Origin of the sequence: Lutibaculum baratangense AMV1 (assembly GCF_000496075.1) — a bacterium.
GTDB classification, from domain to species: Bacteria; Pseudomonadota; Alphaproteobacteria; order Rhizobiales; family Tepidamorphaceae; genus Lutibaculum; species Lutibaculum baratangense.
In genome coordinates this window covers 1-113693 of sequence record NZ_AWXZ01000031.1, presented here as the reverse complement: position 1 = coordinate 113693, position 113693 = coordinate 1, and the positions used below count along the sequence as shown (strand labels likewise).

Annotated in this window: 102 protein-coding genes, 2 pseudogenes and 2 riboswitches (1 of these 106 running past the window's edge); of the genes and pseudogenes, 50 read left to right on the top strand and 54 right to left on the bottom strand. The window is 69.1% G+C overall.

Going from position 1 to position 113693, the window contains the following annotated elements; translation table 11 throughout:
* Positions 1-110, top strand: the final stretch of a protein-coding gene (locus tag N177_RS11795) for a hypothetical protein (protein ID WP_023432563.1). Its footprint begins 874 nt before the window's first position; the window shows 110 of its 984 coding nt (coding positions 875-984); the start codon falls outside the window, past its left edge; the stop codon is at positions 108-110.
* A gap of 310 nt (positions 111-420) precedes the next feature.
* Positions 421-1113, top strand: a complete 693-nt coding sequence (locus N177_RS11790) for a GNAT family N-acetyltransferase (RefSeq protein ID WP_023432562.1) — start codon at positions 421-423, stop codon at positions 1111-1113.
* Between the two features lie 37 nt (positions 1114-1150).
* Here the strand turns inward: N177_RS11790 and N177_RS11785 are convergent, their stop codons facing one another.
* The 3 genes from N177_RS11785 to N177_RS11775 all read right to left on the bottom strand — a co-directional run bounded on the left by N177_RS11785 (position 1151) and on the right by N177_RS11775 (position 3875).
* Positions 1151-1807, bottom strand: coding sequence for a cation efflux transmembrane domain-containing protein (locus N177_RS11785; RefSeq protein WP_023432561.1), 657 nt, complete (start codon positions 1805-1807; stop codon positions 1151-1153).
* 6 nt (positions 1808-1813) lie between these two features.
* Entirely contained in the window at positions 1814-2773 is a 960-nt protein-coding gene (locus tag N177_RS11780; RefSeq protein WP_023432560.1) for a 2-hydroxyacid dehydrogenase, read from the bottom strand.
* A gap of 85 nt (positions 2774-2858) precedes the next feature.
* A complete protein-coding gene (locus N177_RS11775; protein ID WP_244444275.1) occupies positions 2859-3875 on the bottom strand; it encodes a D-2-hydroxyacid dehydrogenase in 1017 nt (338 codons plus the stop codon).
* Positions 3876-4184: 309 nt separating this feature from the next.
* Here N177_RS11775 and N177_RS11770 point away from each other — a divergent pair, with 309 nt between their 5' ends.
* From N177_RS11770 to N177_RS11750, 5 genes are read left to right on the top strand one after another with little or no spacing between them, the layout of a single operon-like run.
* The gene (locus N177_RS11770; RefSeq protein ID WP_023432558.1) at positions 4185-5663 is read left to right on the top strand and encodes an ABC transporter substrate-binding protein; all 1479 of its coding nucleotides are present in this window, start codon (positions 4185-4187) and stop codon (positions 5661-5663) included.
* Between the two features lie 51 nt (positions 5664-5714).
* Positions 5715-6674: an ABC transporter permease gene (locus N177_RS11765; protein ID WP_023432557.1), complete on the top strand. Its 960-nt coding sequence runs from the start codon at positions 5715-5717 to the stop codon at positions 6672-6674.
* On the top strand, positions 6664-7515 hold the full coding sequence (locus tag N177_RS11760) for an ABC transporter permease (protein ID WP_023432556.1): 852 nt from the start codon (positions 6664-6666) through the stop codon (positions 7513-7515). Before N177_RS11765 ends, N177_RS11760 begins: the two co-directional genes overlap by 11 nt.
* Entirely contained in the window at positions 7512-8312 is an 801-nt protein-coding gene (locus N177_RS11755; RefSeq protein ID WP_023432555.1) for an ABC transporter ATP-binding protein, read from the top strand. The genes N177_RS11760 and N177_RS11755 overlap by 4 nt, the downstream gene beginning before the upstream one ends.
* A complete protein-coding gene (locus N177_RS11750) occupies positions 8309-9283 on the top strand; it encodes an oligopeptide/dipeptide ABC transporter ATP-binding protein (protein WP_023432554.1) in 975 nt (324 codons plus the stop codon). The genes N177_RS11755 and N177_RS11750 overlap by 4 nt, the downstream gene beginning before the upstream one ends.
* 4 nt (positions 9284-9287) lie before the next feature.
* On the opposite strand, the gene N177_RS11745 is transcribed toward N177_RS11750, so the two are convergent.
* The 5 genes from N177_RS11745 to N177_RS11725 all read right to left on the bottom strand — a co-directional run bounded on the left by N177_RS11745 (position 9288) and on the right by N177_RS11725 (position 17117).
* Positions 9288-10190, bottom strand: coding sequence for a transglutaminase family protein (locus N177_RS11745; protein WP_040485663.1), 903 nt, complete (start codon positions 10188-10190; stop codon positions 9288-9290).
* A gap of 61 nt (positions 10191-10251) precedes the next feature.
* Positions 10252-10962: a L,D-transpeptidase gene (locus N177_RS11740; RefSeq protein WP_051402356.1), complete on the bottom strand. Its 711-nt coding sequence runs from the start codon at positions 10960-10962 to the stop codon at positions 10252-10254.
* Between the two features lie 586 nt (positions 10963-11548).
* Complete coding sequence (locus tag N177_RS11735) at positions 11549-14701, bottom strand: efflux RND transporter permease subunit (protein WP_023432551.1); 3153 nt, start codon at positions 14699-14701, stop codon at positions 11549-11551.
* Positions 14685-15860, bottom strand: a complete 1176-nt coding sequence (locus tag N177_RS11730) for an efflux RND transporter periplasmic adaptor subunit (protein WP_051402355.1) — start codon at positions 15858-15860, stop codon at positions 14685-14687. The genes N177_RS11735 and N177_RS11730 overlap by 17 nt, the downstream gene beginning before the upstream one ends.
* A 180-nt stretch (positions 15861-16040) precedes the next feature.
* Positions 16041-17117, bottom strand: coding sequence for an AI-2E family transporter (locus N177_RS11725; RefSeq protein ID WP_023432549.1), 1077 nt, complete (start codon positions 17115-17117; stop codon positions 16041-16043).
* Between the two features lie 198 nt (positions 17118-17315).
* On the opposite strand from N177_RS11725, the gene N177_RS11720 reads away from it, so the two are divergent.
* From N177_RS11720 to N177_RS11685, 8 genes are all read left to right on the top strand, one after another.
* Positions 17316-18326, top strand: a complete 1011-nt coding sequence (locus tag N177_RS11720; protein WP_023432548.1) for an NAD-dependent epimerase/dehydratase family protein — start codon at positions 17316-17318, stop codon at positions 18324-18326.
* Between the two features lie 80 nt (positions 18327-18406).
* Positions 18407-18613, top strand: coding sequence for a hypothetical protein (locus N177_RS11715; protein WP_023432547.1), 207 nt, complete (start codon positions 18407-18409; stop codon positions 18611-18613).
* Positions 18614-18717: 104 nt separating this feature from the next.
* Positions 18718-19578 carry a formate/nitrite transporter family protein gene (locus N177_RS11710; protein ID WP_023432546.1) on the top strand — a complete coding sequence of 287 codons (861 nt, stop codon included), beginning with the start codon at positions 18718-18720 and terminating at the stop codon, positions 19576-19578.
* A gap of 67 nt (positions 19579-19645) precedes the next feature.
* Complete coding sequence (locus N177_RS11705; protein ID WP_023432545.1) at positions 19646-19834, top strand: twin-arginine translocation signal domain-containing protein; 189 nt, start codon at positions 19646-19648, stop codon at positions 19832-19834.
* Between the two features lie 42 nt (positions 19835-19876).
* Positions 19877-23053, top strand: a complete 3177-nt coding sequence (locus N177_RS11700; protein WP_023432544.1) for a formate dehydrogenase subunit alpha — start codon at positions 19877-19879, stop codon at positions 23051-23053.
* A gap of 14 nt (positions 23054-23067) precedes the next feature.
* The gene (gene fdh3B / locus N177_RS11695) at positions 23068-23667 is read left to right on the top strand and encodes a formate dehydrogenase FDH3 subunit beta (RefSeq protein ID WP_023432543.1); all 600 of its coding nucleotides are present in this window, start codon (positions 23068-23070) and stop codon (positions 23665-23667) included.
* Positions 23668-23681: 14 nt separating this feature from the next.
* Positions 23682-24899, top strand: a complete 1218-nt coding sequence (locus N177_RS11690) for a formate dehydrogenase subunit gamma (protein WP_023432542.1) — start codon at positions 23682-23684, stop codon at positions 24897-24899.
* A gap of 10 nt (positions 24900-24909) precedes the next feature.
* Positions 24910-25095, top strand: coding sequence for a hypothetical protein (locus tag N177_RS11685; RefSeq protein ID WP_023432541.1), 186 nt, complete (start codon positions 24910-24912; stop codon positions 25093-25095).
* Here the strand turns inward: N177_RS11685 and N177_RS11680 are convergent.
* Both N177_RS11680 and N177_RS11675 read right to left on the bottom strand, forming a co-directional pair.
* On the bottom strand, positions 25089-25466 hold the full coding sequence (locus N177_RS11680) for a YbaN family protein (RefSeq protein WP_023432540.1): 378 nt from the start codon (positions 25464-25466) through the stop codon (positions 25089-25091). The two genes, N177_RS11685 and N177_RS11680, sit on opposite strands and share 7 nt — an antisense overlap.
* Before the next feature lie 46 nt (positions 25467-25512).
* Positions 25513-26484 carry an SDR family oxidoreductase gene (locus tag N177_RS11675; protein ID WP_023432539.1) on the bottom strand — a complete coding sequence of 324 codons (972 nt, stop codon included), beginning with the start codon at positions 26482-26484 and terminating at the stop codon, positions 25513-25515.
* 202 nt (positions 26485-26686) lie between these two features.
* Here N177_RS11675 and N177_RS11670 point away from each other — a divergent pair, with 202 nt between their 5' ends.
* The 5 genes from N177_RS11670 (at position 26687) to N177_RS11650 (ending at position 31313) form a co-directional block, all read left to right on the top strand.
* Positions 26687-27439, top strand: coding sequence for an ABC transporter ATP-binding protein (locus tag N177_RS11670; RefSeq protein ID WP_023432538.1), 753 nt, complete (start codon positions 26687-26689; stop codon positions 27437-27439).
* Positions 27432-28145 (top strand): ABC transporter ATP-binding protein, encoded by a 714-nt coding sequence (locus tag N177_RS11665; RefSeq protein WP_023432537.1) that lies wholly within the window; start codon positions 27432-27434, stop codon positions 28143-28145. Before N177_RS11670 ends, N177_RS11665 begins: the two co-directional genes overlap by 8 nt.
* A gap of 50 nt (positions 28146-28195) precedes the next feature.
* Positions 28196-29395 carry an ABC transporter substrate-binding protein gene (locus tag N177_RS11660; RefSeq protein WP_200863396.1) on the top strand — a complete coding sequence of 400 codons (1200 nt, stop codon included), beginning with the start codon at positions 28196-28198 and terminating at the stop codon, positions 29393-29395.
* Between the two features lie 74 nt (positions 29396-29469).
* On the top strand, positions 29470-30360 hold the full coding sequence (locus N177_RS11655) for a branched-chain amino acid ABC transporter permease (RefSeq protein ID WP_023432535.1): 891 nt from the start codon (positions 29470-29472) through the stop codon (positions 30358-30360).
* Entirely contained in the window at positions 30357-31313 is a 957-nt protein-coding gene (locus N177_RS11650; protein ID WP_023432534.1) for a branched-chain amino acid ABC transporter permease, read from the top strand. The genes N177_RS11655 and N177_RS11650 overlap by 4 nt, the downstream gene beginning before the upstream one ends.
* Before the next feature lies 1 nt (position 31314).
* On the opposite strand, the gene N177_RS11645 is transcribed toward N177_RS11650, so the two are convergent.
* The 5 genes from N177_RS11645 to ehuB all read right to left on the bottom strand — a co-directional run bounded on the left by N177_RS11645 (position 31315) and on the right by ehuB (position 35418).
* Positions 31315-32304, bottom strand: coding sequence for a cyclodeaminase (locus tag N177_RS11645; RefSeq protein ID WP_023432533.1), 990 nt, complete (start codon positions 32302-32304; stop codon positions 31315-31317).
* Entirely contained in the window at positions 32304-33104 is an 801-nt protein-coding gene (gene ehuA, locus N177_RS11640) for an ectoine/hydroxyectoine ABC transporter ATP-binding protein EhuA (RefSeq protein ID WP_023432532.1), read from the bottom strand. The genes N177_RS11645 and ehuA overlap by 1 nt, the downstream gene beginning before the upstream one ends.
* A gap of 4 nt (positions 33105-33108) precedes the next feature.
* A complete protein-coding gene (ehuD, locus tag N177_RS11635; RefSeq protein WP_023432531.1) occupies positions 33109-33768 on the bottom strand; it encodes an ectoine/hydroxyectoine ABC transporter permease subunit EhuD in 660 nt (219 codons plus the stop codon).
* Positions 33768-34487, bottom strand: coding sequence for an ectoine/hydroxyectoine ABC transporter permease subunit EhuC (gene ehuC, locus N177_RS11630; RefSeq protein WP_023432530.1), 720 nt, complete (start codon positions 34485-34487; stop codon positions 33768-33770). Before ehuC ends, ehuD begins: the two co-directional genes overlap by 1 nt.
* A gap of 61 nt (positions 34488-34548) precedes the next feature.
* Complete coding sequence (ehuB, locus tag N177_RS11625; RefSeq protein WP_023432529.1) at positions 34549-35418, bottom strand: ectoine/hydroxyectoine ABC transporter substrate-binding protein EhuB; 870 nt, start codon at positions 35416-35418, stop codon at positions 34549-34551.
* A 309-nt stretch (positions 35419-35727) separates the two neighbouring features.
* Here ehuB and N177_RS11620 point away from each other — a divergent pair, with 309 nt between their 5' ends.
* The 5 genes from N177_RS11620 (at position 35728) to N177_RS11600 (ending at position 38805) form a co-directional block, all read left to right on the top strand.
* Positions 35728-36177, top strand: a complete 450-nt coding sequence (locus N177_RS11620) for a DUF2892 domain-containing protein (protein WP_023432528.1) — start codon at positions 35728-35730, stop codon at positions 36175-36177.
* A gap of 129 nt (positions 36178-36306) precedes the next feature.
* Positions 36307-37062 (top strand): septum site-determining protein MinC, encoded by a 756-nt coding sequence (gene minC / locus N177_RS11615; protein ID WP_040485662.1) that lies wholly within the window; start codon positions 36307-36309, stop codon positions 37060-37062.
* Between the two features lie 24 nt (positions 37063-37086).
* A complete protein-coding gene (gene minD / locus N177_RS11610) occupies positions 37087-37902 on the top strand; it encodes a septum site-determining protein MinD (RefSeq protein WP_023432526.1) in 816 nt (271 codons plus the stop codon).
* The gene (minE, locus tag N177_RS11605; RefSeq protein WP_023432525.1) at positions 37899-38162 is read left to right on the top strand and encodes a cell division topological specificity factor MinE; all 264 of its coding nucleotides are present in this window, start codon (positions 37899-37901) and stop codon (positions 38160-38162) included. The genes minD and minE overlap by 4 nt, the downstream gene beginning before the upstream one ends.
* A 115-nt stretch (positions 38163-38277) precedes the next feature.
* Positions 38278-38805: an NUDIX hydrolase gene (locus N177_RS11600; RefSeq protein ID WP_023432524.1), complete on the top strand. Its 528-nt coding sequence runs from the start codon at positions 38278-38280 to the stop codon at positions 38803-38805.
* Positions 38806-38821: 16 nt separating this feature from the next.
* Here the strand turns inward: N177_RS11600 and N177_RS11595 are convergent, their stop codons facing one another.
* The 7 genes from N177_RS11595 to N177_RS11565 all read right to left on the bottom strand — a co-directional run bounded on the left by N177_RS11595 (position 38822) and on the right by N177_RS11565 (position 48600).
* Positions 38822-40336: an inorganic phosphate transporter gene (locus N177_RS11595; protein WP_023432523.1), complete on the bottom strand. Its 1515-nt coding sequence runs from the start codon at positions 40334-40336 to the stop codon at positions 38822-38824.
* 85 nt (positions 40337-40421) lie between these two features.
* Positions 40422-42437, bottom strand: a complete 2016-nt coding sequence (locus N177_RS11590) for a CocE/NonD family hydrolase (protein WP_023432522.1) — start codon at positions 42435-42437, stop codon at positions 40422-40424.
* A gap of 131 nt (positions 42438-42568) precedes the next feature.
* Positions 42569-44785, bottom strand: a complete 2217-nt coding sequence (gene glgX, locus N177_RS11585; protein WP_023432521.1) for a glycogen debranching protein GlgX — start codon at positions 44783-44785, stop codon at positions 42569-42571.
* A gap of 73 nt (positions 44786-44858) precedes the next feature.
* Entirely contained in the window at positions 44859-45806 is a 948-nt protein-coding gene (locus N177_RS11580; RefSeq protein WP_023432519.1) for a DMT family transporter, read from the bottom strand.
* A gap of 99 nt (positions 45807-45905) precedes the next feature.
* A complete protein-coding gene (gene ftsH / locus N177_RS11575; RefSeq protein WP_023432518.1) occupies positions 45906-47735 on the bottom strand; it encodes an ATP-dependent zinc metalloprotease FtsH in 1830 nt (609 codons plus the stop codon).
* A gap of 103 nt (positions 47736-47838) precedes the next feature.
* Entirely contained in the window at positions 47839-48141 is a 303-nt protein-coding gene (locus tag N177_RS11570; RefSeq protein ID WP_023432517.1) for a hypothetical protein, read from the bottom strand.
* A gap of 198 nt (positions 48142-48339) precedes the next feature.
* Positions 48340-48600: a glycine zipper domain-containing protein gene (locus tag N177_RS11565; protein WP_023432516.1), complete on the bottom strand. Its 261-nt coding sequence runs from the start codon at positions 48598-48600 to the stop codon at positions 48340-48342.
* Between the two features lie 371 nt (positions 48601-48971).
* Between N177_RS11565 and N177_RS11560 the strand changes: the two genes are divergently transcribed.
* From N177_RS11560 to N177_RS22055, 8 genes and pseudogenes are all read left to right on the top strand, one after another.
* Positions 48972-49196, top strand: coding sequence for a YrhK family protein (locus N177_RS11560; RefSeq protein ID WP_023432514.1), 225 nt, complete (start codon positions 48972-48974; stop codon positions 49194-49196).
* A 96-nt stretch (positions 49197-49292) separates the two neighbouring features.
* Entirely contained in the window at positions 49293-51938 is a 2646-nt protein-coding gene (gene uvrB / locus N177_RS11555) for an excinuclease ABC subunit UvrB (RefSeq protein ID WP_051402352.1), read from the top strand.
* A gap of 152 nt (positions 51939-52090) precedes the next feature.
* Positions 52091-52492, top strand: a complete 402-nt coding sequence (locus N177_RS11550) for a BA14K family protein (protein WP_023432512.1) — start codon at positions 52091-52093, stop codon at positions 52490-52492.
* A 280-nt stretch (positions 52493-52772) separates the two neighbouring features.
* The gene (locus tag N177_RS11545) at positions 52773-53981 is read left to right on the top strand and encodes an aromatic ring-hydroxylating oxygenase subunit alpha (RefSeq protein WP_023432511.1); all 1209 of its coding nucleotides are present in this window, start codon (positions 52773-52775) and stop codon (positions 53979-53981) included.
* Positions 53982-54140: 159 nt separating this feature from the next.
* A complete protein-coding gene (locus tag N177_RS11540) occupies positions 54141-54971 on the top strand; it encodes an ABC transporter permease (RefSeq protein ID WP_051402359.1) in 831 nt (276 codons plus the stop codon).
* Positions 54972-54979: 8 nt separating this feature from the next.
* A complete protein-coding gene (locus N177_RS11535) occupies positions 54980-55792 on the top strand; it encodes an ABC transporter permease (protein ID WP_040485673.1) in 813 nt (270 codons plus the stop codon).
* A pseudogene (locus N177_RS22060) lies at positions 55789-56178 on the top strand (ABC transporter ATP-binding protein); the annotation flags it as partial. The gene N177_RS11535 and the pseudogene N177_RS22060, both read left to right, overlap by 4 nt.
* A 160-nt stretch (positions 56179-56338) precedes the next feature.
* On the top strand, positions 56339-56908 hold the full coding sequence (locus N177_RS22055; RefSeq protein ID WP_244444274.1) for an ABC transporter ATP-binding protein: 570 nt from the start codon (positions 56339-56341) through the stop codon (positions 56906-56908).
* On the opposite strand, the gene rnk is transcribed toward N177_RS22055, so the two are convergent.
* The 9 genes and pseudogenes from rnk to N177_RS11490 all read right to left on the bottom strand — a co-directional run bounded on the left by rnk (position 56905) and on the right by N177_RS11490 (position 66470).
* Positions 56905-57324: a nucleoside diphosphate kinase regulator gene (gene rnk / locus N177_RS11525; protein WP_244444273.1), complete on the bottom strand. Its 420-nt coding sequence runs from the start codon at positions 57322-57324 to the stop codon at positions 56905-56907. The two genes, N177_RS22055 and rnk, sit on opposite strands and share 4 nt — an antisense overlap.
* Positions 57325-57392: 68 nt before the next feature.
* The gene (locus N177_RS11520; protein ID WP_023432506.1) at positions 57393-57935 is read right to left on the bottom strand and encodes a GreA/GreB family elongation factor; all 543 of its coding nucleotides are present in this window, start codon (positions 57933-57935) and stop codon (positions 57393-57395) included.
* 264 nt (positions 57936-58199) lie between these two features.
* Positions 58200-59375, bottom strand: coding sequence for an MFS transporter (locus tag N177_RS11515; protein ID WP_023432504.1), 1176 nt, complete (start codon positions 59373-59375; stop codon positions 58200-58202).
* A gap of 96 nt (positions 59376-59471) precedes the next feature.
* The gene (locus N177_RS11510) at positions 59472-60533 is read right to left on the bottom strand and encodes an extracellular solute-binding protein (protein WP_023432503.1); all 1062 of its coding nucleotides are present in this window, start codon (positions 60531-60533) and stop codon (positions 59472-59474) included.
* An 83-nt stretch (positions 60534-60616) separates the two neighbouring features.
* Complete coding sequence (locus tag N177_RS11505) at positions 60617-62014, bottom strand: aminotransferase (RefSeq protein WP_023432502.1); 1398 nt, start codon at positions 62012-62014, stop codon at positions 60617-60619.
* 24 nt (positions 62015-62038) lie between these two features.
* Complete coding sequence (locus N177_RS11500) at positions 62039-63256, bottom strand: aminomethyl transferase family protein (RefSeq protein ID WP_023432501.1); 1218 nt, start codon at positions 63254-63256, stop codon at positions 62039-62041.
* Positions 63253-64305 carry a phytoene desaturase family protein gene (locus tag N177_RS11495; protein ID WP_023432500.1) on the bottom strand — a complete coding sequence of 351 codons (1053 nt, stop codon included), beginning with the start codon at positions 64303-64305 and terminating at the stop codon, positions 63253-63255. The genes N177_RS11500 and N177_RS11495 overlap by 4 nt, the downstream gene beginning before the upstream one ends.
* Before the next feature lie 394 nt (positions 64306-64699).
* Positions 64700-64819, bottom strand: a pseudogene (locus N177_RS22385) (FAD-dependent oxidoreductase); the annotation flags it as partial.
* Between the two features lie 22 nt (positions 64820-64841).
* The gene (locus N177_RS11490) at positions 64842-66470 is read right to left on the bottom strand and encodes a phytoene desaturase family protein (RefSeq protein WP_023432498.1); all 1629 of its coding nucleotides are present in this window, start codon (positions 66468-66470) and stop codon (positions 64842-64844) included.
* 153 nt (positions 66471-66623) lie between these two features.
* On the opposite strand from N177_RS11490, the gene N177_RS11485 reads away from it, so the two are divergent.
* The 5 genes from N177_RS11485 (at position 66624) to N177_RS11465 (ending at position 73125) form a co-directional block, all read left to right on the top strand.
* The gene (locus N177_RS11485) at positions 66624-67295 is read left to right on the top strand and encodes a TetR family transcriptional regulator C-terminal domain-containing protein (RefSeq protein ID WP_023432497.1); all 672 of its coding nucleotides are present in this window, start codon (positions 66624-66626) and stop codon (positions 67293-67295) included.
* A gap of 19 nt (positions 67296-67314) precedes the next feature.
* The gene (locus N177_RS11480) at positions 67315-68151 is read left to right on the top strand and encodes a methyltransferase domain-containing protein (RefSeq protein WP_023432496.1); all 837 of its coding nucleotides are present in this window, start codon (positions 67315-67317) and stop codon (positions 68149-68151) included.
* 41 nt (positions 68152-68192) lie between these two features.
* Entirely contained in the window at positions 68193-68654 is a 462-nt protein-coding gene (locus N177_RS11475) for a cupin domain-containing protein (RefSeq protein ID WP_244444271.1), read from the top strand.
* Between the two features lie 114 nt (positions 68655-68768).
* Positions 68769-68979, top strand: a riboswitch (cobalamin riboswitch).
* Between the two features lie 178 nt (positions 68980-69157).
* A complete protein-coding gene (locus N177_RS11470) occupies positions 69158-71950 on the top strand; it encodes a ribonucleoside-diphosphate reductase subunit alpha (RefSeq protein WP_040485660.1) in 2793 nt (930 codons plus the stop codon).
* Positions 71951-71976: 26 nt separating this feature from the next.
* Positions 71977-73125: a ribonucleotide-diphosphate reductase subunit beta gene (locus tag N177_RS11465; protein WP_081718505.1), complete on the top strand. Its 1149-nt coding sequence runs from the start codon at positions 71977-71979 to the stop codon at positions 73123-73125.
* Positions 73126-73195: 70 nt separating this feature from the next.
* Here the strand turns inward: N177_RS11465 and metE are convergent, their stop codons facing one another.
* Positions 73196-75499 carry a 5-methyltetrahydropteroyltriglutamate--homocysteine S-methyltransferase gene (gene metE / locus N177_RS11460; protein WP_023432491.1) on the bottom strand — a complete coding sequence of 768 codons (2304 nt, stop codon included), beginning with the start codon at positions 75497-75499 and terminating at the stop codon, positions 73196-73198.
* A gap of 115 nt (positions 75500-75614) precedes the next feature.
* Positions 75615-75827, bottom strand: a riboswitch (cobalamin riboswitch).
* Between the two features lie 144 nt (positions 75828-75971).
* On the bottom strand, positions 75972-76835 hold the full coding sequence (gene bla, locus N177_RS11455; RefSeq protein WP_023432490.1) for a class A beta-lactamase: 864 nt from the start codon (positions 76833-76835) through the stop codon (positions 75972-75974).
* A gap of 192 nt (positions 76836-77027) precedes the next feature.
* Between bla and N177_RS11450 the strand changes: the two genes are divergently transcribed.
* Positions 77028-77900 (top strand): LysR family transcriptional regulator, encoded by an 873-nt coding sequence (locus N177_RS11450; protein WP_023432489.1) that lies wholly within the window; start codon positions 77028-77030, stop codon positions 77898-77900.
* A gap of 3 nt (positions 77901-77903) precedes the next feature.
* On the opposite strand, the gene N177_RS11445 is transcribed toward N177_RS11450, so the two are convergent.
* The 4 genes from N177_RS11445 to N177_RS11430 are packed head-to-tail and all read right to left on the bottom strand — an operon-like array spanning position 77904 to position 81629.
* Complete coding sequence (locus N177_RS11445) at positions 77904-78686, bottom strand: ABC transporter ATP-binding protein (RefSeq protein ID WP_023432488.1); 783 nt, start codon at positions 78684-78686, stop codon at positions 77904-77906.
* Positions 78683-79657, bottom strand: a complete 975-nt coding sequence (locus N177_RS11440; protein ID WP_023432487.1) for an iron ABC transporter permease — start codon at positions 79655-79657, stop codon at positions 78683-78685. Before N177_RS11440 ends, N177_RS11445 begins: the two co-directional genes overlap by 4 nt.
* Positions 79657-80643, bottom strand: coding sequence for a FecCD family ABC transporter permease (locus N177_RS11435; RefSeq protein WP_023432486.1), 987 nt, complete (start codon positions 80641-80643; stop codon positions 79657-79659). Before N177_RS11435 ends, N177_RS11440 begins: the two co-directional genes overlap by 1 nt.
* Positions 80640-81629 carry an ABC transporter substrate-binding protein gene (locus N177_RS11430; RefSeq protein ID WP_023432485.1) on the bottom strand — a complete coding sequence of 330 codons (990 nt, stop codon included), beginning with the start codon at positions 81627-81629 and terminating at the stop codon, positions 80640-80642. Before N177_RS11430 ends, N177_RS11435 begins: the two co-directional genes overlap by 4 nt.
* Positions 81630-81810: 181 nt before the next feature.
* On the opposite strand from N177_RS11430, the gene N177_RS11425 reads away from it, so the two are divergent.
* Complete coding sequence (locus N177_RS11425; RefSeq protein WP_023432484.1) at positions 81811-82743, top strand: helix-turn-helix domain-containing protein; 933 nt, start codon at positions 81811-81813, stop codon at positions 82741-82743.
* A gap of 40 nt (positions 82744-82783) precedes the next feature.
* Here N177_RS11425 and N177_RS11420 read toward each other — a convergent pair whose 3' ends face one another.
* The 9 genes from N177_RS11420 to N177_RS11380 all read right to left on the bottom strand — a co-directional run bounded on the left by N177_RS11420 (position 82784) and on the right by N177_RS11380 (position 92253).
* Entirely contained in the window at positions 82784-84910 is a 2127-nt protein-coding gene (locus N177_RS11420; RefSeq protein ID WP_023432483.1) for a TonB-dependent siderophore receptor, read from the bottom strand.
* A gap of 382 nt (positions 84911-85292) precedes the next feature.
* A complete protein-coding gene (locus tag N177_RS11415) occupies positions 85293-86993 on the bottom strand; it encodes a complex I subunit 5 family protein (protein WP_023432482.1) in 1701 nt (566 codons plus the stop codon).
* Entirely contained in the window at positions 86990-88459 is a 1470-nt protein-coding gene (locus N177_RS11410; RefSeq protein WP_023432481.1) for a proton-conducting transporter transmembrane domain-containing protein, read from the bottom strand. The genes N177_RS11415 and N177_RS11410 overlap by 4 nt, the downstream gene beginning before the upstream one ends.
* Positions 88456-89931: a complex I subunit 5 family protein gene (locus tag N177_RS11405; RefSeq protein WP_023432480.1), complete on the bottom strand. Its 1476-nt coding sequence runs from the start codon at positions 89929-89931 to the stop codon at positions 88456-88458. Before N177_RS11405 ends, N177_RS11410 begins: the two co-directional genes overlap by 4 nt.
* Complete coding sequence (locus N177_RS11400) at positions 89928-90245, bottom strand: NADH-quinone oxidoreductase subunit K (protein WP_023432479.1); 318 nt, start codon at positions 90243-90245, stop codon at positions 89928-89930. The genes N177_RS11405 and N177_RS11400 overlap by 4 nt, the downstream gene beginning before the upstream one ends.
* Entirely contained in the window at positions 90242-91180 is a 939-nt protein-coding gene (locus tag N177_RS11395; protein ID WP_023432478.1) for a hydrogenase subunit MbhD domain-containing protein, read from the bottom strand. Before N177_RS11395 ends, N177_RS11400 begins: the two co-directional genes overlap by 4 nt.
* Positions 91177-91488: a cation:proton antiporter gene (locus tag N177_RS11390; RefSeq protein ID WP_023432477.1), complete on the bottom strand. Its 312-nt coding sequence runs from the start codon at positions 91486-91488 to the stop codon at positions 91177-91179. The genes N177_RS11395 and N177_RS11390 overlap by 4 nt, the downstream gene beginning before the upstream one ends.
* Positions 91485-91766, bottom strand: a complete 282-nt coding sequence (locus tag N177_RS11385) for an MrpF/PhaF family protein (protein ID WP_023432476.1) — start codon at positions 91764-91766, stop codon at positions 91485-91487. The genes N177_RS11390 and N177_RS11385 overlap by 4 nt, the downstream gene beginning before the upstream one ends.
* The gene (locus N177_RS11380; protein WP_023432475.1) at positions 91759-92253 is read right to left on the bottom strand and encodes a Na+/H+ antiporter subunit E; all 495 of its coding nucleotides are present in this window, start codon (positions 92251-92253) and stop codon (positions 91759-91761) included. The genes N177_RS11385 and N177_RS11380 overlap by 8 nt, the downstream gene beginning before the upstream one ends.
* A 240-nt stretch (positions 92254-92493) precedes the next feature.
* Between N177_RS11380 and N177_RS11375 the strand changes: the two genes are divergently transcribed.
* Positions 92494-93588 carry an Ldh family oxidoreductase gene (locus tag N177_RS11375; RefSeq protein WP_023432474.1) on the top strand — a complete coding sequence of 365 codons (1095 nt, stop codon included), beginning with the start codon at positions 92494-92496 and terminating at the stop codon, positions 93586-93588.
* 47 nt (positions 93589-93635) lie between these two features.
* Positions 93636-94283 carry a GntR family transcriptional regulator gene (locus N177_RS11370; RefSeq protein ID WP_023432473.1) on the top strand — a complete coding sequence of 216 codons (648 nt, stop codon included), beginning with the start codon at positions 93636-93638 and terminating at the stop codon, positions 94281-94283.
* Between the two features lie 25 nt (positions 94284-94308).
* On the opposite strand, the gene N177_RS11365 is transcribed toward N177_RS11370, so the two are convergent.
* Together N177_RS11365 and N177_RS11360 are read right to left on the bottom strand one after the other, a co-directional pair.
* Entirely contained in the window at positions 94309-95226 is a 918-nt protein-coding gene (locus tag N177_RS11365) for a ketopantoate reductase family protein (protein ID WP_023432472.1), read from the bottom strand.
* Between the two features lie 81 nt (positions 95227-95307).
* Entirely contained in the window at positions 95308-95748 is a 441-nt protein-coding gene (locus N177_RS11360; RefSeq protein WP_023432471.1) for a response regulator, read from the bottom strand.
* A gap of 237 nt (positions 95749-95985) precedes the next feature.
* Between N177_RS11360 and N177_RS11355 the strand changes: the two genes are divergently transcribed.
* Positions 95986-97077 (top strand): D-TA family PLP-dependent enzyme, encoded by a 1092-nt coding sequence (locus tag N177_RS11355; RefSeq protein WP_051402357.1) that lies wholly within the window; start codon positions 95986-95988, stop codon positions 97075-97077.
* 18 nt (positions 97078-97095) lie between these two features.
* Here N177_RS11355 and N177_RS11350 read toward each other — a convergent pair whose 3' ends face one another.
* Both N177_RS11350 and N177_RS11345 read right to left on the bottom strand, forming a co-directional pair.
* Positions 97096-98283, bottom strand: coding sequence for an NAD(P)/FAD-dependent oxidoreductase (locus N177_RS11350; RefSeq protein WP_023432469.1), 1188 nt, complete (start codon positions 98281-98283; stop codon positions 97096-97098).
* A 106-nt stretch (positions 98284-98389) separates the two neighbouring features.
* A complete protein-coding gene (locus tag N177_RS11345) occupies positions 98390-99037 on the bottom strand; it encodes an inner membrane-spanning protein YciB (protein ID WP_023432467.1) in 648 nt (215 codons plus the stop codon).
* 115 nt (positions 99038-99152) lie between these two features.
* On the opposite strand from N177_RS11345, the gene N177_RS11340 reads away from it, so the two are divergent.
* Entirely contained in the window at positions 99153-101222 is a 2070-nt protein-coding gene (locus N177_RS11340) for an ATP-dependent helicase (RefSeq protein WP_023432466.1), read from the top strand.
* Positions 101223-101244: 22 nt separating this feature from the next.
* Here the strand turns inward: N177_RS11340 and tsaA are convergent, their stop codons facing one another.
* Positions 101245-101745: a tRNA (N6-threonylcarbamoyladenosine(37)-N6)-methyltransferase TrmO gene (gene tsaA, locus N177_RS11335; protein ID WP_023432465.1), complete on the bottom strand. Its 501-nt coding sequence runs from the start codon at positions 101743-101745 to the stop codon at positions 101245-101247.
* Between the two features lie 149 nt (positions 101746-101894).
* Here tsaA and N177_RS11330 point away from each other — a divergent pair, with 149 nt between their 5' ends.
* Entirely contained in the window at positions 101895-103661 is a 1767-nt protein-coding gene (locus N177_RS11330) for a mechanosensitive ion channel family protein (protein ID WP_023432464.1), read from the top strand.
* On the opposite strand, the gene N177_RS11325 is transcribed toward N177_RS11330, so the two are convergent.
* The 3 genes from N177_RS11325 to N177_RS11315 form a co-directional block, all read right to left on the bottom strand.
* A complete protein-coding gene (locus tag N177_RS11325) occupies positions 103604-104617 on the bottom strand; it encodes a heparan-alpha-glucosaminide N-acetyltransferase (protein ID WP_051402351.1) in 1014 nt (337 codons plus the stop codon). The genes N177_RS11330 and N177_RS11325 overlap by 58 nt on opposite strands.
* 51 nt (positions 104618-104668) lie before the next feature.
* Positions 104669-106402 (bottom strand): SulP family inorganic anion transporter, encoded by a 1734-nt coding sequence (locus tag N177_RS11320; RefSeq protein WP_040485659.1) that lies wholly within the window; start codon positions 106400-106402, stop codon positions 104669-104671.
* Between the two features lie 105 nt (positions 106403-106507).
* Complete coding sequence (locus tag N177_RS11315) at positions 106508-107488, bottom strand: GlxA family transcriptional regulator (protein WP_023432462.1); 981 nt, start codon at positions 107486-107488, stop codon at positions 106508-106510.
* A gap of 107 nt (positions 107489-107595) precedes the next feature.
* Here N177_RS11315 and N177_RS11310 point away from each other — a divergent pair, with 107 nt between their 5' ends.
* From N177_RS11310 to N177_RS11290, 5 genes are all read left to right on the top strand, one after another.
* Positions 107596-108846, top strand: coding sequence for a sarcosine oxidase subunit beta family protein (locus N177_RS11310; protein WP_023432461.1), 1251 nt, complete (start codon positions 107596-107598; stop codon positions 108844-108846).
* Between the two features lie 12 nt (positions 108847-108858).
* Positions 108859-109128, top strand: coding sequence for a sarcosine oxidase subunit delta (locus N177_RS11305; RefSeq protein ID WP_040485658.1), 270 nt, complete (start codon positions 108859-108861; stop codon positions 109126-109128).
* Positions 109125-112100 carry a sarcosine oxidase subunit alpha family protein gene (locus N177_RS11300; RefSeq protein WP_023432459.1) on the top strand — a complete coding sequence of 992 codons (2976 nt, stop codon included), beginning with the start codon at positions 109125-109127 and terminating at the stop codon, positions 112098-112100. Before N177_RS11305 ends, N177_RS11300 begins: the two co-directional genes overlap by 4 nt.
* Positions 112093-112701, top strand: a complete 609-nt coding sequence (locus N177_RS11295) for a sarcosine oxidase subunit gamma (RefSeq protein WP_023432458.1) — start codon at positions 112093-112095, stop codon at positions 112699-112701. Before N177_RS11300 ends, N177_RS11295 begins: the two co-directional genes overlap by 8 nt.
* A 98-nt stretch (positions 112702-112799) precedes the next feature.
* Positions 112800-113657, top strand: coding sequence for a glycosyltransferase family 17 protein (locus N177_RS11290; RefSeq protein WP_023432457.1), 858 nt, complete (start codon positions 112800-112802; stop codon positions 113655-113657).
* The last annotated feature ends 36 nt before the right edge of the window (positions 113658-113693 follow it).

Below are 113693 nucleotides of genomic sequence, written 5' to 3'. Positions count from 1 at the left end.
CGGCCGAGGAGATCGAGCGCCTCGCGAGAGAGGCGGCCGAGGACATCGGCGAACTCGTGGCCGACAGCGAGGCGCGCCTGCAGCGCCTCACCCCCCACCGTCCCGGCTGAGCAGGGGAGGGCGGCGGGACAGTCCGCCTCCTCACGTTAAGGCCGAACGCGAGCCGTTGGCGGCAAACACCTCGTTGCGTTCAGGTAACGGTGCGTTCTTCATGTTCAACATTAAGCGCCCGCGAAGTGCTTTGTTAACCGCAGGGGCGACATGTCTCGGTCTCCCGAGTGCGCGCAACGGACACGATCGCGAAAGGCGGACGTGCCGAACCGGGCCCGGAGTTCGCTTCTCCCGCGATGGATGTCTTGTCTCCGGAGCGGCCGCGCAGCATGGTGCCGCAAGTCAGGTAGAAAAATGCGACCCCAGTACATGTCCGAACCCTTGCCGGCGGAAAACGTCGACCCCGCCTTCGAGCCCCGCCCGCGGCCCCCGCGCGACCCGATCGAGGGCCGCACCGTCAGGCTGGAGGCCTTCGACGTGGCGCGCCATGCCCGCCACCTCTTCGACGCGTTCCAGTCCGACGCGGAAGGTCATATCTGGGACTACCTCGCCTACGGGCCATTCCCGGACCTCACCTCCTACGTCACGCACGCGCGGCGGACGATGGTGGGGCGCGACCCGTTCTTCCACGCCATCGTCGACAAGGCGACCGAGCGGCCGACGGGCGTGGCCGCCCTGATGCGCATCGTGCCCGAACACGGCGTGATCGAGGTGGGGCACCTCTGCTACGGCCCCGCGCTGCAGCGGACGGTGCAGGCGACCGAGGCGCAGTACCTGCTGATGCGGCGCGTGTTCGAAGAGCTCGGCTATCGCCGCTACGAATGGAAGTGCAACGCGGAGAACGAGGCCTCGATGCGCGCGGCGGAGCGCCTCGGCTTCCGGTACGAGGGCACGTTCCGCAAGCACATGGTCGTCAAGGGGCGCAACCGCGACACCGCCTGGTTCTCGATCACCGACGACGAGTGGCCCCAGGTGAAGCAGGCGCTGGAGGCGTGGCTCTCGCCGCAGAACTTCGACGCCGAAGGCCAGCAGCGCTCCCGCCTGATGGTCTGGCAGAGCTGACAGAACCACCCACGGTGAGGCCCGGCGTGCCGGAGCCTCAGCTCTCCGCCCGCCATAGACTGCGCAGCAGCTTCGCGACGCCCCACAGGCTGAACAGGGCGATGAGGATGCCGGCGAGCCTGTCGGGCCACCGCGCCGCGAAGTCGGATACCGCGAGGGCGGCGATGACGACGCCGAGATCGGCGACGAAATCCCACCGCGCCTGACGGAAGACCCAGCGCCGCTCGTCTCCGGCAGCCGCGATCCGGCGCAGCCGGAAGGCGACGAAGACGTTGATGCACAGCGAGACGAGCGCGACGCCGACCATCACCCACGGGTTCGGCAGGCGTGCACCGCCGAGTCCCGTGAGGGGCGCGGCGACGACCCAGAGGAACATGACCGCGGCGATGATCGCCACGAGGGATGCCGCGGCGCGGTAGACGCCCCGCGAGCCGCTGCGCAGGATGACGGCCACGCCTGCGGCGGCACCGTCGCGGAGGGAATCGACGGCGAGCGCCACGAGCGCGACGGAGCCGGTCGCGAAGCCCGCGAGCGCCTGCAGGATCGCGAGGCCGAGGCTGAGGCTCGCAGCCTGGCGCAGCACCGCTCCTTCGGCCGGCGAAGCCGGCACGTAAAGCTCGCTGTCGCGGTCGATCGGCCCGCCGGGCTTTCCGCCCAGCGGATCGAGACCGTTCGTCGTTCCGTTCGAGACCATGATCGCCTACCGGACCGGCGTCTCCGGAACGGGCGTCACGGGACGGCCGGTGTCGAAATAGCTCCTGATGTTGTCGACGACGAGCTGGGCCATCTTGTTCCGGGTGAACATCGATGCCGACGCGACATGAGGCAGCAGCGTCACGTGCTCCATCTCGATCAGCTCGCGCGGCACGCGCGGCTCGTCCTCGTAGACGTCGAGGCCGGCGCTGAGGATCCGCCCCTCCCTGAGGGCCGCGATCAGAGCCTGCTCGTCGACCGTCGTGCCGCGGCCGATATTGATCAGCACGCCGTCGGGGCCGAGCTCGTCCAGCACCTTCGCATCGATCATGTGGCGCGTCGCGAGGCCGCCCGGCGCGACGTTCACGAGAACGTCGACGTCACGGGCCATGTCGGCGAGCTTCGAGTAGTAGCGGTAGGGCACGTCCTTCTGCTCGGTCCGTCCGAAATACGAGATCGGCGTGCGGAAGGCGTCGAGCCGCTTCGCCACGGCCTTGCCGATCCGCCCGAGCCCGACGATGCCGATGCGGCGATCGCGCATCGTGGCCTTCGTCAGGGGGAAGGGGCCTTCCTTCTCCCACCGGCCGGCACGGAGGTAGCGCTCCGCCTCGCCGAGCTGGCGCAGCGTCATGAGGATGAGGCCCACGGCCGTGTCGGCCACCTCGTCGGTCAGCACGTCGGGCGTGTTCGACACGAGGATCCCGTTCTCGCCCGCCCACTTCGCGTCGACCGAATCGTAGCCCACGCCGAAATTCGCGACGAGCTTGAGGTTCGGCAGGCGCTGCATGAAGGTGGCGTCGACCGGCCGCTTGCCGGCCGTGGCGATCGCCACGATCTTCTCGCCGTGCTCGGCGATGAGCGCGTCCTCGTCCGCCTCCCACAGCCGGTGCAGTACGTAGCTGCCGTCGAGCTGCTGGAAGACGGTCTTCATCATCGGACCGGTGACGATGATCTCGGGCTTGCCCATGCCGGCATCTCCTGTTCGCTTGGCCATTCCCTCCGCCCTTGCCGGACGCCGGGAGCAGAGGGATAGCGCGAGTGGAGGCCGGGGGCTAGAAGGCGCCCTTCACGAGGTTCGTCGGCTCGCCGCGCACGAAGTTCTCGATGTTGTCGACGAGCTGGTCGGCGAGCGTCTGCTGCGCCTCGTCCGACGCCCAGGCGACGTGCGGCGTGATGATGACGTTGGGCCGGTTGGCGATCCTCATCAGGGGATGGTCCATCGGCGGCGGCTCGACCGCGGCCACGTCGAAGCCCACGCCGGAGATCAGATCCTCGTCGAGCGCCTGCTCGATGTCCTCCTCGACGACGAGCCCGCCGCGCGCCGTGTTGACGATCAGCGGCTTCTTCTTCATCCGCCGGAACTCCGGCATGCCGATCATGCCCTTCGTGGCGGGCGTGAGCGGGCTGTGCAGCGTGATGACGTCGGCCGTCTCGATCACCTCGTCCCACGGCGTGTAGAGGGGCCCGAGGCCCGACACGCCCTTGTGCGCCGCGAACATCGTGTGCATGCCGAAGCCGCGGGCGATCTCGGCGACGCCTTGGCCGAGGACGCCCTCGCCGATGATGCCGAGCCTCGCGCCGCGCAGGTCGCGGATCGGGTGGTTGAAGAAGCAGAACTGGTTCGCCTTCTGCCACTCGCCGTCGAGCACGTCCTGTCGGAACGGCACGATCGAGCGCCGGAGGGCGAGGATCAGCGCGAAGGTGTGCTCGGGCACCGTGGCGAGCGCATAGCCGCGGATGTTCGAGATCGCGATGTCGTGCTCCTGGCAGTAGGTCTTGTCGACGCAGTCCGTGCCGGTCGCGGCGACGGCGATCAGCTTCAGGTCGGGAAGCTCGGCCAGGGCCTCGGCCGTCAGCTTCACCTTGTTGATGATGGCGATCTCGGCGCCCTTCAGCCGCTCCACGACCTGGTCGGGCGCCGTCTGCTGGTGCTCCACCAGCTCATGCTCGAAGCTCGGCGGCCGCAGGTTGATCTGCGGCGCGATCGTGGCGCGGTCGAGAAAGACGATCTTCTTCATGAGCTGGTCCTGCATGTCCCGGCGGGTCTCTGCCCGCACCGTTGTTGCCATCCTCGCCCGCCTGCCACGGTCACGCGGAGATGGTGTTGCTCCCCCGCGGCGCATGCCGCCGAACCGGCAGCCGCCGCGCCACACGCTCGGCCGACGGGCTCCCCTTCGGGCGCCGCCGCCGGCGAGGGAGAGAATGGCGCAAATGATCTCCCGCCGCCAGTGGTATACCAGCACAGCCTCGCACGTGGGCTCGCGCGCTCCGGCAGTGCGGTGACTGGGCGTCGCGGCCTGCCGCGTCCGTTGGCCTCGCGTCACGTTCTGTTACTCTCTCGCACGGCGCCTCGAGTCCCGCGTTTGGAGCAGCCTCTCATGACGTTGATCTTCCGGATCGCCGCGATCCTCGCCGCTCTGCCTTTCCTCGCTGCTCCGGCGCTGGCGGCGAAGGACACGCTGACGATGGGAATGACGCTCGAGCCTCCGCATCTCGACCCGACGGCGACGGCCGCCGCCGCCACCGACGAGGTCGTCTACGCCAACGTCTTCGAGGGGCTGACGCGCATCGACGCCGCGGGCGCGGTGCAGCCGGCCCTGGCGGCGAGCTGGGACGTGACGGAGGACGGCACCGTCTACACGTTCCACCTGCGGGAGGGTGTCAGCTTCCACGACGGCACGCAATTCGACGCCGAGGACGTGGTCTTCTCCTTCGAGCGCGCGATGGCGGAGGGTTCCGTCAACGCGCAGAAGCAGATCTTCGAGCCGATCGAGGCCGTGGAGGCTCTCGATCCGCGAACGGTGAAGGTCACGCTGAGGCGGCCGACCGGCAGCTTCCTGTTCGATCTCGGCTGGGGCGATGCGGTGATCGTCGCTCCGGAGAGTGCCGACGCCAACCGGTCGGCTCCAGTGGGCACGGGGCCCTTCAGGTTCGAGCGACGGGTGGCGGGCGACCGGGTGGAGCTGACGCGCTTCGAAGATTACTGGGGCGAGGCGCCGGCACTGGCGCGGGCGACGTTCAAGTTCATCCCCGATTCGGCCGCCGCCGCGGCCGCGCTGCTGGCCGGCGACATCGACGCCTTCGCGAACCTGCCGGCCCCCGAGCTCGTGCCGCAGTTCGAGGCGGATCCGAGGTTCACCGTCGAGATCGGCGTGACCGAGGGCGAGACGATCCTCGCCATGAACAACGCCCGCGAGCCCTTCTCGAACCTCAAGGTGCGCCAGGCGATCTCGCACGCGCTCAACCGGGACGCGATTATCCAGGCGGACTTCGACTACGGCACCCCGATCGGCTCCCACTTCTCGCCTGTGCACCCGGCCTATGTCGATCTGACGGGCACCTATCCGCACGACGTGGAGAAGGCCAAGGCCCTGCTCCGGGAGGCCGGGTACGCCGAGGGGTTCGAGGCGACGCTCAAGTTGCCGCCGCCGAACTATGCACGCCGGGCCGGCGAGATCATCCAACAGCAGCTCGCGCAGGTCGGCATCACGGTCGAGATCGTGCCGGTCGAATGGGCGCAGTGGCTCGAGCAGGTGTTCAAGGGGGCCGACTACGACATGACGGTCATCGCGCACACCGAGCCGATGGACATCGGCATCTATGCCCGCGACGACTACTATTTCGGCTACGACAGTGCCGAGTTCGACGGGGTGATGGAGGAGCTCTCGGCGGAGGCGGACGAGGGTCGGCGCCATGAGCTGATGGCGGAGGCGCAGCGCATCCTCGCCGAGGACGCGGTGAACGGCTTCCTCTACCAGCTGCCGAAGATCGGGGTCTGGAACGCAGCGGTGGAAGGCCTGTGGCGGAACACCCCCATACAGGCGAACGACCTGACGGAGGTGCGCTGGCGGGAATGACGCCGCAGGCGCCCGGGGCTCCCGGATTGGCGATATGCGGGCCATGACCCCATGAGCGTCCTCATCGCCAAGCGGCTCGTCGCCTTCGTGCTGACGCTCCTTGCGACGTCGCTCGTCGTGTTCACCGTGATGCGGGTGCTGCCCGGCGATCCCGCCGCGATCATTCTCGGCACCGGCGCGCGGGAAGACACACTCCTCGCGCTGCGCCAGCAGATGGGCCTCGACCGGTCTTTCGTCGCCCAATATCTCGCCTGGACCGGCGGGGTCCTCATCGGCGATTTCGGCACGTCCTACACCTACGCGGTCCCCGTCTCGCAGCTCGTGGCGGAGCGGCTGTCGGTGAGCCTGCCGCTCGCCGTCTTCGCGATCCTGCTCTCCACCGCCATCGCGATACCCTGCGGGGTCGTGGCGGCGAGCCGGCGGGGACGTGCGGGAGATCTCGGCATCTCGGCCGCCGCGCAGCTCGGCGTGGCGGTGCCGAACTTCTGGCTCGCGATGCTGCTCGTCCTCGTCTTCGCGGTCGGGATGGGCATCTTCCCGGCCGGCGGGTTTCCCGGGTGGGAGGCTGGGCTCCGGCCCTCCCTGAAGGCACTGGTGCTGCCGAGTGTCGCGCTGGCGTTGCCCCAGGCGGCGATCCTGACGCGGGTGACGCGCTCGGCGGTGCTCGAGACGCTCGGCGAGGACCACGTGCGGACGGCACGGGCAAAGGGGCTGACGCGGCGGGCGGCCCTGTGGCGGCACGCGGTGCCGAACGCGCTCATCCCCGTCGTCACGATCCTCGGCCTGCAGTTCTCGTTCCTGCTGGCGGGCACGATCGTCATCGAGAACGTGTTCTACCTGCCGGGCATCGGGCGGCTCCTCTTCCAGGCGATCGCACAGCGCGACCTGATCGTGGTGCAGTCGCTCGTCGTTCTGATCGCGGCGGCCGTCGTCGTCGTGAACTTCCTCGTCGACCTCGCCTATCTCGCCATCGACCCGCGCTTGAGGACGGGGAGCGGTGATGTCGACTGACGCCGCGGCCGCGGGGGCGGGAAGCGGGGCGTCGGCAGGCCTCGTGATCGGGCTCGCGATGACCGCGACGTTCCTCGCCGTGGCGCTCGTCGCGCTCGCCTGGACGCCCTACGACCCGGTGGCGATGAACATGGCCGACCGCCTGCAGGGCCCGTCGCGGGCCCACTGGCTCGGCACCGATCTCTACGGGCGCGACGTCCTGTCGATGATCATGGCGGGCAGCCACAACTCGGTGCTCGTGGCGCTCGTCGCCGTGGGCATCGGGATCGGCATCGGCGTGCCGCTCGGCAGCATGGCGGCGGCGACGCGGGGCCTCGCCGACGAGGCGATCATGCGCTTCGCCGACTTCACCTTCGCCTTTCCCTTCATCCTCTCGGCGGTGATGATCACGGCGCTTCTCGGACCCGGCAGCGTGAACGCGATCATCGCGATCGGCATCTTCAACATCCCGGTCTTCGCACGCGTCACGCGCGGCGCCTCCCTGCCGGTCTGGCGGCGCGACTTCATCCTGGCGGCGCGGGCCGCGGGCAAGGGGCGCGCGCGCATCGCCGTCGAGCACGTCCTGCCGAACATCGCGGCCGTCCTGATCGTGCAGGCGACGATCCAGTTCGCGCTGGCGATCCTCGGCGAGGCGGCGCTCTCCTATCTCGGCCTCGGCGCCCAGCCGCCGGCTCCCTCCTGGGGCAAGATGCTGAACGAGGCGCAGACACTGGTGGCGGTGGCGCCCCATCTCGTCGTCTTTCCCGGCCTCGCCATCGTGCTGACCGTGCTCGGCCTGAACCTCCTGGGAGACGGGCTCCGCGACCTTCTCGACCCGCGGCTGAGGACCCGCGTCGGATGAGCCCGCTCGTCGACATACGGGGGCTCGAGCTCGGGCTGGGCGAGATGGAGATCCTGCGCGGCGTCGACCTCAGGATCGGCCGCGGCGAGGCGGTGGGGCTCGTGGGGGAATCGGGCTCCGGCAAGTCGATGCTGGCGCTCGCCCTCATGGGGCTCGAGCCGGACGGCATGTGGCGGCGCGGCAGCGTCAGGTTCGACGGCCGCGAGCTCATCGGCCAGGGCGACCGCGAGATGAGCCGCATCCGCGGCCGGCGCATCGCCATGGTCTTCCAGGAGCCGATGACGGCGCTCGACCCCGTGCGGACGATCGGCGAGCAGGTGGCGGAGGGGCCGCGCTGGCATTTCGGCCTCTCGCGCCGGGCCGCACGTGACCGCGCGCGGGAGATGCTGGAGAAGGTCGGGATGCCCGAAGACCGCTTTTCTCTCGGTCTCTATCCGCACCAGCTCTCGGGCGGTCAGCGCCAGCGCGTCGTCGTCGCGATGGCCTTGTCCTGCGGCCCCGAGCTTCTGATCGCCGACGAGCCGACGACCGCGCTCGACGTGACGATCCAGGCACAGATCCTCGACCTCCTCTGCGCGGTGACTGCCGAAAGCGGGATGGCGCTTCTCATGATCAGCCACGATCTCGGCGTGATCGCCGAGACGACGGACCGGATGTACGTGATGCGGGCGGGGGAGATCCTCGAGGAGGGGCCGACCGAGCAGGTGTTCCGCGAGATGGCCCATCCCTATACGCGCGCGCTGTTCGAGGCGATGCCGTCTCGCGACCTTATGGGCCGGCGGGGAGGGGGGACGTGACGCCCGACATGCCGCCGCTCGTGAGGGCTCAGAACGTCGTGCGCGACTTCGCGCTGCCGCGGCGGTCGCTGCTCGGGCCTGGCCGTGTCTTCCGGGCGCTGCACGGGGTTTCGCTGTCGATCGAGCGGGGCGAGAGCGTCGGCCTGATCGGCGAGTCCGGGTCCGGCAAATCAACCTTCGCACGCCTCGTGATGGGGCTCGACCGGCCGACCGCCGGCCGCATCGAGGTCGCGGGGGTGGATCTCGGCGCGGGGAGGGCGGCGCTCGCCGCGGCGCGGCGGCACATGCAGATGGTTTTCCAGGACCCCTACGGGTCGCTCGACCCGCGCCGCACCGTCGGGTGGAGCATCGCGGAGCCGCTGGCGGCGCTGCCTGGGCCTTCGTCACGGGCGGAGCGGCGACGCCTCGTGACGGAGACGCTCGAGGCGGTGGGGCTGGAGCCCGAACATGCAGCGCGCTACCCGCACGAGTTCTCGGGCGGTCAGCGGCAGCGGATCGCGATCGCGCGCGCGCTCATCACCGCGCCCGACCTGATCGTCGCGGACGAGCCCGTCTCGGCCCTCGACGTGTCGGTTCAGGCGCAGGTGCTGCGGCTGATGCGCCAGCTCGAGGAGGCGAGGGGCGTGACCTTCCTCTTCATCAGCCACGACCTCAGCGTCGTGCGCAACGTCACGCGGCGGGTCGCGGTGATGTATCAGGGCCGCATCGTCGAGACGGGGCCCACGGACGCGGTGTTCGCGGCGCCCGCCCATCCCTACACTTCGCTCCTCATGTCGGCGGTGCCGCTGCCCGATCCCGCGCGGCGGCGAAAGGCACGGCATGCGAGAACCGAGGCCCGCCCGGAGCTGCCGCGAGGCGGCTGTCCGTTCGCGCCGCGGTGCCCGCGCGTGCAGGCCGACTGCCGCGAAGCCGAGCCGCCGCTCGCGCCGGTCGAAGCCGGGCGGCAGGCGGCGTGCTTTCATCCGCTGTGAGGCTTCAGGCCGCGTCGCGCTGGTCGTCCGGCCCCTCAGCGGCGACCGTCACCTCGACGTCCATGCCGAGGAAATCCTCGGCGGCACCCTCGTAGGATCCGCTCAGGGGCGAAGCCTGCGAAGGATCGCGGGCTATGCCGACGCGGATCAGGTTGCGGCCGCCGATGATGCCGTTCGTGGGGTCGAACTCGACCCAGCCGGCCCCCGGCAGGAAGACCTGCAGCCACGCATGCGTCTCGCCGCCGCCCACGAGGCCCTCGCCACCGCCCACGAGCGCGTCGTCGTAGAGATAGCCCGTGACGAACTGCGCCGCGAGGCCGAGGCTGCGGCAGGCCTCCATCATGAGAAGGGCGAAGTCGCGACAGCTCCCGGCCTTCGTCCGCAGCGTCTCGCCGGGATCCTGGGTGCCCTCGTCCTCGCGCCGGGCGTAGCCGAAGTCGCGCTTCACGGCCATGCACATCGCCTCGAGCATCGGCAGCGTCTGCCGGTCGGGCGTCACGTCGATGAAGCTGCGCGCCCACTCGTCGACGACATGGTCGGGATCGTCGTAATGGCGCTCGCGCGTCCGGCCGAGATCGACTACCTCGTCCGCCGAATAGGAGAACGGATAGGTCTCGGCGTGGCGGTCGAGCTCGATCGCGTCGCGCGCGATCGAGTAGTGCTCGGCCAGGAACTCCGACACGATCTCGAGCGTGTCGCCCGGCTCGGTGAAGTGCAGGTGGGCGACCGAGTTGCCGAAGACGTCGTGCATCCACTTCGTCTCGGCGGCCGGGCTCACCGTCAGCCACGTCTCCCTGAGCCGGAGGTCGTGGCTGTCGCGTGGACGCGACATCATGCGGTGGTCGCCGAAGGCGACGGGCCGCGCGTAGCGATAGGTGGTGCGATGGGTCACTCGGAGGAGGTGCATGTCATGCCGCCGGGATTGGAATACCCGACAACGTGCTCGCACCCCCTCCGGTTCGCCGGGATCAGGCCCAGCCGGTGTTGCCCTGCTTCACGAGGACGGGCGTGCCGATCGTCGTGTTGTCGTAGAGGTGGATGATGTCCTGGTTCAGGAGCCGGATGCAGCCCGACGACATCGACTTGCCGATCGACCACGGCTCGTTCGTGCCGTGGATGCGGTAGAGCGTGTCACGGCCGTTCTGGAAGAGGTAGAGCGCGCGGGCGCCCAGCGGGTTGTCGAGGCCCGGATCCTGGCCGTTGCGGTACTTCTCGAGCTCCGGCTGGCGCTCGATCATGCTCGCCGGCGGCGTCCAGGTGGGCCAGGGCTTCTTGTCCTGGATCGTCGCGCGTCCGGCCCACTCGAAGCCCTGCCGGCCGACGCCGACGCCGTAGCGCATCGCGCGCCCGCCGGTCTGCACGTGGTAGAGGAACGGCCCGGACGTATCGACGATGATCGTGCCGGGCGCCTCGCCCGTGGGATCCGGGACCTCCCGTCGCCAGTAGCGTGGGTCGATCTGGCGGAGATCAATGCGCGGGACGGGGAACTGCTCGTTCGGCATCGGCCCGTACATGCTGACGTAGCGGGCCGGAATGTCCATCGCCGGCATCTCGGGACGGACGGCCAGTGGATCGGGACGGGCGCCGCTGTTGCAGGCCGCCAGAAACAGCGGAAGGCCGGCGACGAGGCCGCGACGTGTCAGGCCACCACGGCCATTGTTCTCGGGGTTGTGTGTCATGTCTCGCGAACTGCTCCGAAAGTCAGCGGTGCGGTCGTGATCGCCGCCGCCGATCTTCACTCGTGTTACTTTGGATTCGGCGCGGAGGCCGCTCAGGTCTGCATCGGCGCCCGCCGTGGCGGGGGAGGGTCGTCCCCGGCGCGCCGTCCGTTCGGGGCCCGATCGTCGGGTTGGGACTCGTACGCGCTCCCGCCGGCATGGCTTCCGCCCCCGATCGGCGACCCTGCGGCCGGCAGCAGCATCGCGCATTTCGCAGCCTGGCAGCGTTCTCCGGTGCCGGCGGGGAGGTCGGTCGGCGACGACGTCGCCTCTACCGGCGCCTTTCCGGCGACCACCAGCTGGGGCGCTGGAGCGAGCGCAAGACAGGCGATGGCGAGGCAGGCGAGGCCCGCCACCCATTGCCGTATCATGTGCGCCGTTCTCTGCATTTCGCTCACGCGCTCCGCCGAAACGTGCCACCGGCGCTCCGTAGCGCCCACGCAGGTGGAGTATAGATGCAGAGGGGGCGCTCCCGGTTCCCACAGGCGGATCGCGGACGTTCACATTCCCATCAGTGTGACGCACCGCACACAGTGTCTTCGGCACGCTACTCCGCGGGCATCCGGCCGTCTCCGGAAACGAGCGTGCGCGCCCGCGCGAGCTCCTCGACGAGCGCCCGCTCCTGGGTCGCGCGAGGCTTGCTGAAGGGAGCGAGCATCAGGAACGCGACGGGCGTCAGGTAGAGCGTGAAGATCGTCGCGAAGCCGAGGCCGCCGATCACGATCCAGCCGAGCGCCTCGCGCGCCTCCGCGCCTGCGCCGAAGGCGAAGACGAGCGGGAGCCCACCCAGGACGGTCGAGAGGGCAGTCATCACGACGGGGCGCAGCCGGGTGACTGCAGCTTCCGTGATCGCGTCGCGCACACCGACACCCTCGTCGCGCCGCTGGTTCGCGAACTCCACGATCAGGATGCCGTTCTTCGCCATGATGCCGACGAGCAGGACGAGGCCGATGGCGCTGTAGTAGTTCAGCGAGCCGCCGGTGAACCACATGGCGTAGACGGCCGCTGCGATCCCGAACGGCACCGTGATCATGATGACCGCGGCGCTGACGACGCTCTCGAACTGCGCGGCCAGCACGAGAAGCACGATCAGCAGCGCGAAGCCGAACACGACCGACAGGCTCTGGCTCGACTGTTCGAGCACGCTCGCCTCGCCGAGCAGGATGATCGACATCTCCGGCGGCAGCACGTCGGCCGCCGACTGCCGCATCTCCGCAACCGCGTCGCCCAAGGCCACGCCCTCCGCCAGTGCCGCCGTGATCGGCACGGCGCGGCGCTTCTGCTCGCGCGACAGGTTCGGGGCGATCGCCACCTCCTCGACCTTCACGAGCGACGAGAGGTTGACGAAACGCCCATCCCCGGTCCTGACGAAGAGGTTCGCGATATCGGTCGGATCGTTGATGGGGCGTGCGCCGGCCGACAGCACGACGTCGATGATCTCGTCGTCGACGAAGAGATCGGCGGCGTCGTAGTCGTCGATCATCACGTTCACGAGCTTCGTCACGGCGTCGATGGACACGCCGAGCGCCGTCGCGGCCTCGCGGTCGATCACGACGCTGAGCTGGGGCTGGGTGGTGTCGAAGGACGGGCGGGCGCTCGTGAAGGTGCCGCTCTGCGCCAGCTGCGCCGAAATCGCGTCGGCGGCGTCGGCTGCGCCCGCGTACGTGGGTCCCGCGACGGCGAAGCGGAGGCCCTGGCCGGCGCCGCGGATGCCGAGGCTGTTGGGATAGATCGCCCGGAAGTTGAGGCCCGGGATCTTCGAGAAGCGGCTCTGCAGCTCCGCCTGGATCTCCTGCTGGCTGCGCTCGCGCTCCGACCAGTCCGCGAGCGTCGCCACGATGAAGCCCGAGTTCGTCGAGCGGCGCCCGACGAGGGAGAGCACGTTCGTCACCTCGCCCTTGTCGACGAGCTCCTGCAGGCCGCTCTCGACGACGGCCATCTTGCCGCTGAGATAATCGAGATTCGAGCCTTGCTGGGTCAAGAGCATCATCAGGATGACGCCGCGGTCCTCCGGCGGCGTCAGTTCCTGGGGGAGCGAGCGGAAGACGCCGAGCGTCGCCGTCGCGAAGAGGAGGGCCAGCGCAACGGTGATGAGCGGCGCGGCGAGGCACCAGCCGAGCGTGCGGGCGTAGACGGCGGCGAGGGCGCCGCCGACCCGGTCGTAGCTGCGCGCCACGATCCCGCGCCGCGGAGCCGTCGCGTGGTCCGGCGCGAGGCGGGCCGCAAGCATCGGGCACAGCGTCAGGGCGACCATCGACGAGATCGTCACCGAAAAGGCGAGGACGAAGCCGAACTCGGCGAAGAGCTTGCCGGCCTGGCCCGGCAGGAAGGAAATCGGGATGAAGACGGCGGCAAGCGTCGCGGTCGTCGAAAGGACGGCGAAAACGATCTCGCGCGTGCCGATCAGGGCGGCCGCGCGCCGCCCGACCCCCTTCGAGCGCCACCGCTCGATGTTCTCGAGCACGACGATCGCGTCGTCCACGACCATGCCGGTGGCCATAACGAGCGCGAGCAGCGTCAGGATGTTGACCGAGAAGCCGAACAGCCAGATCGCCGCGATGGTGCCGAGGAGCGACACGGGGATCGTCACGGCCGGGATGAGCGTCAGGCGCGGAGAGCGCAGGAACAGGAAGATCACCGCGATCACGATCAGCGTCGCGAGGATGAGGCTCGACACGACCTCCTGCAGCGCGCCCTTGATGAAGACGGCGTCGTCGGAGGTCACGACGATCGACACGCCTTCGGGCAACGAAGGCCGGAGCTGGACGACCGCCTGCCTCACGCCTTCGGAGATGGCGATCGTGTTCGACTGGGCCTGGCGGATGATCTCGAGGCCCGCCGAGGAGCGGCCGTTCAGGCGCGTGTAGCCGGAGGGTCTCTCGAGGGCCCAGTCGACGAGAGCTATGTCGCGGATCTGTGTCTGCTCGTTGAGGTAGAGCGCGCCTACCTGCTCGGGTGTCGTGACCGGGGCCTGGGCGCGCACGAGGAGCTCCTGGCTCTCGCTGCGCAGCGCACCGGAGGGTGCCGTGACCGTCACGCGGGAGAGAGCGTTTTCGACATCCTCCACGGTGAGGCCGCGCGCGGCGAGGTTCACCGGCAGGAGCTTCACGTCGACGATCCTGTTGCGCAGCCCGTAGCTGTTGACGGCGGCCACCCCCTCCACGGACGCGAGCCGGTCGGCGATGATGTCGTCGATGAGGTTCGACAGTTCGCCCTCGGACAGCGTCTCAGAGGACACCGCGATGCGCATGATCGCCTCGCCGTCGTCGTCCGCCTTGACGACGACGGGATCTTCGGCGGCGTCCGGCAGCCGGCGCTCCACGGCGGCGACGGCATTGCGGACGTCGGAGGCGGCGACGTCGAGATCGACGGAATCGGTGAACTCGAGCACCACGCGGCTCGAGCCGTAGGAGGAAGTCGAGGAGATGTTCGCGACGCCCGGCACCTGCGAGGCGGCGCTCTCGATGATCGCCGTCACCTGCGTGTCGATCGCTTCCGGCGTCGCGCCGGTATAGGTCGTGCGCACGGTCACGACGGGGCGGTCGACGCTCGGCAGTTCGCGAACCTCGACGGCCATCAGGGCGGCAAGGCCGGCGACGATGACGAGAAGGCTCAGGACCGTCGAGAGGACGGGGCGGCGGATGAAGACGCTGACCCAGCCCAGCTCGCCCGGGGGCGGACCGTCAGTGGATGCGGCCATCGACTTCCCCCGCCTGTCTTGCGCTCAGTTCCGTCGGTTGCTCCGCCGCGGCGTCCCCGACGGGAGCCACCGTCTGGCCCGTGCGGACCTGGTCGCCGCCTTCGTGGACGATGAGATCCCCGGGAGACAGCTCCGCGTCGACGAGCACCGCGGAGCCGCCGCGCTCCAGGATCGCGATCGACACGCGCTCGACCGCCCGGTCGGGTTTCAGGCGCCAGACATAGGCGCCGTTGCGGTCCCACTGGATCGCCAGGCCCGGAACGGCCGGAGCGTCCCCGCCCTCGATGCGGAGCTCGACGCTGAAGGTCGAGCCCGGGATGAGCCGGCCGTCCGCGTTCGGCACCTCCGCCTCGACGCTCAGGCTGCGCGAGGTGGGGTCGAGCCGGCTGTCGATCGCGGAGATCGTGCCGGCGAAGACGTCGCCGGGGCGCGAGACGAGGGCGGCCCTGACGGGTTGGCCGAGCTCGACCGAGCCGGCGGCCGCCTCGGGAATCGTGAACTCGATGACGAGCGTCGAGCGGTCGTCGATCGTGGCGATGCTCGCCCCGGTGGCGAGGTAGTCGCCGGCAGTGAGCGTCGTGAGCCCCATGATCCCGCCGAAGGGGGCCCGGATGGTGCGCTGTTCGAGGGCGTGCCGCGCGGCGGCGAGATCCGCCTCGGCGACGGCGAGGTCGGTCCGAGCCTGCTCGAGCTGGGCCGTCGACACCGCCGAGGTCCGGGCCAGCACCTCGTATCGGTCCACGGTCGCCTTCGCCTGGTCGCGTGCCGCCGCCGCCCTGTCCACGGAGATGCGCTCCGCCTCGTTCTCCAGCACCACGAGCGGGTCCTTCGCCTCCACGCGCTGGCCGGGCCGGAAGGCCACCTCGCCGACGATGCCGCCGACCTGGGCCGCCACCGTGAGGCTTCGCACCGCCCGGCCGGAGCCCACCGCGCTGACCCGGTCGCTGCGCTGGCCCAGCCGGATTTCGGCGGTGGTCACCGTCGTTTCGCTCGGACCTCTCGGACCGCGCGGCCGTGCTCCGTCTGCTGCAGGGGCGCCACCGCCGCTCGACGTGGCGGCCACCACCTGGTCGAGCGGCAGGCTGTCGCGCCACCAGTATGCGGCGCCCGCTGTCGAAGCGACGAGCAGGAGGATGATGAGCTGTCGGCTCGTTCTCATGTGATCTCGGTCTCGGGGCGCTGCGGCGGCTTCGGGACGAGGCAGCCGTCGAGCGTAATATGCTCCAAGATTGTCGATTAATGTGGCGAATGAATCCGCGAGTGTCGCAGGCTTCGCAGTCCCGGCGCCTCGCGACACTCTGCGACACTTTTCTATGCCGGCCGGGGAGAAACGGCAGGTTCAGTCACCGGCTTCCTTGGGCGTGTCGCCCTTCCACGGCCCCCCATGCACGCCCTCGACATACGCGATCTGAACGATCCGCATCACCGTCGCGCCGAGCGGGACGGCGAGCGCGACGCCCAGCAGGCCGAACAGCACGCCGGCGACGAGCTGCAGGCTGAGGGTGAAGGCCGGCGGCAGGCTGATCGTGCGCCTCTGGACGACGGGCTGGATGACGTTGCTCTCGAGCGCCTGGATCAGCAGGTAGACGCCGAGCCCGACGAGGGCCATCTGGGGGCTCTCGGACAGGCCGGCGAGTATGATGGGAATGCCGGCCAGGACGGGCCCGATGAGCGGGATGAAGGCGAGGACACCGGCCTGCACCGCCAGCAGGGTGGCAAAGGGCATGCCGACCGCGAGTAGGAGGACGAGACTGAAGCCGAAGATGATGCCCATGCTGATCACCTGGCCGACGAGCCACATCCTGAGGGTATGGGCGGAGTCGTGCAGGACCTCGGAGGCGCGCGGGCGGCTTCGCGGCGGAAACAGTGACACGAGCCCCCGCTTGTAGACATACGGATCGAGCGCGAAGAACAGTCCCAGGAACAGGAGCAGGATGAAGTTGCCGGCCCCGCCGAAGAAGGTGAGGACCGCCTGCGTCGCGCCCCCGAAGATCGACGACGTGTCGGGCAAGAGCCCCTCGATCCCCGTGGCGTTCTCGCCTTCGCTCAGCAGGCCCAGGTCCACCAGCTGCTCCTGGAGCTGGCGCAGCTGGTCCTCGAGAACGGAGGCCAATTCGTTGATCTGCGCGATGATGGCCTGCGCACCGTAGGCGAGAGCGGCGGCGACGACCGTCACCAGCAGGATCACGACCGAGATGACGCGCCACTTGCGATGGACCGGCAGCACGTGACCGAGGAGGCGTGCCAGGGCGTCGAAGCACGTGGCGAGCAGGATGCCGCCGAAGATCACCAGTATCGCGACCGACGCCTGCCACACGAGATACGCGAACGCCGCGACGCCGACGCCTATCGATGCGCAGACGAAAGCCGTGCGGGCGATGCCCCCGGGCTCGTGCCGCTGCCGGGCTGTGCTCACGATTGCCTCCTGTCCGCGACCTCGCCCGTCGTTGGGCCGGCTCGCGTGTCGCGCAACGATCGTAGCGCCGTCACGGGTCCCTCTGGTCCGGCATCCGCCCTTTTGGCACCCCTGCCGGATCGCGCCACTTGCGCCGCGGTGCGTCATGCCCCATTCAACCCCTGCTCGACGGCCATCCAGCGGAGCTAACGGCAGAACATGCGTGTCCTCGTCACCGGCGCGGCCGGCTTCATCGGCTTCCACCTGTGCCGGCGCCTGCTGCGCGACGGGCACGACGTGACGGGTTACGACGGCTTCACGCCCTACTATGACGTCGGACTGAAGCGGGACCGGGCGCGGAGCCTCGGGGGCCACGAGCGTTTCGACATGGTCGAGGCGATGCTCGAGGACCACCCCCGGCTGATCGAGACGGCGCGGCGCGTCGGTCCGGAGATCATCGTCCACCTCGCGGCGCAGGCCGGCGTGCGGTATTCGATCGAGAACCCCCGCGCCTACGCGGACGCGAACCTCACCGGCTCCTTCAACGTCCTCGAGGCGGCTCGCGAGGTGAAGCCGCGTCATCTCCTGCTGGCTTCGACGAGCTCCGTCTACGGGGCGAACGAGGCGATGCCCTTTCGCGAGACGGACGCGGTCGCGCACCCGCTTACGCTCTACGCCGCCACGAAGACCGCGATGGAGGTCATGTCGCACGCCTACGCGCAGCTGTTCGACCTGCCGACGACGTGCTTCCGGTTCTTCACGGTCTACGGCCCCTGGGGACGGCCGGACATGGCGCTCTTCAGGTTCGTGGAGGCAATCCTCGCCGACCGCCCGATCGACGTCTACGGGGAGGGGCGCATGAAGCGCGACTTCACCTATGTCGACGATCTCGTGGAGGCGATCGTCCGGCTCTGCGACGTTGTGCCGGCCGCCGGCAGGCCGGTCGAAGTCGAGGGTGGGGCGGACAGTCTCTCCCCCGTCGGTCCCCACCGCGTCGTCAACATCGCAGGCGGCGAGCCGGTCGAGCTTCTCCGTTTCGTGGATACGGTGGAGCAGGCCGTCGGCCGGCCGGCGCTGCGGAACCTCCTGCCGATGCAGCCGGGCGATGTCCGAGAGACCTTCGCGGATCATCGCCTCCTGAAGGCGCTGACGGGCTATCGCCCCGCGACGCCCATCGAGGTGGGCGTGCCCGCCTTCGTCGAGTGGTATCTCCGCCGCCACCGGCTCTGACGCCCGATCCGCCCGTGCGGAACCGGACGCTCCTCCTCGCGTTCAGCCTGCCACCTGATGTGGAAGAAGGAGTATCCCCCATGGCGGACGGAAACGGCGGCGGCAACACGATGCTCGCCTTCATCGTCGGCGGCATCTTCGTGGTCGTTCTCCTCATGTTCTTCGGGTTCGGCGGCTTCGGCCTCGTCGGCGGCGGCGGTGGTGGCGGCGGCGGGCCCGACGTGGACGTGTCGATCGAGGCGCCGAGCGGGGGCGGCGACGCGCCGGCCGGCGGCGACGCTCAGTAAAGCGCGTCCGTCGCCCGGCACTCCCGGCCGAACCGGCAGCCGCCGTGACCGTTAGGCTTGCCGCAGGCCCGCAAGGGCACGCGGTCTTCAGCTAGAGAGGTGGCATGGCGGGGCAGGATTTCAGCAGGAACGACGACGGGCCGGCGAGCGATGCCGGCACCAACACGAACATCACCCGCACCGAAGCGAAGGAGGTCCGGCACCGCCAGAGGCTGCGGGCGCCGGTCATCTACGAGATCATCCGCCGTGGCGGGCGCGAGGAGCTGGGGCGGCCCGCGAAGTCGCTCTTCTTCTCCGGCGCCGCGGCGGGCGTCTCGCTGAGCTTCTCCGTGCTCGCGCAGGCGCTGCTGCGAAGCCATCTGCCGGATGCCGATTGGCGCCCGCTGATCGAGTGCCTCGGCTACAGCGTCGGATTCCTGATTGTCGTGCTGGGGCGCCAGCAGCTCTTCACCGAGAACACGATCACCGCGATCCTGCCGCTCGTGAGGGCGCGCACGAGAGAGCGCTTCCTCGGCGTTGGCCGCCTGTGGTCGATCGTGCTCCTCGCGAACCTCGTGGGCACGTTCGCCGCGGCGCTCTTCAACTCGGTGCCGCACGTCCTCGACGAGGCGACGTTCGGCCACATGATGGACATCTCCCGGCACGCCATGGACAAGGGCTGGATGGAGATGCTGCTGAAGGGCGTCACGGCCGGATTCCTCGTCGCGGCGATGGTCTGGCTTCTCGCCGCGGTGGGAAGCTCCGAGTTCCTGGTCATCGTGACGATCACCTACATCATCGCGCTCGGAGAGTTCACGCACGTCATCGCGGGGAGCTTCGAGGCGTTTCTTCTCGTTGTTCAGGGCGAGATGGGCGTCTTCGCGATGGTCTTCGGCTTCCTCATCCCGGCGCTCATCGGGAACATCATCGGCGGGACGGCCCTGTTCACGGTCATTTCATACGGACAGGTCGCCGAAGAGATCTGATTTCCAGACGCTTGTACGGGAACGACGTCGGGAAGTGAGCCGTTGGCGACCAGAGAGGATGATTGCCATGGCCGAGAAACGCTCCGACGGCGGGCGCCGCGATTTCCTGAAGCTCGCAACGCTGGGCACCGCCGCGGGCGCCGTGATCGCCGCATCCGGCGACGCGGTGGCCGAGGACGCACGGGATGCCGCCGCCGCCGCCGACTACCGCGAGACGGAGCACGTGAGGACCTTCTACCGCCTCGCCCGCTTCTGAACCGCTGACACTCCCGTTGCCGATCGAGAGGATGGAGCGCTGATGCTCAGGAAGAAGTCCGCCACCACCTCCGTGCGCAGACTGAGCGCCAGCCTGCCGCTCGGGCAAGCCGACGGGCTCGACCGTCGCACGTTCCTCCGAAACTCCGGCGTGAGTGCGGTGGCGGCGGGCCTGATGAGCGGCCCGCTGGTGACCCGCAGGGCGTCGGCGCAGAACGCGCAGGCGCCCGAGCCGCCGCAGCTGAAGAAGACCGTCTGCCCCTACTGCGCCGTCGGATGCTCGCTCTGGGCGGAGGTCGAGAACGGCGTGTGGATCGGGCAGGAGCCGGCCTTCGAGAGTCCCGTGAACATGGGCACCCACTGCGCCAAGGGGGCGGCCGCCCGCGAGCAGGCGATCGGCGAGCGGCGGCTGAAATACCCGACGAAGCTGGTCGGCGGGCAGTGGGTTCGCGTGAGCTGGGAGGAGGCGATCGAGGAGATCGGCGACCGCCTGCTCAGCATCCGGGAGGAGATGGGCCCCGAATCCGTCTACTGGCTCGGCTCTGCGAAGTTCTCGAACGAGATGGCCTATCTCTGCCGCAAGTTCGCCGCGCTCTGGGGCACGAACAACGTCGATCACCAGGCGCGCATCTGTCATTCGACGACCGTCTCCGGCGTGGCCAACATGTACGGCTACGGCGCGATGACGAACTCGTTCAACGACATCCACAACGCGAAGTCGATCTTCCTCCTCGGTGGCAACCCGGCGGAGGCGCATCCGGTCTCGATGCTGCATCTCCTGCGCGCCAAGGAGAACGGCGCGAAGCTGATCGTCGTGGATCCGCGCTTCACGCGCACCGCCCGCCACGCGCACGAATATGTCCGCATCCGGCCCGGCACCGACGTCGCGTTCATGTGGGGCGTGCTGCACCACATCCTCGAGAACGGCTGGGAGGACCAGGAGTATCTCGGCCGGCGCGTCTTCGGCTTCGACGAGGTGCGCCGCGAGGTGCAGAACTATCCGCCCGATGTGGTCGAAGAGATCACCGGCATCGCGGCGGAGCAGGTCGAGCGGGTGGCGCGCATCATCTCCGAGAACCGCCCAGGCACGCTGATCTGGTGCATGGGGCTCACGCAGTCCCACATCGGCAACTCCAAGACCCGCGCCGCGTCCACCATCCAGCTCGCGCTCGGAAACATCGGCAAGGTCGGCGGCGGCGCCAACATCTTCCGCGGCCACGACAACGTGCAGGGCGCGACCGATCTCGGCCTCATGTGCCACTCGCTCCCTGCCTATTACGGCCTGACGGAGGACGCGTGGCGACACTGGTGCCGCGTCTGGGACCTCGACTACGAGTGGGTGAAGGGCCGCTTCGCCTCCCAGGATCTGATGGAGGGGCAGGGGATGCCCGTCTCGCGCTGGTTCGACGGCGTGCTCGAGCCGGCGGAGAACATCGACCAGCCGAACCCCGTGCGCGGCATGATCTTCTGGGGCCACGCGCCGAACTCGCAGACCCGCAACCCCGACCTCGTGAAGGGCCTGAACACGCTCGACACGCTCGTCGTCATCGACCCGCACCCGACCCTGACGGCCGTGCTGCACGATCGCACGGACGGCGTCTACCTGCTGCCGGCGACGACGACGATGGAGTACTCGGGCTCGGTGACGAACTCGCAGCGCGCGGTGCAGTGGCGTGAGAAGGTCGTCGATCCGATCTTCGACGCGAAGAACGACTACGAGATCGCCTACCTGCTGGCGCGGAAGCTCGGCTTCGCCGACGAGCTCTTCAAGCACATCGGCATCGAGGACGGCGAGCCGGTGGCCGAGGACATCACCCGCGAGTTCAACCGCGGCACGTGGACGATCGGCTATACCGGCCAGAGCCCCGAGCGGCTGAAGCGCCACATGGCCAACCAGGACAAGTTCGACACCACGACGATCCGTGGCGTCGGCCCCGTGGAAGGCGAGTTCTACGGCCTGCCGTGGCCGAGCTGGGGCAGGCCCGAGATGGGGCACCCGGGGACCCACATTCTCTACAACACGGACCTGCCGGTGGCGGAAGGCGGGCTGCCGTTCCGGGCGCGCTGGGGCGTCGAGCACGAAGGGCAGAACCTGCTCGCCGAAGGCAGCTACACCAGGGGCTCCGAACTGACCGACGGCTATCCCGAGTTCACCTACGCGATGCTCTACAAGCTCGGCTGGAACCGAGAGCTAACCGAGCGGGAGCAGCTGATCATCGCCGCAATCGCCGCGGAGAGGTTCGAGCACGACATGTTCGACATCTCCGAGGTTGCGGCGAAGGAACGCCTGGACGAGATCCTCGCGTCGGTCCGTCGGCCGTCCGGCGACGTCGAGCAGGTCCCGCGGAGCCGGTCGGGCCAGCGCAAGGCAGCGGCGGCGACCGAGATCTACGAGCGCTTCGACCCGGAGGAGTCCGGGGAGGACGAGGAGGACAGCGGCAGCCGGGATCAGCAGGGCTCAGGCGGGCAGGACACCGGCACCGCCGATTTCGGCGGCGGCGGCGAGCGCTCGGCGGAGAACGAGCTCGAGGGCGATTTCGTCGACCGGCTTATGAAGGTGAACTGGAAGACCGACCTGTCGGGCGGCATCCAGCGGGTCGCCATCGCCCATGGCTGCGCCCCGTTCGGCAACGGCAAGGCGCGCACGGTCGTGTGGAACTTCCCCGACCCCGTTCCCGTACACCGCGAGCCGCTCTACACGCCGCGCCGCGATCTCGTGGAGCGCTACCGCACCTATGACGACCGCCGCGACTATCGCCTTCCCGTTCTCTACTGGTCGATCCAGCAGGTCGACTACACCGGCGAGTTTCCGATGTCGCTCACCTCGGGCCGTCTCGTCGAGTTCGAGGGCGGCGGCGACGAGACGCGGTCGAACAAGTGGCTGGCCGAGTTCCAGCAGCAGATGTTCGCGGAGGTGAACCCGCAGGATGCGGTCGCCGCGGGGGTGTCGAACGGCGAGTTCATCTGGGTCCTGACGCCCGAAGGCTCGCGCGTCAGGGTCGCCGCGCTCGTGACGCCGCGGGTCGGTCCCGGCACCGTCTTCATGCCGTTCCACTTCGGCGGCGTCTACCAGGGCAAGAACCTCGCGGACCGTTACCCGCCCGGCACCGTCCCCTACGTCCTCGGCGAGGCCTGCAACACCGTTTCGACCTACGGCTACGACGTCGTGACCTTCATGCAGGAATCGAAGGCGACGCTCTGCCGGATCGAGAAAGCCTGACGAGGAGCCAGTCGATGGCGAGGATGAAGTTTCTCTGCGACGCCGAGCGCTGCATCGAGTGCAACGCCTGCTCGACCGTCTGCAAGAACGAGCATCAGGTGCCCTGGGGCATGCTGCGGCGGCGCGTCGTGACGCTGAACGACGGGGATCCGGAGGAGCGCTCGATCGCGATCTCCTGCATGCACTGCACCGACGCTCCGTGCATCGCCGTCTGCCCGGTCAGCTGCATCTACCAGACCGACACCGGCATCGTGCTGCACGACAAGGACCTCTGCATCGGCTGCGGCTACTGCTTCTACGCCTGTCCCTTCGGGGCGCCGCAGTTTCCGAAGGCCACGAATTTCGGCTCCCGCGGCGACATGGACAAGTGCACGTTCTGCGCCGGCGGGCCCGAGGCGGACAACTCCGAAGAGGAGTACCTCAAATACGGGCGCAACCGGATCGCGGAGGGGAAGCTCCCCCTCTGCGCGGAAGTCTGCTCGACGCGCGCACTTCTCGCAGGTGACGGAGCGATCGTCGCGGACATCTACAAGGAGCGCGTCGTGAAGCGCGGCTACGGCAGCGGGGCGTGGGGCTGGTCGACGGCCTATTACGGCCCGCTCATGGGCGAGTGAGAAGGAGCGGGACCATGATGCTACGGGGTATCGCGGCATTCGTCGGCGTCGTCTGCCTCGCCCTCATCGCCTGGATCGCCGTGCTGGCTCTCGGGCCGGAGCACCGCGTCCTTCCCACGAACGGTGTCATCGGCGGGCAGGCTGCCGATGATCCGGTGCAGGGCACTGGTGGCCGGGAGGCGCTCGACCAGCGTGCCAGGCTGATGGACTGGCGCGGCGACACCGGCCCGTCGCCCGACGCCCCCGCGCCGCAGGCCGGGCGGAACGAGCCCCCGCTCGCGGTCCTTCCGGACGGTGGGCCGCGGGTCTTCGAGGTTTCGCCACGGGAGACCTACGAGGCCTGGCTCGCGCGGGTGCAGGAGGACGACCCGCTGCTGCAGGACCCTGCCTTCCACGCCGGATCCTCGACCCTTCCCGGCCGCGCGATGCAGGTCTTCGAGCAGCCGCAGGGCCGGGACTGGCGGAGCACGCGCAACGGCCTGATCAGCTATGGCGGCGGCTTCCTCGTCTTCGGCGTGACGGCGCTTCTCGCCTTCTTCCTCGCCATCAGGGGACGGGTGGAGGTCAAGGAGGGCTTCAGCGGCCGCACCGTGCAGCGCTTCAACCTGATCGAGCGGGCGAACCACTGGATGACGGCTGTGAGCTTCCTGCTGCTCGCGCTGACCGGCATCGTGATCCTCTACGGCACGAACATCATCCGGCCATGGCTGGGGCCCTCCCTGTTCGGGGATCTCGCGCAGGGCTCGGTGTGGCTCCACATGGCGCTCCTCGTGCCGTTCACGCTCGGGATCAGCCTCATGTTCGCGATGTGGGTATGGCAGAACATCATCACGGGGATCGACCTCAAGTGGCTCAAGAAGGGCGGCGGGATGGTCAATCCCAACGTGGAGCCGCCGCCGGCGCCGCGCTTCAACGCCGGGCAGAAGATCATCTTCTGGCTCGTCGTGATCGGCGGGTTCACGCTGATCGCCACGGGGATCATCATGATGTTCCCCTTCATCGTCTTCGGCTACGACGGCATGCAACTCGCCCAGTCGATCCATGCCGGCGCCGCGCTGGCCATGATCGCGGTGATCATCGGGCACATCTATATCGGCACGGTCGGGATGGAGGGCGCGTTCGACGCGATGTGGTCCGGCCGGGTCGACCGCAACTGGGCGCACGAGCACCATCTGATCTGGTACGAGAAGCTCGTGCGCAAGGGCAAGGCGCCGCCGGAGCCGGCGGAATGAGGAGGTGCTGATGAAGGGTTTCCTCGCCGGCTCGGTTCTGGCCCTGCTGCTCGCCGGGCTGACGATGTGGGGCTACGACAGGTTCGCCGTGTCGTCGGCGGACCGCTATGCCTCGCGCGACACGATCCACGTCGAGCAGCACGACAACCCCCGGCTCAACCAGGGGCCGCCCGAGATCCCCGAGCCCGCCTACTGAGGCTCGGTCCCTTCGCGGGGGCCGCTCGGCCGTGTGAGAATGAAGGTGACGACGCCGACGGCGGTGGCGGCCTGCAGGCCTATCACCCACCAGGCCATTCCCGCCGCGAGGCTGATGCCGAGGGCGGCGGCGAGGGCCACCATGGCTGCGACCTTGGCGCGACGCCTGATCGCACCGTGCTCGCGCCAGTCGCGGATGGGCGGCCCGAGCCGCGGATGCTCGACGAGCCAGTCGTGGAAGCGCTGCGAGGAACGGGCGAAGGAATAGGCGGCCAGGAGGAGGAACGGCGTCGTCGGCAGAAGCGGCAGCGCGATCCCGAGCACGCCGAGCGACACCGACAGCCATCCGAGGCCGAGCCAGATCAGGCGCAAGCGTTCAGGTCCTCAGCAAGAGACGGACCGGCACGGCCGGCCACCGTTATCGTAGCCGCCTCGCTGCGATAAAGGCAGCCGCGGCCAGGCCCAGCGCGCCGATACCGATCGCCGCACCCATCGGCAGCGCGCTGCGGGGCCAGTCGCCGTGCGGGCCCGTCACGGTTTCGTCCGGCTCGAAGAGCACGCCGTCGCTGACCGGAACTTCCTCGGCGTGCTTCAGGTAACTGCCGAGGAGGAAGCCGGAGATCGTCTCCGTCAGGTGGGGTGCTGCGATGTCGGAAAGGCGCGTGAGGCGCGACAGGATGCCGGGCAGGTGAGACGCGCGCGGGTGTCGCGCGAGATGGACGATGCGCTCGGCGATCGTCTCCACATCCCAGGCGCCGGGTGGAAGACTGACCTTCTTGCCGGCGTAGTTCGCTCCGTGACGGAGACCCGGCGTGTCGAGGAAGGTCGGGTAGATCGCGCAGACATGGATGTCGCGGCAGTCGGAGTACTCGGCGCGCAGCGCACGCGTCAGGCCGCGCAGGCCCGCCTTGCTCGCGCCGTAGGCGACGGAGTAGGGCGTGGGCGACCACGCGCCGACCGAGTTCACGTTGATCAGGACACCGTGACCCTGCCGCTCGAACACCGGCATCGCGGCGTAGGCGCCGTTGAGCGGGCCCATGAGGTTCGTGCGGATGACCTGCTCATGCGCCGGCATCGGCGTGTCGAGGAAGTCGCCGACGGCGCCGGTTCCAGCATTGTTGATCCACACGTCGATCCCGCCGAAGAGGTCGACCGCGATCTGCGCCAGGCCGATCATGTCGCGGATGTCGGTCGCGTCGCCGACCACCGAGAATGCCTCGCCACCGAGCCTTCGGCACTCGCCGACGACCTCCTGCAGCGGTCGCTCACCGCGTGCTGCGAGCACCAGCGTCGCGCCACGGCGGGCAAATGCGTGCGCGGTGGCGCGGCCCAGCCCGCTCGACGCTCCGACGATCACCACGACCTGGTCGTCCATCCGTCCGTTCCGCATGTCTCCGGGCCTCCCTTCGCTCGAGTGAGGGCGATGAAGCCCAACACCCGGGCTGTCGGTCGGTTCCTGACACCCGTGCAGCGGCGCGTGCCGCGGTCTGTCGCAACGTCATCAGACCTTCGGCGATGTGGACAATCATGCGCGAGGCAGATACCTGTTATGCAAAACCATAACGTCTGCGAGAGGGCGACAAGGTGGGGAAATGACCGGCTTCATACTCGAGACCGAAGGTCTTACGAAGCAATTCGCCGGTTTCGTTGCCGTTAAGGACGTCCACCTCAAGGTTCGGGAGGGGACGATCCATGCCCTCATCGGCCCGAACGGCGCAGGCAAGACGACCTGCTTCAACCTGATCACGAAGTTCCTCCAGCCCTCCGCCGGCACCATTCGGTACGACGGCAAGGACATCACGAAGGCTGCGCCGCACGACGTGGCGCAGGACGGGCTCGTCCGCTCCTTCCAGATATCGGCCGTCTTCCCGCACCTGACCGCGCTCGAGAACGTGCGCCTCGCGTTGCAGCGCCCGACCGGCCTGTCGTTCCGCTTCTGGAAGGCCGAGCATGTCCTGGAGAGCCTCAACGAGCGCGCCCGGGACCTGCTGGAGGCGGTGGGCCTGAGCGAGTTCGTGGAGACCCCGGCGGTGTCGCTGCCCTACGGGCGAAAGCGGGCGCTGGAGATCGCCACGACCCTCGCCCTCGAGCCGAAGGTCATGCTCCTCGACGAGCCGATGGCCGGCATGGGGCACGAGGACATCGCACGCGTCTCGGCGCTCATCCGGAAGGTGTCGAAGGACCGCACCGTCCTGATGGTCGAGCACAATCTCGAGGTGGTGGCCGACCTCTCGGACACGATCACGGTGCTGCAGCGCGGACAGATCCTGGCGGAAGGCACCTACGAGGAGGTGTCGCGCAACGAGGAGGTGCGGCAGGCCTACATGGGGACGGGCGATGAGTGACCGGCCGGCGATTCTCGAGGTCCGCGACCTGCATGCCTGGTACGGCGAATCGCACATCCTGCACGGCGTGAACTTCGCCGTGGGTGAGGGGGAGGTCGTGAGCCTTCTCGGGCGCAACGGCGCCGGCAAGACGACGACCCTGCGGGCGATCATGGGGCTCGTGGGGCGCCGCACGGGGGCGATCAAGCACCGTGGCGACGAGATCGTCTCGCTGACGCCCGACAGGATCGCCCGGCGCGGCATCGCCTATTGCCCGGAGGAGCGGGGGATCTTCGCGAGCCTGACGGTCGAGGAGAACCTGATGCTGCCGCCGGTCGTGCAGCCGGGCGGCCTGCCCGTCGAGGAGATCTACGAGCTCTTCCCGAACCTCAAGGAGCGCCGCACGGGCGCCTCCGGCACGAGGCTGTCGGGGGGAGAGCAGCAGATGCTGGCGATTGGCCGCATCCTCCGGACCGGGGCCAAGCTCCTGCTTCTCGACGAGCCGACCGAAGGGCTCGCGCCCGTGATCGTGCAGCAGATCGGCGCGAGCGTCCGGCGGCTGCGCGACCTCGGCTTCACGATCCTGCTCGTCGAGCAGAACTTCCACTTCGCGGCCCGGCTGGCCGACCGCCACTACGTCATCGAGCACGGCGTCGTCGTCGATCGCTACAGCCGGGACGACATCAACCAGCGGATGGGGGAGCTCAACAAGCTCCTCGGCGTCTGAGAGCACGACCAGGTCCGAAGGGCCGTTCCACAGGGAGGAAGACCATGAGACTGACGAAACTGGCACTCGCGACGACGGCCCTGGTGGGGCTCGCGACCGGTGCCGCGCAGGCCGAGATCTCCGACGGCGTCATCAAGATCGGCGTGCTGAACGACCGCTCCGGCCTCTACGCCGACCTGTCCGGCGAGGGCTCCGTCGTCGCCGCGCGCATGGCCGTCGAGGATTTCGGCGGTGACCTCCAGGTCGAGATCCTGTCGGCCGACCACCAGAACAAGCCCGATGTCGGCTCGTCGATCGCGCGGCAGTGGATCGACCAGGACGGCGTCGACCTGATCATCGACGTGCCGACCTCGTCGGTGGCGCTGGCGGTGCAGCAGGTGACGTCCGACACCGACACCGCCTTCATCAGCAGCGGCGCCGCCACGACGGCGCTGACGAACGACCAGTGCGCGCCGACCTTCGTGCACTGGACCTACGACACCTACGCGCTCTCCGTCGGCACCGGCAAGGCGGTGGTGGAGCAGGGCGGCGACAGCTGGTTCTTCCTGACCGCCGACTATGCCTTCGGCCATCAGCTCGAGGCGGACACGAAGCGGGTCGTCGAGGAGAATGGCGGTCAGGTCGTGGGCCAGGTGCGGCACCCGCTGTCCACCACCGACTTCTCGTCGTTCCTGCTGCAGGCGCAGTCCTCCGGCGCGAAGGTCATCGGCCTCGCCAATGCCGGCGGCGACACGACGAACGCGATCAAGCAGGCGAACTCCTTCGGCATCGTCCAGGGCGGCCAGCAGCTCGCGGCGCTTCTGGGCTTCATCACCGACGTGCACGCCCTCGGGCTCGACGTCGCGCAGGGGCTGACGCTGACGACCGGCTTCTACTGGGATCGCACCGACGAGAGCCGCGAGTTCTCCGAGCGCTTCGGCGAGCGCATGAACGGCCAGATGCCGACCATGGTGCATGCCGGCGTCTACTCCGCCGTCGCCCACTACCTGAAGGCGGCCGCGGAGATCGACGACGATGGCGGCAAGGCGGTCGTCGACCAGATGAAGACCGTGCCGGTCAACGACTTCTTCGCCGAGAACGGTGAGATCCGCGCCGACGGCCGCATGATCCACGACATGTATCTCGTGCAGGTGAAGACCCCCGAGGAGTCCGAGAAGCCCTGGGACTACTACAACATCCTGGCGACGATCCCGGCGGCCGAGGCCTTCCAGCCGCTCGAGCAGAGCACCTGCAGCCTCGTCACCAACTGACCGGGCTCGGTCCCACCAGGCCCGGGGCGTTCTCGTCCCGGGCCGTCCGCCACGTGTAGAGAGGAAAGCGGCGCATGCAGACGATCCTCGGCATCCCGGCACCCCTGCTGTTCGGGCAGCTGCTGATCGGGCTCATCAACGGCGCGTTCTACGCGCTCCTGAGCCTCGGCCTGGCCGTGATCTTCGGCGTGCTGAACGTCATCAACTTCGCCCATGGCGCCCTCTACATGATGGGGGCGTTCGTCGGCTGGTTCCTGCTCACGCATCTGGGCATCGGCTACTGGCCGGCCCTCGTCCTCGCGCCGCTCGTGGTCGGCGCGATCGGCATCGTGATCGAGCGCACGATGCTGTCGCGCCTCTACGACCTCGACCACCTCTACGGGCTGCTTCTGACCTTCGGCCTCGCGCTGATCATCGAGGGCCTGTTCATCAACTACTACGGCGTCTCGGGCCAGCCCTACGCGCCGCCGCAGGCGCTGCAGGGGGGCTACAATCTCGGCTTCATGTTCCTGCCCGCCTATCGCGGCTGGGTGATCGTGGCCTCGCTGATCGTCTGCTTCGGCACGTGGCTTCTGATCGAGCGCACGCAGCTCGGCGCCTATCTGAGGGCGGCGGTCGAGCGGCCGGAGCTCGTCCGCGCCTTCGGCATCAACGTGCCGCTGATGATGACGCTCACCTACGGCTTCGCGGTGGCGCTGGCCGGCTTCGCCGGCATCCTCGCCGCGCCGGTCTACACCGTCAGCCCCATCATGGGGCAGAACCTCATCATCGTCGTCTTCGCCATCGTCGTGATCGGCGGTCTCGGCTCGATCCTCGGCTCGATCGTGACCGGGCTCGGCATCGGCCTCGTCGAGGGGCTCACCCGGACGTTCTGGCCGGAAGCCTCGTCGACCGTCGTCTTCGTCATCATGGCGATCGTTCTCATTCTCCGGCCGCACGGCCTGTTCGGGAGGCCACGCGAATGAGCGAAGCCGTGATGAACCTGCGCTCGCGCGGAGGGCGGCGCGCCACCAGCTGGATCCTCGCGGCGATCGGCCTCGCGATCATCATCGTCGCGCCGCTGATCGGCCTCTACCCCGTCTTCCTGATGAAGCTCATGTGCTTCGCGCTCTTCGCCTGCGCCTTCAACCTGATGCTCGGCTATGTCGGCCTCCTCTCCTTCGGCCACGCCGCCTTCTTCGGCATGGGGGCCTACGTGGCAGGGCATGCGGTGAAGGTCTGGGGCGTCACGACGGTGCTCGGCATCTTCGGCGGCGCGGTCGTGGCGGGGATCATGGGGCTCGTCTTCGGCGCGATCGCGATCCGGCAGAAGGGCATCTACTTCGCGATGATCACGCTGGCGCTCGCACAGATGGTCTATTTCTTCTGCCTGCAGGCGCCGTTCACCCATGGCGAGGACGGCATCCAGGGCATTCCGCGCGGCACGATCCTCGGGCTCGTCGACCTGCGCAACTCGCTCGCCATGTACTATTTCGTTGCCGCGATCTTCCTGGCGGGGTTCCTGGTGGTCTACCGAACGATCCACTCGCCGTTCGGGCAGACGCTGAAGGGCATCCGCGAGAACGAGGCGCGGATGGTCTCGCTCGGCTATCCCGTCGCGCGCTTCAAGGTGCTCGCCTTCACGATCTCGGCGACGCTGACCGGGCTCGCGGGGGCGACGAAGGCGATCGTGTTCCAGACGGCGACCCTCACGGACGTGCACTGGCACATGTCGGGCGAGGTGGTGCTGATGACGCTGATCGGCGGCATGGGCACGATCTTCGGCCCGGTCGTCGGCGCCGGCATCATCATAACGCTGCAGAACTACCTCGCGACGATGGGGAGCTGGGTCACGGTCGTCATGGGCACGATCTTCGTGATCTGCGTCCTGACCTTCCGGCGCGGCGTCGTCGGCGAGATCCTGGCGCGCCTGAAGTAGGTCAGGCCTCGATCGGCGTGCCAAAGCCCCTGGCGCGCGCGGCCTGAAGCGCGCGGTTGGCGATGGCGGTGTCCTGGACGCCCGTGCCGGTGAGGTCGCAGATCGTCACCTCGTCCTCGGAGCGGCGCCCGGGCTTCAGGCCCGCGCAGATCTCGCCGATCTCGTCGATCGCCCCGTCCGGCATGCGGCCGGCCGCCTTCGCCGACCGCAGCTCGCCGCGCTCGAGCGACTGCTGCAGCCGGTCGACGACCACCCGTCCGGCCGCCTTCAGCACCTCGGGCGCGAGCTCGTTCTTCTCCGGCGCGTCCGAGCCCATTGCGGTGACGTGCAGCCCAGGGTGCAGCCAGTCCGCCTCGAGGACGGTTGTGCGGGCCGGTGTCGTCGTCACCACCGCCTGCGCCCGCCGCACGCACTCCGCGGCGTCGTCGGCCACCGATGTGCGGCAGCCGAGGGCGCCGGCCATCCTGTCGGCGAAGCGCTTCGCCTTCTCCCGGTCGCGCGCCCACACGACGAGCTCCTCGAACGGCCGGACGAGCCGCAGCGCACGCGCCTGCAGCTCGGCCTGAACGCCCGCCCCGATCACCCCCGCCGTGCGAACCTCGCGCGGGGCGAGATGGCGGGCGGCGACCGCGCCGGCCGCGGCCGTGCGGATGTCGGTGAGGTAGCCGTTGTCGAGGAGCACGGCCTTCACGACGCCGGTGCGGGCGTCGAGCACCACCATGAGGCCCGACAGGCTCGGCAGGCCGAGCCCGGGGTTGTCGAAGAAGCCGGGGCTCACCTTCACGGCGAACCCGTCGAGGCCCGGAACGTAGGCCGTCTTCACGTCGACCTCGCCATTCGCCGCCTCGATCGCCATCGACAGGACGGGCGGCATCACGACGCCGCCACGGGCGAGGGCGGCGAACGCCTCCTCCACGATGTCGACGGCCTCGAGGTCGAGCGTGACGCACTCGCGCAGCTCGCGCTCGGTGAGGATCGTGATCTCGGGCATCAGCTGGCCTCCAGGACGGCACTCAGGAACTGGCGTGTCCGCTCTTCCTTCGGGTTGCCGAGCAGCTCCGCCGGAGCCCCCTGCTCGGCGATCTTGCCCTCGTAGAAGAAGCAGACGCGGTCGGCGAACTCGCGGGCGAAGCCCATCTGGTGGGTGACCATCAGCATGGTGAGGTCGTGCTCCTCGCCGAGCCGGCGGATCACGTTCAGGACCTCGCCGACGAGCTCGGGGTCGAGCGCCGAGGTCACCTCGTCGAACAGCATCACCTTCGGCCGCATCGCGAGGGCGCGGGCGATCGCCACGCGCTGCTGCTGGCCGCCGGACATCTGGGAGGGGTAGTGGCCCATCTTGTCCCTGAGGCCCACCATCTCCAGAAGCTCGCGCGCCCTGTCCTCCGCCTCCCGCCGCGACAGGCCGAGGACCCGCATCGGCGCCTCGATGCAGTTGCCGAGCGAGGTCATGTGGGGGAACAGGTTGAAGTGCTGGAAGACCATGCCGATCTTGCCGCGCATCCGCCTGAGATGGCTTTCGTTCGCGCGGACGAGCTGGCCGTTCCTCTCCATATGGGTCAGCGGCTCGCCGTCGACGTGGATCACGCCGCCGTCGATCTTCTCGAGCGTCATCAGCATGCGCAAGACGGTCGTCTTGCCGGATCCGGACGGTCCGATGATCGCGACCTTCTCGTTGCGCGCGATGTCGAGGTCGAGCTCGTCGAGGACGACGAGTGAGCCGTAGCGCTTCGTGACCCGCTCGAAGCGGACCATCGGCTGCGACGTCTCGGGAGCGGGGCTTTCGGTCATCGCGTCAGACCTTCGACAGGCTGAGCCGCGCCTCGACCCGGCGGATGAGCCAGGCGGCTGCGAGGCTGAAGACGAGGAAGAACAGGCCGACCAGCGTGATCGGCTCGGTGTAGCGGAAGCTCTCGGACCCCAGGATCTTCGCGGTCTGCATGAGCTCGAGAACCGCGATCGCGGAGAGCAGGGGCGTCTCCTTGAAGAGGGCGACGAGATAGTTGCCGAGCGCCGGGACGATCGGCGGGATGGCCTGCGGGATGATGATGTCGCGGAAGGTGTGGTACGGGCTCAGGTTGAGCGCGAGCGACGCCTCCCACTGGCCGCGGGGGATGTTCTCGAGGCCGGCCCGGTACACTTCGGAGCAATAGGTCGCGTAGTGCAGGCCGAGCGCCAGTATGCCGGCCGTCAGCGCGCCGATCGTGATGCCGAACTCCGGCAGCACGAAGAAGATGAAGAAGATCTGGATCAGGAGCGGCGTCGACCGCACGAACTCGACGAGGGCCGCGACCGGCAGACTCACCCAGCGGGCGCGCGACATGCGCAGGACCGCGAAGACGAGCCCCAGCACGGCCGCCAGCACGAAGCCGAGCAGCGTCGCCTGGATCGTCACGATCGACGCGCGGGCGAGGATGGGCAGGATCTCGATCGCGTAGTTCCAGTCCCAGAACATCACGCCCTCCCGCGTCCGATGCCGCGGGCGGCGCGCTCCTCGAGCGCGCGCATCCCGACGGTGATGACGGAGGAGATCGCGAGGTAGATCAGGAGCACGATCGTGAAGATCTTCACCGTCTCGAACGTGATCTGGTTGAGCTGCTGCGCCCGGAAGGCGAGGTCGGAGATCGTGATGAGCGAGACGAGCGCCGTCGCCTTGAGAAGCTCGATGAAGAGGTTGCCCCAGGGCGGGATCATCGCGACGAAGGCCTGCGGCAGGATCACCCGCCGCAGCGCCTGCGCGCGCGTCATGTTGAGCGCGACCGTCGCCTCCCACTGCCCGCGCGGCACCGCATTCACGGCGCCCCGGACGACCTCGGCGCCGTAGGCCCCGACATTGAGGCCGAGCGCGACGATGCCGACGGTCATCGGCTCGAGCAGCACCCCGAAATGGGGCAGCACGTAGAACAGCCAGAACAGTTGGACGAGGGCGGACGTGCCGCGGAAGAGCTCGATATAGGCGACCGCGAGCCAGCGCAGCGGCGCCGGGCCGTACATCTTCGCCATCGCCGCGACGAGCGCCGCCGCGACCGCCACGGCGCAGCCCCCGATCGTGATCTCGATCGTGACGACGGCGCCGGCGAGCAGCTGCGGCAGGAAATCGCGCAGGCCCGGCAGCCCCGCCACTGCGAGGCCTGCCGCGAAGCAGACGATGCCGCAGACGACGAGCGCTCTCATCGGCTCATGGTCCAGCCTTTCGTGATGAGAGGCGCGCCAGGGCGGCGCGCCTCGCGCCGTCTCAGCCCGCGGAGCAGAGCTCCTCGGTCGTCATCGTCGGCAGGAAGCCCTCGCCGAAGCCGAAGGGGGTGACGAGCTCGATATGCTCCTCCGACCCCACGAAGTTCTTCAACTCCTCGTTGAAGGCCTCGTAGAGCTCGGTGTCTTCCGGCCGGAAGGCGAAGCCGCCATGCCCCATGACCGATTCTCCGGCGACCTCGGCGAAGGGCGCGGTCGATTCGACGCCCTCGTTCCGCTCGGCCATCTGCTTGATCGACAGGGCGGTCAGGGCCGCGGCGTCGGCGCGCCCGGCCTTCACGGCGCTCGCGAGGCTCGCCTGGTCGGGCAGGATCACGAGCTGGCCGTCCGACACGCCGGCGTTCCGCGCGTAACCCGCCTCGACCGCGCCGGCCATCACGGCGAGCTTCAGGTCGGCGTTGTCGGCGATCGTCTGGTAGGTCTCGATGCCCTTCGGGTTGCCTTCCGCGACGAGGAAGGCCTGGCCGATGCCGTATGAAGGCTCGGAGAACTGCACCTGCTCGCAGCGCTGCGGCGTGATGAACATGCCGGCTGCGATGATGTCGAAACGGCCGGCCTTCAGGCCCGGGATGAGCGAGCCGAACTCGGTCAGGACGCCGTCGACCTCGCCGATCCCGATCTTCTCCAGCACGGCCTTCGCGACCTCGGGCGCCTCGCCCGTCAACTCACCCGAGGGCGTCGCGTAGCCGTAGGGGGCTTCGTTCGCGAAGCCGACGCGGATGTAGCCCTGCTCGCGCGCCTTCTCGAGGGTCGACTGCGCCGCGGCCGGACCTATGGATCCGACATTCGCTGCCGCTCCGACGACGGCCACCACGGCCGCGAGCCCCAGTCCCTTCAGGATGGTCCGCTTCATCGTTTGCTCCTCTCCTCTGGTCGTTCGAGCAGGCGGAAGGCCTCCCGCTGCAGTCGCGTCGGCTACAGATCGTCTCGAAGAAGCTGTTCAGGCCCCCGCCGCCCCTGTGCCGCGGGACGTGCGCGCGCGGGGTGCGCGGCAGGTTTCCGACGGCTGTTGGACCTCAAAACGGTAGCAGAGGCTTCACGCCGGTGGGAACCCTGCCAAAAAAGTTAGCGGCTGCAGCAGATGTCGGGGACGCGCCTCCGGAAGAACCGGGGCGGCCCGGCCCGCGTTCTCTCACGACAACTGCACCCGGAGACCCCGACCATGAGAGACGGTCGCGTCGCCCGCCACACGGCGGGTTCCATCAACCACGAGATCGAGAACGAGACCGAGGCGAGCATCCACCACCAAGCCCGCCACCCGCACGAGATTCCCCGCCGCCTGCGGGAGCTCGACGAGGAGTGGGACGTGGAGCGCGTTCTTGAGGCGAACGCCGCGACGCTCGCCTTCACCGGCACCGTGCTCGGTGCGGTTCATGACAGAAGATGGCTCGTCCTGCCCGCCGCGGTGACGGCTTTCCTCCTACAGCATGCGGTGCAAGGCTGGTGCCCGCCGCTCCCGGTCCTGCGCCGGATGGGCATCCGCACGAAGCGCGAGATCGAGGCGGAACGCGCGGCGCTCAAGGCGTTGCGAGGAGATTTCGAGGCCGTCGCCCCCCGCTCGGCCGACCCGCGACGTGCGGCGGCCGAAGCGTTCCGCGCCGTTCGACACTGACAGACCTTCGGGCGACCTCGCCCGTTGTGGAAAGCTTCTTCGGCGTAACCGGAAATCTCGGGGCATTAACCGGCAGTTAACCATAAGGGCGCGAAATCGAGTTCGCGACCCGAACTTGGTGAATATGCCGTGAACGCACCCGTTAACCCACGCAATGCCCTGAAGATGAAGGCGCGCTCGCTGCTCGCCTTCGTTCTGCAGCCGGACGGCGAGCTGACGGACTGGCTCGTCGGCCTCGACCACTGGCTGAAGGGCGCTCCCGACTTCTTCGCCGGCCGTCCCGTCCTGCTCGACCTGTCGAACCACACGGTCGATCGCGAGACGCTGCTCGATCTCCTCTCCAGGCTCAGCCAGCGCGGCATCCGCGTGATGGGCATAGACGGGGTGGAATCGGCGTGGCTCCCGATGGGCATGCCGCCGATCATCAGCCAGGCCCGCCAGGCCGGCATGCGCGAGATCACCGCGGCCGCCGCCCTGACGGCCGAGGCGTCCGCCGCCGGCGAGGAGAAGCCCGGCGACGAGGCCGCGCCCTCGACGGAGGATCTGGCTTCCGGCGGCAAGACCCTCATCATCGACGGCCCTGTCCGCTCCGGACAGAGCATCGTCAATCCGGACGGCGACGTCATCGTCACCGGTGCCGTGTCCTCCGGTGCGGAGGTCGTCGCCGGCGGCTCCGTCCATGTCTACGGCGCGCTGCGCGGCCGGGTCTGCGCCGGCGCCTCCGACGACGAGAACGCCCGCATCTTCGCCGGCCGGCTCGAGGCGGAGTTCGTCGCCATCGGCGCCGTCTTCATGACGGCGGAGACCATGGACCCCCTGCTGCGCAGCAAGCGCGTGCAGGCGCGGCTGGACGGGGTGTCCATCCGCTTCACCACTCTCAACTGATCGAACCGCGGAGGACGCGCAGAGATGTCTAAGGTACTGGTCGTCACATCGGGCAAGGGCGGGGTCGGCAAGACCACCACGGCGGCCGCTCTCAGTGCGGCGCTCGCCGGCGAGGGCAAGAAGGTCGCCGTCGTCGACTTCGACGTGGGCCTGCGCAACCTGGACCTGATCATGGGCGCCGAGCGTCGCGTGGTCTTCGACCTGATCGACGTGATCAACGGCGACGCGAAGCTCTCGCAGGCCCTGATCAAGGACAAGAGGATCGAGACGCTCTCGCTCCTTCCCGCCTCCCAGACCCGCGACAAGGACGCGCTCACCGAGGACGGCGTGAACGGCGTCATCGAGGAGCTGAAGAAGAGCTTCGACTGGATCGTCTGCGACAGCCCCGCCGGCATCGAGCGCGGCGCGACCCTCGCGATGCGCCATGCCGACGTCGCCCTCGTCGTGACGAACCCGGAGATCTCCTCCGTCCGCGACTCCGACCGGATCATCGGCCTGCTCGACTCCAAGACGCTCAAGGCCGAGACGGGCGGCGACATCGAGAAGCACCTCCTTCTCACCCGCTACGACACGCGCCGCGCCAGCAGGGGCGAGATGCTGAAGGTCGAGGACGTGCTCGACATCCTGTCGATCCCGCTGCTCGGCGTCGTGCCGGAGAGCGAGGACGTCCTCAAGGCCTCGAATGTCGGCTCGCCCGTGACCGTCTCGAACCCGCAGAGCGCCGCCGGCATGGCCTACATCACCGCCGCGAAGCGCCTCGAGGGCGCGGACCTGCCGCTGACGGCGCCGACCAGCCGCTTCGGCTTCCTGAAGTTCTTCGGGCGGAGGGCTGCGGCATGAAGATCCTCGACTTCCTGATGCGCCGCTCGAGCGCGCCCGTCGCGCGCGACCGGCTGCAGATCCTTCTCGCGCACGAGCGCTCGGGCACGGGCAACGCCGAGCTGATCAACCAGCTGCGCGAAGAGGTTCTCGCGGTCATCGCCAAGCACGTCTCCGTCGATCCGGAGAAGGTGCAGATCAAGATGGATCGCGGCAGCCCGATCTCGACGCTTGAGCTCGAGATCGAGATCTCCGGCCTGCCGAGCGCCAAGGCGGCCTGAGGAACCGGAACGGCTCCTGCGCGGTTGCGGCTGCGTCGGAGAATCCCATATCCAGACCTCGCGCGGCAACCGCGCGAGGTCGGCCTTGAAGCGGAATCTGTGAAGGAGAGGACCCGTGACGGACGTCGGACTTCTCGGCCGCTTCAGATGGGCGCTTCGGGCCGCGCCGGCCGAGAGGACGCGGATCTCCGAACGCCAGAGCGGCGCCATCCCCTATACCGTCGTCGACGGCATCCCCGTGTTCCTGCTCGTCACATCGAGGCGGAGCGGACGCTGGATCTTCCCGAAGGGTGGCATCGGCTCATCCCTGACGGCGGCGCAGTCGGCGGCCCGCGAGGCCTTGGAGGAGGCCGGCGTCGAAGGCGACGTCGACGTCAGCGCCATCGGCTCGTTCCGGACCTGGAAGATCCGCGGCATCAGGCGCCAGGCGATCGAAGTCGACATGTATCCGCTACGCGTCATCCGTCAGCTCGACGACTGGCAGGAGCAGTCGCAGCGCCGGCGCCACTGGGCGACGCTTCAGGAGGCGCGGCGGCTGATCAGCGAACGCCGGTTGAAAGACCTTCTCGGGCAGCTCGATCGCCGCGAGCGCGGGCATGTCCAGCCGCCCGACACGCTGTCGGCCGCGGATCTCCACGACTGAGCGTCGAACTCCGCTCTCACAGCGAACCCACGGTCGCCAGGCTCAGGACGCCGTAGAGCGTCGCCGCCAGAAGGGCGGATGCCGGCACGGTCACGACCCATGCCGCCCCGATCGCCAGCGCGTAGCGCCGCCGCACGAGATAACGCTTCTGCCGCTTCTGCATTCGGGCGACCGCCTGCTCCGGCGTCTCGTTGAGGGTGGCGACCTTCAGGAACCTCGTGCGGGGCTGGACGGCGGGGTTCGGGATTCCCTTGTTCATCAGCCTCTCGCGAAGGAAGCCGACGCCGAACACGCCGCCGACCGCGACGTGGGTCGACGACACCGGCAGGCCGAGCGCCGAGGCCACGAGCACCGTGACGGCCGCGGAGAGGGCGACGCAGAAGGCACGGCTCGCGTTCATCCGGGTGATGCTCTGGCCGACCGTGCGGATCACCCTGGGGCCGAACAGGGCGAGTCCCGTGGAGATGCCGACGGCGCCGATCATCAGGACCCAGAGGGGCAGGGGGACGTCCTGCGGAGCGGCCATGCCGCTGCCCGCGGCGGAGACGATGGCCGCCAGCGGCCCGACCGCGTTCGCCACGTCGTTCGCGCCATGGGCGAAGGACAGGAAGGCCGTGGATATGATGAGTGGCAGGGCGAAGAGGTTCGCGACCGCCTTGCGCTCGTCCGGCATGCCGACGGACTGCTGGCGTATCCATGGCCGGGCGACGATCCATCCCGCGAGGAAGGCGAGAAGCCCCGCTGCGAGCACGAGCCATGTCGGCGGCGCCCACACATGCGAGAGCCCCTTCAGCATGAGGTAGCTCGTGAAGACGCCGGCCATCAGCCCCACCATCGCCGGCACGTAGCGGCGCCCGGCACGGACCCGGTCGTCCTCGCGCAGAAGGACCGTCCTCTTGAGCGCCCAGAGCAGGGCGGCCGCGATGACGCCGCCCATGACGGGGGAGATGATCCAGCTCGCCGCGATCGCGCCCATCGTCGGCCAGTTGACGACGTCGAGGCCCGAGGCCGCGACCGCCGAGCCGAGGACGCCGCCGACCACGGAATGGGTCGTCGACACGGGGGCGCCGAGATAGGTCGCGAGGTGGATCCACATGGCGGCGGCGAGGAAGCCCGCCATCATCACGATGATGAAGCGGGTGGTCTCCATCGTCGGCGCGGGGCGGACGATGTCCTTGGAGATGGTCCCGACGACGTCTCCCCCCGCGATCAGCGCGCCCGCCGCCTCGAAGATCGCCGCGATGATCAGGGCCTGCATCAGGGTGAGCGTGCGCCCGCCGACGGCCGGTCCCATGTTGTTGGCGACGTCGTTCGCGCCGACATAGAGGGCCATGTAGCCCGCGATGAAGGCGGCCACGACCACGTAGAGACCGAGAGGGCCCGACGCGACGAAGGTGGCCGCGAACACGGCCACGGCGGCGAGGAAGACGATGGCCAGCCCGGGGGGCGCGATGGCGCGGGTGAGGCCGCTGCTGGCCTCGTCCAGGCGCGCGAGCTTTTTCAGCTCCTTGTCGACGGCGTGCTTGGGCACGGTCTCGTGGTCCTTCCTCGCTCGGGTGCGGAAGCTATCGCGGTCGGGGCGGGCGGAAAGGCCGCGCGGGCCTTCCTGACCGGTGTCACATGTGGTCGCGCGGGATGACCCGGCTCCAGACCTTCCGGTGGATCCGCCGGTCGCCCTCGTAGGCGAGGACGGAAGCAGACACGATCCAGTCGCCGGCGGTGCACGACAGGGATGCGAAGGTCTCGGTGCGGATGCGCCAGTCTCCCCGCGACGTCTCGGCCGTCCAATGGGCCTCCGCCCGCGCGGAGAGCGGGTCGTCCGGGTCGATGGTCCAGATCTCTCGGCGCACGAGCCGGGTCGTCGGGCCCGTCTCGGTCGCCTCCCGCGCGCCGCTGTCCTCGAACACCCTGTACGTCGTGCGTCCGTCGACGAGGTTTCGCTCCACGGTGCGACGGAGTTCCGGCGGCCGATGCTCGGTAGGGGTCTGCGCCTCGGCGGGGCCGGGCGGCGGAGGGACGTCGACGGGGGTTGCGTCCTCGCCGAGGAGCGGCAGCGACAGCTCGATGCTCTGCGGCTCGATCCGGATCCCGCCAGTGCCGGGAGCGGGCCAGACCATGGGCCAGTAGGCGTTCGACAGGGAAAGGCGCAGCCGGTTCCCTGCCGCGAAGCGATAGCCGCATGCGTCGAGGAGCAGCCGCACCGTCACCGGCTCGTCCGCCGGCATGTCCAGGGGGTGCTCGTGGCCGTCGCGGTGGGCGAGGTTCAGCACGCCTAGAGACACGCGGGTCGCCGAGCCGTCGGGATGCACGTCGACGAGCCGTGCGACGAGGTTCTGGGGATCCTTCGTCCGCAGCGTCAGGGTCAGTGACGGACGGCCGAGAAGCGCGAGCGGCTCGTCGAACGGGGCGCTCTCGAAGGTCAGGGAGGCCGCGTCGTCGTAGCGCTGATCGCCCGCGATGCCGACGCCGGTCTCCTCGGTGAAGTACTCGCCGCCCGCGGTGCCGAGGTCGCCGGGCGTGTTCAGGTGGATCTCCGCTGGCTGCCAGCTCTCCTGCTCGCGCACGAGGCTGCCGTGTTCTCCGGCGTGGAGATTCAGAAGCTCCGGTTGCCGCCATTCCTTCACGCCGACCCAGCTTCCCGGGTCGTTTTCGCGCCTCGGGGAGTGGCGCGGCGAGTGAGAAATATGGGCGCGGACGGCGGGCAAGGCGGCCGCCCCCGTGCGCTCGCGCTTCAGCCAGCGTCCCCACCACCGCACGGCCTCCTCGACGAAGTCCGCGGCCGGTCCCGGCCAGGCGAGGTGGGGATAGCGGTGGGCCCAGGAGCCGATCAGAGCCTTGCTGTGGCGCTGGCGGCCGTTCTCGTCCCGCAGGAGCCCTTCTAGTCCCTTCAGGGGCGTGTTGCGGTAGCCGTCGGCCCAGCCGGCGACAAGCAGAACCGGAACCTCGATCGCGGCGAAGTCCTCGCAGACCGAGCCGTGCTTCCAGAACGCGTCGCGCCGCTGATGGGCGAGCCATTCCTCGAGCATGAAGGGCTCGTTCTCCAGCCGGTCGAGCCACATCTCCCGCCACGCCTCGCCGACGATCTCGGGATCGGGCGGTCGCGACTGGAAGCTCGCCATGGCGGCCGCCCAGGCGAAGTTCGAGCCGAGGTGACAGCCGCCCTTGTAGTGGATGTCGTCGTCGTAGCGGTCGACGGTCGAGGCGACCGAGATGATCGCCTTGAGCGGCGCGGGGCGGAGCGCTGCCACCTGGAGCGCGTTGAAGCCGCCCCACGAGATGCCCATCATGCCGACGCTGCCGGAGCACCAGGGCTGCGCCGCGATCCAGTCGATCACCTCGCAGGCATCGGCCAGCTCGCGCGGCGTGTACTCGCCGTCGATGACGCCGTCGGACTCGCCGGAGCCGCGGATGTCGACCCGGACGCCCGCGTAGCCGGCGGCCGCGAAAGCCGGGAAATAGGTGTCGTCCCGCTGCCTCGTGCCGTCGCCCTTGCGGTAGGGCACGAATTCGAAGATGGCGGGAACGGGCTCCGCCGCCGCGGCATCCGGCATGAAGATCCGTGCCGCGAGCCGCGAGCCGTCGGAGAGCGAGATCCACTCGTTCTCGACAACGGAGAAGCCCCTGTTCGTCATCTCGTCCTGCCCGCCTGCGACGTTCCCCAACGGAGCGAGGCGCCCCAGGCCCCGCCGTCACGGACGTGTCATGGGGGGAATCGCGTGCGGACGCAACCTTCGGGGCGGGAGAAAGGCGAGGCGGCGCCGGGCTAGGGTTGGCCGCCCTCCTGAACGTCGAGGATCGCGTCGATGCCCTGCCGCACGAGACGGCGTGGCCGGTCGCGGGCCTCGAGCACGAACAGCGCGAGCGAGCGCGGCCCCACTTCGTAGACGGCGCCGAACCCGAAGCCCGGCAGCTTGCCGATCCGCCCCTCCATCGTATCGATGAGCCGCAGCCAGTGGTCGCCCTCGGGGACTTCCGGGAGCGTGAACTCGACCGGCTCGTGGTGGGCGTTCGTCACGATGAGGAGCGTCGCGTCGTCGCCCCGTCGCTTGATGCCGGTCGGCTGGGCACGCCCGTCGAGCAGCATGCCGAAGCACCTCCCGTTGCCGTCGTGCCAGTGCTCCTCTGCCAGCTCCTCGGTGTTGGGCAGGAGCCAGGTGACGTCCTTGACGTCGAGCTCCTCGTTGTACTCGCCCGCGAGAAACCGGGTCCGGTGGAGGATCGGATAGGTCTTGCGGATCGCGATCATCGTGCGGACGAAGTCGAGAAGGTCGGTGTCCGCCGTGTCGATGTCGTCCCACTTGAGCCAGCTGATCTCGTTGTCCTGGCAGTAGGCATTGTTGTTGCCGTGCTGCGAGTTGCCGAACTCGTCGCCGGCCAGGATCATCGGCGTCCCCTGGGACAGCAGGAGCGTCGCCAGGAGGTTGCGCTTCTGGCGCTCGCGCAACGCGAGGATCGCTCTGTCCTCGGTCGGTCCTTCCGCGCCGTGGTTCCAGGAATGGTTGTGCGAGTGGCCGTCCTTGTTGTCCTCGCCGTTCGCCTCGTTGTGCTTCTCGTTGTAGGAGACGAGGTCGTTCAGCGTGAAGCCGTCATGGGCGGTGATGAAGTTGACGCTGGCCCAGGGCTTGCGGCCGCGCTTGTTGAAGAGGTCGGCCGAGCCCGCGAGGCGGGCGGAGAAATCGGCGAGCTTGCCCTCGTCGCCCTTCCAGTAGGCGCGCACGGTGTCGCGGAACTTGTCGTTCCACTCGGCCCAGCCCGGCGGGAACTGGCCGACTTGGTAGCCGCCGGGGCCGATGTCCCACGGCTCGGCGATCAGCTTCACGCTCGACAGCACCGGGTCCTGCCGGCAGGCGTCGAGGAAGCCGCCACCCTCGTCGAAGCCGTAGGGCTCGCGCGCGAGGATCGTGGCGAGGTCGAAGCGGAAACCGTCGACCCGCATCTCGGTCGCCCAGTAGCGCAGGGAATCGGCGACCATCTGCAGCACCCTCTGGTGCGACAGGTTCACCGTGTTTCCGGTTCCGGTGTCGTTGATGTAGTAGCGCTTCTCGTCGGGCATCAGCCTGTAGTAGCTGGCATTGTCGATGCCCTTGAACGAGAGGGTGGGCCCGAGCTCGTTGCCCTCGGCGGTGTGGTTGTAGACGACGTCGAGGATCACCTCGAGGCCGGACTGGTGGAACTGGTTCACCATCTCCTTGAATTCGTTGACGAAAGGCGACTGGAGATAGCGCGGGTCGGGGGCGAAGAAGCCGATGGAGTTGTAGCCCCAGTAGTTCCTCAGCCCCTTGTCGATCAGGTAGGAGTCGTCGACGAAGGCGTGGATCGGCAGGAGCTCGGCTGCGGTGACGCCGAGCGTCTTGAGATACTGCGTCACACGCGGGTTGCCGAGGCCCGCGAAGGTGCCGCGCAGCGGCTCCGGGATCGCCTGGTTCAGCTTCGTGAAGCCCTTGACGTGCATCTCGTAGATGACGGTGCGGTCCCACGGGACGGCCGGCCTGCGCTCCGCGCCCCACGTGAAGGCGGGGTCGATCACCCGGGCCTTGGGGATCAGCGCGGCGCTGTCGCGGTCGTCGAAGGAGAGGTCCTTGTCCTTCGAGCCGATCACGTACCCGAACAGCTCGGGGCCCCATTTGAGGTTCCCCACGAGCTGCTTCGCGTAGGGGTCGATCAGCAGCTTGTTGTGGTTGAAGCGGTGACCGGCTTCCGGCTCGTACGGCCCGTGGACCCGGAAGCCGTAGACCGTGCCCGGCCGGGCCTCGGGGAGATAGCCGTGCCACACCTCGTCGGTATATTCCGGCAGCTCGAACCTCTCGAGCTCCTTCACGCCCTCGTTGTCGAAGATGCAGAGCTCGACCCTCGTCGCGTGGGCGGAGAAGATCGCGAAGTTCACCCCGAGCCCGTCCCAGGTTGCACCGAGGGGAAACGGCGAGCCCTCCCTGATGCGGTCGGACGTGCTGCGCAGGATGTTCACGTGGGGAGGGTGCATGGGAGCCTTGTCCGGGAGGTGGTGCCCCCAGAGAACGGGGGCGCCGGGTGCGGGGTTCCTCTCTTCTTCCGCCTCATCTGCGCCGCCTCTCACGGAAGAGGATGTAGATGCCGCTCATGATGATGATCCCGGCCCCGACATAGGTCCAGGCGCCGGGCACCTCGCCCCACAGGACGAAGCCGAAGACGGTCGCCCAGAGGAGGGCGGTGTAGTCGAACGGGGCCACGACGGCGGCCGGCGCCATGCGGAAGGCCTGGGTGATCAGCGTCATGCCGAGCGTGCCGCAGAGAGCGAGGGCGGCGAAGCCCAGGAGGTGCTCGGGCCGCGGCGTCTCCCACACGAATGGCAGGACGAGGGCGCTGAACAGGAGGGGCCAGAACGTCACCTGCACCATCAGCGTCCAGACGCTTTCGGCGCTGCCGATGCGCCGCGCCGACAGCATGAGGAGTGCATAGAGGACGGCTGTGCCGAGCGGCAGGAGCGACGCCGTCTGGAACGTCTCGCCCCCGGGCTGCACGATGACCAGCACGCCCGTGAAGCCGACGAGACAGGCCGCCCAGCGCCGCCAGCCCACATGCTCGCCGAGAAGAGGCACCGAGAGCGCGGTGATGAAGAGCGGCGCCGCGAAGACGAGCGCCGTCGCCTCGGCGAGCGGCAGGAGGGTGAGGCCGGTGAAGAACGCGACCGCCGCGGCGACGACCAGCGCGCCGCGCAGCGCGTGCAGCCGCGTGTGCCTCGTGTACAGGACGCCCTTGCCCCGCAGGCCGACCGCGAGCAGCGCCACCAAGGGCAGGGCGATGAGGTTGCGCATGAAGACGAGCTGCAGCGGCGCGTAATACTCGGTCAGCCACTTCGCGACGGCGTCGTTGGTGCAGAGGAAGAGGATCCCGAGGCAGATCGTCCCGATGGCGGGCAGGGCACTGCCGGCCGCAGCCTCGGCACCCGCCGTTCCGGCGAGAGCCGACCGTGCGCCCGCGGTCGCCCGGGTGCGTCTGTCCTGGAGTCCGCGATGGTCGAGCATCGATCCTGCCGTCCCGCATGGCGGCGGCGGGAACAGCCCCGCCGGCACGGGCACGTCTTTCCAGATCCCGTCACCCCGGGCAAGACGGGCGACGGCGCTTCACTCCGCGGCTTCCCGATGCCGCTTGTCCGGGGGTGCGAGGGCGGGGAAGTCGGCGCTCGTCAGCGTCTCCCGCTCGATCAGCAGCCTGGCGCCGGCGTCGAGATCGGCGCGGCGCGCCCGCAGCACCTCGGTTGCCCGCGCGAAGGCCTCGTCCACGAGCTTGCGCACGGCGAGGTCGATCTCGCGACCGGTCTCCTCGGAATAGTCCTGCTTCTGCGACCAGGGAATCTGGTTCTGCAGGAAGGCCTGCCGCTCCTGCTCGTAGACGACCTGACCCACCTCCGGCACCATGCCGAAGCGCGTGATCATCTGTCGGGCGATGTCCGTCACCTTCACGAGGTCGTCGGCGGCGCCCGTCGAGACCTCGTCATAGACGAGGCTCTCGGCCGCCCGTCCGCCCATCAGCACGGCCATCCGGTTCTTCAGGTCCTCCGTCGTCTGCAGGAAGCGCTCCTCCGTCGGCCGCTGGATGGTGTAGCCGAGCGCGCCGATGCCGCGCGGGATGATCGACACCTTGTGGACCGCGTCCATGCCCGGCAGCGCTGCAGCCACGAGGGCATGGCCCATCTCGTGATGCGCGACGACCTCGCGCTCATGTGGATTGAGCACCCGGCTCTTTTTCTCGAGCCCGGCCACGATGCGCTCGATCGCGTTGGTGAAGTCGGCCATGGTCACCTCGCCGGCGCCCCGTCGCGTCGCGAGAAGCGCCGCCTCGTTGACGAGGTTCGCGAGGTCTGCGCCGGTGAAGCCGGGGGTGAGCGCGGCAACCTGCTGGAGGTCGACGTCCGGCGCGAGGCTCTTCACCTTCCGGATGTGCACCTCGAGGATCTGGAGGCGGCCCGAGCGTTCCGGCCGGTCGACGAGGACCTGCCGGTCGAAGCGGCCCGCGCGCATCAGGGCGGGGTCGAGGATCTCCGGCCTGTTCGTCGCCGCCAGCAGCACGATGCCCTCGCTCGGGTCGAAGCCGTCGAGTTCGGCGAGGAGCTGGTTCAGCGTCTGCTCCTTCTCGTCCTGGCCGCCCATGATGCCGGGGCCGCGGGCGCGGCCGAGCGCGTCGAGCTCGTCGATGAAGATGATGCAGGGCTTCGCCTTGCGCGCCTGCTCGAAGAGGTCGCGCACGCGCGCCGCGCCCACGCCCACGAACATCTCGACGAACTCCGAGCCCGAGATCGAGAAGAAGGCGACGCCCGCCTCGCCGGCGACCGCGCGGGCGAGAAGCGTCTTGCCGGTGCCGGGCGGACCGACGAGGAGAATCCCCTTGGGAATGTGCGCGCCGAGCCGACCATAAGTCGCGGGGTCACGGAGAAAGGCGACGATCTCCTTCAACTCGTCCTTCGCCTCGTCGACGCCGGCGACGTCCTCGAAGCTGACCTTCGTGTCGCGCTCGACATAGACCTTCGCCTTGGACTTGCCGACGCTCATCAATCCGCCGATGCCCTGGCGGTCGGCGACGCGGCGGATGAGGAACATCCACAGGGCGAAGAAGAAGACGAGGGGGAGCACCCAGGACAGGATGGTGGAGATGAGGGTGTTCGTGACCGTGCCGTCGAACTCGACATTGTGGGCGCGCAGTTGCCCGGCGATCTCCGGCTCGACGCGGTTCGTGACGAACATCGACCGCCCGGCCTGCGGCTCCCGGTAGCGGCCGACGAGGCGCTCCTCCTGGATCTCGACCTGCGCGATGCGCCCGTCCTGCAGCGCCTGAAGGAACTGCGAGTAGGGGATCTGCTCGACGGTCTGGGAGGTCGTGTACCAGCTCTGGAACAGGATCAGGAGCAGGAAAGCCCCGATCACGTACCAGATATGGATCTGCATCTTCTTGTCCACGGCGGCGGCTCCGGCTCGACGGATGATCGTGTCGAGCCAAAGGATGCCGGGACTTGGCCGGTGCCGCCACGACTTCGATCAAGTCGGCGCGCCTGTCGCGATTTCAGCCGCCATAGGCGAAGAAGAAGACGAGGAACGCCGCCACCACGGCGGCGAGGACCGCCCACAGCCCGATCAGGAGCCCGCGCGACCCGTCCCCTCGCGAACTTTCGCGGGGTGTGCTGCGGACCTCCTGCCGGTAGGCCGTCGCGGTGGCCTCGGGCGACGACGGGTTGCCGCCTGCCTCCTCGTCGGTTCCGAGCGGAGAGGCGGCCGGGTCGGGATAGGCGACCTTGTCGCCGCCTTCGCCCCGATCGATCGCGTGCCTCAGCTGCTCGGGGTGGCGGGGCTTCGTCTCGGCGTTCATCCGGTGCTCCTGTCGCTCCGTTCCTTCAGGAAAACAGGATGACAACGGCTGCCGTTCCCGCGAGTTCGAAGACCGTGGACGCCTGCGGCATGGCGCAGATCTCCCACAGCGTCATGCAGATCTTGGAGGCCCACAACGCGTGACGGCGGGGCTTGAAGGCCCCGCCGTCAGAACTGATCCGCCTGAGCTTAGGTCAGCTCAGTAGCCGCGCGGGCAGCGCGCCGTGTAGACGCGACCGTCGCGGTCGCGGTAGCGGCACTGACCCTGTTCGGAGGCGCGACCGATGAGAGCGCCGGCAACCGCGCCCGCCGCGCCGCCGATCACCGCACCACCGACGCTGTCCGTCGCAAGTCCACCGATGACGGCACCCGTGCCACCGCCGATCGCCGCGCCCTGCTCCGTCGGGGTGCAGGCCGCAACGGCAAAGACGAGGGACAGGACTGCAATGATCATCTTCATGTTTGTACGCTCCGCTGTGCTCTCTGGGCCGATGGTGGTTCTTCGTCGTCGACAAGGCTCATCCACGGGCGTCGCCGTTCGTCGGCCTCCCCTTCGACGGCAGCGGGCCGGCGAGGCCGGCCGTCACCGCATCCGGAACCTCATGTTCCCGACACTCACACAATCCCCGAGGAGGCTCCCTGTTCCGCCCCCGGGAGCAACGAAGGTCAAGTGTTGCACGCCGGACCGCCACCTGAAAGTTCCTCGAAGCGCTTCCGCTGTAGAGGCGATGGCCTACGTGGTGGCTGCAATCGGGCTCGCTCCCTGAGCTCTCGCGCCGTCTTCCCGAACTGGGAACAACCGATCGCATGAAGATTGAAAGGAGACGTTCCATGATCCGTACGATCCTGCGCGACTATGGCTGGGCTCACCTTGCTCTCGGGCTCACCGGTAACCTTGCCTTCTTCGCCGGATCGATCCTGTTCCTGCCGCGCTTCGAGGATATCAAGACGATCGGCGTCTGGCTCTTCATCGTAGGCTCCTTCCTGATGCTCGTGGGTTCCGCCGGAGGTCTCCTGAAGCAGATCTGGGAGAAGGAGCACGGGGAGCAGGCGTGACCGATCGACGTCGGGACCGTCGTTCCTGACGGGATCTGTCAGGCAGATGCAGCTTCGCCCCTCGCCAGGCGGGCCTTGAGCGCCCATATTCTGCCGATGCCGCGCACGAAGAAGACTCTCGCCCCCACCGGCTTCGAAGAGGCGCCACAGGCTTCCTTCGAAGGCGACCCGTTCCATCTCGACGCGATGTTCCCGCCGGAATCGCGCCAGGCCAAAGGCGGCCGGGCGACGGACACCCGTGCCGAGGAAGCCGCGGAGCCGAAGAAGCCCGCGAGGACCCCCCGCTCCAGGGCGAGCAGGCCGGAGCGCGCGCCGCGCATCGAGGGCACCGAGGGGCAGGACTACGCCGGACCGGCGGGCGCAGGGCCGAGCGTCGCGCGCGTCGCGGAGGACAACCTCCAGGCGTTGCTCGAGCGCGGCCGGCCGTTCTACGTGCGCGACGACGGCCCGGAATGGGTGCCCCACCGTCCGCCCCGGCCGGAGAAATCCGAAGGCGGCGTGCCGCTGCGCATCGTCTCGCAGTACGAGCCGCGCGGCGACCAGCCTCAGGCGATCGAGGAGCTCGTTGCCGGCATCGACGCGCACGAGCAGACGCAGGTGCTGCTCGGCGTCACCGGCTCGGGCAAGACCTACACGATGGCGCAGGTGATCGAGCGCACCCAGCGCCCCGCGATGATTCTCGCGCCGAACAAGACGCTGGCCGCGCAGCTCTACTGCGAGTTCAAGTCGTTCTTCCCCGACAACGCCGTCGAGTACTTCGTCTCCTACTACGACTACTATCAGCCGGAGGCCTACGTCCCGCGCACGGACACCTATATCGAGAAGGAATCGAACATCAACGAGCAGATCGACCGGATGCGCCACGCGGCGACCCGGGCACTGCTCGAGCGCGACGACGTGATCATCGTCGCCTCGGTCTCCTGCATCTACGGTATCGGCTCGGTCGAGACCTACACGGCGATGAGCTTCCAGCTGAAGCTCGGCGAGCGCATCGAGCAGCGCCAGCTGATCGCCGACCTCGTGGCGCTGCAGTACAAGCGCAACGACGTCGGCTTCGCCCGCGGCACGTTCCGCGTGCGCGGCGACACGATCGAGCTCTGGGCCGCGCATCTGGAGGACCGCGCCTGGCGCATCTCGCTGTTCGGGGACGAGATCGAGGCGATCGACGAGTTCGACCCGCTGACCGGCAAGAAGACCGACAGCTTCAAGGTCATCAAGGTCTACGCGAACTCGCACTACGTGACGCCGCGGCCGACGCTGAACCAGGCGATCAAGGGCATCAAGGCTGAGCTGAAGACGAGGCTCGACGAGCTGAACAAGGCGGGCCGCCTGCTCGAGGCGCAGCGCATCGAGCAGCGGACGGTGTTCGACCTCGAGATGCTCGAGGCCACCGGCTCCTGCGCGGGCATCGAGAACTACTCGCGCTACCTCACCGGCCGAAACCCCGGGGAGCCACCTCCGACGCTCTTCGAGTACCTGCCGGACAACGCCATCGTCTTCGCCGACGAGAGCCACGTGACCATCCCGCAGATCGGCGGCATGTATCGCGGCGACTTCCGGCGCAAGGCGACGCTGGCCGAGTACGGCTTCCGCCTGCCGTCCTGCATGGACAACCGGCCCCTGCGCTTCGAGGAGTGGGACGCGATGCGGCCGCAGACGGTGGCGGTCTCGGCGACGCCCGGTCCTTGGGAGATGGGCGAGACGGGCGGCGTCTTCGTCGAGCAGGTCATCCGCCCGACGGGCCTGATCGACCCGCCGGTCGAGGTGCGGCCGGCGAAGACGCAGGTCGACGACCTCCTCGACGAGGTGCGCAAGGTCACGGCCGCAGGCTACCGCGTCCTCTGCACCGTGCTGACGAAGCGCATGGCGGAGGACCTGACGGAATACCTGCACGAGCAGGGCATCCGGGTGCGCTACATGCACTCCGACATCGACACGCTGGAGCGCATCGAGATCATCCGGGACCTCCGGCTCGGCACGTTCGACGCGCTGGTGGGCATCAACCTCCTGCGCGAGGGCCTCGACATTCCCGAATGCGCCCTCGTCGCGATCCTCGACGCCGACAAGGAGGGCTTCTTGCGCTCCGAGACCTCGCTCGTCCAGACGATCGGGCGCGCCGCGCGCAACGTCGACGGCAAGGTCATCCTCTACGCCGACACGGTCACCGGCTCGATGCGGCGCGCCATGGAGGAGACGGAGCGCCGCCGCGCGAAGCAGCTCGAATACAACGAGGCGAACGGGATCACGCCGGAATCGGTGAAGCGCGCGATCGGCGACATCCTCCAGTCCGTCTACGAGCAGGACCACGTCACGGTCGATGCGGGCCTCGCCGAGGCCGCGTCCACCTACGGCCACAACCTTCGCGCGGTCATCGACGACCTCTCGGCGAGGATGCGGGAAGCCGCCGCCAACCTCGAGTTCGAGGAGGCGGCGCGGCTGCGCGACGAGGTCAAGCGGCTGGAGCAGGTGGAGCTCGAGGCGGGCGCCGACCAGATGGCGCTGCCGGAACCTGCGGATGGCGGCCGCCAGGGTCGGCGAGAGGGCAAGTCAGCCTCCTCGTCCGAGCGCATCCGCAAGCCGACACTCGACGAGATGGGCCCGCACGCGATGAACCCGACGCCGCTCGGCAAGCAGGACTGGGCGAAGCCGGAGCGCGGAACGCAGGACGGCCGCGGACAGGGACGCGGCAGATCCACCGGCGGCAGACCGGGCACGCGGACCTACAAGAAGAAGGGAAACTGAGCCGGCCATATGTGCCGGACGCCAGGACTTGAGGCACGACGGGAACCGTTCATTCACCGTTCAGCTTCTTCCTGACAAACATAAGCTCAAGGCGGAGCACTGCAGCGACGGGACGCGCGACATCGACCTCCGCCAATCGAGGAGATTTGCAGATGAAGTCGCTCACCAGGAAGATCGCGGCCGGCGCCCTGACCCTGACGATGGCCGCCACGGCCGTTCCCCTCACCGCGACGACGGCGGATGCCGGCTGGCGCGGGCACGGCTATCACGGCCACTACCGGCCGGCGCCGCGCCACTATTACCACCGCCGCAGCAATGACGGCGCGCTGGCCGCCGGCGTGATCGGTCTGGCCGCCGGCGCCCTGATCGGTGGAGCGATCGCCTCCCAGCCTGCCCCGGCACCCGTCTACCGCGAATACCGTGACTACCGGGCCTACCGCCCGGAGATGAGCCGCGCCGACTGGGACGCGTACTGCTACTCGAAGTACCGCTCCTACGACGCCCGCACGGGCACCTATCTCGGCTATGACGGCTACCGGCATTACTGCCAGTAAGCTGACGCACACTCGTCTTCTCAGAGGGCGGCTCCCGCGAGCCGCCCTTTTTCGTCGGCGCGCAACCAGTGCTGGCGAACAGGACGGCACGGCGCTCCTTGATCGAGCGCGCCGGACTCTCGACAGAGGCGCGATTGCGGACGCAGGAGAAGCCCGGCTCAGGCACTCCCGCGCTCGCGCCAGCGCCGTGTCGCTCTGCCCGCGGCACCGGCTTCCCCTTGCCATCGATCGGCCGGGGTGCTTTTTTATCTGAGCGCTCAAAAAAATATGGGGAACAGCGATGCTCGCCGATCAAGCAACGACTGCGGTGCCGAACGACTGGGACCGCCGCGGGTTGCCGGCCTGGACCTATACGAGCGAGGAGATGTTCGAGGTCGAGAAGGAGGAGCTGTTCCGAAGCCGCTGGCAGCTCGCCTGCCACGTCAACGACGTCGCCGAGCCCGGCCGGTATCTCTGCTTCGACATAGCAGGCGAGCGCGCCGTCATCATTCGCGGCCGCGACATGCAGGTCCGCGCCGTCCACAATGTCTGCCGCCACAGGGGCAGCCGTGTCGTGGCGGCGGAGAGGGGGCAGTGCAAGGCGGCGATCGTGTGCCCCTTCCACGCCTGGTCGTACAATCTCGACGGCACTCTGCGCGGCGCGGCGCGACCGGAGACCCTGCCGGACCTCGATCCCGTGGAGTGGGGTCTGAAGCCCGTGGAGATGGAGATCTGGCGCGGCTTCGTCTTCATCCGGTTCAAGCCGAGCGAGCAGCCGTCGATCCGGGAGATCATGGCCCGCTTCGACGAGGAGATCGCGCCATACGAGACCGAAACGCTTCTTCCCGCCGGCGACGCGTTCTGGAGCGAGGCGCTGGAGGTGAACTGGAAGGCCGTGCGCGACGTCGACAACGAGGGGTATCACGTGCCGATGGCCCATCCGGCGCTGCAACAGCTCTACGGGCAGCACTACTACGACGAGCCGTTCGTGGGCGGCACCTCCCGCTCCTTCGCGACCTTCAACGAGAGCCACGGCAAGCTCTGGAGCGTGCGCCACTATCGCAGCGTCCTGCCGGAGGCGACGTGGCTGCCCGAGAGCCACCGCAAGGCCTGGCTCTATGCCGGGATCTTTCCGAACGCGGTCATCGGGCTCTATCCGGACTCGGTGATGTTCTACCAGGAGATCCCCGTGGCGGTGAACCGCACGATCCTCCGCGGCGCCGTCTACCGCCGGCCGGAGGAAAGCCGGAAGCTCAAGCTCGCCCGCTATCTCAGCGGTCGCATCGACGCGATCACCAGCGAGGAGGACCAGCAGCTGACGATCTGGTCCTGCGAGGCGTCGAACTCAAGCGCCTTCGACGGCATCATGCTCTCGGATCTTGAGTATGGCGTGCGGACCTACCACGATGAGCTGCGGGCCGTGATGCCGGTCATGAACGAGGCCCAGGCTCCGGCGGAGGGAACGCTGGCGCGGCGCAACGCGGAGCTTCTCGCCTCGCGCGGGTCGTGAGGCGGGACAGGTGAGGGCGCGCGGCACGGAAGGGATCGGATGAGCACGAGCGAGCCGGCTCGGAACTCGGGTCTCGCGCGACTGCCGGAGGCGGATCGCCTTGCCATACTCGGGCGGCTCCGCGACCTGGTGGCGCGGCCCTCGGCCCGCGGCTACGTCATGGTAGCCCCGCCCTTCGCGTACGCCCTCCTGCTCCTCGCCGCCCCGCTCGCGATGATCGTCGCGTTCAGCTTCTGGACGCAGGACTACCTCACGATCGACCGGACCTTCACCCTCGCGAACTACCGCGCGGCGTGGACGGACCCGCTCTACCGGCTCCTGATGCTGCGATCGCTGGCGATCTCGGGGGTCGTGACCCTCGGGACGATCCTGCTCGCCTTCCCGATCGCCTACTACGTCTCCTTCCGCGTGCCGCAGGAGCGGAAGGCGCTCTGGATCTTCCTGATCACGATCCCGTTCTGGACGAGCTACCTGCTTCGCGTGTTCCTCTGGAAGGTGATCCTGGGCTACCAGGGCGTCCTCAACACCGGGTTGATCGAGCTCGGCATCATCGAGGAGCCGCTGAGGTTCATTCTCTACAACGCGAACGCGGTGGTGATCACCCTCATCCACGCCTGGGCCCCGTTCGCGATCCTGCCGATCTTCGTGGCGCTCGAGCGGATCGACCGCAGCCTCCTCGAAGCGGCGGAGGATCTCGGTGACGGACCTATCGAGCGCTTCCGCCGCATCACCCTGCCGCTCGCCCTGCCGGGCGTGCTGGCGGCGGCGCTCATCGTCTTCATCCCGACGATCGGCGACTACGTGACGCCTCAGCTCGTCGGCGGAAAGGACGGGCTGATGATCGCGAACATGATCCAGGTGCAGTTCGGCAAGGCGAACAACTGGCCGCTCGGCGCCGCCCTCGCGATCTCCGCCATGACGATGGTCGCGTCGATCTCGCTCGTCCTCGTGTGGCTGTCGCGCCGCGTCGGGCCGCGGCAGGCGGGGTAGGGGTGGTCATGCGCAAGCACGGATGGCTCGGCGTCTACGCGGTCGCCTATCTCGTCTTCCTCTACGCGCCGGTGCTCCTCCTGCCGCTCTTCGCGTTCAACGACGGCACGATCATCGCGTTTCCCCTGAAGGGGTTCTCCACCAGGTGGTTCGAGGAGCTCTGGCAGACGGCCGCGGTCCATCGCGCCGTCGAGAACAGCCTCTATGTCGGGCTGGCGACGGCCGTCATCTCGACGACGCTCGGCATCTTCGCCGCCCGGGCCGGGGCGCGCTACGCGTTCCCCGGCAAGCGCGGCATCCTCGGCTTCATCATGTTGCCGCTGGTCTTGCCGGAGATCATCATCGCGACGTCGCTGCTCGTCGTGCTCGTCCAGCTCGGCTTCGGGCTTTCGCTGGGGCTCGTCGTCCTGGGTCACGTCCTTCTGTGCCTGCCGTTCTCGATCTCGATCCTGAACGCGAGCTTCCAGGGCTTCGACCGCAACCTGGAGGAGGCCTCGCAGGATCTCGGCGAGAGCGCGCTGATGACGTTCTGGCGCGTGACCCTGCCGCTCGTCACCCCCGGCATCATCGCGAGCCTCCTGATCTCGTTCACGATTTCGCTCGACGAGTTCATCATCGCCTTCTTCCTGACGGGGACCGAGCCGACCTTGCCGGTCTACATCTGGAGCCAGCTGCGCTTCACCGCGAAACTGCCGAGCATGATGGCGCTCGGCTTCCTTCTTCTCCTCTTCTCCCTGGTCCTCCTCGTGACGGCGGAGTACTTCCGCCGGCGCTCGCGAGCACGAGCCAGCGGCGGCGACCCATCCGGAGGGATGATGTGAAACAGGACGTTTCTGCCCGTCCCGCGGCCGCCCGGCCGATCATCGAGCTGAGGGAGGTTCAGAAGAAGTTCGGCGACTTCACCGCGCTTCACGGCGTCTCCGCGGACATTCGCGAGGGCGAGTTCTTCTCGCTGCTCGGGCCCTCCGGCTGCGGCAAGACCACGCTGCTGCGCCTCATCGCCGGTTTCGAGGAGCCGACCTCCGGCACCGTCGCCATCGCCGGCAAGGCGATGGCCCACGTGCCGCCGAACCGCCGCCCGACCAACATGGTGTTCCAGAGCTACGCGATCTTTCCGCATCTCGATGTCGAGCGGAACGTCGGCTACGGCCTGAGGCGCCTGGGTCTCGACAAGGCCGAGCAGAGGCGCCGCGTCGAGGAGGCGCTCGAGATGGTCGACCTCGCCGGCTACGGCGGTCGCGGCGCGAACGAGCTGTCGGGGGGGGCAGCGCCAGCGCGTCGCGCTCGCCCGTGCGCTCGTTCTCCGGCCGAAGGTCCTGCTGCTCGACGAGCCGCTCTCCGCGCTCGACAAGAAGCTTCGCGAGCAGATGCAGGTCGAGCTCCGGCGGCTTCAGCGCGCGGTCGGCATCACCTTCATCCTCGTCACCCACGACCAGGAGGAGGCGCTCATCATGTCGGACCGGATCGCGGTGATGTTCGGCGGCCGGATCGCCCAACTCGCGAGCCCGGAGGAACTCTACCGCCGGCCTGTGAACCGCGATGTCGCCTCCTTCATCGGCGTCATGAACTTCTTCTCCGGCCGCGTCGTCTCGAACGGTGGCGACACCTACCGTCTCGACGTGCAGGCGCTGGGGCAGGTCGAGGTGCCGACAAGCCAGGCGCCGGAGGGCGTGAAAGGCGCGGACGTCCAGGTCGGCGTGCGCCCGGAGATGCTGACGCTCCTCCTGCAGGAGGGCGAGACGGCGGAGCGGGTGACGGAGGGTGAGGTCGTGGAGGCCGTCTATTACGGCGACATGACCTACTACAACGTCATGCTCCCGGGCGCCGGCGCACCGGTGATGATCTCAATGCGCAACACCGCCGGGCGCCCGATCCTCACGGCGGGCGACCCGGCGCGCGTGGGGTGGGGCGCGGAGTCGGTGCTGGTGCTGAACTAGGCCCGGTCGGCCTCCACGCTCAGCACCGTGAGGTGGCGCGTCTCGCCCGTCCTCGTGTCCCAGGCGATCAACGCGCCCTCGGCGAGCCCGATCAGGGCCGCACCCATGGGGGTGAGGACGGAGATGCGCCGCTGCGCGATATCGGCCTCGCCCGGCAGCACGACGCGCACGGTCTGCACCCGCTGCGACACCTCGTCCCGGAACGTCACGTTCGAGCCGATATTCACGACGTTGCCCGGGAGGTCCTCCCTCCGGAGGATCGTGGCCCTCTCGATCTCGTGGAGGAGCCGGTCCGCCACCTCCGGTTGCCGCAGCTGGGCGGCCGAGGCCAAGGCCTGGAGCTGGTCGACATAGGTCGAGTCCAGGTACACCGGCGGATCCCGGTCGGTGGTCGTCATTTCATTCAAGTATAGCATTTTCAGTATCCATCTTTTCTTGTCGTTCTGGTGAGCCGGATGAGCCGGGCCCGCGTCTGCCTGCGCCGTCATCTCCGGTACTCGCCGCAATGCTGTCGCATGGACCGCCGCGCGTGCTCGGGCTGGAACAGCACGCGTCTCAGTTCGAGACCGCGCTGCCTGCCGTCGACCTCGATGTGGACGCCAGTCTGACCTGCCCTCATTCCAAGGAGCGTGGCACCCAGAGGGGTCGTGACGGGCAGGCCCTGATGGGCGAGCGCCTCATGATCCCAGAAGGTCAGAACACGCTGCTCCTCGGGACCGCCCTCTATGGAGAAGCCGATCCGGCTGTTGGCGCTGGCGATGTCGGGCGGCAGGTCCGCCGTCATCACGATGCGGGCATCCGCCAGCTTCGCCCGCATAAGCCTTACGAGGAAATCCGACTGCCGCGGCCGTTTCGCGAGCTCCAGCATCTGGTGCTCGAGCAGGCCGTGGTCCTTGACCGTCAGGCAGCACTCCAGCGGTCGCACCGCGTCGAGGGCTTCGAACTCAGCCGGGTATGTCCAGTCATTTGATGTGCCGGACGAGGTCGTACCGAACGCCTCGCCGTGCAGTCCCTGAAGATTGCGCATTGCCGATCCCGCTCCCGGTCGATCGTGTCGACCGGTCCCTGACTCGCCGATTTTCTGGTGAGAGAGGTCCCCGAGCGGAGATGAGCGCTATTGTGCCCTAGCCCGCTCGGGGCAGGGATCCTGCGAGAAGCGACCCTGCGAACAGCAGGATGCGGTTTGTCTCGGGACTGAACATAGCAAGTTGAAGATGGGCGCTGGGTGCGGGAATGTCAACAATGCCCGAGGTGACGGCGTCTTCTTGACCGCCGCGCGGAGAGCCCACCTTCAGTCTGCCTCCGGGCGTTCCCTGATGTGTCTCGACCGAAAGGCGATGGCCGTCGCCGCGGCAATCGCCGCCGTACCCAGGAACGCCGGAGATCCCCCGAGTGCATCGGAGGCCAGTCCCGCCGCGGCCGGACCGAGCACGCTTCCCGCGGCGACGGCGAGAAGCACGATCGTGAAGCTCAGCGACGGGAGCGCCGGGAAGAGCCGCTCGGACCAGAATGCCAGCACCGCGCTCATCATCATGACGTAGATCCCCTGGAGCCCCGCCGAAGCCACGACGCCCACCGAGCTCGTCGGCATCAGCGCGAGGAGACCCAGGGACAGGGCACAGGAGAGCATCAGGAGGCGCAGGAGCCACGGCAGGCCCAGCACCTCCTTGAGGCGGCCCGTGAGGAGCCCGAGCAGGCCGAACAGGCCATAGCAGATGAAGACGAGGCTGCCGGACGTGCTCGCCGGCAGTCCCGAGACGCCCCCGGCCTGCGCGATCCGGTCGGCCGCGAAGGAAATGTAGATCGCCGAGGTCACGCCATAGCTGAGGCCGATCCCCAGGAGCGGCATGGCCGAAGCCTGAAGCAGCTGGCGCCATTGCTGCGCCGGGCCGGCCTGCGGGGTGCCTGCGACCTCCCGCAGCGCCATCCAGTTGCCGAGAAGTGCAAGCGCGCTGGCGATCGCGAAAGCGGCCCAGCAGAGCCGCCACGAAATGCCGCCGATGCCGAGAAGGAGCGCTGCGGCCCCCGCGGCCGCGATCCCCAGGGCGGTGCCGGTGCTGACGAGGGACAGCGCGGCTGGCCGCGCGCCGTCCTCCACCTTCCGGTGGATCACGTTGTTGAACGGCGCCCACGAGAAGCCGGCGCTCGACATCGCGAGAAGCACGCCCAGGGAGAGGATGGCCAGGTTCGGAGCCGCGGCGACGGCTCCCATGCCGACCGTCGCGGCCAACAGTCCGGCCATGATGGACAGACGCGGCCCTCTGCGGTTCGTCATGGCCTGCGAGATCAGCAGGCCCATGAAGAATCCGAGGAAGCCGAGGCTCGACACGAGACCGCCGGTCTGGGTCGAGATCTCGAACTCCGACTTGAACTGCGGGAGGAACAGGCCGAACCCCATGCGGGCCGGCCCGTAGGTGATGGCGGTCGCGGCGAAGCCCGCGGCGGACAGCTTCCAGAACGGTGTCATGCGGGGCGAACGATAGTCGCCCGTATGAAGTTCGGTCTGCCGGAGCGGCTATGGATAACTTCGCCGGCGGAGCCTCGCGACGTCGCCGCCTCCCGCTCAGAACCCCGCCTTGATCCGCTCGAACTCCGCGATCATCTTCTCGCGCATCTCGTGGCCGATCGGCGCCTGCCACAGCGTCTCCTCCCGCATCGCGGCGGGATCGGTGAAGCCGCTCTCCTTCAACGTCTCCTCACCGAGCGCGCTCATGCCCTTCTCGTTGCCGTGGCCGTAGCCCCAGGCCGTGACGAGGTATTCCGAGACGTCCGGGGTGAGGGTGGCGTTCACGAAGTCGTAGAACCTCTCCTCCGAGCCCGGCGCATCGGCCAGGTGGACATAGCCGCAGACCCAGGCACTCGATCCCTCTTCCGTGTCGAGCTTCATCGCGACGGGCTGCCCGTCGGCCTGCATCGTCGTCGCGGTCTCGTTCCAGGCCCAGGCGAGCGTCACCTCGCCCGACTGCATGAGCTGGGCGAGGTTCGCGCCGTCGGACCAGTAGGCGCGCACGTTCTCGTGGACCTTGCGAAGGAAGTCGGACGCCCTCTCGAAGTCCTCGTCGGTCGCCTCCGTCCAGTCGTGCACGCCGGTGGCGAGGAAGGCGAGGGCGTAGGCGTCGTCGACATTGTCGCCGATCGAGACCTGTCCCTCGAACTTCGGATCGGCGAAGGCCTGCAGCGAGCGGACGTCGTCCTCGTTCAGGCTGTCCGTGCGGTAGGTGAGGGCCGTGTTGCCCCATTCGAATGGGACGAAATACGTGTCCCCGTTTTTCGTGAAGCCCTCCATGTCGCGGAAGGCCGGGATCAGGTCGTCCCACGCCTCGATCCGTCCGGTGTCGATCGGCTGCAGGAGGCCCGCCTCGTTCCACTTCGCGACCGACTGGGAGCAGGGATGCGCGGCATCGGCCCTGAATCCCGAGCGCAGCTTCTGGAAGGCCTCCTCCTCGTCGCCGAAGAACGCGAAGGTCGGCGAGGCCCCGTGCTTGTCGATATAGGCCTGGTGGAAGGCCGGGTCTTCGTAGCCCGCCCAGTCGAAGACGACGAGCTCTGCGTCCGCGGCGTGCGACGCCACGGGCACCAGCGCGGTCCCCATCGCCAGCGCCGTGATCAGGGGCAGTCCCTTCATGGTTCTTCTCCTCTCTGGTTTATCGTTGTGGCCGCCGGCCTGCGGTGGCCGTTCCCGTTCGGCGGTTGCGAGCAAGCCGCCTCTCAGAGCACCTCCGCCTCGACCCGTGCGATCGCCCGCTCCAGGATGTCGAACATCTCGTCGATCTCGTCCTCCGTGATGATCAGCGGCGGCGAGAACACGCACATGTTGATGAGTGGCCGCACGATCAGGCCCATCTCCTCGCACTTCGCGTCGATGCGCGCGCCGATGTCCTTGTCGAGCTCGAGCCGGTCGGCCTCGCTGCGCCCGCGGCCCTCGGGCACGTGGCACTCGACGCAACCGACGAGACCCATGCCGCGGGCATCGCCGACGATCTCGAAGCGTGACTGGGCCTTCAGCCGCGCCTGGAACTTCGGGGTGACCTGCCGGACGTGCTCGAGAAGGTTCTCGCGCTCCATGATCTCGATGTTCTTCAGCGCCGCCGCGCAGCAGACGGGGTGGCCCGAATAGGTGTAGCCGTTCGAGAAGAGCACGCTCTCGCGGTCCGGGCCGGAGACCTCGTCGATCAGCCGGTCCGAGATGATGCAGGCGCCGAGCGGCAGGTAGCCGGATGTCAGGCCCTTCGCGCAGGTGACGATGTCGGGCACGATGTCGAAGACGGGTTCCGAGGCGAACCAGTGGCCGAGCCGCCCGAAGGCGGTCACCACCTCGTCGGAGATGTAGAGCACGTCGTGGCGCCGGCAGACCTCGAGCGTGCGGCGATGGTAGCCGGGCGGCGGCACGATGACGCCTCCCGATGCGAGGATCGGCTCGGCGATGAACGCGGCGACGTTCTCCGGGCCGGCCTCGACGATCGCGGTCTCGAGGTCCTGCACCTTGAGGTCGCACCAGTCCTCGACGCTCATCCCCTCCGGCCGGACATAGGGGTTCACGTTCGGCAGGAAGCGCACGAGCCGCTTCTCGGTGTCGAGGAAGCTCTTGTCGCGCTCCTTGCCCGAGACGGTGGCGGAGAGATAGGTCGAGCCGTGATAGCCCTTCTCGCGGGCGATGAAGAGCTTTTTCTGAGATTTCCCCCGCAAGTTGTTGTAGAACTGGGCAAAACGCAGCGCGCTGTCGACGGCCGACGAGCCGCCCGTCGTGAAGAACACGGAGTTGAGGTCGCCCGGCGCCATGTCGGCGAGCTTCTTCGCCAGCACGGCGGAAGGCTCCGAGGCGAACGCCCATGGGCTGTGGTAGGAGAGGCTCATCGCCTGCCGGGCGATCGCCTGCGCCATCTCCTCCCGGCCGTAACCGATCTGCACGTTCCACATCCCGCCCGGCCCGTCGATGTAGCGGCGCCCTTGCGGGTCGTAGAGGTAGATGCCCTTCGCCTCGTGCGCGATCACCCGGTCCATCCCCGCGACCCCCATGGAGTCCCAAGGGTGGAAGAAGTGCTCGTTGTCCCACTGCCGGATGGCGCGGGGATCGGTGCCGTTCGATGTCGTCTTCTTGTCCAGCATGACGCCTGATCCGGTCCTCGGGCTCTAGAAGGGCTTGGGCGGCGTGGCGCGGACGCGTGCCGGCCGGTAGAACGGCCGCTCGACGATGCGCGCGGGCGCCATGACGCGATCCCACCTGCCTTCCTTGTTGACGTAGATCTCGACGAAGATCCGGTCGCTTCGCGTGACGCCGAAGGGCGCGGCGAGCTCGGCGAGCGCGATGTTGCGCTTGGCCGTCGGCGACCAGGCCGCCGAGGTGATGCGGCCGATCTCCTTGCGGCCGCGGTGATAGACGAGGGCATCGCGAGCCGGGGCCTTGCCGGCGATGTCGAGCCCGACGAGCATGTGGCGCGGCTCCCTCTCGCTGAGCTTCAGGAGCGCGCGGCGCCCGTTGAAGTGACCTTTCCCGAAGTCGACGAGCCGGCCGAAGCCGAGTTCGAAGGCCGAGCGCGTGCGGCCCGTGCGCGTCGCCCGGTGCGAGGAGATGAAGTCGGCTCCGGTCATCACGAAGCCTGCCTCTATGCGGGCAATGTCCATTGCCCGGTAGCCGATCGCGCGCAGGCCCCACAGGCGGCCCGCCTCCCACAGCCGGTCCCAGAGGGGCAGGGCGGCGCCCGGCGAGATCCAGAGCTCGTAGCCGAGATCGCCGGTGAAGCCCGTCCGCGAGATCCACAGACCCGGCTCGACCTCCCGCAGGTCGAAGGGCCTCATCGACCTGGCGTCGCCGAGACCCGCCGCCTCGAGCACCGAGAAGGAGGTGGGACCCTGCAGCGCGAGAGCCGCGACGTCCTCCGTCTCGTCGCTCATCTCCACGTCGAAGCCCCAGGCGATGTCGAGGAGCCAGGAATATTGCGGCTCCTGGCAGCACAGGCGGAAGTCGCTCTCGCCGAAGCGGAAGATTGTCCCGTCGTCGATCACCATCCCGTCCTCGTCGCACCAGATGGCATACGCGACGCGGCCGGGCTTCAGCTTGCGGATGTCGCGGGTCACGAGCCGGTTCACGACCCGCTCCGCTTCGGGGCCGGAGATCCGGTACTTGTAGATCGGCGAGATGTCGTAGAGCGTCGCTTGGTTGCGGATGGCGAAATACTCGCTCTCGACCGTGTCGAGCACGGCGGGCGAGGCGCAGCCGGCCCACCACATCCAGTCGCGCGTCAGGTCGAGCGCCTTGAGGCGCGCGTCGAACGGCGTCGTCTTCAGGCCGCGCTCGACGCCCTTGCGCGATCCTGCGGCGGTGGAGGTGTCGCGGATCATCTCGTTCATGCCGCAGCCGCCTCGTCCTTCAGGGCCTGGAGTGCCGCGTTCCGGCCAGGAGAGCCGGTGACGTCGCCACCGGGATGCGCGCCGGCGCCGCAGAGATAGAGGCCCGGCAGGCCCGTCGCGTAGCGTCCGATGCCGTTGGCGGGCCTGAGCATCAGCATCTGGTCGACCGTGAGCTCGCCGTGGTGCCAGTGGCCGCCGGGTGCGCCGGTCATCGCCTCGATGTCGACCGGGGACAGGATGTCGGCGTGAACCATCGTCTCGCGCAGGCCCGGCATGAAGGGGGTGAGCGCATCGAGGGTCAGGTCGAGGAGCCGCCGCTTCGCCTCGTCGCTCCAGCCGCCGGCGAGGCCGTGCGGCACGTATTGCACGATCGCCGAGAGGACGTGCGTGCCTTCCGGCGCCAGCGTGCGGTCGCTCAGCGTCGGTATGACGGCCTCGATCAGCGGCGCCTTCGACATCTCGCCGTATTTGGCGGGATTGAAGGCGCGCTCGATGTATTCGAGCGACGGCGCGAGCAACAGTCGCCCGGCCGTCTGCTCGTCCGAGAGCCCCTCCACGCCGGGAGCCTGCGACAGGACCAGGTTGATCTTGGCGGCGGCGCCGCGCGCCCGGACATGGCGGATGCGGCGCGCCGCCTCCGCGTCGAAATGCTCGACCCCGGCGAGCCTCATCGCATGGCCGACGCTGGAGCTGCAGAGGACGAGGTCGGCGCCGATCAGCATCCCGTCGTCGAGGGCGACCCCGGTTGCGCGGTCGCCATGCACCGTGATCCGCTCGACCGACCGGCCGGTGACGATCTCGGCGCCCGAACCGGCGGCGGCCGTGGCCAGGGCCTCGGTCACCGAGCCCATCCCGCCCTCCGGCAGGGAGACCCGGCCGCCCTGGGCCATGCGGTACATCAGGCTCAGCACCGTCCCCGGCGACCGTGGCGCGGCCCAGCCGCCGAGCACGGCGTCGGCGCCGAGCATCCCCGCGAGCGGGCCATCCGGCATCTCGTCCATCACGAGGTCGCGGACGTTCGACAGGAGGTCGTGCAGGAACGCCTCCATCTCGGCCTTGCCGAGCCGGCGGACGGAGAGGCCGAGCCCGGCGAGCGCCCCCGATCTCGGCGATCTTCTCCCGGTCGAGGCCGTCGAAGGCGAGGTCGGGCGGCGTGCGGTCGAGCAGCGGCTTCAGGAGTGTCGCGAAGCGCGCGAGCCTCTGCCTCAGCCTCGCATAGGCCGCGGCGTCCGGATGCACGGTGCCGTCGGCGAATGATGCCTCGTCGCCGTTGGCGACGATGTGCTCCCCGTGGGGCGAGAGCGAGACGGTCGGCAGGTCTTTCGCGGCGAAGCGCAGACCGTGGCTCTCGAGGTCGAGCTCGCCGGCGACGGTCGGGTTCAGATTGTAGAGAAGGTGGGCGATCCGGGACGCGCGCACGCCGGGCGCGATCTCCTCGGTCCGCGCCATCCCGCCGAGGGTGGAGCTGCGCTCGACGAGCAGCACATCGCGGCCCTGCCGCCCGAGCGTGGCCGCGGCGGCGAGGCCGTTGTGGCCGCCACCGACCACGACCGCATCGTACATGGTCTTCCTCGGCATCTGCATGTCAGGCGGCCCTCGACCGGGACCTGAGGGTCTTCATGGCGCCCATGTCGCGCAGGATTTCGCGTGCCGCGTTGGCGCCTGGCGCGGCCATCACGCCGCCGCCCGGGTGGGCCGAGGAGCCGACCATGTAGAGGCCCCGGATCGGCGAGCGGTACTGCGCGTAACCCGGCACCGGACGGTTGAACAGGAGCTGGTCGAAGGTCAACTCGCCCTGGAAGATGTTGCCTTCCGTGAGTCCCACCTCCCGCTCGATGTCCCACGGCGTGCGCACCTCCTGGTGGAGGATCAGGTCGCGGAAGCCCGGCGAGATCGTCTCGATCTTCGAGATGACCGTCTCGGCGAACTCGTCGCGCGCCGGGCCGTCCCAGCTTCGCCCGTCGGCCAGCTCGTAGGGCGCGTACTGGATGAACAGCGTCATCATGTGCTTGCCCGGCGGCGCCATCGTCGGGTCGATCTGGCTCGGGATCAGCATGTCGAAATAGGGATTCTCCGACCAGCGACATTCCTTCCAGTCGTCGAAGGCGTGCTCGAGCTCGGCGAGGCTTTCGGACGCGTGCATGTCGCCGCGCAGGAAGACGGCGTCCTTCGGGGCGGCGGGGAAGTCCGGCATCCGGTCGAGCGCGACGTTGATCTTGCCGCTCGACCCGCGGATCTTGAACTTCCGCACGGCGCCGACGAACTCGGACGGCAGGTCCGCCTCCTCCAGGTGCTTCAGAAAGGTGCGCTTCACGTCCATGTTCGACGCGACGACGGGAGCCTCGTAGGTGTCGCCGTTCTCGAGTGCGACGCCCGTGACCTTGCCGTCCTTCACGAGGAAGCGCTCGAGCCCGGAGCCGGTGCGGATCTCGCCGCCGAACTCCCGCAAGGCCGAGGCGAGGGACTGGGACACCGAGCCCATGCCGCCGCGGGCGAAGCCCCAGGCGCCGATCGCGCCGTCGACGTCGCCCATGTAGTGGTGAAGCAGCACGTAGGCCGAGCCCGGCGAGTAGACACCGAGCCCCGTGCCGATGATGCCGCCGCCCGCGATGTGCGCCTTGATCAGTTCGCACTCGAAGAAGCCGTCGAGATAGTCGCCGATCGACATCGTCCAGAAGCGGATCGCCTCGCCCATGTCGCGCGGCCCCAGGTCGTGGAAGCGCTTGAGGAGGTAGAGGAGCTCCTGCACGTCGCGCGGCTTGAACGAAGTCGGGTCGGGCGGCGTGCGCATGAGAAGCGGCCGGATGAACCGGCATTGCTTCATCACCGCCTGCGAGAACCGGTCGTAGGCGTCGACGTCGCGCGGCTCGTGGCGGTGGATCTCGCGGCGCAGCGCATCATGGTCGTTGTAGTAGCCGAAGTGGTCGCCGTCGGGGGTGAAGGTCGCGCCGCCCTCGTAGGGGATCACCTGCAGCCCGTGCCGCGGCAGGTCGAGATCTCGCACGATCTCCGGCCGCAGGAGCGAGCAGACATAGGAGCAGTTCGAGTAGGTCCAGCCGTCATAGAGCTCGCGGCTGACGGCGGCGCCGCCGATCCAGTCGTTCTTCTCGACGACGAGAACCTTCAGCCCGCTCTTGGCGAGATAGCAGGCGGTCGTCAGGCCGTTGTGGCCCGCGCCCACGATGATCGCGTCGTAGCGTCCAGCCTCGCTCATGCGTCTCCCGTCCTCCGACTGCGGCGATGCGGGCCAAGGCTAGCCCCGTCAAGCGTGGCCGTAAAGTTTTTTGAGCGCTCAAACAAATATGCAGCTGGAAAGGACGGGCGGCTTCGACTAGAACCGCAGGATAGAGACCGAACAGGACGACAGATGGCCGCGGACGCCGGAGCGAGCGAGCAGAGACCGCGCAAGGAGCGGGCGGAGAACGCCGCGAAGCGCCGCCAGCAGATCGTGGACGCCACCATCTCCTCGATCGACAGGAACGGGCTCGCGGCGACGACGCTCGCGACCGTCGCCCAGGCGGCTGGCCTTTCGCAGGGCGTCGCCGTCTTCTATTTCAAGAACAAGCAGGCACTGCTCGCGGAGACGCTGAGGCGGGTCTATCAGGACTACCGCGCGACCTGGCAGCGGGCGATCTCGGAGGCGGGCGACGATCCGCTCGACAGGATCGTCGCGCTGGTGCGGGCCGATTTCGATGCCTCGGTCTGCAACCGTCGTACCCTCGCGGTCTGGCACGCCTTCTGGGGCGAAGCGTCGGCGCGGCCGATCTTCGCCGAGATCTCGAAGTCCTTCGACGACGAGCGCGCCGGCTGCATGCGGGAGTGCTGCATGGCGGCCTCGGCGGACATGGCCGGAGGATGGGATCCGGTGGTCGTCGGCGACTCCATCGATTCCCTGACCGACGGCTTCTGGCACCGGATCCACCTGGCCGGCGGCGTCGGCTTCGATCGGGAGACGGCGTTCGACATGACGCTGCAGTTCATGGCGTCGGTCTTTCCGGGCCGGCGCGAGGAGATCCTGAAGGCGTCGCCGAAGCGCTGACTCAAGAGGGGGATCAGACATGTCGAGCGGTGAACTGCTCTACGACGACACCCATATCGCGTTCCTCGAGAGACTCTGGGGCGAGGGCTACCTGTCGCCGGGCGGTCCCGATGAGGTCCGCCGCATCCTCGAGGGCATGGTTCTCACCGGCCGCTCGGTGCTCGACATCGGCTGCGGCTCCGGCGGCATCACCGTCTCGCTCGCCCGCGACTACGGTGCGGCGCCCGTGATCGGGATCGACGTCGAGTTCGACGTCTGCGAGGCCGCGAGGCGCAGGGTCGAAGAGGCGGGCCTCTCGGACGTCGTCGAGATCCGGATGGTGAGCCCCGGGCCGCTTCCGCTGCCGGACGCCTCGCTGCACGTCGTGTTCTCGAAGGACTCCATCGTCCACATCCCCGACAAGCAGGCGCTGGCGGCCGAAGCCTTCCGGGTCTTGAAGCCCGGTGGCTGGTTCGTGGCGTCCGACTGGCTCACCGCCCATGACGGCGAGCCTTCCGACGAGATGAAGCGCTACCTCGCGCTCGAGGATCTCGACTTCGGCATGGCCTCGCCGGACACCTACCGACGGGCGCTCGAAGGCGCGGGCTTCGTCGACATCGAGCTCAGGAACCGCAACGGGTGGTACCGCGAGGAGGCGAGGCGCGAGCGCGAGCGGCTCTCGGGGCCGGAGCGCGCGGCGTTCGAGGCGGCTCTCGGCGTCGAGGAGATCGCGCGGCAGATCGAGACGTGGTCGGCGATGATCGTCGTCCTCGACAAGGGCGAGCACTGCCCCCACCACTTCCGCGCCCGCAAGCCGTCTGCCGCCGGTGACGCGGAGACGAGCATGTCGGGTTCGGGGCGGGAGGGCGTCTCCTGATGGCGAAGGCGTTCAGATCTCCGCCGCCCAAGGAGGCGATCGTGCCTGACCCTCTCAGGTCTCTCACGGCCGGAGCGGCCATCGTCGGTCCTCCGCACGGCCTCGACGGTGCCGAGTGGAACTTTCTCGGGCAGACCTACGTGCCGAAGGCGCTCACGGCCTCGAGCTTCGCCTGGCACGCGACCTTCCACCCCGGGACAAGCGTCCCGCTGCATCTCCACGAGGCCCAGGACAAGTTCCTTCTCGTCCTCGAGGGGCGGTTCGACCTCCTGATCGATGGTCACTGGCGCCACGCGACCCAGTCCGACCTCGTCACGCTGCCGCGCGGCGTGTCGCACGCGGTCTTCAACAAGAGCCGCCATATCTGCAAGTGCCTCTTCTGGGTCGCGCCCGCGCTGTCGCTGCCGGCCTTCTTCGAGGGCGTCCACGAGGTCGCGGACCAGAGCCCCGACGCGCTGGCGAGGCTCGGCGCCGCGCACGGCATCCGCTTCCTCGCGGGCTAGCGGCCGACGGGCACCCGGACCCGCCGACCTTCCGGGTGCGGTGCGCGATCCCCGCGATCCACAGGCCGCCGCGACTTCGCGCACCGCATATTGACGCGCGTTCGATCCTCAAACACCATATCTAGCGTACACGGTTCTCTCGAATCGCAAGATCGAGAGCTAAGAGGGAATCCGGATCAGGCGTGCTCGCCGAGGCCGGAGCTGCCCCCGCAACTGTAGGCGGAGAGCCTCGTCCGACTGTGCCACTGAGATCGCGAGGTCTCGGGAAGGCCGGACGGGGCCGTGACCCGCGAGCCAGGAGACCTGCCGTGACATGAACGCGAACGTCCTCGGGCGGGGTGTCCCGGTGGATCGCCATGGAGCATGGCCGGCGATCGGTGCCGGCCGCCCCTCCCATGCGCATCTGCTTTGGCCTCCGACCCCATCTCGAACAGGGGTTGAAAGAAGCGATGTCCTCCTCTCCGGCCGTCCGGCCTGCCGAACCCGACGCTCCCGTACAGCTGATGGCGACGCGCAACCAGGTCATCCGGCGCAACGGCGCGCTCACGCCGTTCGATCCGGGAAAGATCGCGGTTGCGCTCACGAAGGCCTTCCTCGCCGTCGAAGGCGCGGGCGCCGCCGGGTCGGCGCGCGTGCACGATATCGTCGAGGGACTGACCGACGATGTCGTGGCGGGTCTGACGCGGCGGTCCGAGGCGGGCCGCACCTTCCACATCGAGGACATCCAGGACCAGGTCGAGCTGGCGCTGATGCGCGGCGGCCATCACAAGGTGGCGCGGGCCTACGTGCTCTATCGCGAGGAGCGGGCGCGCGAGCGTGCGGCCGAGCCCCCCGGTGCCCGGGCCGCCGCGCCGCGCCTGACCATGACGGACGAGGGCGGCAACCGGGTGCCGCTCGACCTGGAGCGCCTGGAGCTCGTCGTCGACGAGGCGTGCCGGGACCTCGAAGGTGTGGCATGTGAGCCGATCCTCGTGGAGACGCGGCGCAACCTCTACGACGGCATCACGACGGGCGAGCTCGCCGAGGCACCGATCCTCGCCGCCCGAACGCTGATCGAGCGCGAGCCCAACTACGCCTTCGCGTCCGCGCGTCTTCTTCTCGACAAGCTCCGGCGGGAGGCGCTGAGCTTCCTTGAGGGGCGGCGGGTCGAGGCGACGCAGGCGCAGATGGCGGAAGGCTACGCAGGCTATTTCCCCGCCTACCTGGAAGCCGGCGTCAGGGCCGAGCTGATCGACCCGGAGCTCTCGCGTTTCGATGTCCCCAGGCTCGCGGCCGCGCTGAGGCCCGAGCGCGACCTCGCCTTCCAGTATCTCGGCCTCCAGACCCTCTACGATCGTTACTTCCTGCATGTCGAGGGCACGCGCTTCGAGCTGCCGCAGGCCTTCTTCATGCGCGTCGCCATGGGGCTCGCCGTCCGCGAGATCGACCGCGAGGCGCGGGCCATCGAGTTCTACGAGCTCCTGTCGTCCTTCGACTTCATGTGCTCGACGCCGACGCTCTTCAACGCCGGCACGCCGCGGCCGCAGCTCTCCTCCTGCTTCCTGACCACCGTGTGCGACGATCTCGGCTCGATCTTCAAGGCGGTGCGCGACAACGCGATGCTGGCGAAGTACTCGGGCGGGCTCGGCAACGACTGGACCCCGGTGAGGGGGCTCGGGGCCCACATCAAGGGCACGAACGGCAAGAGCCAGGGCGTCGTGCCGTTCCTGAAGGTCGCCAACGACACCGCGATCGCCGTGAACCAGGGCGGCAAGCGCAAGGGCGCCGTCTGCGCCTATCTCGAGACGTGGCACGTCGACATCGAGGAGTTCCTCGACCTCAGGAAGAACACCGGAGACGACCGCCGCCGCACCCACGACATGAACACGGCGAACTGGGTGCCCGACCTCTTCATGGAGCGGGTGACGGCGGACGAGGGCTGGACGCTGTTCTCGCCCGACGAGGTGCCGGACCTGCACGACCTGACGGGCGCGGCGTTCAGGGACGCCTACGAGGCGCACGAGCGCCGGGCCGAGGCCGGCGAGATCCGCGTCTTCAGGAAGGTCCGCGCGGTCGATCTGTGGCGGCGCATGCTGACCATGCTGTTCGAGACCGGTCACCCCTGGATCACGTTCAAGGATGCCTGCAACCTGCGCTCGCCACAGGGTCACGTCGGCGTGGTGCACTCCTCGAACCTGTGCACCGAGATCACCCTCAACACCTCGGCCGGAGAGGTCGCCGTCTGCAATCTCGGCTCGGTCAATCTCGCGGCCCATGTGAGCGGCGAGGGGATCGACCGCGAGCATCTGTCGCGCACGGTGCGCACCGCCATGCGCATGCTCGACAACGTCGTCGACATCAACTTCTACACGATCCCCGAGGCACGCGCCTCGAACCTGCGGCACCGGCCCGTGGGGCTCGGCCTCATGGGCTTCCAGGACGCGCTCCATGCGCTGCGGCTAGCCTACGCCTCCGACGAGGCCGTCGCGTTCGCCGACGAGAGCATGGAAATCGTGTCCTACGAGACGATCCAGGCCTCGGTCGACCTCGCGGAGGAGCGCGGCCGCTACCAGAGCTTCGAGGGCTCGCTTTGGTCGCAGGGCATCCTGCCGATCGACTCGATCGGGCGTCTTCAGGAAGCGCGTCCGTCGCTCGAGATGGACCGCAGCGCGCGGCTCGACTGGGAGGCCCTTCGGGCTCGCGTGCGGCGGGTCGGGATGCGCAACTCCAACTGCATGGCGATCGCGCCGACGGCGACCATCTCCAACATCTGCGGCGTCAGCCAGTCGATCGAGCCCGCCTACCAGAACCTCTACGTGAAATCGAACATGTCGGGCGACTTCACCGTCGTGAACGCGGCCCTCGTGCGCGACCTCAAGGACCGGGGGCTGTGGGACGAGGTCATGGTGTCCGACCTCAAGTACTACGACGGTTCGCTCGGCCCTATCGACCGCGTGCCCGACGATCTGAAAGCCCTCTACGCCACCGCCTTCGAGGTCGATCCGTCATGGCTCGTCGAGGCCGCCTCGCGGCGGCAGAAGTGGATCGACCAGGCCCAGTCGCTCAATCTCTACATGTCGAAGCCGTCCGGCCGGGCGCTCGACGAGCTCTACCGGCTCGCCTGGCGGCGCGGCCTCAAGACGACCTACTACCTGCGCGCCCAGTCCGCGAGCCATGTCGAGAAGTCGACGCTGAAGGGCACCGACGGGAAGCTCAACGCGGTGCGTCCCGCGGCGGAGCCGGCCGCGCCCGCCCGGCCGGTGCCGGCCCCGCAGGCCTGCGCGATCGACGATCCCGAATGCGAAGCCTGCCAGTGAGCGGCCACGAGAAGGAGGAATACGAGATGCTCGACTGGAGCGAACGAGGACTTCAGGCCGCCGCCCCCGAGCCGTCCGTGTCGCCGTTCCCGGGCGGAGGCGCTCAATTCCCCGGGGCCGCCGACGCGACGGGCCTTGGAGAGATCGACCGCGGCGCGGCCCGCGTGCGGGTCGACGACAAGGCGATGATCAACGCCCGCGCGGACGTCAACCAGCTCCTGCCGCTGAAATACGGCTGGGCCTGGGAGAAGTACCTCGCCGGCTGCAACAATCACTGGATGCCGACCGAGATCTCGATGCAGGCCGACATCGCGATGTGGAAGTCGAGAAACGGCCTCAGCGAGGACGAGCGGCGCATGGTGAAGCGCAATCTCGGCTTCTTCGCCGCCTCCGAGAGCCTCGTCGCGAACAACATCGTGCTCGCGATCTACCGTCACCTGACGAACCCGGAGTGCCGCCAGTACCTCCTGCGACAGGCCTTCGAGGAGGCGGTGCACACCCACACCTTCCAGTACATCGTCGACAGCCTCGGCCTCGACGAGGGCGAGCTCTTCAACATGTATCGGGAGGTGCCGTCGATCACCGACAAGGCGGCTTGGGCGCTCGAGCGCACGCAGAGCTTGGACGACCCCTCCTTCGAGACGGGCACGCCGGAGACGGACCGGCGGTTCCTGAAGGACCTCGTCGCGTTCTACGTCGTCTTCGAGGGCATGTGGTTCTACACGGGCTTCGCCCAGATCCTGTCGCTCGGGCGGCGCGGCAAGATGGTCGGCATCGCCGAGCAGTATCAGTACATCCTGCGCGACGAGAGCCTCCACCTCAATTTCGGCATCGACGTCATCAACCAGATCAAGGCGGAGAACCCGGGTCTCTGGAGCGAGGATTTCCAGGAGGAGATCCGGCAGATGCTGAAGGACGCGGCGGAGCTCGAGGCGGCGTACGGCCGCGACACGATGCCTCGCGGCTTCCTGGGCCTCAATGCGGGCCTGTGCGAGGAATATATGCGCTTCATCGCCAACCGCCGCTGCGCGCAGCTCGGACTGGCTCCGGTCTTCCCGCCGGCGGAGAACCCGTTCCCCTGGATGTCGGAGGCCATGGACCTGAAGAAGGAGAAGAACTTCTTCGAGACCCGCGTCATCGAGTACCAGACCGGCGGCTCGCTCGACTGGGACTGAGGTTCTGGACATTCTTGGCGGGCGCTCCGGGAGCGCCCGCCGTCTCGTGCGGCCTGGGAAGCGGCCTCGCTCATTCGGCCGCGTGCCGCAGGCCCTCCCGCAACTGCCGCGCGGCCTCGACCATGCGCTGGAGCGCGGGGCGCGTCTCGTCCCAGCCGCGGGTCTTCAACCCGCAGTCGGGGTTGACCCAGATCTGGCCGCCCGACAGGCGCTCGACGGCCTTCTGCAGGAGGTCGACCATTTCCTGCGTCGTCGGCACGCGGGGCGAGTGGATGTCGTAGACCCCCGGCCCGATATCGTTGGGATAGCGATAGGCGACGAAGGCCTCGAGAAGCTCCATCCTGGAGCGGGAGGTCTCGATCGAGATCACGTCGGCATCCATCCCCGCGATGGAGTCGATGATGTCGTTGAACTCCGAGTAGCACATGTGCGTGTGGATCTGCGTCTCGTCACGCACGCCCGATGACGCGAGCCTGAAGGCGCCGACGGCCCAGTCGAGATATGTCGCCCATTCCTCCCGCCTCAGCGGCAGGCCCTCGCGCAGCGCGGGCTCGTCGATCTGGATGATCTGGATCCCGGCAGCCTCGAGGTCGCCGACCTCGTCGCGCAGGGCCAGCGCGATCTGACGGCAGACCTGCGACCGGGGCAGGTCGTCGCGCACGAACGACCATTGCAGCATCGTGACGGGCCCGGTCAGCATGCCCTTCACGGGCTTCCTCGTCAGGGACTGCGCGTACCGGGCCCAGTCGAGCGTCATCGGCTGCGGGCGCGACACGTCGCCATAGATGACCGGCGGACGCACGCAGCGCGAGCCGTAGCTCTGGACCCAGCCGTGCTTCGTGAAGGCGTAGCCGGAGAGCTGCTCGCCGAAATACTGCACCATGTCGTTGCGTTCGAACTCCCCGTGGACCAGCACGTCGATGCCGATCGCCTCCTGCCAGCGGATCGCCTTCTCCGTCTCCTCCTTGAGGAAGGCCATGTACGCGACGTCGCTCCACTCGCCGCGGGCGTGAGCCGCGCGTGCCTTGCGCACCTCGGCCGTCTGGGGGAAGGAGCCGATCGTCGTCGTCGGGAACTCCGGCAGGGCGAGCGCCTCCTGCTGCAGTCGCTTTCGCACCTCGAACGCGTTGCGCCGCCGATCCATGCCGGGCGTCACGGCCCTGAGCCTCTCGGCCACCGTCGCGTCGTGGACCCTGGGCGAGGCCATGCGGCCGAGGAGCGCGATCTCCGTCTCCTCGATCTCCCGGCGGACGGCGTCGCGACCCTCCGCGAGCGCGGTGCCGAGCGTCACGAGCTCGCGCATCTTCTGGGCGTAGAAGGCGAGCCAGCCGCGCAGTTCGGGATCGAGATCCTCCTCGAGCTCGAGGTCGATCGGCACGTGGATCATCGAGCAGGAGGGCGCGATCTCGACGTGATCCGCCCGGCGTGCCGCGACGGCCGGCTCCAGCCGCCCGAGCAGGGCTTGGAGGTCGCTGCGCCACACGTTCCTGCCGTCGACGATGCCGAGCGACAGGACCATGTCGCGCGGCGCGCGCGCGACGACGCGGTCGAGCTCCTCCGGCGCGCGCACCGCGTCGACGTGCAGGCCGGCGACAGGCAGGGCGAGAGCGGTGTCGAGGTTGTCTCCCAGCGCGCCGAAGTAGGTCGCGAGCATGACCTTCAGCTCCGGCACCTCGGACGCGAAAGTGTCGTACGCGCCCCGCAGCGCGCCTTCCGTCTTCGCGTCGGTGTCGAGCGCCAGGCACGGCTCGTCGATCTGGACCCAGTCGGCCCCGCTTGCCGCGAGGCGCCGCAGAACCTCGACATACACGGGCAGCAGGCCGGGCAGGAGATCGAGAGGATCGAACGTCGCGCCGTGCGCCTTGCCGAGCTTCAGGAACGTCACGGGGCCGACGAGGACGGGCCGGGTGTGGAAGCCGTGGGACTTCGCCTCCATGAACTCGTCGATCGGCTTCGTCGAGGCGAGCTCGAAGCGCTGCCCTTCCGCGAACTCGGGCACCATGTAGTGGTAGTTCGTGTCGAACCACTTCGTCATCTCGAGCGCGGGCGCGCGCTCGCTGCCGCGGGCCATGGCGAAATAGGTCTCGAGCGGCACGTCGCCGCCGGTCCAGCCATAGGCCGGCGGGACGGCGCCCACCATGCAGGCGGTGTCGAGGACGTGGTCGTAGAGAGAGAAATCGTTCGAGGGAATGTTCGTCACGCCCAGCGCATGCTGGCGCTCCCAGTTCGCGCGCCGCAGCCCGGCTGCCACCTGGAGCAGATCCGCCTCCGACGACTTGCCGGACCAGTGGCTCTCCAGCGCGAACTTCAGCTCGCGCCGTGGGCCGATCCGCGGCGTTCCGAGGGTGGAAACAGGAATGGAAAGTTTGGACATCGGCTGTGACCCCTTCATCAAGTTGGGGGCAAAGGCCGAGCGGATACGCATGGATGTGCCCGCGCGATGCCAGGATCGTGCGGCCAGGCGATCCACCGGGACACCCCGCCCGAGGACGTTTCACGAGGTCGCGGCAGGTCTCCTGGCTTGCGGGTCCTGGCCTTGTCCTGCCTTCCCGGGCTCTGGTCCCAGTGGCCTGATCAGGATGTCGGCTCGCCGCTCACAGTTGCGGGGGCAGCGCCGGCCTTGCCCGTGGGCGCACCGGCTTCCCTCTTAGCTCCGACGCACGCGGGATGCGCGCCGAAGAACCACGACATGCCGAGCGTGGCGGAGCCGTGAGCCAGTGTCAAGACGAGACTTAAAGACATCTTTATGTCGGTATGTCATCGCTCCCGCGCCAGGACGAGGAAGCCGACATGCGTCCTGACCGAGGTGCCGCCGGTTCTCGGCGACACCTCACGCATCGGCCTCGTCAGCGCGACGCGATGGTGTCGATCATGACGGCGCCGATCTCCGCGACCACGCGGTTGCGGGTGTCGAGATCTGCCTCGTTGCCCGTCAGGTATATGGCTGCGAGCCAGGGGGAGCTCTCCGGCGGGCGGATCACGGCGACGATTGCGCGCGTGCCCCGTCCGCCGGCGCCCGTCTTGTCGCCGATGTTCCAGTCGTCGGGCAGGCTCGAGCGGATCAGCGCGTCGGCCACCTGGTCGGCGATCATCCAGTCTTCGAGCTGCCTGCGGGAGGACGGGCTCAGCAGCTCGCCGAAGAGAAGCCTCTCGAGCGTCGCCAGGATCGCCTCGGGGGAGGTGGTGTCGCGCGGGTCGCCCGGCCGGCCCTCGTTCAGCTCGGTCTCCCAGCGGTCGAGCCGCGTCACCTCGTCGCCGGCCTGGCGGAGGAACTCGGTCAGTCCCTCGGGACCTCCGATGCTCTCGAGCACGAGATTCCCGGCGGTGTTGTCGCTGAGCGTGATCGTCGCGTGGCAGAGGTCGCGCAGCGTCATGCCCTGGCCCGCGTGCTTTTCGGTCACGGGCGAGTAGGTGACGAGCTCTTCGCGGCCGTATTCGATCATGCGGTCGAGGTCGTCCTCGCCCGCGTCGACCCGTGCGAGGAGGGCGCCGCAGGCGAGAACCTTGAAGGTGCTACCAAGCGGGAAGCGCTCGTCCGCGCGGTACGTCGCCACCAGGGCGCCGTCCTGCTCGCGCAGCACGACGCCGATCCGGCCGCCGAGCTCGGTCTCCAGCCTTTCGGCTGCCTCGACGACTGTCTCCGCGCGAGCCGAGATCAGGCCGGCCGCCAGCGCCAGCGCGGCGAGCGGAAGGGAATATAGGGGTCGCATGGTCGCCTCCTGAAGGATCCGCCCCGGGCGGCGGCAACGGGTAGCCGCCCGCCTCGCCGAGAGCGCACAAGAAAACCTAATGACGTCTGGTCTGAAACAGGGCAATCATCCCTGTGCGCCTCTTGTAGAAGCTGCCGTTGAGGTGCGGCAAACGACTAATCCTGATCTTCCCCATAAGATGAGCTGATAGGCGTGGACCGACCCAACCTTCCGCTCAACGGCCTCCGCGCTTTCGAGGTCGCGGCCCGCCAGGGCAGCTTCACGCGCGCCGCGATCGAGCTTCGGGTCACCCAAGCCGCCGTCAGCCAGCAGATCTCACGGCTGGAGGACCTGCTCGGCGTCACGCTGTTCACCCGCACCTCGAACGGGCTCGTGCTGACCGACGAGGGGGCGGCGCTCCACCCGGTCCTCACGCGCAATTTCGACGAGATCGGCGATGTGCTCGACCGGTTCCTCGACGGCCGCTACCGGGAGACCCTGCACCTCGGCGTCGTCACCACCTTCGCAGCCGGCTGGCTCGTCGAGCGCCTGCCGGCCTTCGTCGCCGGCCACCCCGGCATCAGTCTCCGCCTGTTCACGAACAACAACCGGGTCGACATCGCCAAGGAGGGGTTGCACATGGCGATCCGCTTCGGCGACGGCGACTGGCCGGGGCTGATCGCCGTCCCGCTCTTCGAGGCGCCGCTGTCGCCGCTCTGCGCGCCGGAACTGGCCGCCCGCCTCCGTGATCCCGCGGATCTGGCGGGCCAGACCCTGTTCAGATCCTATCGCGCCGACGAGTGGGCGATGTGGTTCGCCGCCGCCGACGCGGCGTGCCCCGATCTGCAGGGCCCTGTCTTCGATTCCTCCGTCGCGATGGCCGAGCTCGCCGCGGCCGGCCTCGGCGTCGCGCTGCTGCCCGCGCTGATGTTCCGGCGCCAGCTCTCGGAGGGACGCCTCGCCCGGCCGTTCGCGGCGGAGATCGCCACGGGCCGCTACTGGCTGACGCGCCCGCGGAACAAGCCGCCGAGCCCGGCCATGCGGGCGGTGGAGTCGTGGCTCGTCGAGGAAAGCGGGCGGGCCTGAGCCTCAGAGCGGGATCACGAGCGGCGATCCGGACACCGGGTCCGGCATGATCCGGGCCCGAAGGCCGAAGGCGGTGGCGAGGTTCGCCGCCGTCACGACCTCCTCCGGCGGCCCTTCGGCCACCAGCGAGCCGCCATGTCCGAAGAGCACGAGATGGTCGGAGTGGCGCGCGGCGAGATTGAGGTCGTGCAGCACGCTGACGACGGTGGTGCCGGCGTCGCGGTTGCGCTTCCGCATGAGGCTCAGCACCTCGATCTGGTGCGGCAGGTCGAGCCAGGTCGTCGGCTCGTCGAGAAGAAGGAACGGCGTCTGCTGGGCGAGCACCAGCGCGAGCCATGCCCGCTGGCGCTGTCCGCCGGACAGCTCCGCGAGCTGCCGGTCCCTCAGCGCCGTCATCGCGACGGCCTCCAGCGCCTCGGTGAACGCCGCCTCGTCGGCCTGCGTCCACGGCGACAGGAGGCCGCGCCAGGGCGTGCGCCCGCGCCGCACGAGGTTGCCGACGGTGATGCCCTCGGGCGCGAGCGGGGCCTGCGGCAGGATGCCGATGCGGCGGGCCAGCGCCCGCGTGTCCTGCCGCCTGATGTCCGTGCCGCCGAGCGTGATGTCGCCGGAAACGGGCCGGATCAGGCGGGCGAAGGCCTTGAGCAGGGTCGACTTCCCGCAGCCGTTCGGGCCAAGGATCGCCGTGACGCGGCCCGTCGGAAGCGCGAGCGACAGGTTCCGGGTCACGATCGCCGAGCCGTAGCCCAGCGTCAGGTCCCTGGCGCGCAGCGTGGTCTCGCTCACAGCTCACCCCTCTCGATTTCCCGCGACAGGCGCCACAGGAGGTAGGGCGCGCCCAGCGCACCCGTCATGACGCCGACAGGCAGCTGCAGGCCCGGGATGGCGGCGCGCGCGGCGAGGTCGGCGGCGAGCATCACGCAGGCTCCCGCGCCGGCCGCGGCGACAAGCCGGGCTCCGGGCGCCCGCGCGCCCACGAGCCGCGCGCCGAGTGGCGCCGCCATCAGCGCCACGAAGGGCACCGGCCCCGCGACGGCCACCCCCGCCGCCGCGAGCCCGACCGCCGTGGCCGCGAGCATCCAGCGCGCACGCTCGACCCGCAGGCCGAGGCCGGCGGCGAGGTCGCGTCCGAGCTCCAGAAGGTCGAGTGCGCGCACCTGCAGCGCGAGCGCCAGGGCGAGGGCGGCGCCGATCGCCCAGACCTGGAGCGCATGGCTCCAGTCGCGCGCGGCGAGCGAGCCGGAGAGCCAGCGCTGGGCCTCCATCGCGCCGGAGGACGGGAGCCGCGTCATCAGGAATGAGCCGAGGGCCGAGGCCGTGAAGCCGACGCCCAGCCCGACCAGCACGAGGGTGATCGCCGGCGTCGGGTGGCCCGGCCGGTGGGAGAGCAGGGCCACCAGAACCGCCGCCGCCAGTCCGCCCGCCGTGGCGACGAGCGGCAGCGGCAGCGCGAGCCCGAGGGCGACGGATGCGAGGATCGCGAGGCCCGCGCCCGACGTGAAGCCCATGATGTCGGGCGCCGCGAGCGGGTTCCGGAACAGCATCTGGAAGACCGCGCCCGACAGCCCGAGAACGGCCCCGGCCCCGGCCGCGACGGCGACGCGGGGCGCGCGAAGGACCCGCACGGTCAGCGCCCCCGGCCCGTCCCCGCCCCACAGGCCCTGCCACAGGTCGGCGAGCCCGATGCTCACCTCGCCCACCGTCAGTGAGAGGGCGACCAGCAGGACCAGGAGGAGGGCGAGGATCGGCGCGCGCATCACGCCTGCTCTCCGGGCTTCAGCCTGCGCGCGATCAGGACGAAGACGGGGCCTCCGAGGAGGGCGGTCATGATCCCCGCCCGGATTTCGGCCGGAGCGAAGATCAGCCGGCCGGCCGTGTCGGCGATGAGCAGGAATGCGGCGCCGAGCGCGGCGGCGGCGAGGAGCTCGAGACGCAGCACGTGGCCGCCGATCCGGCGTGCCAGCGGCGGAACCATCAGGCCGAGGAATGCGATCGGACCCGCGACGGACACCGCCGCCCCCGTCAGCGCCGTCACCGCCACGAGAGCCTGCGCCTGCGCCATTCGCGGGCCGACGCCGAGGCCTCGGGAGAGGGAGCTGCCGAGCGAGAGCGCCTCGAGCCGTGGCGCGATCGCGAGCGCGATGAGGCCGCCGCCGAGCACCACGAGGCTCATCGCCCCTACCGGGCGCTCGATGGCGGAGGAGAGCGAGCCCACGACCCAGAAGCGGGCGACCTCCAGCGTGTCGGCGCGCATCAGGACGATCCCGTGGACGAGGGACAGGAGCAGCGCGTTCATCGCGGCGCCCGCCAGCGTCAGCCGGATCGGGCCGGCATCGCCGCTCAGCCCTCCGCCGATCGCGAAGACGGCGACGGCGGCGAGCGCGGCGCCCGGGAAGGCGAGGGCGGTCATCATGCCGTGGTCGGTGGCGCCGAGGAGGAGGGCCCCGAGCACGATCGCCAGCGAGGCGCCAGCGTTCACCCCGAGGATGCCGGGCTCGGCGAGGGGATTGCGCGTGAGCGCCTGCATCACGCTGCCGGCCATGCCGAGCGCCGCCCCCGCGACCAGTCCCGCGGCAAGGCGCGGCGCGCGGATCCACAGGATCGTCACGTGGTCGGGGTTCTGCGGGTCGGGGGCGAGGATCGCCTGCCAGAGCGCTGCGAGCGGCACGTCGCGCACGCCGACGGCGAGCGTCAGCAGCGTCCCTGTCGCAAGGAGCAGGATGACGAGTGCCCAGCGCTTCACGGCGCAAGCCCCGCTTCGCTCGCCGAACGGACCTCCGTCGCGGGATCGCCGTCCGCCGCCGCGGCGAGATCCGCCTCGAGCTCCTCGAGCGCGAACGGCATCGACAGCACGCTGCCATGCGACATCGCCGCCGCCGCGAGCTGTCCCGCCAGCACCTCGCGGCCCTCGACATGGGCCGCGAGCGTCCGGCGCATCGGCAGGGCCGCGAGATCCTCCACGCTGCCGAACCCCGACACCCAGACGAGCAGGTCGGCGTCGAGCGGGGAGAGATCCTCGGGCGAGAGCGGGACGTAGAACTCCTCCGGCCCCGACAGCCGCGCGACCTCGGCGGTCGGACGGAAGCCCAGATCCGCCAGGAACTGCGCCCGGTTGTCCACGCCGATGAAGGCGCCCGTCTCGCCACCCCTGTGATAGGCGGCAACCGCCGTCTTGCCTGCCCAGGAAGGGTTGCGGGCCTGCGCGTCGGAAAAGGCCTGCCGCGCCTCGACGACACGCCGCTCCGCCTCCGCCTCGCGGCCGACCGCACGCCCGATCCATCTCGTCGTCTCGTCCCAGGGCATGCCGTAAGTGGTGTATTGCGGCGCCTGCATCAGCACCGGAGCGATGCGCGACAGCACGGCATATTCGGCCTCGGAGATGCCCGAGCCGATCGCGACGATGAGGTCGGGGCTTAGCGCCGCCACCCTCTCCATCGACACTTCCCCGGATAGGACCTCCGGCTCCGCTCCATCGAGATAGGGCTGCGCCCACGGCCAGACGCCGAAGGGGTGGTCGCCGAACCAGTAGCGCACGGCGACGGGGGGAACTCCGAGCGCCAGGAGGGGGTCGTGGGTCGTGTAGCCGAGCGACACCACGCGCCGGGCCGGCGCGGGCAGAACCGTCTCGCCATAGGCGTGGGCGAAGCGAAGGCTCTCGGCGCCCGCAGCACGGACGGGCAAGAGGCCGACGGCGAGCGCGGCCAGCGCCTCCCGGCGTGTCGGTCCCACGCGCCGTGCCGTGTGCCGTGCGCTCGCGGTGCTCCGGTCAGGGCGTCGTGGCATCTCGCATGTCCCTCGGTCGGCACCCGCCGCGGCCGAGGCCGCTTTGGCGATTGCCCCCGTGCGCAGAACCCTGATAATCGCGATGCGCTGCTCCCCCCGAACGATGCCAGATGGAGCTTTGCGCGCGATGAGCTTCTGCCATTCCATGACCTGCAGGACGCCGGGCATCACCGCCACCGCGCCGGTGAGGTGGCGCCAGCTCGACGGCGCGATGGGGGTCTTCTGGGAGGCCCGGGGCGAGAAGGGCGCCGAAGGCTACTACCTCTCTCCCGATCCGCGGATCGTCTTCTTCTTCAACGACGTGTCCCGTCACATCCGGATGTCCAGCGAGGACGGCGCGATCGAGCGGAGGGGCCGTCCGATGACGCGTGCGGTCTACGTGCCGGCGGGCATGCCGATGTGGACGCGGTTCGCGGCGGAGCACGAGTTCTCGCATCTCGACGTTCATGTCCACAGGGACTTCCTCCTGGGGGCGATCGCGCCCCATCTCGGCCGTTCCGCGGCCCTCGCCGTTCTCAAGCGGCCCGTCGAGCTTCAGGACGTGGCGGCGATCGAGGTGCTGGCGAGCCTGCTCGCGGGCGAGGTGACGAGCCCCACGAAGCACCCCCTCTACGCGCAGGGCCTCGTCACCACAATGGCCGCCGGCCTGCTCGACATGGGCCGGAGCGGGCGGGAGGCGGGCGGGGCAGGCTTGAGCGGACCCGAGATGGCGGCCCTCGCGTCCCATCTCGAGGAACAGGGGACCCGCCGGGTGACCACCTCCGAGATGGCCGGTGTGCTCGGCCTGTCGGAGACCTCGTTCGCGCAACTGTTCAAGGCGACGACGGGGGAGTCGCCGCTTCAGTGGCAGCTCAGGCGGCGGGTCGAGCGCGCGCAGGACCTGCTCGCGAAGACGGATCTGAGCATCGCGGAGATTTCCGCCCAGCTCGGCTTCTTCGATCAGCCTCATCTGACGAGAGTGTTCCGCCAGTGCGCGGGGACGACGCCGGCCGCCTGGCGCCGGGCGGCAGAGCGTTCCGGCGCGCGGCAGGCGGGGGCGACCCCTCGCGGGGGCAGGTGAGGGGGCGCGATCTCCCGGCCGCCGCAAGGTCCGAACCTCCTCACCAGCTGTGGCGCAGCGTGAGGTAGGCGGCGCGGCCGGGATTGTAGAAGTCGGCGCCGAAGCCGCCATAGGCGACGTGCTTCTCGTTCAGCAGGTTCGTGACGTTGAGCGCGAGCTCCGTGTTCTCCGACACCTCGTAGCTCATGTTCGCGTCGAGGACGACGTGGCTGTCGGAGGACTGCGTGTTGGCGTCGTCGAAGAAGTACGAGCCCGTGTAGCGGGCGCCGAGCCCGAATGTCGTGTCTCCCCTGCGGCCGGCTCCCTCCAGCGTGTAGTTCACCCACAAGGACGCCAGGTGTTCCGGCACGAGGCTCGGCCGGTTGCCTTCGGTGCCGTCGCCGCCATTCTCCACGATCTCGGCATCCATGTAGGAATAGGCCGCCGTCAGGCTGACGTTCCGGATGAGCTCGGCCTTCGCCTCGAGGTCGACGCCTCTGACCCGGACCTCGCCGATTGTGGAGGGGTTGCCGAAGGGATCGGTGCGCGTGATGTTGCTCTTCGTCAGGTCGTAGATGGCGGCCGTGACGAGCGTCCGCGCACCGAAGGGCCGGTATTTCATGCCGAGCTCGTACTGCTCGCCCAGCTCCGGCTCGACGCCCACCCCGGCGGGGACGGCGGATTCGGCGTAGCTCGCATAGGCGGAGAGGTCGGGGGTGATCTTGTACGTGGCTCCCGCCCGCAGCGTGGTCTCACCGAAATCGCCGCTCTGCGAGAGGCCGCTCAGGACGTTCCTCTCCGTCGTCTCGAGGTCATCGTAGCGCAGGCCCGCATTGAGGATCAGCCTGTCGGCGAGACGCAACTCCTCCTGCACGTACACGGCGCGGTTGTCGTGGTCGGTCCTCGTGCTGGCGAAGGGAGAGATCGCGGAAAGGTCGATGCCGCCGGTGTAGACGGGGTTCCGCCAGTCGATGTTCGGCGCGGGCGTCCACCACGTCGCGTTGTCGGTCGAGGTGTCGGCATATTCCGCGCCGAGCACGGTCTTGCTCTCAACGAGCCCGAACGTCGCTTCGTACTGCAGCCTCGCGTCGGTGATGAAGGTCGTTTCCGCTCGGTCGTTCGCGAAGAAGGCTCGCGCAGCGATCGTGTCCTCCACGGACACCGTTCCGGAGATGTAGGCGTAGCCCCAATCCGTCTTCGCGTCGCTGTAGCGGGTGTTGGAATGGACGCTCAGGCCGTTGCCGAAGTCGTGGTCGAACATCACGTTGAGCGTCGTCCGCTCGACGCTCTGATAGTTGAAGTCTGGCTCGCCGAAGAAGAGGCCGCGGTTGAGACCGGCGCCCACGGGTTGCCCGCCGCTGCCCGGTGTTGCGTCGCGGTTGAGGTAATCGCCGACGACCGTCAGGGTCGTTGCGGCGCTGGGGCGCCATGAGAGGCCGAGCTGTGCGAACTGCTCGTCGTCCCGGGACTGGTCGTAATATCGCTCGCTGTCCTGGATCTTCGCCGCGAAGCGGTAGGAGAGCGTGTCGTCGGCGGTGATGTTGTCGCCGAAATCCACGCCCACCTCGACGTGCTCCCAGGAGCCGACGGTGCCGGAGACCGAGCCGAAGCGCTCGTGCTTCGGCGTCTTCGTGACGAAGTTGACCATGCCTCCGGGATCCGAGACGCCGAAGAGCGTCGAGCTCGCGCCCCTGACGACCTCGACCCGGTCGAACGCGAAAGGCTCCTCGCGCACGTTGCCGAACGGCGAGCCGAGCGACAGGCCATCGCGGTAGGTGTAGGCGTCGAAGCCGCGAATCTTGAAGAAGTCGTACCGGTCGTCCGACCCGTAGAAATCCGTGACGACGCCGGCGGTGTACTGCAGCACCTGCTCGACATCCTTCGCCCCGCGCTGCTCGATTTCCCTGGAGGTGATCACGGAGACGGAGGCAGGGATGTCGAGGATCTCGCCGGAGAGCTTGCCGCCGGCCGAGAGCTCGGTGGCCACGATCGTGGCCGAGTCGTCTATGCTCTCCTCCGCCTGGACCTCGATCGTCTCCAGATCGACGGTGGCGCCTTCCTGGGCCGCCACGCTCGCAGGCACGAGCGCGACGAGGGCGGTGCAACCGAGGAGAAGCGGGGCAAGGCGGGGAAGCTGGCCGGCCCGGCCTCCAGCCGGAAGAACTCTGGGGATGGCGACGATCGACATGGTTCACTTTCGCGCAAGTGGCTTCGGGAGATGGCTGGCTTGCGGCGAGTGGATCGAAAGCGACGGTGGCGTCGCAGTCGCCGGAGGCTGGCTTCCAAGACGAGGCGCGCGGTGTCGCGAGGCTGTCCCGCCGCGTTGCCGACGGCCGCGCGGGCCGCCGTGGCGCGTCGGGGAGCAACCGCGGACCACGCACGCACGCGCCTCCCCCTGCCGGGAAGTGTCGGACGTCCCGCGCACCCCTCGGCAGCCGCCTACACGACGGCCGAGCGGTGCGTCTTGTACGTTTACCTAATCTTGTATGCGATCTGAAGGTTTTCTGCGCCCGACTGGAACGTGCTCGCCGGCCGTGGCGCTGAAGCCACGGCGCAGGTCCACGGGTGCCTCACCGGAGCCCGCCGCTCGTCGCGGCGGCGCCGAGCATGAAGAGGAGCAGGACGAGGCCCGCCGCCGGCCACCGCGTCAGCGCGCTCTCGACCTTTAAGAGCCCGTCGCCCACCATGCCGGGGCGCTTCCACCCTCCGCCGATGGGCAGGCGAAGCGGTGGCAGGGTCGCCACCAGGCGCACGAGACCGTCGGTGAGCCTGCCGAGGGGAACGACGAGGTCTCCCTCCGGCACGTTCGGAGGCTCGAGCCGCATGACGCGAGCCGCGACGATCGCAAGGATGCCTCCTGCCAGCACGGGCCACAGGGCCGACCAGAGGTTCTCCGGCTTCAGCGGGTAGGAGAGAGCCTCGCCGGTCGCAGCGGCGAAGAGCAGCCACGGCACCGCGAGCGCGAAAGCCGCCGTCGCGAGCCACGGCCAGAGAAGGCCGGCTTCGGGCCGCGCCTCGGGCTCCGCCGCCGCGGTGGCGCGGACCACGATGAGGAAGCGCAGGACGAGGAGCGTCGTGCCGACCGCGCTGAGCGTCACGAGATGAAGCGGCAGCGCCGCGAACGACCCCTTGATCGCGAGCTTCGCCAGCGCCCCGCCGGTCAGCGGCAGTCCCGCGACACCGAGCCCGACGAGCGCCATGACGATCATGACCGACCGGACGACCTTCGGCCCCGAGGCGGCGATCACGCCGACGCCGAGGAACAGGGCGCCCTTCGCGAGCCCGTGATGGAGGGCGTAGAAGCTCGCGGATGCGAGCGTGCCGGGCGCTGGGTCGTGGCCGAGGGAAGTGCCGATGACGGCGACGATCACGCCCATCTGGCTGATGGTGGAATAGGCGAGCACCACCTTCGGGTGCGACTGTGTGAGCCCCACCGCCACCCCGGAATAGGCGGTTACGAGGCCTGCCGCCACGATGACGTCGCTCCACAAGGCGGGCCCCGCGCCTTCCGGCAGGAACTGGATCAGCCCGTATATGCCGGCCTTCACGATCGCGCCGCTCAGGGCCGCGGATGCGGGCGTCGGGGCGGCGGGATGCGCGAGCGGCAGCCACAGATGGAGCGGGACGAGGCCGGCCTTGATCCCGAAGCCGGCAAGAAGGAGTGCGATCGTCAGGTTCGGGTGGGGCGCCCCCGGCAGGGCCTGCCGGATCTCGGGGACGAGCAGGCTGCCGGCGCTCGTCGCCGCCATCATGAAGCCGAGAAGCAGACACGTCTCCCCCACCACCGCGAGGACGATGTAGACGCGGCCCGCCCGCAGCGCCTCGGCGCTCCGCTCGTGCGCGATGAGCGGATAGGCGGCGAGCGAGACGCACGCGAAGGCTGCGTAGAATGTCGCGACGTCGCCGGCGAGGAAGACGCCGAGATTGCCGGCGAGCGTGAGGCACCAGAAGGCGGCGAAGCGCGGCTGGTGGTCGGACCTCCTGAGGTAGCTCCGGGCATAGAAGCCCGCCGCGATCCACAGGAGCGACGCCATGGCGAGGAACATCGCGCCGTTGTCGTCGAGGGCGAGCCTCACGCCGATCAGCAGGTCGGGAGCCTCGAACGAAGTGTGTCGCGGCACCAGGAGCGCCGCGAGCAGGCCGGGAACCGGGGCGAGCGGCAGGAGCGACAATGCGTGCGGGCGAAGCGGCCCCAGAAGGCTCAGGAGTCCCGCGACGAGCGGCACGGCGATCGCCAGCGGGAGCAGGAGGGCGAGGAGGTCCGCGCTCATGGCAGATACTCCCGCTCGACGATCAGCGTCGCCCAGCCGAGCGGGCTGATCCACAGCCCCGCGAGGACGCCCGCGCCGAGAACCGAGATCGCCGTCACGACCGCCGGCAGGATCAGCGCGAGAGGACGTTCGGCCCCTGCCGAAACGGCGCCTTCGGGAGCAGGCTTGAACCACGCACGGTATATGAGCGGCAGGAAATAGGCGGCGTTGAGCAGGCTCGACCCGGCGAGCACGAGGATGACCCAGCCGCGTCCGGCCTCGAGCGCGCCCACCCCGATGAACCACTTCGACATGAAGCCCGCGAGCGGCGGCACGCCGATCATGCCGAGGGCGGCGAGCGAGAACGCGACCATGGTGAGGGGCATGCGGCGCCCGGCGCCGTCGAGCTGGTCCACCGAACGCACCTCGATCCGCTCGGCCAGGGCGCCGGCCGCGAAGAAGAGGGTGACCTTCATCAGCCCCTGGTGAACGAGATGCACCAGTCCGCCGATCGCCGCGATCGGGCCCGCGAGGCTCGCGCCGAGCACGATGTAGGACACCTGGCTGACCGTGGAGAAGGCGAGGCGGCGCTTGATGTCCGTCTGCTGCAGGGCGCGAACGGAACCGTAGATGATGGTGGCGGAGGCGATCAGCGCGAGGGGGAGGCCGAGCGCGAGCTCCTCGACGCGCGCGATGCCGTAGACGTCGTGGATGAAGCGAATGATCCCGAAGGCGCCTGCCTTGACGACGGCCACCGCGTGGAGGAGGGCGCTGACCGGCGCCGGCGCGACCATGGCGGTGGGGAGCCAGCCGTGGAGCGGGATCAGGGCCGCCTTCACGCCCATCCCGCCGACGCAGAGGACGAAGATGAGGCGTTGGGCCAGCGTGCCGGTGTCCTCGAAATCGAGTGGCGCGATGAACTCCACCGGCCCTGCGACGCCCTCGGCCCAGACGATCCCCAGGAGAAGCGCCGCGCTCCCGCCCATCGTGTAGGCGAGGTATGTGCGGCCCGCCGACAGCGACTTCTCGTCGCCGTTGTGCACGACGAGCGGCCAGGTCGAAAGGGTCAGGAGCTCGTAGAAGAAGAAGAACGTAACGAGCGACCCCGACAGGGCGATGCCGGTCGTGGCCGCGACGCAGAGGTTGAAGAAGCCGAAGAAGCGCGAGAGGTTCTCATGCCCTCCGAGGTAGGCGATGGCGTAGACCGTCGTAACGAGCCAGAGGAAGGACGAGAGCGTGATGAAGAGAAGGGAGAGCTCGTCCACCCTGAGGAGCATGTAGAGCCCCGGCACCAACGGGATGCGCAACTCGTACTCGTTGCCCGCGGCGACGCCCAGGAGGACGACGGCGATGAGCGCGAGCTTCAGGAGCGCGCTGCCGATTGCGACCGCGTTGCGCAGCCTGTGGCTGTCCTCCCGCAGGAAGAATGTCAGCACCGCCGGAACGAGCGGGCACAGCATCAGGAGGGCCGGCATGATCCCGCTCATTCGATGCCCTCGGTCGCCGTGAGGGACCGCCCGATCTGCAGGAGGGCGTAGGGGAGGCTCGCGGCGATGCCGAGGCCCACCGCGGCCAGGGCGAGGAGCAGCGGCACCACCTGCCTGCGTCGCGCGATCGCCTTGGCCGGCTGCGTCTCGCCGGCGAGGAGCATGAGCCTCAGCGGCCGGAAGAGATAGGCCGCGGCGAGGAGCCCGCCGCCGATCATGACGATCGCCAGGAAGACATGGCCTCCCGCCAGCGCGCCCGTCAGCATCAGGTACTTGCCGATGAAGGCGCCGCTCGGCGGCAGGCCCATGATCGACACCGCCGCGATCCCGAACGCGAAGACCGTCATCGGCAGGTCGCGGGCGAGCCCCGCCAGGCCCTGCAGTCGATCGTGGCCCACCGCCTCGATGACGATCCCTGCCGCGAGAAAGAGCGCCGCCTTCGCGAGCGCGTGGGAGAGGGCGTGGAAGATCGCGCCGCTCCAGGTGCCCGCTGTCCACGGCAGATCCTGCGCGGCACCCGCCAGCGGGAAGACGAGGAACAGATATCCGAGCTGCGCGACCGTCGAATAGGCGATGACGAGCTTCAGGCGCTCCTGGCGCATGGCGAGGAGGGATCCGTAGAGGATCGCGGCGACGCCGAGATAGCCGAGCAACTGCATGAGAACGCCACTCGTCTCCGGTCCGATGTCGAACCAGATCCGAACGAGGATGAAGAACGGCGCCTTCACCACCAGCGCCGACAGGAGGGCGCTGGCCGGCGTCGGCGCGTTCCCGTGCGCGGGCGGCAGCCAGGCGTGGAACGGGAAGAGGGCGGCCTTCGCGAGGAGGCCCGCCGTCATGAACGCGGCGGCGACGGTCATGGCGGTGTCTCCGGCGCCCGCCGAGCCCAGGAGCCCGATGTCGAACGTGCCGCTCCCCGCATAGATCAGGGCGACGCCCAGAAGGAAGACGAGGGATCCCGACAGCGCGAATAGGAGGTAGCGCATCGCCGCCTCCGTGCTGCCGTAGGCCACCATGGCGACGGCGGCGAGCGTCAGGAGCTCGAGCGCGACGTAGAGATTGAAGAGGTCGCCGCTCACGAAGACGGCGTTGAGCGCTCCCCACGTCGCGAGGAAGAGGGGCCAGAAGGTCGAGCGGCGGGTGGCCCCGCCATCCTGCCCGCCCTGCGCTTGGAACACGGCGACGGCGCATGCCACGAGCGCCGTCGTCAGAAGGAAGGCGCCGGAGATCCCGTCTGCCCGGAGCGCGATGCCGAGGGGCACGTCCCACCCGCCGGCCACGCGCTCGATCGGCGCACCCGACCACATGATCTCGATGCAGAGCAGCGCCGTCACGAGCAGGATGATGGGCGCGAGGGCCAGGGTGGCACGGGCGCCGTGGTGGCCGAGCGGCAAGGCGAGCAGGAGCCCGGCGAGGGGCAGCACCACCGTGAGTTCGAGGAGAGGCAGGGCCGCGAGTCCGGAGGCTGTCATGCGTCGCGGCTCGCATCCTCTCCGGGCAGCGTCGCGCGGCCCGTGTCCTCCACGAGCCTGACGAGCAGCGCCACGGCGAGAGCGGTCAGCGAGAGCGCGACGACGATGCCGGTGATGATGACGGCCTGCGGGACCGGATCGGGGCTGACGGCCCCCTGGCGGCTGCCGGCTCCGCCGAGCAGGAGGAAGATCCCGCTGCCTATGATGTTGAAGGCGAGGATGCGGCGCAGGAGGTGGGCCCTGGTGATGAAGCCGTAGAGCCCGACGCCGACCAGGCTCGCGCCGCAGAGCGCATAGACGAGGGCCGTGCTCATTCCTGGCGCCTCGGTACGCCGGCCACCAGCAGCGCCAGCGTGGCTGCGATGGACACTGTGAGCACGTATTCGATCGCCACGATCAGCATGCCGGCCACGTCCGCCGGGAACCCGAGGAACGTGCCGAGGAACGCTCCGCCCGTTCCGTAGGCCAGGAAGAGTGCCGGGCCCGCCACGATCGTCAGGCGGATGGCGGTGGAGCCGATCGCCGGCTCGTCCATCGCTCCCGACATGACGAGGAGGAGCCAGACCGCCGCCAGCACCGTGGCCGCCTGGAAGGCGCCTCCGGGCATAGAGCTTCCGGCCCAGACGAGATAGACGCCGACCAGCAGGCCGAGCGGCGGAAGGAGCCGGCCGAAGGTGGCGAGCACGCCGCCGTCCCGGGCGTGCTGGCGGAGGCCCGGTATGCCGCCCCAGAGTTCGTCGCGCGTCAGCGACCACACCGCGGCGAGAGCGACGGCGAGGACGATGGTCTCCATCAGCGTGTCGTACGCCCGGAAGTTCAAGAGGACGGCGGTCACGGGGTTGCTCACGCCGCTTTCCGCCACGTTCTCCCGCACTGCCGGCGCGAGCCCTGCGCCATCCGCGGGCAGTCCCACGAAGATGACCGCCACGAGCACGGCCACGCTGGCCGATGCGCCGGCGGCAAGGAGCCGCGCCGCCGAAGACGGACCCGGCGGCGTCTCCGTGGCTCCCTTCCGGTGCAGCTGCGACCAGGCGCCGATGAGAAGCACGCCGGTCAGCCCGGCACCGATCGCTGCCTCGGCCAGCGCCACGTCGACCGCGCCAAGTCGCATCCAGGCGAGGGCGATGAGGATGCCGTAGACGATGTAGAAGGCCACGGAGGCGAAGAGGTCACGTCCGGCGACCGCGCTGAGCGCGGCGACGACCGCGAGAGCGGCGAGCGCGACGTCGAACAGGAGCGCCGGGTTCATCGATGGTCGTCCGCTCCCGCCTCTTCGGGGGCGGTGCCCAGCGCGGCCCGCGCGATGAGTTGCGCCACGGTGGCCGCCGCGAGAACCGTGAGCATCCAGACGACGAGGATCTTCGCGATGCTCCAGGGCTCGGCCATGCGGATCGCCACGCCGAGCGAGATGAAGCCGAGACCGAGATTGTCCGCCTTCGTCAGGGCGTGGAGGCGCGAATGCACGTCAGGGAAGCGCAGGAGCCCGGCGGTCCCTGCGATGAAGAACGCCACTCCGACGAGGATACTCAGTGCGCTGAGCCAGTCCGCGACATTCATCCGTCCTCCTCCGGATCGCCAGCGCCGTCGGCGCTCGTGGCCTTCACGAACGCCACGGCGGCGAAGCTCGCGAGGAGGGCCAGAACCAGCGCGACGTCGATCATCGATGCGTCCCTGGCCGCTCCCGCGAGAACCAGGGCGATGGCGACGCCGCCCGTCCCGATCAGCTGCGCGCCCATCATCCTGTCCGCGCGGTTCGGGCCGAGATGCACGCGCACGAGGCTCGCCGCGACGGTGCCGAGAAGGCCGATGCAGGCGAGATACAGAAATTCATCCATCCTGCCGCTCCCGACCACGGGTGAGCAGGGCCGCGATGCGGCGCTCTTCCCCGGAGAGGACGGACGTCACGTCCTGCGACGTGTCGAGGCAATGCACGTAGAGCGTGTCGCCGCGCGAGCCCGCGATCAGGGTGCCCGGCATCAGGCTCATCTCGCTGCCCAGGGCGACGCGCGGTCCCCCGTGGGGCAGGGCGGTCGGGTGTTCGAGCCAGCCGGCCCTCAGCGGCTTCGACGGATGTAGCGCCCGCCACGCCACGTCGATGCCGCCAAGCAGCGAACGCCACATGAAGCGCGGCCAGAGGGCGATCAGCCCGACCAGGCTGTATCCCTGCGGCGGCATGAGCCGGAGGCTGAGATATGCCGCGCCTATGGCCGCGAGCGCTCCTGGCGCCAGTCCTTTGACGGCACCTCCGCTCAGCACAAGCCAGATGACGAAGAAGATGACGGAGCGCTTCAGCATGTGGTTGAAGGATGGGATCACCCGCATCCGTGTCAAGCGATCCTGCGGCTGCCGGGGTTCAATGCCGCACGATTGAGACATCGGATCGAGATGGACAAGGTCGGGCTCGCACCCGAGAGCGGCATCCCCCTGCCGCTCCCGACGACCCGCCTCCGCCACGGAGGCTCGAGCGCGCGCTCGAAGCCTCGCCTCCGCTGGCCACACCATTGCATGCAATACCATTCATGCGTACACAGTAAGCGTCTTTCAAGGATGCGAGGGAACCGCATGTCACACCAGGTCACGAACCTGCCTGCAGATTTGCTCGAGGGCTTCGCCATCGAGGTGTTCGACCGCTGCGGACTTCCTCGCGAACATGCCGAGGCGGTGGGCAAGTCGCTGGTCCTGGCGAATCTGCGCGGCGTCGACACGCACGGTGTGGCGCGCATACCGGGCTATGTCGGCCGGTTCGGGCCGGAGCTCGTCAATCCGAGGCCGCGCTTCGAAGAGACCTCCCGCTTTCCCTGGGCGGTCGCGATCGACGCCGACAACGCGATGGGTCCTGTCGTTGCCGAGCATGCGATGAAGGGGGCGCTCGCGAGGGCCGCCAGTTTCGGCATCGGGGGAGCGACCGTCAGGCGCAGCAATCATTTCGGCGCCGCCTCCCTCTTCGCGCTGCAGGCGCCACCCGAGGGCTGCATCGGCATCGTCATGTCGCCGGCGTCCAAGTCGCTCGCCCCCTATGGCAGCCGCGAGCCGCTCTTCGGGACGAACCCCTTCGCGGTGGCGGTGCCGGCCGGGCGTCACGCCCCGTGGGTGCTGGACATGGCGACGAGCGTGGCGGCGCGCGGCCACATCCGGCTCGCGGCGCGCCGGAACGAGCCGATACCCGAGGGCTGGGCGCTCGACGCCGAGGGCAGGCCGACGACGAACGCCCAGGATGCGCTCGGCGGCGTGATGCTGCCCTTCGCGGGTCCCAAGGGCTCCGCGCTCGCCATGATGGTCGACATCATGGGCGGGGTGCTCGCCGGCTCCGCCTTCGCCGGAGCGATCCGCGACATGAACACCGATTTCGAAGCGCCTCAGGATGTCGGGCACTTCTTCCTCGCCATCAACCTCGCGGCATTCATGGAGCCCCACGAGTTCGCGGGCCGGATGGAGGAGGCGATCGCCCGGCTGAAGTCCCTGGAGCCCGCGGCGGGCTTCGACGAGGTGCTCTACCCGGGCGAGCTCGAGGCGCGGCGAACGCAGACCCGCCTGAAGGAGGGCATTCCGCTCACGCCCGAGGTCGTCAAGGCGCTCGTCGGCGTGGGCGAGGAGCTGGGCGTCCCCTTCCCTTATATCGAGGCAGCCGCGCAGCACGAGCCCGCGGCCCGAGAGTAGACGCGCATCAAGGGGCAGGTCCCGGAGAGAGAGAGACGGGAGGCGGCATGGCCAGGGCGGACACGTCCCGCGCGGATCTCGTCCACGAGCGGGTGAGGACGATGATCCGGGAGGGCCTGCTCGCGCCCGGCGCCCGCGTGCGGGAGGCCGATCTCGCCGATCTCGTCGGCGTCAGCCGGACGCCGGTCCGCGAGGCGATCAGCCGGCTCGTCTCCGAGGGGCAGCTCGTGACGAGCGGCGGGCGGGGCTTCGCCGTCGCGAGGCTCGACCGCCAGCAGGTCATCGAGCTCTACGCCCTGCGGGAGTTCCTCGAGGCCGCCTCGGCGCGCTTCGCGGCCCAGCACGCGTCCGAGACGGAGATCGAGGCGCTGCGCGAGCTCTTGGAGGAGAGCCGGACGCTGGCCCGGGACCCGCAGCGGCTCGCGGTCCTGAACAAGAGGTTCCACGCGGCGATCGGCAGCGCGGGCCACAACCGCTACGGCGAGCAGGCGCTCTCGCGCCTGTCGGACCATCTCGCGCTCGTGCCGGGCACGACCTTCGAGATGGCGGGCAGGGCGGAGATCGTCCACGCCGAGCACACCGCCATTCTCGACGCCATAGACGACCGCGATGCCGACCGTGCCGAGGCCGCCGCGCGCGTCCACATTCGCCAGGCCGGCAAGGCGCGCCTGAAGCTGCTGTTCGACCGGATTTAGCCGCAGCGAGCCGGCCGGCAGGGCGTCACCGCCCCCCGGAATAGAAGTTCAGCGCCGCAAGGGCGGCGAGATGGGCGGGCGTCGCGACGCCGTGAACCCGCCCGAGCCGGACCACCTCGCCACTCAGCCAGCGCAGTTCGAGCGGCCGCCCGGCCTCGAGGTCGTGAAGCATCGACGCCTTCATGCCCTCGGGGAGGCCGGCGCTGAAGGACAGCGTCCTCTCCTCGGTGTCCGGCGGGAGGTCCACGCCGCAGGCGCGGGCGACGGCGGCGGTCTCTGCGACCGCGGCCCCGAACAAGGCCCAGGCGTCGGGGGCGCTGCGGATGGGGCCGATCGGCTGCCGGCAGAGCGCCGTCATGCCGCTGAGCGCGCTCAGGAAGACGAACTTCTCCCAGATCGCGCGCTCGATGGCCTCGCTCTCGAGGCATTCCACGTCGGCCGCGCGGAAGCACTCCACGAGCCTGCCGATGCGGGCGGATCGCCCGCCGCTGCGCTCCCCGATGGTAAGCTTGGCCATCGTGCCGCCATGGCGGATGAGGCCGGGCGCGCCGATGACGGCGGCGATGTGGGCGACGCCGCCCGCCACGTGCTCGGCTCCGAGATGCTCGCTCAGCGTGCCGAGGCTGGAGACGCCGTTCTGGAATGTGACGACCAGCGTGTCGGGCTTGAGGAGCGGCCGGCAGGCGATCGCCGCCCGCTCCGTGTCCCACAGCTTCACCGCGAAGATGACGACGTCCACGCCGCCGATCGTGGCGGGGTCGTCCGTCGCCGAGGCATCGGCGAGGCGCAGGTCGCCCAGCGGACTCTCGATCCTGAGGCCCTCCGCGCGGATCGCGTCGAGATGGGCGCCGCGTGCGATGAAGTGCACGTCGTGGCCGGCCGCCGCGAGGCGTCCGCCGAAATATCCGCCGACTCCGCCGGCCGCCATGACGGCGATTCGCATCTTCCGGTCTTTCCTCCCGTGGCTCGTGCGGCATAGCCTACGGGGCCGGCGGCGCATCCGCCACCGGGAACAAGGGGAGCCCTACTTCACGCGAGGCTTCGCGGCGGCTCCCGGCACGAGCACCATGCTGCCGGTTGCCTCGTCGCGATCCCGCCCGGCGAGCCATTCCACGGCCGCGTCGAGGGCGCCGGCCAGTCTCCCGGGCAGAACCGGCTTCGGCAGAAGGGCGAGAGGCTCCGGGTCGAACGCGCGGATCCTGTCCGCCTTCAGCTCGGCGTGGGCGCTCGCATAGATCGAGCGGATGCCGAACCGCTCGAGAAGCAGGCGGGCGACCGTGACGCCGCAGTCGCCGCCGGCGAGCTTCAGGTCGGTGACGGCGATGTCCGGCCGGTGCTCCTCGGCCGCCTTGAGCGCCTGGCTCTCGTCGCGTGCGAGTTCCACGACTTCGTGTCCTGCGTCTTCGATCATGTCTTTCATCGCCTCGGCGATGATCCAGTCGTCCTCGACGAGCAGTACGCGCATACGTCGGTCTCCTTCCACCTGCACGGTGGACGCCACCACCCCCTGACGCAAGGGAAGGCGGTACGGTGTTGGAGAAATGTCGACTATCAGACATATGGGCCACCGTCGACCCCGGCCCGCTTCGAGATCGGCCGCGCGGCTTGTCCGGTCGAGGCTTGCCCGGTCGCATCGCTCGTGCTTCCTGCCCGTCGGGACGAGTGCGTGGATGGAGGCGGATGCGACATGGCTGCGACGGGCATGGAGGCTGGGAACATTGGGTACGACAACCGTGTGCCCGCCGGACCGGAGGTCGACACGCCGGTACCCGTCGTGGATCTTGAGCGGATGAGGGCGAACATTGCCCGGCTTCAGCAGGTCTGCGACCGGGCCGGCATCGCCAACCGCCCGCACATCAAGACCCACAAGTCGCCGGAGATCGCGCGCATGCAGATCGCCGCCGGGGCGGTGGGCATCGCCTGTCAGAAGCTCGGCGAGGCCGAGGTCATGGCGGATGCGGGCTTCGACGACATCCTGATCTGCTACAACATCCTCGGCGCGCCGAAGCTGAGGCGGCTGCGGGCGCTCGCGGAGCGGATCAGGCTGACGGTCGCCTGCGACAGCGCCGTCACGGCCGAGGGGCTCTCGCGCGCCATGGCGGGCGCGGCCCGTCCGCTCGATGTCCTCGTGGAGTGCGACACGGGGCGCAGGCGCGCCGGCGTCGAGACGGCGCAGGAGGCTGTGGCCCTCGCCACCCGTATCTCGAGTCTGCCCGGCCTCGAATTCGCCGGCCTGATGATCTATCCGCCCGTCGGCGGTGCCGAGGAGACGAGCCGCTTCGTCGCGGCGGTGCGCGAAGGCTGTGCCGGTCACCGCCTCGAGGTCCGCACGGTCTCGGCCGGCGGCACGCCGAACCTGAAGGAGATCGGCCTTCTGGAGGCGACGGAATACCGGTCCGGCACGTCGATCTTCAACGACCGCGACATGGTCGCCTGCGGCGCCGCGGCCCTCGATGACTGCGCGCTCCACGTCTACGCCACCGTCGTCAGCAAGCCGTCGCCCGACCGCTGCGTGATCGACGCGGGCTCCAAGACTCTCACGAGCGACCGCCCGTCGCTCGGCGGGCACGGCCATCTCGTCGACTACCCCGAGGCGAAGATCTTCCAGCTCTCCGAGGAGCACGGCGTCGTCGACCTGTCGGGCTGCGAGCGGCGCCCGGAGATCGGCGAGATCGTGCGCATCGTGCCGAACCACGTCTGCGTCGTCGTCAACATGTTCGACGAGCTGGTCGCGGTGGAGGCGGACGGCACGGCGCGCCGTCTTCCCGTGGCCGCACGCGGCCGGGTCGCCTGAAGCCCGGGGTGGCCGCCGCTATTCCGCGGCCTGCCGTCCCGTCGCCGCATCGGCGAGCGAGCGTCGCGCCATCATGTGCGCCCGCGGCTGGTTCACCGCGTCGACGCAGATCGGTCGGCCGCCCTTCAGGTAGGTTGCGGTGAAGGCGCCGGCCTCCGGATCCCCCTCGATGCGCACCTCGTCGTATCCGGCGGAAAGCCCCGCGATCTGCAGCTTCACGTCATACTGGTCGGACCAGAACCAGGGCAGCGGATCGTAGGAGACGTCCTCGCCGAGCATGCTCTTCGCGGCCGCCTTGCCCTGGTCGATCGCGTTCTGGACGCTCTCGAGCCTGAGGGTGCGTCCGTATCTGGCGGAGGGGAAGGCGGCGCAGTCTCCGGCCGCGTAGACGTCCGGCGCGGAGGTGCGGCAGCCCTCGTCGACAAGGATGCCGTTGTCGACGGCGATGCCCGCAGCCTCGGCGAGATCCGCCACCGGCTCGGCGCCGACGGCGATCAGCACAGCGTCGCAGGCGATCGTCCGGCCGTCGCCGAGCTCCACGCCGGTGGCGCGTTCGCTCCCGAGGATGCGGCGAGTCGTGGTCGAGGTGTGGATCGTGACACCGTGCTCGCGGTGCAGCCTCTCGAAGAAGCTCGACACCTCCGGGCACACGACGCGCTGCATCACCCGGTCGGCACCCTCGATGACCGTGATCTCCAGCCCCGCCGAGCGCAACGCGGCGGCGACCTCGAGGCCGATATAGCCGCCGCCGACGATCGCCACGTGCATGCCGGGCTTCAGGTGAGTCGTCAGCCACTCGACATCGGCGATCTCGCGCAGCGTGAAGACGCCCGGCAGGTCGACCCCCTCCAGCGCGACGCGGCGGGCGCGTGTGCCTGTCGCGAGCAGCAACTTCGAGTAGGCGAGCTTCTGGCCGTCGCCGAGCGTGATGCGGTGCCGGCCGGGGTCGAGCGCCGTCACGGTGGTGCCGAAGCGGGCCTCGATGCGCTGGTCGACATAGAAGGCCTCGGCCTTCAGCCACAGCCGATCGCGCGCGAGTTCACCCTTCAGGAACGCCTTGGAGAGCGGCGGGCGCTGATAGGGGGGGTGCGCTTCCTGCCCGATGAGGATCACGTCGTCCGCGTGGCCCGCCGCCCGCAGCGTCTCGGCGGCCTTCAGGCCGCATTGTCCCGCGCCGACGATGACGATGGGATCGCTTCCGCTCATGACTCGTCCCTTGCGCTTGTGTGGGTGGCGATGCGCTCGGGGCTTGAAAGCCAAGGCTGCGCGACCGCCTCACGGTGCCCAGACATAGGCCCGTCTGCTTCGGATGTCACCGCTCGCGGGCAGGTCCGCGCGCCGCCGCTGCAGGCTCGGACTCGCTCCGGGGCATGAGGTTGCGGCGGATGAGGGGCCAGTTCGCCGAGAGGAAGAGGAGGTTCAGGACGGGGATCGACGCCTTGTACCAGGCCCAGGTCTCGATCGGCACGGCGCGGCGCACCATCTCGTTCACCACCGCGAGGGTCAGGAGATAGGCGATCATGCGGAGGGAGAGAGCCCTCCAGCCTTCGTCGCGCAGGCGGAAGCCCGACTGGAGAGACCCTTTCAGGAAAAGACGCCCCGTCATCAGCCCGACCGCCAGCGCGGCGGCCGCGCCGGCATTGATCACGGAGGCGCTCGCCTCGATGAACGCTTCCTCGCCCGTGGCGATGCTCAGGCCGCCGAGGACGCCGGACACGGCGAGGAGCGTCGCCGGAATGCGCGGGAAATGTCCGAGCTCGAACCAGGAATGAAGGGTGCTCAGGGCCGTGACAGCGAGGAAGATCCCGATCGCCGGCGCAACGTCCGTCATCTGGAGCGCCAGCGCGAAGACGAGGGGCGGGCCCAGTTCGACCGCGAAGCGCTTCAGGAGCTTCGGTGTATCGATCCGTTTCGTTGCGACCCCCGTTCCGGCCGCCCTGTCCCGGCCTGCCGACCCCACCTGTCGCGTCTCCTCTCGACCCTGCCACGGCCTGCGACCCGAACGCGCGCATTGCGGATGAGGGAAGGATGCGGCTTCCTATCAACGGAATTCTCGGGGAGATTCGTTCCGGGCGATGGGCGCTCAGTATCTCGACGGCCTGAACGATGCGCAGCGTCTCGCGGTGGAGCACGGCACGCAGGGCGGGGGCTGTCCGCCGCTCCTGGTGATAGCGGGAGCGGGGTCGGGCAAGACGAACACGCTCGCCCACCGCGTCGCCCACCTCGTCGCGACCGGAGCCGACCCGCGGCGCATCCTCCTGATGACGTTCTCGCGCCGGGCTGCCGCGGAGATGACGTCGAGGGCCGGGAGGATCCTCGCCCGCGCGCTCGGAGAGAGCGGGCGGGCGATGGCCGAGGCCCTTCAATGGTCCGGCACCTTCCACGCGATGAGCGCGCGCCTCCTGCGCGAATATGCTCCGGAGATCGGTCTCGACCCCGCCTTCACGATCCTCGACCGCGAGGATTCCGCCGACCTCATGGCCCTGGTGCGCGGCGAGCTCGGCCTGGGAAAGACGGAGAAGCGCTTTCCGATGAAGGGCACGTGCCTCTCCATCTACTCCCGCGCGGTGAACGCCCAGGACGAGCTCGAGCCCGTTCTCGGGCGGCATTTCCCCTGGTGCGCCATGTGGGCGGACGAGCTTCGGGGGCTCTTCCAGGCCTATGTCGGCGCGAAGCAGCGCCAGGGCGTGCTCGACTACGACGACCTGTTGCTCTACCTCGCCCAGCTCTGCGGCGAGCCGGCCTTCGCGGCCCATATCGGCGCCCGCTTCGACCATGTCCTCGTCGACGAATACCAGGACACGAACCGACTGCAGGCGGCGATCCTCCTGGGGCTGAAGCCGTCCGGCGAGGGAGTGACCGTGGTCGGCGACGACGCCCAGTCGATCTACTCCTTCCGGGCGGCGACGATCCGCAACATCCTCGACTTCCCCTCGAGCTTCCATCCGCCCGCCCGCGTGGTGACGCTGGAGAGGAACTACCGCTCGACCGACACGATCCTCGCCGCCGCGAACGACGTGATCGGCCTGTCGAGCGAGCGTTTCACGAAGAACCTCTGGACCGACAGGCAGTCTCAGGAGAAGCCGGCCATCGTCGTCGTGCGCGACGAGCAGGCCCAGGCGGGCTTCATCGCGGAAAGCGTGCTCGCGCAGAGGGAGGATGGGCTCGCGCTGAAGGATCAGGCGGTTCTCTTCCGCACCTCCCACCATTCCGGACCGGTGGAGGTCGAACTGACGAGGCGCAACATCCCGTTCGTGAAGTTCGGTGGCCTGAAGTTCCTGGAATCGGCGCACGTGAAGGACCTGCTCGCCGTGCTCCGCTTTGCCGAGAACCCGCGCGACCGGGTCGCCGGCTTCCGCGTGCTCCGGCTCATGGAGGGCATCGGCCCCGCCACAGCCGGGAAGGCTCTCGACCTGGTGGCGGCCGCGGCGGTGCCCGAGGCGGCGGTCGAGGCTTTTCCCGCACCGCCCCGTGCCGACCGGGCGTGGACCGACTTCGCGCGGGCCTTCGGGCTCCTGCGGTCGGGGGCGGTGCCGTGGCCGGCGGAGCTCGCCGCCGCCCGGTCCTGGTACGAGCCTCACCTCGAACGGCGCTTCGAGGATCCCGAGACGCGGCTCGCCGATCTCGTGCAGCTCGAATCGATCGCGGCCGCGGCGCCCTCGCGCCAGCGCTTCCTCGTCGACCTGACGCTCGATCCACCCGACGCGACGAGCGCGGAAGCCGGGGCGCCGCTCCTCGACGAGGACTACCTCATCCTCTCCACGATCCATTCGGCCAAGGGGCAGGAGTGGAGGTCGGTCTACGTACTGAATGTGGTCGACGGCTGCATTCCCTCGGATATGTCCACCGGGCGGGCCGATGAGATCGAGGAGGAGCGGCGGCTTCTGTACGTAGGAATGACGCGCGCGCGCGACCGCCTGCAGCTCGTCGTGCCGCAGCGCTTCTATACGCACGGCCAGGCCTCGCGCGGCGACCGGCACGTCTATGCCGCCCGGACGCGCTTCATTCCCTCGGCGCTTCTCGACCGTTTCGACCTGACGCACTGGCCGAAAGCCCCGCAGGCCGCGGAGGAGGGGCGCTCCGGCGAGCCGCGGCCTGCGATCGACATCGCGGCCCGGATGCGGGCGATGTGGGGGACGGGCTAGCTCCGGCGCGGCCGGGCGGCTTCTACCGCCGTGGCGGCACGGCCTCCGGAAAGGCGTCTATCGACGGCAGGTAGGGCTTGATGTCGACGAGCGGGGTCCCATCCAGGCAGTCGGTCGCGTCGACGGTGAGGAGGCCACGATCCTCGTCGAGATCCAGGAGCCTCACGATCTCGAGGCCGATCGGATTGGGCCGCGCGGGAGAGCGCAGCGAGAACAGGCCGAGCGGTCGTTCGGCATGGCGCGGCAGCTGACGGATGACGTCGCGCTCGGCGCGGTGCATCCATGTGAGCAGGATCACGTGGGACGCGCCGGCGAGGTCGGCGAGGCCGGGGCGGAACGGCTCGTCCACCTCGACGCTCGCCTCATGAGGGCCCCGCTCGCGTGCCTGGCGCAGGTTCTTCGGCGTCTGACTCCGGTCCATCCACTGCGAGCGGATGCGCCCGATGAACACGACGCGGTCCCCTTCCGAGCGCTCGAGCGCTCCCTGTTCGAGCTTCACCTCGCCGGGTCGTTCTCTTTCCATTCGCAAACCGGTTCCTCTCGGGGGGCGCCGCGGGAGACCTGATCACGTCGGGAGGCCGTTGCCAACGCTTCCTCCCGGAACGCTTCGTTCCGGGAGCCGTTTGCGAGCAAGGGGTGGCTCAGCAGCGAATGAATGGCCTGGAGAAGGCAATGCCGGCGCGCGCGCCACTCACACGTCTCGTCATGACCCTCTTGGCGCTCGTTCTTTTCGCCTCTGCGGCGTGGTCGCAGGAGGCGGAAGAGGACCCCGTCTATCTCGTCGAGGACTTCAATGTGGGGATGCCGGATTTCGAGGTGCCCCATGTGCGCGACACGCCGCAGTCCGCGGTGGAGTTCTTCCTGGACGCAGCCGACCGGGAGGCCTTCGCCGATGCGGCCCAGATCCTGAACCTCTCCCACATCCCGCCGGAACAGCAGGCTCGGCGTGGCCCGGACCTGGCGCGCAAGCTCGTCTATCTCCTGGAGTCGCAGTCCCTCATCGACTGGAACAGGTTGCCGGACGTGCCTGACGCGCAGGTCACGCCCGACCCCGCCGCGGCCAATCAGAGCGTTTCGCAGCCGTTCTCGCGCCGAACGATCCAGCTCGGCACCATCAGCGATCGGGGCCGCCCCGTACCGATCAACCTGCAGCGTCACCGCCTGCCCGGAGGCGAGATGCTCTGGGCATTCTCCCCGTACACGGTCGGAAATGTCGACCGCTTGTACGAGGTGCATGGGCCAGGGGTGCTGGAGCGCTGGGTCCGCGAGAATCTCGACAAGAGTGACTACGGCACGATAGCCCTCTGGGAGTGGGTCGTGCTCGCCGTGCTGATCGGTTGCGCGCTGCTTCTGTATCTTCTAACCCACCGCCTGATGGGGCTGCTGCCGCGGGTCTTCGATCGAGACTGGGCGCACGCCATCATCGCCTGCTGCCAGCGGCCGGTGAGCTGGCTGACGTCGGCCGTCGTCCTGCTGGTCGCCGTCAAGTCGTTGCTGCCGCTCGACGGGGTGTTGACGGCTCACATCGACGTCTTCCTGGTCGCGGTCATTTTCCTGCTCGCGACATGGGCGGTCTCCAGGGTCGCCGGCACGGTGGCGACCACGCTCGCGACCCGCGGGCCTGCCGCGGATCCCGACGGAGAGCAGCTCGCGCGCACGTACCAGACGAATATCGCGGTGATGCGCCGCGTCGTCCTCTTCGTCGCCGCCGTCGTGGGCGTCGGCCTCCTGCTCTCCTATCTCGACGTCTTCGACTCCATCGGCATGTCGCTCCTCGCATCGACCGGCGCCTTTGCCGTCATACTGGGTCTCGCGGCGCGCCCGGTGCTCAGCGGCCTCGTCGAGTCGGTGCAGATAGCCCTGACCAAGCCGATCGAGATCGGCGACGTCGTGGAAATCGGCGGCCATTGGGGGCGCGTCGAAGACATCAGGTTCATGTACTCCGTGGTGCGGACCTGGACGCAGCAGCGCGTCATCGTTCCACACAGCCACCTCCTGACGGAGCCGTTCGAGAACTGGTCGAAGAAGGACATGACGACATCCAGGGTCGTCGAACTGCCCGTCGACCTCGGCACGGATCTCGAGGCGCTGCGCAACTACTGCAAGGAGCTGATGACCGACGATCCCCGCTGGCTCGACAGCGACCGTGAGATGAACGTGGTGGAGGTCTCGACCGAGGCGATCAAGGTGTGGGTGTGGGTCACCGGCCGCAACGCGACGGAGTCCTGGTACCTCGCGGCCGACGTGCGCGAGGACCTCATCGGATGGCTCCAGAGGCAGGAGGGCCTCTACCTCCCGCACGAGCGCCACATCGTCGAGCGTGAAGGGGATCGAGCGGCCGGCACCACGGAAGAGGAGCAGGATCCGGCTGCCGAAGAGGCTCAGTCCGCGCCGGAATCGAAATCCGAGCCTTCGGAAGCGCGCACCGCCTCGGCGTAGCAGCCACGTGTGATCTCGCCGATCCTCCTCTGTTCGTCGTCGGTGAGATCGCTGCGGCGCAGCAGCGACCAGAGATCCTGTTCGGCGAACGCGTCCGCCGAACAGCCGCAGGCGCGCTCGCAGATCGCCGCTTCCCCGCCGGACGCGACGCAGGTACGGGCGCAGCTGCCGACGAAGGGGGCTCGCTCGGCTTCGCGGCTCGGAGGCACCACGAGGGAGACCGGGTAGAGGATCCCGAGCAGGACAGGCTGGTGCAGGAGGTAGATCACGAGCGTCCATCGGCCGGTACGCACAAGACCACGGGAGAGGGCGAGGCGAGGTCTCCAGCCGGCCGCGCGCTCCTCCACCGCCGTGTCGAGCGCCAGACGCGCCAGCGCGAGGCCGATGAGCGTCACGCCGAACCACGGGAACACCGGCACGTAGTCGTTCGTCGCCGGAACTGTCGCCACCATGCCGATCCAGGCGAGCCACCGGCTGTCGAACGCGGGGAGTGCGACCCAGAGCGGCAGGAGAAGGATCGCCGCCCCCGTCGTCGCAACGAGCCAGACCGGCGCGCGCAGGAACGGGATCGCCAGCAGGCTGAACAGGGCGATGGCGTGCAGGATGCCGAAGAAGACGAAGTTCTCGGGAAAGGCGAGCCAGGTGGCGACGGTGACGGCGAGCGCGGCGATGACCAGGATCGCGAGTCGGCGCAGGAAGGCCTGCTTGCGAAAGCCGCGGCGGTGGGCGAGGGCGAGGCTCACGCCGACGAGTGCGAGAAACGTGCCTGCCAGAAGGCGCGCGAAGCCGCGCCAGAGCGGGTCGCTTGCGACGTCGACGGCGAGATAGCGGAAATAGTCGAGGTCCCAGGCGAAGTGGTAGATCACGACGCCGATGATCGCGAGGCCGCGAACGAGGTCGACGAGGGCGAAGCGTGGGCCTCGCGCCGGAACTTCGGTCAGAGTGGCGTTTGCCATCGCGTCGGCGCTTCCTTCCGATGGGTGGATCGGGGCACGCCCCGATCCATATCAGACCGGAGCGGCCGACTGACCATGCGCTGGGTGATGCGATGCGGGCTCGGCCGCGGCTTGCGCGAGAGCCACAGCCTCCTCGGTCGTAGTGGCGAAGGTGACGGAAGGCGGGCGCACACCATGTGCGTCCAAGAGGGTGCGCGCCTCCGGACGGGCTCCCGAGACGAAGACTTGCGCGCCACGGCCCCGCGCTTTTCGGACGAAGCTCGCCACCGTGCTGGCCGCCGTCGAGTCCACCAGCGGCACGCCCGAGAGGTCCAGTATGTAGGTCTTCGGATGCTCTTGGATGCGGTCGAGCGCGACCGCGACCTTCGCGGCGGCCCCGAAGAAGAAGGCTCCCGAGATGCGGACGACCGCGATGTCGCGGTCCGTGGCGAGCGCCGTGTCGTAGCGGCCGCGTCCTGAAGCGTCGGTCGCATCGGCCACGTCGTCCTGCCGCAACGCGTTCTCGACTTCGACCTCCTCCGACATGCGGTGGAGGAAGAGCAGCGTCGAGAGCGCGAAGCCGACGAGGATGCCCTCCGTCAGGTCGCGGAAGACCGTCAAAAGGAACGTCGCCAACAGCACGACCGCGTCGCCGCGCGAGGCCCGCAGGAGCGTAGCGAACTCGTGCTTCTCCGCCATGTTCCACGCCACCACTGCCAGCACGCCCGCGAGCGCCGAAAGCGGGATGTATGCGGCGAGCGGCGCGGCCACCATCATGAAGAGGAGGAGAAATGCAGCGTGCAGCATCCCCGCGACGGGGCCGCGTGCGCCGGAGCGGACGTTCGTCGCGGTGCGGGCGATGGTGCCGGTGACGCAGAATCCGCCGAAGATCGAAGAGGCGAGATTCGCCGCCCCTTGCGCCACCAACTCGCAGTTGGAGCGATGCCTACGTCCCGTCATGGAATCGGCGACGACCGCCGAGAGCAGGCTCTCGATGCTGCCGAGCAGCGCGAAGGACACCGCCGCCGGCAGCAGCTCGACGATCCGTGCGAGCGAGATTTCCGGCAGCGCCGGGGCGGGCAGGGCTCGCGGAATCCCGCCGAACCTCGTGCCGATCGTTTCGACCGGCAGGGCGAGGAGCGTGGATACGAAAGAGGCGACGATGATCGCGATCAGCATCCCCGGCCAGTGCGGCCGGTGGCGCCGGAGCCCGAGTATGATGCCGATGGTCAACGCCGCGATGGCGACGGCGGACGGTGTGACCGTCGGTAGCGCGCCCGCCAGCGCCTGCAGCTTCGGCACGATCGGCCCGGGCTCCGCTCCCTCGAGTGTCAGGCCCAGCAGGGTGCCGATCTGGCTCGCGAAGATGATCGCCGCGATGCCGGCGGTGAACCCGACGGTGACGGGGTAGGGAACGTACTTGATGAAGGTCCCGAGGCGCAGGAAGCCCATCGCCATCAGCATGAGGCCCGACATCGCCGTGGCGAGGATCAGCCCGTCGACGCCGAACTGCGCGACGGTCGCGGCGACCAGCACGATGAAGGCGCCCGCCGGGCCGCCGATCTGGAAGCGGCTGCCCCCCAGCAGCGACACGAAGAATCCGCCGACGATGGCGGTGTAGAGGCCCCGGTCCGGCGAAACCCCGGAAGCGATCGCGATGGCCATCGAAAGGGGCAGGGCGACGATCGCCACCGTCAAGCCGGAGACGGCATCGGCTCGCATGTCCCGCAGGCCGTAGCCCTCGCGAAAGACCGTCACGAGCTTCGGCGTGAAGAGCTCGGCGAAGGTGGGGGAGGTGGACGTCATAGGCAGGCTTCCAGAAGGCACGCGGGGGACAGGTGAAGTGTCACATGTCGATCCTGCTCGTGACATGAGATTCGTCATGCCGCCCATCTGCGGCACGCATGTCAGTCATGCGGGCCGGGCGCTCTCCCTCTCGCGCGCCGGCGCGTGTCCGAACCTCGCCTTGTAGCTCCGCGAGAAGTGGCTCGGGCTCACGAAACCGGTCGCCATCGCGATCTCGCTCACTGTCAGCGTCGTCTGGCGCAGGAGCGCGCGGGCGCGTTCGAGCCGAAGGCGGCGGTAGTGCGTGTCGACGCTCGTCTTCATGTGGCGGGCGAAGAGGCGCTCGAGCTGGCGCAGAGACACGCCGGCGACATCCGCCAGTTCCTCGCGGGGCAGGGGGTCCTCGACATTCGCCTCCATCGCCTCGATCACGACCGACAGGCGCGGGCTCGCAAGCCCGAACCGTTCGTGCCGCGTCATGAGCTGGTTGGCGCTGCCGGCCCGCACATGCGTCTGCAGGAACCACTCGCTGACGGCGGCGGCGAGCTCAGGCCCGTGCTCCCTCTCGATCAGCTCGTGCATCATGTCGAGCGCGGCCACGCCGCCGGCGCAGGTGAGGCGGTCGCGGTCGATCTCGTAGAGTGCCGTCGTCAGCTCCGGCCGTGGGAAGGCTTCGCGGAAGGCCGGCACGTGCTCCCAGTGCACGGTGCAGCGGTACCCGTCGAGAAGGCTGGCGCGGGCGAGGATGAATGGACCCCCCGACACGCCGCCGAGCGCGACGCCCTGCCGCGCCAGGCTGCGCAGCCACTGGAAGGTGCGGCGATCGTCGAACGTGGCGGGATTGCCGCCGGCGCAGACGAAGACCGTGTCGTAGTCGGACCTGTCACCGGCCAGATGGTCGGCCCGGTAGGCGAGGCCGGTCGAGGAGCGAACGTCCGTTCCGGCCGGCGAGATATGCCGCCAGCGATAGAGCTCCCGCCCCGAGAGCACGTTCGCCGCGCGGAACGGCTCGATCGCGGAGGCATAGGACATGGTGGCGAAGCCCGGCACCAGGAGGAAGCCGAGACGCTTCGCCCGATCATCCATCGGGGTGTCGGTGTCCGGCATGCGAGTGTCGCTCTGCGTCATGTGGCGATGTCGCTAGTGGTCATCATGGCGTGACGCAAGCGAATTCACGCGCCCGACCGGTCCGGGCGCTTCGAGAAGGCCCCTCCATGCGCTATTCCGGCTTCTCAGTCTTCATGCAGGCGCTGAACCGCCACAAGGGCTGGAAGCCCACCTGGCGGGACGCGGCGCCGAAACCCTCCTACGACGTCATCATCATCGGCGGCGGCGGCCACGGGCTCGCGACTGCCCACTACCTAGCGAAGGTGCACGGCATCACGAATGTCGCCGTGATCGAGAAGGGCTGGATCGGCTCCGGCAATGCCGGCCGCAACACGACGATCATCCGCTCGAACTACCTGTTGCCGGGCAACGAGGCCTTCTACGAGCTGTCGATGAAGCTCTGGGAGGGGCTCGAGCAGGACGTGAACTACAACGCGATGGTGAGCCAGCGCGGCGTCCTCAACCTCTGTCACACCGACGCCCAGCGCGACGCCTTCGCGAGGCGCGGCAACTCGATGCGCCTGCACGGGGCGGACGCGGAGCTACTCGACCCCGAGGGCGTGCGCAAGCTCGTGCCGTTCCTGAACTTCGACGACGCGCGCTTCCCCATCAAGGGCGGGCTCTTCCAGCCACGCGGCGGCACGGCGCGTCATGACGCGGTCGTGTGGGGCTATGCCCACGCCGCCTCGGAGCGCGGTGTCGACATCGTGCAGAACTGCGAGGTGACGGGCTTCCTGCGCGAGGGCGGCCGCGTCGTCGGCATCGAGACGAGCCGCGGCACGATCCGCGCGAACAAGATCGGCATGGCGGTCGCCGGCAACTCGGGCCGCGTCGCCGAGATGGCGGGGTTCCGTCTGCCGATCGAGAGCCACGTGCTTCAGGCTTTCGTGTCGGAGGCGATCAAGCCGATGATCCCGACCGTCGTGACCTACGGCGCCGGCCACTTCTACATCTCGCAGTCCGACAAGGGCGGCCTCGTCTTCGGCGGCGACATCGACGGCTACAACTCCTACGCCCAGCGCGGCAACCTGCCGACGGTGGAGGACGTGTGCGAGGGCGGCATGTCGCTGATGCCGGCGATCGGCCGCGTGCGCCTGCTGCGCTCCTGGGGCGGCATCATGGACATGTCGATGGACGGCTCGCCGATCATCGACCATTCCCCGGTCGACGGCCTCTACGTGAACTCCGGCTGGTGCTACGGCGGCTTCAAGGCGACGCCCGCCTCGGGCTTCTGCTTCGCCCACCTGATCGCGACGGGCCGCATGCACGAGACGGCGACCGCCTACCGGCTCGACCGCTTCGCGACCGGCCATGTCATCGACGAAAAGGGCGTCGGCGCCCGCCCCAACCTGCACTGAAGCGACAAGAACATGCGAATCGATTGCCCCCATTGCGGAAGCCGCGACGTGCACGAGTTCACCTATCTGGGCGACGCCGCCTACCGACGCCCCGACCCGCAAGCGCCGGACGCGCTCGAGGCCTTCGTGGAAGCCGTCCACACCCGCGTGAACCCGGCAGGGATCCACGAGGAGCTCTGGTACCACGGCTCTGGCTGCCGCTCGTGGCTCAAGGTCAGGCGCGACACGCGCACCCACGAGATCCACGGCGCGTCCTTCGCCAACCCGGAGACCACCCGATGAGCGGCCAGCCGAACCGGATCGCGGGCGGCCTCGTCGAGCGCTCACGCACACTCGCCTTCACCTTCGACGGGAAGGCCTACATCGGCCACGAGGGCGACACGCTCGCCTCGGCGCTGCTCGCGAACGGCGTGAAGCTCGTCGGCCGGTCGTTCAAGTATCACCGTCCCCGCGGCATCATGACGGCCGGTCCCGAGGAGCCGAACGCGCTCGTCGAGCTGAGGACGGGCGCGCGCCGCGAGCCGAACACGAAGGCGACCGTGGCCGAGCTCTATGACGGGCTCGACGCCCAGAGCCAGAACCGCTGGCCGTCGCTCGACTTCGACGTCGGCGCGGTCAACTCGCTGCTGTCGCCGTTCTTCGTCGCGGGCTTCTACTACAAGACCTTCATGTGGCCCGCCTCCTTCTGGGAGAAGATCTACGAGCCGGCGATCCGCCGCGCCGCAGGCCTCGGTCGCGTCAGCATGGAGGCCGACCCCGACCACTACGAGAAGGCCTATGCCTATTGCGACGTGCTGGTGATCGGCGCCGGGCCCGCCGGCCTCGCCGCGGCGCTCGCAGCCGGTCGCAGCGGGGCGCGCGTGATCCTCGCCGACGAGGATTTCTCCTTCGGCGGCCGGCTTCTCGGCGACCGGCGCGAGGTCGCGGGCATGGCGGGGAGCGACTGGGCCGGCCAGGCGGTGGCGGAGCTCGCCTCGCTTCCCAACGTGCGCCTGATGCGGCGGACGACGGTGTTCGGCGCCTATGACGGCAACGAGTTCGGGCTTCTCGAGCGGGTGAGCGACCACCTGCCGGTGCCGCCGCGCCACCTGCCGCGCCAGCGCATGTGGCGCGTGGTGGCGAGGCGGGCGGTGCTCGCATCGGGCGCCATCGAGCGGCCGATCGCCTTCGGCGGGAACGACAGGCCGGGCGTGATGACCGCGTCGGCCGTGCGCACCTACGTCAACCGCTTCGGCGTCGCCCCCGGACGGCGGGTCACCGTGTTCACCTCGAGCGACGATGGCTGGCGCACGGTCGCCGATCTCCGGTCCGCCGGAGTGGCCATCGAAGCCGTGATCGACAGCCGTCGCGTGACGAATGAGGCGCTGCGCGAGAGTGCGGCGAAGGGCGGCACCAGGCTGATCGAGGGCGGCAGCGTGATCGCGACGAAGGGCGCGAAGGCGCTCTCCTCGATCACGGTGGCCGACGCGAACGGCGGCACGCACGAGATCACGACCGACTGCCTCGCCGTCTCCGGCGGCTTCAACCCGAACCTCGCCGTCACCACGCATCTCGGCGGCAAGCCCCGCTGGTCGGACGACGTCTCGGCCTTCGTTCCGTCGAACCCGCCGGCGCATATCACCGTCGCCGGCTCGGTGACGGGCCGCTACGGCCTCGCCGACGCGCTGCGTGACGGCGCCACGGCCGGCGCCGACGCGGCCGCCGGGCTCGGCTTCGCGATCACGCCGGCCGAGCCTTTGCCTTGCGACGACGATCACGTCGCGGTCTCCCCCCTGTGGCATGTGGCCGCCTCGAAGGAGAAGGCCTTCGTCGACTTCCAGCACGACGTGACGGTTTCCGACGTCGCGCTCGCCGAGCGCGAGGGCTTCAGGGCCGTCGAGCTGTTGAAGCGCTACACGACGCTCGGCATGGCGACCGACCAGGGGAAGACCTCCGCCGTCACCGGTCACGCGATCATGGCGGCTCTCACCGGCCAGCCGATGGAGAAGGTCGGCACCACGGTCGCGCGGCCCCCCTACACGCCCGTCGCGATCGCCGCCCTGGCGGGCCATCACCGGGGGAAGGATTTCAAGCCGACGCGCCTGACGGCCGGCCATGCCTGGGCGGTGCGGCAAGGGGCGGTGTTCACCGAGGCCGGGCAGTGGCTGAGGGCGCAGTGGTTCCCGCGGCCCGGCGAAACCGACTGGCTCCAGTCGGTGAACCGGGAGGTCAAGGCCGTTCGCGAGAGCGTCGGCATCTGCGACGTCTCGACTCTCGGCAAGATCGACATACAGGGGCCCGATGCCGGGGAGTTTCTGAACAGGGTCTACATCAACGCCTTCGCGAAGCTCGCGATCGGCAAGGCACGCTACGGTGTCATGCTGCGCGAGGACGGCTTCGTGATGGACGACGGCACCACGGCGCGGTTCGGCGAAACCCACTACGTCATGTCGACCACCACGGCGAATGCCGGGCCGGTGATGATGCATCTCGAGTTCTGCCGGCAGGTGCTGTGGCCGGAACTCGACGTGCAGCTCGTGTCCGTCACCGAGCAGTGGTCGCAGTATGCCATGGCCGGACCCAATGCCCGCCGCGTGCTCGAGCGGCTCCTTGGTGACGCACTCGACGTCTCGAACGAGGCGTTCCCCTTCATGGGTGTCGCCGAGTTTGCCTGGCGGGGCGTGCCGACGAGGCTCTTCCGGATCTCGTTCTCCGGCGAACTCGCCTACGAGATCGCCGTGCCGGCGCGGTACGGCGAGGCGCTGGTCGAGGCGCTGATGGAAGCCGGACGCGACTGGGACATAACCCCCTACGGCACGGAGGCGCTCAGCGTCATGCGCATCGAGAAGGGGCATGTCGCGGGCGGCGAGCTGAACGGTCAGACGACGGCCGCCGATCTCGGTCTCGGCCGCATGATGTCGACGAAGAAGGACTTCATCGGCCGCGTGCTCGCCGGGCGGCCCGGGCTCGCCGATCCGGATCGCCCGACGCTCGTCGGCGTGAAGCCGGTTGACCCCTCGCAGCGCATCCGGGCCGGCGCCCATGTTCTGGGGAAGGGGGCGGAAGCCGTCATCGCCAATGACGAGGGCTACCTCACCTCCGTCGCCCACTCGCCGATCCTCGGGCACTGGATAGGGCTTGCCCTCGTGAAGCGGGGGCCCGAGCGCCACGGCGAGATCATGCGCGCCTACGACCCCGTTCGCGGCGGCGACACCGAGGTCGAGCTCTGCTCGCCCGTCTTCTACGATCCCGAAGGGACGAAGCATCATGGCTGATGTCACCCTGTCTGCCCGCCCGGCCTTCCACGGCCTCATGATGCCGGTCGGCGAGGTTTCCGCGCCGGGGGTTCGCGTGAGCGAGCGGACGGATCTGTCGCTCGCCACCGTCATCGCGCGCCGGGGCCGGGGCGCAGCCGCGCGGGAAGCCGCGGCGACGCGATACGGCCTGACGCCGCCCGACAGGGCGATGTGGGCCGCCGCTGATGGCCTCACCTTCGTCTCCACCGGTCCAGATGCATGGTTTGCGGTGCGCGAGGGCGGCGGCTACGAGCTTGCGGGAGAGCTGCGCTCGGCGCTCGGCGAGGCGGCCTCCGTGAGCGACCAGACAGACGGCTATGCGGTCCTTTGGCTGTCCGGCCCGCGCATTCGCGACGTCTTCGCCAAGGGGATCCATCTCGATCTTCACCCGGACGTCTTCCCCGTGGGCGCGGCGGCGGTGACGGATGCGGCCCATATCGGCGTCATCCTCTGGCGGCTCGCGGACCGCGCGGCGGACGAACCGGTCTTCGAGGTGGCGATCTTCCGCTCCTATGCCGGCAGCTTCTGGCGCTGGCTCTCTTCGAGCGCGGCTGAGTTCGGGCTGGCGGTGGACGCATAGACGGCGCGTGACGTCGGCGGGCGCTCGCCCGACGCTTCCGGCTGCTGCTGCTCCGTGCTACCTGACGCGCCCCTGTCTCAGCTGGCGGCGATCAGCCAATGCGCCTCTTCGACTGCTTCGTCTTCAACGACGAGTTCGACGTGCTCGAGATCCGTCTGAGGGAGATGGACGAGGTCGTCGACCGCTTCGTGCTCGTCGAGGCAAACGAGACGCTGCGGGGCGGGCCGAAGCCGTTCCACTTCGAGGCCCACAAAGAGCGCTTCGCCGCCTGGGCCGACAGGATCGTCCACATCAAGGTGCACCTTCCCAGCGTCCTGCCGCCTGCGCGCGGCAAGCACGCGCGGGGTGGTGGCTGGGAGCGCGAGCATTACCAGCGCGACCGGATCGAGGATGGGCTCGCGGAAGCCGAGCCCGGCGACCTCGTCCTCCTCTGCGACGTCGACGAGATCGTCCGCGCCTCAGCGCTGCGGGAAGTGATCGCGGGCGGCCGCTACCGCGAGCGTCTCGTCGTCTTCGAGCAGAGCCTGCATCGATTCCGTCTCGACCTCGTTCACCCGCGAGCGCGGTGGCTGCTGGGACCTCGCCTCGTCGAGCGCCGCCACCTGACCTCGCCGCAGCTCCTGCGGATGACGAAGGCGCGGCTGAGCAAGCGCCGACGGCTGCCAGTCCCGCTCTCGGCGCTGGCGCTCAGGCTGCGCAACCGCGTCTCCACAGGCGTCGGCCTGCCCGTCGACATCGTCCCGGATGCCGGGTGGCACTTCTCGTCGTTGGGTGGCTACGAGGCTTTCGCACGCAAGCGTGCCTCCATCGTGGAGGGCGATATCCTGCCGCAAGGCGGCATCGAGGAAGAGTATCGGCGACAGCTCGGCGAGCTTCGCGCATACCCACGGGATAGGCTGCCGTCCTGTGTGGTGGCCGGCCATTATGGCCACCTCATGCACCATCCCGCGGGATGACGCACGAAAACGGTGCCGCCCCGTGGGGCGGCACCG

Coding starts and splice junctions, on each gene's coding strand:
- N177_RS11590 (WP_023432522.1), bottom strand. CDS start 42,437: ATGACGAACAGGGGCTTCTCCGTTGTCGAGAACGAGTGGATCTCGCTC.
- N177_RS11790 (WP_023432562.1), top strand. CDS start 421: ATGTCCGAACCCTTGCCGGCGGAAAACGTCGACCCCGCCTTCGAGCCC.
- N177_RS11535 (WP_040485673.1), top strand. CDS start 54,980: ATGCGCAAGCACGGATGGCTCGGCGTCTACGCGGTCGCCTATCTCGTC.
- N177_RS11470 (WP_040485660.1), top strand. CDS start 69,158: ATGGCGACGCGCAACCAGGTCATCCGGCGCAACGGCGCGCTCACGCCG.
- N177_RS11675 (WP_023432539.1), bottom strand. CDS start 26,484: ATGCGGAACGGACGGATGGACGACCAGGTCGTGGTGATCGTCGGAGCG.
- N177_RS11465 (WP_081718505.1), top strand. CDS start 71,977: ATGCTCGACTGGAGCGAACGAGGACTTCAGGCCGCCGCCCCCGAGCCG.
- N177_RS11420 (WP_023432483.1), bottom strand. CDS start 84,910: ATGTCGATCGTCGCCATCCCCAGAGTTCTTCCGGCTGGAGGCCGGGCC.
- N177_RS11395 (WP_023432478.1), bottom strand. CDS start 91,180: ATGAACCCGGCGCTCCTGTTCGACGTCGCGCTCGCCGCTCTCGCGGTC.
- N177_RS11720 (WP_023432548.1), top strand. CDS start 17,316: ATGCGTGTCCTCGTCACCGGCGCGGCCGGCTTCATCGGCTTCCACCTG.
- N177_RS11410 (WP_023432481.1), bottom strand. CDS start 88,459: ATGAGCGGGATCATGCCGGCCCTCCTGATGCTGTGCCCGCTCGTTCCG.
- glgX (WP_023432521.1), bottom strand. CDS start 44,785: ATGCACCCTCCCCACGTGAACATCCTGCGCAGCACGTCCGACCGCATC.
- N177_RS11665 (WP_023432537.1), top strand. CDS start 27,432: ATGAGTGACCGGCCGGCGATTCTCGAGGTCCGCGACCTGCATGCCTGG.
- N177_RS11425 (WP_023432484.1), top strand. CDS start 81,811: ATGAGCTTCTGCCATTCCATGACCTGCAGGACGCCGGGCATCACCGCC.
- bla (WP_023432490.1), bottom strand. CDS start 76,835: ATGCGACCCCTATATTCCCTTCCGCTCGCCGCGCTGGCGCTGGCGGCC.
- ehuC (WP_023432530.1), bottom strand. CDS start 34,487: ATGAGAGCGCTCGTCGTCTGCGGCATCGTCTGCTTCGCGGCAGGCCTC.
- N177_RS11565 (WP_023432516.1), bottom strand. CDS start 48,600: ATGAAGATGATCATTGCAGTCCTGTCCCTCGTCTTTGCCGTTGCGGCC.
- N177_RS11510 (WP_023432503.1), bottom strand. CDS start 60,533: ATGAAGGGACTGCCCCTGATCACGGCGCTGGCGATGGGGACCGCGCTG.
- N177_RS11730 (WP_051402355.1), bottom strand. CDS start 15,860: ATGAGAACGAGCCGACAGCTCATCATCCTCCTGCTCGTCGCTTCGACA.
- rnk (WP_244444273.1), bottom strand. CDS start 57,324: ATGCTATACTTGAATGAAATGACGACCACCGACCGGGATCCGCCGGTG.
- N177_RS11520 (WP_023432506.1), bottom strand. CDS start 57,935: ATGCGCAATCTTCAGGGACTGCACGGCGAGGCGTTCGGTACGACCTCG.
- ehuB (WP_023432529.1), bottom strand. CDS start 35,418: ATGAAGCGGACCATCCTGAAGGGACTGGGGCTCGCGGCCGTGGTGGCC.
- N177_RS11485 (WP_023432497.1), top strand. CDS start 66,624: ATGGCCGCGGACGCCGGAGCGAGCGAGCAGAGACCGCGCAAGGAGCGG.
- N177_RS11495 (WP_023432500.1), bottom strand. CDS start 64,305: ATGGAGGCGTTCCTGCACGACCTCCTGTCGAACGTCCGCGACCTCGTG.
- N177_RS11305 (WP_040485658.1), top strand. CDS start 108,859: ATGCGAATCGATTGCCCCCATTGCGGAAGCCGCGACGTGCACGAGTTC.
- N177_RS11765 (WP_023432557.1), top strand. CDS start 5,715: ATGAGCGTCCTCATCGCCAAGCGGCTCGTCGCCTTCGTGCTGACGCTC.
- N177_RS11300 (WP_023432459.1), top strand. CDS start 109,125: ATGAGCGGCCAGCCGAACCGGATCGCGGGCGGCCTCGTCGAGCGCTCA.
- N177_RS11775 (WP_244444275.1), bottom strand. CDS start 3,875: ATGGCAACAACGGTGCGGGCAGAGACCCGCCGGGACATGCAGGACCAG.
- N177_RS11500 (WP_023432501.1), bottom strand. CDS start 63,256: ATGAACGAGATGATCCGCGACACCTCCACCGCCGCAGGATCGCGCAAG.
- N177_RS11785 (WP_023432561.1), bottom strand. CDS start 1,807: ATGGTCTCGAACGGAACGACGAACGGTCTCGATCCGCTGGGCGGAAAG.
- N177_RS11550 (WP_023432512.1), top strand. CDS start 52,091: ATGAAGTCGCTCACCAGGAAGATCGCGGCCGGCGCCCTGACCCTGACG.
- N177_RS11685 (WP_023432541.1), top strand. CDS start 24,910: ATGAAGGGTTTCCTCGCCGGCTCGGTTCTGGCCCTGCTGCTCGCCGGG.
- N177_RS11770 (WP_023432558.1), top strand. CDS start 4,185: ATGACGTTGATCTTCCGGATCGCCGCGATCCTCGCCGCTCTGCCTTTC.
- N177_RS11290 (WP_023432457.1), top strand. CDS start 112,800: ATGCGCCTCTTCGACTGCTTCGTCTTCAACGACGAGTTCGACGTGCTC.
- N177_RS11545 (WP_023432511.1), top strand. CDS start 52,773: ATGCTCGCCGATCAAGCAACGACTGCGGTGCCGAACGACTGGGACCGC.
- ehuA (WP_023432532.1), bottom strand. CDS start 33,104: ATGACCGAAAGCCCCGCTCCCGAGACGTCGCAGCCGATGGTCCGCTTC.
- N177_RS11710 (WP_023432546.1), top strand. CDS start 18,718: ATGGCGGGGCAGGATTTCAGCAGGAACGACGACGGGCCGGCGAGCGAT.
- N177_RS11440 (WP_023432487.1), bottom strand. CDS start 79,657: ATGCGCGCGCCGATCCTCGCCCTCCTCCTGGTCCTGCTGGTCGCCCTC.
- N177_RS11705 (WP_023432545.1), top strand. CDS start 19,646: ATGGCCGAGAAACGCTCCGACGGCGGGCGCCGCGATTTCCTGAAGCTC.
- N177_RS11385 (WP_023432476.1), bottom strand. CDS start 91,766: ATGGATGAATTTCTGTATCTCGCCTGCATCGGCCTTCTCGGCACCGTC.
- N177_RS11315 (WP_023432462.1), bottom strand. CDS start 107,488: ATGCCGGACACCGACACCCCGATGGATGATCGGGCGAAGCGTCTCGGC.
- N177_RS11650 (WP_023432534.1), top strand. CDS start 30,357: ATGAGCGAAGCCGTGATGAACCTGCGCTCGCGCGGAGGGCGGCGCGCC.
- minD (WP_023432526.1), top strand. CDS start 37,087: ATGTCTAAGGTACTGGTCGTCACATCGGGCAAGGGCGGGGTCGGCAAG.
- N177_RS11620 (WP_023432528.1), top strand. CDS start 35,728: ATGAGAGACGGTCGCGTCGCCCGCCACACGGCGGGTTCCATCAACCAC.
- N177_RS11400 (WP_023432479.1), bottom strand. CDS start 90,245: ATGAGCACGGCCCTCGTCTATGCGCTCTGCGGCGCGAGCCTGGTCGGC.
- N177_RS11415 (WP_023432482.1), bottom strand. CDS start 86,993: ATGAGCGCGGACCTCCTCGCCCTCCTGCTCCCGCTGGCGATCGCCGTG.
- N177_RS11330 (WP_023432464.1), top strand. CDS start 101,895: ATGCCGGCGCGCGCGCCACTCACACGTCTCGTCATGACCCTCTTGGCG.
- N177_RS11310 (WP_023432461.1), top strand. CDS start 107,596: ATGCGCTATTCCGGCTTCTCAGTCTTCATGCAGGCGCTGAACCGCCAC.
- N177_RS11740 (WP_051402356.1), bottom strand. CDS start 10,962: ATGACACACAACCCCGAGAACAATGGCCGTGGTGGCCTGACACGTCGC.
- N177_RS11295 (WP_023432458.1), top strand. CDS start 112,093: ATGGCTGATGTCACCCTGTCTGCCCGCCCGGCCTTCCACGGCCTCATG.
- N177_RS11515 (WP_023432504.1), bottom strand. CDS start 59,375: ATGACACCGTTCTGGAAGCTGTCCGCCGCGGGCTTCGCCGCGACCGCC.
- N177_RS11365 (WP_023432472.1), bottom strand. CDS start 95,226: ATGCGAATCGCCGTCATGGCGGCCGGCGGAGTCGGCGGATATTTCGGC.
- N177_RS11690 (WP_023432542.1), top strand. CDS start 23,682: ATGATGCTACGGGGTATCGCGGCATTCGTCGGCGTCGTCTGCCTCGCC.
- N177_RS11390 (WP_023432477.1), bottom strand. CDS start 91,488: ATGAATGTCGCGGACTGGCTCAGCGCACTGAGTATCCTCGTCGGAGTG.
- N177_RS11480 (WP_023432496.1), top strand. CDS start 67,315: ATGTCGAGCGGTGAACTGCTCTACGACGACACCCATATCGCGTTCCTC.
- metE (WP_023432491.1), bottom strand. CDS start 75,499: ATGTCCAAACTTTCCATTCCTGTTTCCACCCTCGGAACGCCGCGGATC.
- N177_RS11655 (WP_023432535.1), top strand. CDS start 29,470: ATGCAGACGATCCTCGGCATCCCGGCACCCCTGCTGTTCGGGCAGCTG.
- fdh3B (WP_023432543.1), top strand. CDS start 23,068: ATGGCGAGGATGAAGTTTCTCTGCGACGCCGAGCGCTGCATCGAGTGC.
- N177_RS11325 (WP_051402351.1), bottom strand. CDS start 104,617: ATGGCAAACGCCACTCTGACCGAAGTTCCGGCGCGAGGCCCACGCTTC.
- N177_RS11370 (WP_023432473.1), top strand. CDS start 93,636: ATGGCCAGGGCGGACACGTCCCGCGCGGATCTCGTCCACGAGCGGGTG.
- tsaA (WP_023432465.1), bottom strand. CDS start 101,745: ATGGAAAGAGAACGACCCGGCGAGGTGAAGCTCGAACAGGGAGCGCTC.
- N177_RS11670 (WP_023432538.1), top strand. CDS start 26,687: ATGACCGGCTTCATACTCGAGACCGAAGGTCTTACGAAGCAATTCGCC.
- N177_RS11350 (WP_023432469.1), bottom strand. CDS start 98,283: ATGAGCGGAAGCGATCCCATCGTCATCGTCGGCGCGGGACAATGCGGC.
- N177_RS11505 (WP_023432502.1), bottom strand. CDS start 62,014: ATGCTGGACAAGAAGACGACATCGAACGGCACCGATCCCCGCGCCATC.
- N177_RS11745 (WP_040485663.1), bottom strand. CDS start 10,190: ATGCACCTCCTCCGAGTGACCCATCGCACCACCTATCGCTACGCGCGG.
- N177_RS11570 (WP_023432517.1), bottom strand. CDS start 48,141: ATGAACGCCGAGACGAAGCCCCGCCACCCCGAGCAGCTGAGGCACGCG.
- N177_RS11375 (WP_023432474.1), top strand. CDS start 92,494: ATGTCACACCAGGTCACGAACCTGCCTGCAGATTTGCTCGAGGGCTTC.
- N177_RS11580 (WP_023432519.1), bottom strand. CDS start 45,806: ATGCTCGACCATCGCGGACTCCAGGACAGACGCACCCGGGCGACCGCG.
- N177_RS22055 (WP_244444274.1), top strand. CDS start 56,339: ATGCAGGTCGAGCTCCGGCGGCTTCAGCGCGCGGTCGGCATCACCTTC.
- uvrB (WP_051402352.1), top strand. CDS start 49,293: ATGCCGCGCACGAAGAAGACTCTCGCCCCCACCGGCTTCGAAGAGGCG.
- N177_RS11540 (WP_051402359.1), top strand. CDS start 54,141: ATGGTAGCCCCGCCCTTCGCGTACGCCCTCCTGCTCCTCGCCGCCCCG.
- N177_RS11360 (WP_023432471.1), bottom strand. CDS start 95,748: ATGCGCGTACTGCTCGTCGAGGACGACTGGATCATCGCCGAGGCGATG.
- minE (WP_023432525.1), top strand. CDS start 37,899: ATGAAGATCCTCGACTTCCTGATGCGCCGCTCGAGCGCGCCCGTCGCG.
- N177_RS11715 (WP_023432547.1), top strand. CDS start 18,407: ATGGCGGACGGAAACGGCGGCGGCAACACGATGCTCGCCTTCATCGTC.
- N177_RS11645 (WP_023432533.1), bottom strand. CDS start 32,304: ATGCCCGAGATCACGATCCTCACCGAGCGCGAGCTGCGCGAGTGCGTC.
- N177_RS11380 (WP_023432475.1), bottom strand. CDS start 92,253: ATGCGGGTGATCCCATCCTTCAACCACATGCTGAAGCGCTCCGTCATC.
- N177_RS11340 (WP_023432466.1), top strand. CDS start 99,153: ATGGGCGCTCAGTATCTCGACGGCCTGAACGATGCGCAGCGTCTCGCG.
- N177_RS11700 (WP_023432544.1), top strand. CDS start 19,877: ATGCTCAGGAAGAAGTCCGCCACCACCTCCGTGCGCAGACTGAGCGCC.
- N177_RS11760 (WP_023432556.1), top strand. CDS start 6,664: ATGTCGACTGACGCCGCGGCCGCGGGGGCGGGAAGCGGGGCGTCGGCA.
- N177_RS11320 (WP_040485659.1), bottom strand. CDS start 106,402: ATGACGTCCACCTCCCCCACCTTCGCCGAGCTCTTCACGCCGAAGCTC.
- N177_RS11490 (WP_023432498.1), bottom strand. CDS start 66,470: ATGAGCGAGGCTGGACGCTACGACGCGATCATCGTGGGCGCGGGCCAC.
- N177_RS11735 (WP_023432551.1), bottom strand. CDS start 14,701: ATGGCCGCATCCACTGACGGTCCGCCCCCGGGCGAGCTGGGCTGGGTC.
- N177_RS11780 (WP_023432560.1), bottom strand. CDS start 2,773: ATGGGCAAGCCCGAGATCATCGTCACCGGTCCGATGATGAAGACCGTC.
- N177_RS11560 (WP_023432514.1), top strand. CDS start 48,972: ATGATCCGTACGATCCTGCGCGACTATGGCTGGGCTCACCTTGCTCTC.
- ehuD (WP_023432531.1), bottom strand. CDS start 33,768: ATGTTCTGGGACTGGAACTACGCGATCGAGATCCTGCCCATCCTCGCC.
- N177_RS11355 (WP_051402357.1), top strand. CDS start 95,986: ATGGAGGCTGGGAACATTGGGTACGACAACCGTGTGCCCGCCGGACCG.
- N177_RS11755 (WP_023432555.1), top strand. CDS start 7,512: ATGAGCCCGCTCGTCGACATACGGGGGCTCGAGCTCGGGCTGGGCGAG.
- N177_RS11405 (WP_023432480.1), bottom strand. CDS start 89,931: ATGACAGCCTCCGGACTCGCGGCCCTGCCTCTCCTCGAACTCACGGTG.